Genomic DNA, 115343 nt, shown 5'->3' with positions numbered 1-115343 from the left:
GTCCACGAATTCGCCAACTATTCGGTCGGCGACCGCGTCCGCGCCGAACTGCTGCGGTTGTCCCGTCCGCTGCCGGGCAGCCGCGGCGAGGCGCTTGTCGAACCGGTCACCCATGCGGAGATCGCCGCCCGCATCGGCACCCACCGCGAGGCGGTGACCCGCGAGTTGCGTGCCGTCGAGAAGGCTGGTCTCCTGGTCAAGCGCTCGGGCCGGCTCGTCATCGCCGACGTCCCCGGCCTCGCCGAGAGCCTGCGCCGCGCCTGAGCATGGACTTGCGATCGCGGGCTTGATCTTCGGCGCGAAAGCCTGTTGAAGGGTCGGGAGCCGCGTTTCGGCGGTATTTCGTTCCGCGGAAGGCCGCCGCTTGGATTTTTCGTCCTTCGATCCGCTCTATGCCGTTTCGGGTCTCGCCGTCGGCGCCCTGGTCGGGCTCACCGGTGTCGGTGGCGGCTCGCTGATGACCCCGCTGCTGGTGCTGCTGTTCGGCGTCCATCCGGCCACCGCGGTCGGCACCGACCTGCTCTACGCCGCGGTGACCAAGTCGGCCGGCACGCTCGTCCACGGCGTCAACCGCACCATCGACTGGCGCATCGTCGGCCGTCTCGCCGCCGGCAGCGTCCCGGCGGCGATCCTGACGCTCTGGGCCCTGTCCGGCATCGACACCAAGGCACTCGGGATTGCCAAGACGATCTCGACCGTGCTCGGCTACGCGCTTCTCCTGACCGCCACGATCCTCTTGTTCCGCACCCGCCTCGCGGCCTGGCTGCAGAGCCGGCGGGCCGGCCGGACGCTGCCGCCGAGGGTGGTCTCGCTCGCCACCGTGTTGTTCGGTGCCGCGCTCGGACTCCTGGTCACGATCTCCTCGGTCGGTGCCGGCGCCATCGGCGTCACCGTGCTGCTGATGCTCTACCCGATGCTGCCGACGGCGCGCATCGTCGGCTCCGACATCGTCCACGCCGTGCCGCTGACGCTGGTCGCCGGCCTCGGCTACTGGTGGATCGGCTCGGTCGACGTCGCCATGCTGGTCTCGCTGCTCGCCGGCTCGATTCCCGGCGTCGTCGCCGGCAGCACGCTGTCGCCGCGCGTGCCCGACGGCATCCTCCGTCCGCTGCTCGCCTCGGTCCTGCTGCTGGTCGGCGTCAAGCTCGTCCTCGCCTGAACGGGGCGTTCGACCGTCGAGGCGCGTTGCACCGTCACGAAGGCGGATTACATAGTGGATCGCCGGCCCCGGCGGCCCACCGCCCGCGCGCCGGCCCGCGAGACGAGGGAGGTGGCCGTGGCCGACGTGACCGTGAAGACGCCGATGCAGTATCTCGACCGGGCGATGGGCTCGCTGCGCGACCTCGGCCTGCTGCCGGCGGCCCGCCCCGACGAGGCGCCGGTGATCGGCCTGCTCGAGCGCATCACCGAACTCGACCCCGATCGCGTCGCGGTGATCGCCCGCACCCTGACCCAGATGGGCGTCTTCAACGAGGTGGTCCGCGCCGAGATCTCCGAGATGTCGGTCGGCGAACGCTACGAGACCATCACCCGCGCCTTCGATTCGATCCGCGACGACGCCAAGCGGATGGTCGACCAGATCGCCGACGGCAAGCTCGACGCCTTCGAGCGCGCCACCAACGCCTGGATGAAGATTGCCCGCGGCGACGTCGCCACCCGCTTCGACACGATCCGCACGACCTATCTCGAGGTCGCCCGCGACACCAAGGCCAACATCGAGCGCGAGACGGTCATCCTCGAGGCCTATCGCGACTTCCGTGGCGCGCTGAAGCAGGCCGAGGTCGCGGCCCTCGAGGTGCTGAAGAGCGCCGAGGCCCGCCTCGACGCGGCCAAGGCCGGCCTGAAGACCGCCGCCGACGCCGTCGCCGGCTACGCCGGCACCGAGCCGGCCGAGCGCGCCAAGCTCGAACTCGTGCGCGACGAGCACGTCCGTGTCGTCCAGGCCGAGGAGGGGCGCTACCAGATCGCCAAGGACCTCGCCGACAACCTGACCGTGGGCTACAACACCTCCGAGGTGGTGATGGCCCGCCTGATGCAGACCACCAACGCCAAGGAGCGGGTCTACCAGCAGGCCGTCGCCTTCTTCTCCACCAACGATTCGGTGCTGACGGCGCTGAAGGCCTCGTTCACGGGCCTGTTCGGCCTGCACGAATCCACCGAGACGCTGAACCGGATGAAGGAGGGCGTCTCCAAGTCGATCGAGGTGCTCGCCGAGATCGGCGGCAAGGTCCAAGAGGAGGCGCTGAAGGCCGGCTACGGCCCGACCGTGCGCGCCGACGCGGTCAAGAAGCTGGTCGACAGCGTCGTCACCTTCCAGGAGCGCTCCGGCGAGATCGTCGCCGAGATGCGCAAGCTCGCCACCCAGAACTCCGAGGAGATCCGCGCCGCGGTCGAGGACGGCAAGCGCCGCATGGCCCGGCTCGCCGCCGAGGGCAACGCCCTGGTGATGAATGGCTGAGACCGCCCCGGCCGGCGCTCCGGCGCGCGTCGAGCTCGACGAGCTCATGCTGGCGATGGACGTGGTCGACACGCTCCGTCACCAGGAGGGGCTGGCGCTGAAGGAACTCGGCCAGGACGGGCGCGATGCCGCCCTGAAGGCGCGCCTGCGCGAGATCTACGCCGGGCAGGGCCTATCCGTCGACGACCGGGTGCTCGACGAGGGCATCCGGGCGCTGAAGGAGGCCCGCTTCGCCTACACGCCGCCGCCGCCGGGTCTTCCCCGGACGCTGGCGCGGCTCTGGGTCGCCCGCGCCCGGGTCGGCGTCGTCGCGGCGGTGCTGGTGGTGCTGGTCGCCGGCGGCGCCGGTTGGCTCGCCTACCAGGGCTCGGCCGCCGACCGCGCCGCCGAGGCCGCTCGCGTCGAGATCGCCGAGACGCTGCCGCGCGCCCTCGACGGCGCGCTCGCCACCGCCACCGCCGAAGCCCGTGACGCCGCGGCGAAGGCGGCCGCGGCGGCGCTCGCCGCCGACGGCCGGGCCGCGCTCGCCCGCGGCGACGCCGCCGCGGCGCGCGCCGCCGTCGCCGGCCTCGACGACCTCCGCGCCCGCCTCGTGCGGAGCTACGACCTCGTGATCGTGTCGCGCCCCGGCGAGCGCACCGGCGTCTTCCGCATTCCCGACGCCAACGAGGGCGCGCGCAACTACTATGTCGTCGTCGAGGCGGTCGACCCCGACGGCCGCCTCGTCGCCGTGCCGGTGACCAGCGAGGAGGACGGCAGACGCGCCACCGTCTCCAAGTTCGCCGTCCGCGTGCCGAAGGCGACCTACGACGCCGTCGCGCGCGACAAGGCCGACGACGGCATCGTCGAGGACCGCGTCCTCGGCGAGAAGCCGCGCGGCTCGCTGGCGACCGAATGGTCGAAACCGGTGCTCGACGGCGCCATCCTGTCGTGGTGAGGACCCGGCCATGATCTCCGCCTCCGAGGCCCTGTCGTCGCTTGAGCGCGCCGTCGCCGGCGTCCGCCGCGACGAGGACCGCCTGACCGCCATGCTGTCCTCCGCGACCGCCGAGGCCGAGCGCCTGCGCGCCGCCCAGGCCGAGGGTTACAAGGCGCTCGCCCGGCTCCGGCTCGACGAGATCGCCGGCGCTCCCGCGCTCGCCGCCCTCGACGCCGCCGAGCGGCGCGCCCTCGCCGCGTTGGAGCGCCGCCGCGGCGACCTCGACGCCGCCGCCCGCAAGCGCAAGGCCGCCGCCGACCTCCTCGACGAGCGCGCCTCGACGCGAGCCGACCGCGCGCGCGACCGCGACCGTGCGCTCGCCGCCGTCGAGGATCTCGTCGACGACGTCCGCGGCCGCATCGCCGGCGACGCGGGCTGGCGTGCCGCCGACGCCGCGGTGACGGCCGCCGAGGCGACCGCCGCCGAGGCCGAGGCCAAGGCCCGGCAGGCCGAGGCGGACCGCGAGGAGAAGCGTCGGCCCTACGAGGCCGATCCGCTGTTCGTCTATCTCTGGGACCGCGGCTACGGCACCGCCGCCTACCGCGGCGGCTGGCTGGCGCGCTGGGGCGACGGCAAGGTCGCCCGGCTGGTCGGCTACGCCGAGGCCCGGCCCAACTACTTCATGCTCAACGAGATCCCGCTCCGCCTCGCCGAGCACGCCGCCCGCTGCCGTGCCGCTGTCGCGGACGTGACGGCCGCCCGTGCGGCCCTGGAGCGCGCCGCGCTGGAGGCCGCCGGCGTCGTGCCGCTGGAGCGCGAGGCCGAGCGCACCGATGCGCTGCTCGCCGAGGCCGACGCCGCCGTCGAGGCCGCCCGCGCCGATGTCGCCGGCCTCGACGAAGCCGCCCGCGCCGCGGTCGACGGCGACGATCCGGCGATACGGACCGCGGTCGACGAGCTCGCCGCGGCGATCGCCCGCGACGACCTGCAGACCTTGTGGAAGAAGGCGATGGCGACGCCGGATCCCGCCGACGAACGGATCGTCGAGCAGCTGCGCGGCATCGAGCGCGACCTCGTGCGCGTCTCCGCCGAGATCGAGGAGACGCGCAAGGCCGCGCTCGACCTCGCCCGCCGGCGCGGGGAACTGGAACGCTCCCGCGAGAATTTCCGCAGTCGGGGCTACGACGATCCCTGGGGGCGCGTCGTCAACGAGGGGCTGATCGCCGGCATCGTCGAGGGCATCGTGCGCGGCGCGCTGTCCTCGCGCGACTTCGACGACTTCTTCGACGGCAACTGGAGCCGGCGCGAGCCCAAGGGTGGCGGCTTCGGGGGCGGCGGGCGGATGCCGCGCGGCCCCTGGGGCGGCGGTTCCGGCGGTTCCTCCGGCGGTGGCGGGTTCCGCAGCGGCGGCGGTTCGGGCGGCGGGGGTTTCCGCACCGGTGGCGGTTTCTGACGCGATCGTCCAAGGTCGCCGCGATCAGGGGTGGACGATTCGGGCTCCCGGCGGGCCCGTCCGAGGGAGAGCGATCGATGGTTTTCAAGGGTCTCGCGGCGGTGGTTCTCGCCGCTTCCGTCCTCGCCGGCTGCGTCGCCACCGACCGGCCGACGACGGACGTCAAGCTCGACACGGTCGAGGCGAGCAAGCGCGACATCGCCGCGCTGCGCGACCGCGGCGCGATCTCCTTCGAGGAGGCGGCACGGCGCCAGTTCGCGATCCAGCGCAATTTCTACGCCCTGACCGACGGCGAATACTCGTTCTGGCGCGCCTCGATCGAATATGCCCGCGACGTCGACGCCCGCCGCATCACGCCGAAGCGCTATCGCGAACTGACCGCGATCGCCTACCACGACTACGTCGTGCTGAAGAAGCCGGGCAAACCGATCGTCTACTCGACGTTCTGACCCCGCGCGCGGGGTCGTCCGAACGCACGAAGGGCGCGGATCCCGGCGGGGATCCGCGCCCTTCGCGTTGTCTCGGGACCGAACGGATCAGTTCGGCGCCTGACCCTGCTGGGCCTGCTGCTGCATCTGCTGGACGTACTGCTGATAGAGCGCCACGAAGTCGATCGGGTCGATCATCAGCGGCGGGAAGCCGCCGCGCACCGCCGCGTCGGCCACGATCTGGCGCGCGAACGGGAACAGCAGGCGCGGGCACTCGATCATGACGAAGGGGTGCAGGTGCTGCTGCGGCACGTTCTGCACGCGGAACAGCCCGCCGTAGTCGAGCTCGATGTGGAACACGGTCTCCTCGCCCTGGGTCGCGGAGACCTCGAGCTTGAGGTCGACCTCGAACTCGACCCCCGAGCGCTGGCGCGACTGGACGTTGACGCCGACGGTGATCTGCGGGCCGCCGTCCTTGGGGCGGAGGCTGTCGGGCGCGCGCGGGTTCTCGAACGAGAAGTCCTTGACGTATTGCGCGACCACGTTGAGCGAGGGCTGCGCCTGGCCCGGTGCGACGGTGCTCATCGATCCACTCTCCTTGGCGTCCCGTCGCGACCCGACCCGGGGGTCGCGTCGCGCCGACCGTCTCCTCCCGGTCGGGCGCCGGGCCACGGTTTCCGGGGCGAGCGCTATCACGCGGAGCGCGGATCTGGCAAGGCGCACGCGGCGGCCTCAGCCGCCGCCGAGCCGCGGCGGCTCGCGGGTTCCCGTGCCCTCGCGGGACCCGCCGGCGTCCTCGTGCGGGCGGAGGTCGGCGTCGTATTCCGAGGGATCGAGGTCGACCACGCCGTCGCGGCGGTAGCGCCGGCGTCCGAACGAGGCGGTGGACACCACGGTGGCGTTGGCGGCGACGAGGCGGATCACCGCCGAGCGCACCGGCGGCAGCAGGAGGAGCAGACCCGGCACGTCGGAGAGGAAGCCGGGCAGCAGCAAGAGCAGGCCGGCGACCGCGATCAGGGCGGCGTGCAACACCTTCTCGGCCGGCACCTTGCCCTCGGCCATGTCGCGCTGGATGCCGGCGAGCACGCGCAGGCCCTCGGCGCGCACCAGCGCGGTGCCGATCAGGCCGGCGGCGACCACCAGCAGGATGGTTTGCAACAGGCCAATCCGGCCGCCCACCCAGATGAAGGTGGCGATCTCGGCGATCGGCCAGGCCAGGAGGAGCAGCGGCAGGAGGCGGAGACCGGTCATCGGGTCCTCGTCGACGGTTGGCGGCGGCGGACGGGGTGGTTTCGATCCGCCGTTGCCACGGGCGCGCCGAGATGGCAAACGTCGATGAAGAACTCCACCCTTGGATCCGGACGCCCTTTGTCGAAGGGCGCGCGCTCCTTACATAGGAGGAGTACGATCGAGGCGCCAGCGCGACCCGCGCCGGTGCCGTCAGGGGCCGATCCACCAGGGGCCGATCCACGGAATGAGCGGATTCCTCGACTTCACCAGTCTGATCTTCCTGGTCGTCGCCGTCGCGATCTTCTGGAAGCTGCGCTCCGTGCTGGGCCGGCGCACCGGCAACGAGCGTCCGCCCCACGATCCCTACGCCCGCCGAGACGACACGCAGGCCCCGCGCGAGACCGCCGAGGCCAACGACAACGTCGTGACGCTGCCGCGCACCGGCCGTACGCCGCCCGTCGGCGACGCCGCCGCCGACCGCATCGACGAGGTCGCGCCCGCCGGCTCGGCCCTGAACGCGGCACTCAGGACGGTCGTCTCCGCCGATCGCAGCTTCGACGCCGGCCATTTCGTCGCCGGCGCCAGGCAAGCCTACGAGATGGTGGTCGGCGCTTTCGCGGCCGGCGACCGCGCCACCCTGGAAATGCTGCTCGCGCCCGAGGTGTTCGAGCGCTTCTCCGCCGCCATCGCCGACCGCGAGAGCCGCGGCGAGAGCGCCGAGACCACCTTCGTCGGCATCGACCGCGCCGACATCGTCGAGGCGGCGCTGAAGAACGGCACCGTCCAGATCACCGTCCGCTTCGTCTCCAAGCTGATCTCGGTCACCCGCGACCGCGCCGGCACGGTGATCGAGGGCGATCCCGCCCGCGTCGCCGACGTCACCGACGTCTGGACCTTCGCGCGCGACGTCCGCTCGCGCGATCCGAACTGGAAGCTGGTCGCCACCGAAGCCGAGGCGTGATCCGGCGATGGCCGCCCCCGCCCGTCCGGCCCGGCTGCGCGCCGTCGGCTTCGCGCGCCTGCCCGGCTGGGCCGCGGACGACCACGCCGCCGCCTTCGCCGCCTTCCGCCGCTCCGCCGAACGCATCGCCGCCGCGCCGCCGAAGACGCGCCCGCTCGGGCCGGACGGCGCGCTGCTCGCCGCCGTCGCCGCCCGCGCGCTCGCCCTCTCCGCGGCGCCCGACGCGGCGACCGCCCGCGCCTTCTTCGAGGACCATTTCCTGCCGCGCCGGATCGAGCCGCTCGGCGGAGGCGGCGGCTTCGTCACCGGCTATTTCGAGCCGGAAATCGACGGCTCCCGCGTCCGCTCCGATCGCTTTCCCGTGCCGATCTACGCCCGACCGGACGACCTCGTCGAACTCGGCCCCGACGACGACCGCACCGGCCTTCCCGACGACGTCACCTGGGCTCGCCGCCGGCCCGACGGGCGCCTCGAGGCCCATCCGGACCGCGGCGCGATCATGGCCGGCGCGCTCGACGGCCGGGTGCCGGTGCTCGCCTTCGTCGCCTCCTGGGTCGAGGCCTTCTTCGTCCATGTGCAAGGCTCGGCCCGCGTCCGTCTCGCCGAGGGCGGGGTGCTGCGCCTGACCTTCGCCGGCAAGAGCGGCCATCCCTATTTCCCGATCGCCCGCGTCCTGGTCGAGCGCGGCCTGATGGAGCCGCGCCAGGCGACTGCCGACGTGCTGCGCCGTTGGCTCGACGACCACCCCGACGACGCCCCGGCGGTGATGGCGCGCAACCGCAGCTTCATCTTCTTCCGCGAGGCCGACGTTCCCGACCCCGCGCTCGGCCCCGTCGCCGCCGCCGGGGTGGCGCTGACGCCGGGCCGTTCGCTCGCGGTCGACCGCCATCTTGTCACCTTCCACGCGCCCGTGTTCGTCGACGCCGCCTTCGGCGACGACGTGCCGGGCGCCGAGCCGGCCTTCCGCCGCCTGATGATCGCCCAGGACACCGGTTCGGCGATCCTCGGACCCGCGCGCGGCGACGTCTTCTTCGGCACCGGCGAGGCGGCGTGGCGCGCCGCCGCCCGGGTCCGCCACCCGGCCCGTTTCACGCTGCTGGTGCCGCGCGGGGATCTCGTCCGTGTCCCGTGACCGCCGCCGTCTCGGCCCCGAGGAGGAGGCGCTGTGGGGGGCGGTCAAGCGGTCGGTGACGCCGCTCCGTCCCGAGCCGCCGGTGCCGCCGCCGCCTCCGAAGCCGCCGGTCCCCGAGGCGGCCGCGACGCCGCCCGCCGACATCGCCACTTCGACGCAGGCCCCGGCCAAGCCGCCCGCGGGCCGGCCGGCGCTGCCGCCGATGCACACGCTCGGCCGGCGCGAGCGCGTCAAGGTCGTGCGCGGCACCACCGCGATCGAGGGGCGCCTCGACCTCCACGGCCTGCGCCAGGACGAGGCCCGCGCCCGGCTCGAGGGTTTCCTCTACCGGGCCCAGGCGAACGGCTTCAAGCTGGTGCTGGTGATCACCGGCAAGGGCCGGCCCGGCGGCGACTTCACCGCCCTGCACGAGCCGGAGCGCGGCGTGCTGCGCCGCGTCGTGCCGATGTGGCTGAGCCTGCCCGAGTTCCGTGCCCTGGTGGTCGGCTACGAGGAGGCCCATCTTGCGCACGGCGGCGGCGGTGCGCTCTATATCCGCATCCGCCGGAGGAAGTGACGGCCATGACCCCGTTCGGGTCGAAGATGCGCCAGCTGCGCGCCGCCCGGGGCGTCACCCAGAAGGAGATGGCCGAGGCGCTCGGCGTCTCCGCCGCCTATCTCTCGGCGCTGGAGCACGGCCGCCGCGGCCGCCCGACCTTCATGCTGGTCGAGCGCATCATCGGCTTCTTCAACGTGATCTGGGACGACGCCGAGGAACTCCGGGCGCTCGCCGAAGGCTCGCATCCGCGCGTCGTCGTCGACACCTCCGGCCTCGATCCGCGCGCGACCGAACTCGCCCACCGCCTCGCGGGCACCATCGCCGACCTCGATGGCGCGGCGCTCGACCGCCTGATCGCGGCCCTCGTCCGCGAGACCGGCGACGGCTAGGGCATTTTCCGGCCGCGTCGCAAGACGTGGTCGACGAGAGAATGCTCCGGGTTCACGCCGCCTGCTGCAGCCCCAGCGCGGCCCGTGCCTGGCGCGCGGCGCCGTCGGCGTTGGCGACCGCCAGCACGAGGTGGCTGAGCCTGGCGCCGTCGATCGCGCCGTCGGCGCCGCGGATCTCGGCGGCGAGCCGGGCGATCTCGACGAAGCCGACGTTGGCCGCCGAGCCCTTCAGGGTATGGAGCGCGCGCCTGACACCGTCGGCGTCGTCGGCGGCGAGCGCGGCCGAGAGCTCGCCGATCAGCGCCGAGGCGTCCTCGAGGAAGGTCGTCAGCAGGAAGTCGACGCCGTCGGGGCCGAGTTCTTCCATCATCTGCGCCAGCCGTTTCGCCGACAGCACCTCGCCGGCGGGCTCGGCCGCGTCCGGCGCGGGCGGGCGGATGTCGACCGGCGCGGGCGCACTTGCGCCGGCCGAGAGACGCTCGATCGCCGCGGCGACGGCGGCCCCCTCGACCGGTTTGGTCAGGAAGTCGTCCATGCCGGCGTCGAGACACGCCGCGCGGTCGGTGGCGAAGGCGTTGGCGGTCATGGCGACGATCGGCACGTGCCGGCCGCGGGTCTCCGACCGGCGGATCGCGCGGGTCGCCTCGAGGCCGTCCATCACCGGCATCTGCATGTCCATCAGGACGAAGTCGAACGGGCGCGAGTTCCAGAGAGCGAGCCCCTCGGCGCCGTTGCCGGCCACGGTGACCCGGTGACCGAGCCGGACCAGGATCCGTCGCGCCACCTCCTGGTTGACCCTGTTGTCCTCCACCAGAAGGATCTCGAGACCCTCGCCGGCCGACGGCGCGGCGGGTGCGGGCGCGGCCGTCGGGGCGAGCGTCGGGGCGACCCCGTCGAGATGCTCGGCGAGCAGCGCCGGTGTGATCGCCGCGGGGGCGTAGGGAACCGGCGGCGCGCCGGGTGCGGTCAGCGTCACGGTCGGCCGGATGTCCTCGACCGACGCGGCGGCGACGACGAGTTCGTGGTCGGCCCCGCTCGCCGCCGGCCGGCCGCCGGCGTGGCGCACGGCCGTGGCGATCGCCGCGGCTTCCATCGGCGAGCGCGCCGTGACGTGGACCCAGCGGCCCTCGAGCGGATGGGCGGCCGGCGCCACCGTGCCGAGCCGTAGCGGGATCTCGAACCAGAACCGGCTGCCGACGCCCTCGGTGCTGTCGAGGCCGATCTCGCCACCCATCATCTCGACGATGCGGCGGGAGATCGCGAGGCCGAGGCCGGTGCCGCCGAAACGCCGCGTGATCGAGGCGTCGACCTGGGTGAACTCGCTGAAGAGCCGTGCCCGTCCCTCGTCCGAGATGCCGATGCCGGTGTCCTCGACCTCGAAGCGCAGCCGCGCACGGTCGCCCTCGCGCTGGGTCTCGCAGATCCGCACGACGACGGTGCCGGCCTCGGTGAACTTGACGGCGTTGGACAGGAAATTGAGCAGCACCTGCCGGATCCGCGTCGCGTCGCCCTCGTAGCGGCGTCCCGCCGCGACGCCGGGGGCCAACACCACCGTCAGGCCGCGTTCGCGGGCGCGGGCTTCGACCACGCGGATCGCGGTATCCGCGGTCTCGACCGGATCGAAGTCGCGCTGTTCCAGCTCGACCTTGCCGGCCTCGAGCTTGGAGAAGTCGAGCACGTCGTTGATGAGGTCGATCAGCGCCAGTCCGCAGGTGCGAATGGTGGCGGCGCAGTCGCGCTGCTCGGGATCGAGGTCGGTGCCGAGCAGGAGGTCGGTCATGCCGATCACGCCGTTCATCGGCGTTCGGATCTCGTGGCTCATGGTGGCGAGGAAGGCCGACTTGGCGCGGTTGCCGGCCTCGGCCGCCTCGGCCGACGCGGCGAGGTCCCGCGTCAGCTGGACGAGCTTGCGCTGCGAGGCCACGGTCGCGATCACCTGGCGGACCAGCAGCGTGATCACGCCGGCCATGGTCGCCACCAGCGCGGCGACGAGGACCGCGAGTGCCTCGTAGAGGTTCTGGAGATAGGCCCGGTTGGCGGCGCGCGCCTCGCCGGCGCGGGCGTTGGCGAGCGTGATCATCTCCTCGGTCTCGCGCGCGGCGGCCTCGAAGCGGCTCTCCAGGTGGTCGAGCGCGGCGACGTCGGGAACGACCCCGGCGGCGATGGCGTCGAAGGCGGACTGCTCGTCGACGATCGTCTCCAGGATGCCGTCGCGCAGCGACCGGAACTCCGCGGCCGACACCAGCGTCTGCGGGAACGACCCGCGCTTCAGGAGATCGATGCGGCTGTAGAGGATGTCGTAGCGCAGGCTCATGCCCGCCAGCGTGTCCGCACCCGGACGATGGCGGTACTCGTCGATCGCCCGGAGCAGCTTCACCGTCTCGCGGTCGAGCTGGTAGGTCGCCCAGATCGCGTCCTCGTGGATGCCGTCGCGGATGGTCTCCTGGTGGCGCACCAGCACGACGAAGACCACCACCGCGGCGAGCACGAATCCGGTCGCCAGCGCCGCGAGCAGCGACAGCGTGCCGATGCGGCGATTGGCGCGCAGTGCCTCCAGCGGGCGGACCATGGCCGTCGCGGTGCTCCCTGTCCCCTCGGCGCGCTCAGCGGACCTCGATGCGGGCGATCTGCCAGACCGAGCGGTTGAAATAGGTCTCGTTGTAGAGGTCGGGCTCGGCGTCGAACGGGTAGATCAGGAACAGCGGTCCCTTCTCGCGCACCGACATCGGCTTGCCGTCCATGGTGGTGGCGAGGATCACCGGGTGCTCGCGGAGGTCCGCGGCCGGCACCTCGGCGGAATAGTCGTTGAGCGCCGTCACCTTCAGCGTGGCGCCGGTGGCGCCGACCGCGTCGAGGAGGGCGCTGCCGAGGGGACCGGCGAACGAGACCTCGCCGGTGGTCCACGGCGTCGCGGTCACCGTGGTCTTCTGGGCGAGGGCGGCGAGCATCGCCATGTCGAATTCGGCTGCGCCCGGCGCGTTGGTCTCGGTGATGGCGCCTGTGACGGTCAGCACGACCGGGCCCTTCGGGGCGTCGAGGGCGAGTGCGCCGCCCGCGGAGAGGGCGAAGGCGGCGAGGAAGGCGGCGACGGCGATGCGCATGGATGTCGTACCAGGTTGCGTCGGGGAGGTGTCAGGCGGCGTGGACCTTGGCGCTGTCCGGGGTGTCGGAGACGATCCGGGCGAAGCGGACGAGGCGGGCCTGGAAGGCGCGCACCACCGCGGGATCGAACTGGGTGCCGGCGTTCTCGACGACGTAGGCGGCCGCCTTCTCGATCGGCCAGGGGGCCTTGTAGGGACGGGCGCTGATCAGCGCGTCGAACACGTCGGCGACCGCGACGATCCGGCCCGAGACCGGGATCCCGGTGCCGGCGAGGCCGTGCGGATAGCCGCGGCCGTCCCAGCGCTCGTGATGGGTTTCGGCGATCTCAGCGGCGAGCCGGATCAGCCGGCTGTCGGATCCGGCGAGGATCGCGGCGCCCACCTTGGCGTGGGTCTCCATCACCGCCCGCTCCTCGGCCGACAGCGGGCCGGGCTTGCGCAGCACCGAGTCGGGCACGGCGATCTTGCCGACGTCGTGCATCGGTGCGGCGAGATAGATGTCGTTGCAGAAGGCCTGCGGCATGCCGAGCTCCTCCGCCAACTCGCGGGAGAAGCGGGCGACGCGCACCACGTGGGCGCCGGTGTCGCTGTCGCGGTACTCGGCCGCACGCGACAGCCGGATGATGATCTCCTCCTCCAGCGAGGCGAGTTCGTGGGTGGCGCGGCGGACCTCCTCGCCGAGCCAGGACGCGCGGTCGCGCATCTTGTTCTGCAGGTCGCGCAGCTTGATCAGGTTGCGCAGCCGCGCCTTCACCTCCGCCATGTCGATCGGCTTGGTGAGGAAGTCGGTCGCCCCCGCTTCGAGCGCGGCATAGCAGACCTCGCGCTGGTCGACCGTCGTCACCATGACGATCGGCACGTCCTCGTAGCCCGGGTCGGCCCGCAGCGTGCGGATGAAGTCGAGACCGTCCATCCCCGGCATCATGTAGTCGACGATGACGAGATCGAAGAGGATCCCGCGCGCGGTCTCGAGCGCCTCGGTCGGGTTCTTGTGCGCCGAGACGTCGCCGATGCCGGCGTTCTGGATCAGTTTTCCGAGCATGAACAGGTTGCTCGGGTTGTCGTCCACGAGGAGTGCCTTCATGAGCGCCGCCCATCTTTCTTGTCGTTGCCAATTGGACAGCAAAACACTGAAAAAGAAGCCAAGGCGGATGGCTAAGGAATATTTCCCGATTCCCTCGAATTGGAGGGGCCGTCGCAGGATTTCGTGAACCATCTCCGCGGGTCCCGGCCGCGCTGCGAAATCGACGTCAACGAAAGCCGAAGCGGGTCCGTGCTCCTGCCGAGGGGGCGGCCACGGCGGTTCGCCATCCCGGCCGAAGCCCGTCGGCGGCGGCGCCGCCGTGCTCGGCACCGCCGCCGGGACGGGTTAGGAGGGGGAGAACGCCATCGACGGTCGATGACGTCTCTCTCTCTCGACGCGGACCGACTGTCGCGCGGCCCGGCGGTTCCCCCCCGCCGCGCCAGATCGCGGCCCGGCGGGCCCGGGGGACCATCGCCCGCCCGGCGACGGTCGGTTCCCCGGGCCCCCGTTTTCCCGCGCCGCCGACGCCGCGCATCGCCGGCGACTTCCGGTCGCCGCGCCGTCCGGTTAAGGAAGGGGCGGAAGGCGCCCCCCATGACCGACGACGAGCTCATCGCCCGCATCCTCCACCGCGACAGCCACATGCTGATCGTCGACAAGCCCGCAGGCATCCCGGTCCACGCCGGTTTCGGCGGCGGCGAGACGCTCGACGCCCATTTCGAGGCGTTGCGCTTCGGTCTGCCCAACCCGCCGGCCCTCGCCCACCGGCTCGACCGAGACACCTCCGGCTGCCTCGTGCTCGGCCGCCACCGCCGCGCCACCGCCGAACTCGGCGCGCTCTTCGCCACGCAGAAGGTCGAGAAGACTTATCTCGCCGTCGTCTGCGGCGCCGTGGCCGACGACGCCGGCATGATCGACGCCCCGCTCGCCAAGGTCGCCCACGAGCGGCGGTCGTGGTGGATGAAGGTCGATCCGGCCGGCCAGCCGTCGCGCACGGAATGGCGCGTCGTCGCCCGCGGCGAACGGCTCACCGTGGTCGACCTGTCGCCGAAGACCGGGCGGACCCACCAGCTGCGCGTCCACATGGCCCACCTCGGCCATCCGATCGTCGGCGACGGCGTCTACGGCGGCGACCTCGCCCGCGGCGTCGACAAGCACCTCCATCTCCACGCCCGCCGGGTCGTGGTGCCCTTCCTGAAGAAGAAGCCGCCGGTGGTGGCGGAGGCGCCGGTGCCGGACCACATGCGCCGCCTGCTCGGCCGCCTCGGCGCCCTCGACGCCGCCGGCGCCCTGGTCCTGCCGGCGGGGCCGATGTCGTGACGCGCCGGCTGCCGCCGCTCTCGGCGCTGCGCGCCTTCGAGGCGGTCGCCCGCCTCGGCAGCGTCCGCAAGGCCGCCGAGGAGCTCGGCGTCGACCATTCCGCCGTCGCGCGCCACGTCCGCAACCTCGAGGCCGCCGTCGGCGTGCGCCTGATCGACACCGGCACCCGCGGCTCGACGCCGACGCCGGAGGGCCGGCGCTACGCCGAGCAGGCCGCGCTCGCCTTCGACGTTCTCGCCGCCGCGACGGCGGCGCTGCGCCCGGCCGGCAAGCGCGGCGAGCTGCAGGTCTGGTGCGCCCCCGGGCTGGCGGTGCGCTGGCTGATGCCGCGGCTCGCCGAGATCGAGCGGCTAATTCCCGACCGCGAGATCGTGCTCCGGCCGACCGACCAGGCCCCCGACCTTTCCCGCGGCGAGGCCGACGTCGAAATCCGCTTCGGCCCGCGCGAGGCTGCCGGCGTGCGCGGCGAGGCGCTGATCGCCCCGCGCTTCTTCCCCGCCGCGAGCCCGGCCTTCCTCGCCGGCCGGCCGCCCGTCGGCTCGCTCGCCGACCTCGCGGCGCTGCCGCTCGTCCACGAGGAGACCCGCGAGCAGTGGCGCAGCTGGCTCGCCGGCGCCGGGCTCGACCCGGTGCCGCCGCTCGACGGCCCGCGGCTGTGGTACGCCAACGTCGCCATCGAGGCGGTGCTGCTCGGCCAGGGCGTCGCGCTCGTCAACCGGCTGCAGGTCGCGCCCGAACTCGCCGACGGCCGGCTGGTCGAACTGCTCGACACCGACGTCCGCCTCGGCGCCTACGTCTTCCAGGCCGGCGCCGAGCGCTGGAACGAGCCCGCCGTCGTCCGGCTGCGGCGCTGGCTCATCGAGGCGCTGGCCGCGACCGCCGCGGAGCATCGCGCTGACACAGTGGTGACCTGAAGTCACCACCGCGGCGCCGATTTCCCGGCTTCCGGCGCGGCGGCGAAAGGCGTTCCATGCGCGCCGTCCCGCCATCCGGAGAGGTCCGATGACCACCAACGCCGAACTCGCCGCCCGCCGCCAGCTCGCCATCCCCAAGGGCCTCGGCACCGCCTACACGGTCTTCACCGAGCGCGCCGAGAACGCCGAGATGTGGGACGTCGAGGGTCGCCGCTACGTCGACTTCGCCGGCGGCATCGCGGTGCTCAACGTCGGCCACCGCCACCCCAAGGTGATCGCCGCGGTGAAGGCGCAGCTCGACGCCTACACCCACACCTGCTTCCAGGTGACGCCCTACGAGCCCTACGTGGCGCTCGCCGAGAAGCTGAACGCGATCGCCCCGTTCAAGGGCCCCGCCAAGACGATCTTCTTCACCACCGGCGCCGAGGCGACCGAGAACGCGGTGAAGATCGCCCGCGCCGCCACCGGCCGCTCGGCGATCGTCGCCTTCGCCGGCGGCTTCCACGGCCGCACCATGATGGCGATGGCCATGACCGGCAAGGTCGCGCCCTACAAGAAGAAGTTCGGCCCGATGCCGAACGAGGTCTACCACGTGCCCTTCCCGGTCGCCGACCACGGCACCACCACCGCCGACAGCCTGAAGGCGCTGGAGTTCCTGTTCCGCGCCGACGTCGAGCCCTCGCGCGTCGCCGCCATCATCGTCGAGCCCGTGCAGGGCGAGGGCGGCTTCTACGAGGCGCCGAAGGATCTCCTGGTCGCGCTGCGCACCATCTGCGACGAGCACGGCATCATCCTGGTCGCCGACGAGGTCCAGACCGGCTTCGCCCGCACCGGCAAGATCTTCGCCATGGAGAACACCGGCGTCGAGCCGGATCTGGTTACGGTCGCCAAGTCGCTCGCCGGCGGCTTCCCGCTGTCGGGCGTGGTCGGCAAGGCCGCGGTGATGGACGCCGCCGATGCCGGCGGTCTCGGCGGCACCTACGCCGGTTCGCCGATCGCCCTCGCGGCCGCGCTCGCCACCCTCGACGTCATCGAGAGCGAGGGCCTGTGCGCCCGCGCCGACGCCATCGGCGAGCGCGTCAAGGCGCGCCTGAAGCAGATCGCCATGCGCAACGACATCGTCCCGATCACCGGCATCCGCGGCCCGGGCGCCATGATCGGCTTCGACATCGTCAAGAACCGCGGCACCTACGAGCCGGACGCCGACGCCACCAAGCGGGTGACCCAGGCGGCGATCGAGGACGGCCTGATCCTCCTGTCCTGCGGCGTCTACTCCAACGTGATCCGCATCCTGGTGCCGCTCACGGTTTCCGACGAGGTGCTCGACGAGGGCCTCGCCAAGCTCGAGGCCGCCCTGGTCAAGGCCAAGGGCTGACACGACATAGTCCGACATCCCCGGCCGGCCGCACCCACTCGGGTGCGGCCGGCCGCTCCCGTGTTCCCCGCCGGAAAGGCTTCTCCGATGACGATCGCCCTCAAGGACCCGACCCTCCTCAAGACCCAGTGCTTCGTCGACGGTGCCTTCGTCGGCGAGGGCACGGTCGCGGTCACCGACCCGGCCGACGGCACACTGATCGCCAAGGTGCCGAACTTCGGCGCCGCCGAGACCGCCGCCGCCATCGACGCCGCCGAGAAGGCCATGGGCCCGTGGGCGGCGAAGACCGCCAAGGAGCGCTCCGCGGTGCTCCGGCGCTGGTTCGACCTGATCGTCGCCAACCGCGACGACCTCGCGCTGATCCTGACCACCGAGCAGGGCAAGCCGATCGCCGAGGCCCGCGGCGAGATCGACTACGCCGCCGCCTACATCGAGTTCTACGCCGAGGAGGCCAAGCGCGTTTACGGCGAGACGCTGCCCTCGCACCGCGCCGACGCCCGCATCCTGGTGATCCGCCAGCCGATCGGCGTCGTCTGCGCGATCACGCCGTGGAACTTCCCGGCGGCGATGATCACCCGCAAGATCGCCCCGGCGCTCGCGGTCGGCTGCACCGCGGTGGTCAAGCCGGCGCTCGAGACCCCGCTGACGGCGCTCGCCCTCGCCGAACTCGGCGCGCGTGCCGGCCTGCCGGCCGGCGTCCTCTCCTTCGTCACCGGCCACGCCCCGCCGATCGGCGAGGTGATGACCTCGCACCCGGCCGTCCGCCTCGTCTCCTTCACCGGCTCCACCGCCGTCGGCAAGCTGCTGGCCAAGCAGTGCACCGGCACGCTGAAGCGCACCGCGCTCGAACTCGGCGGCAACGCGCCCTTCATCGTCTTCGACGACGCCGACCTCGACGCCGCGGTCGAGGGCGCGATGGTCTCGAAGTTCCGCAACATGGGCCAGACCTGCGTCTGCGCCAACCGGCTCTACGTCCAGCGCGGCGTCTACGACGCCTTCGTCGCCAAGCTGACCGCCGCGGTCGCCAAGCTCGAGGTCGGCGTCGGCACCGAGCCCGGCGTCACCCAGGGCCCGCTGATCACCGAGAAGGCGGTCGCCAAGGTCGAGGAGCATCTCGCCGACGCCCTCGCCAAGGGCGCCGAGGTGGTGCTCGGCGGCAAGCGCCACGCCCGCGGCGGTACCTTCTTCGAGCCGACCGTGCTCTCCGGCGTCACCCAGGACATGAAGGTGTCCAAGGAGGAGACCTTCGGCCCGGTCGCCCCGGTGTTCCCGTTCGACACCGAGGAGCAGGTGGTCGCCTGGGCCAACGACACCGAGTTCGGCCTCGCCTCCTACTTCTTCTCGCGCGACGTCGGCCGGATCTTCCGCGTCGCCGAGAAGCTGCAGTACGGAATGGTCGGCATCAACTCGGGCCTGATCTCCACCGAACTCGCCCCCTTCGGCGGCATCAAGGAGAGCGGCAACGGCCGCGAGGGCTCGCACCACGGCATCGATGAGTTCGTGGAGAAGAAGTACATGCTGGTCGCCGGCCTCGACCGCTGACGACCCCGCCGGCGCCCCGCATCACCGGGGCGCCGGCCTTCATTGACCGCCCGATGACCGGAGCCCGCGCGGCCGTGACGGCCGGTGCGGACGTCGTCGTCAGGGCGGGCAGGGCCACGGGTCCCGCGTCGTCGCGCTGGCTTTCCGCGCCGACGCCTCTATTCTCCCGCCGACTTGCCCCGCCCCCGACCGGACATTCCCCGCCCCATGGCCACGACCGCCCCCGCCGCGATCACCGAGGAGGATCGCCGCCAGATCGTCATCGGCGCGCTGATCTCCATGCTGCTCGCCGCGCTCGACCAGACCATCGTGGCGCCGGCGCTGCCGACCATCGGTGCCGTGCTCGGCGACGCCGAGTGGCTGCCCTGGGTGATCTCGGCCTATTTCCTGACCGGCACCGCGGTGACGCCGCTCTACGGCAAGCTCGCCGACCTCAAGGGCCGGCGGCCGGTGCTGTTCGCCGCCGTCGGCATCTTCCTGGTCGGCTCCGTGGTCTGCGCCGCCGCCCCGACCATGCCGGTGCTGGTGATCGGCCGCGCGATCCAGGGCCTCGGCGGCGGCGGCCTGATCGCGCTCGCCCAGACCATCATCGGCGATGTCGTGCCGCCGCGCGAACGCTCGCGCTACATGGTCTACATCACCGGCGTCTGGGCCTTCGCCAGCCTCGCCGGCCCGGTCGTCGGCGGCTTCTTCGCCCAGCACCTGTCGTGGACGCTGATCTTCTGGATCAACCTGCCGATCGGCGCCGGTGCGCTCCTCTTGTCCGAGCGCACTCTGCGCAAGCTGCCGGTGGTGCGCCGCGACCACCGGCTCGACCTCCTTGGCGCCGCGCTGGTGGTGGCGGCGACGGTGGCGCTGCAGCTGGCGCTGACCTTCGGCGGCCGCGACCTGCCGTGGACGTCGCCGGAGATCCTCGGCCTGTTTGCCGCCGCGCTCGCGCTGTTCGTCGTGTTCGGCGTCCACCTGACGCGGGCGCCGGAACCGCTGGTGCCGCCGCGCGTCCTCGCCAATCCGGTGATCGCCACCGCGACCTTCAGCCTGTTCTTCTCCTCGATCGCCTTCGTCGGCCTGTCGGTCTATTTTCCGATCTACCTCGAGCTGGTGGTCGGCCTCGGCCCGGCGAGCTCCGGCGTCGCGCTGGTCGCCTTCCTCGGCGGCACCGTCAGCGGCGCCAACCTCGCCGGCCGGATCATGCGCAAGAGCGAGCGCTACAAGCGCATCGCGGTCGCCGGCAGCACCCTCGCGGTCGCCATGCTGGTGCTGCTCGCCGTGGTGGCGCCGACCGGCTCGTTCGTCGCGGTCGAGATCCTGATCGCGCTGATCGGGCTCGGCGTCGGCACCCAGTTCCCGGTCACCACCGTCTCGGTGCAGAACGCCGCCGAGCAGCGCGACCTCGGCGTCGCCACCGCGGCGCTCGCCTTCCTGCGCTCGCTCGGCTCGGTGATCGGCGTCGCCGTGCTCGGCGCGGTGCTGATCTCGACCGGTGTCGCCGCGGCGGTCGGCGAGGGCATGCATCAGGCGGGCGGTGCGGCCGCCGGCGAGGCCGCCGCGGTGTTCCGCTGGGTCTTCGCCGTGGCCGCCGCCGCTCAGGCCGCCTCGCTCGTCCTGCTGCTCGCCATGGAGGAGAAGCCGCTACGCGGCCACGCCGGTCCTCCGCCGGTCGAGTTGGAGTAGCCGGAAAGGCTTGGCACCTCTGCGTATTTCCCAGGTTGAACCGGCAATGTCGCCGTGCGACCCTCACATGCTTCGGCGAACTCTGGACCGACATTCCGGAACCGCTGGTCGCAGGGCGGACGCCGTCCCTGCCCATGGGTCGTGGTCGGCAACCTTTCGTTCATCGAGCTGCCCTTAGATGGAATGGGGCTTCGTTCGGCGTCCGGGAGCGGGCGCCTCGCACCGCCGGGGACGACGATGAGTGACGGCAAGGATCCTGCGGCGGCCAGCGACGGCGCATTGTTCGACCTCGCGCCGGTGTCGTTGTGGATCGAGGACTATTCCGCGATCCGCCGCCAGTTCGACGCCTGGCGCGCCGAGGGCGTCGAGGACCTCGCCGCCTTCCTGCGCGCGGACCTCGGCCGTGTCGCCCACTGCACCGGGCTGATCCGCGTTCTCGCCGTCAACCGCCGCACGCTCGAGCTGCTCGGCGCGCGCGACTTCGAAGAGCTCGCCGCCAATCTCGACCGCGTCTTCCGCGACGACATGCTCGACACCCACGTCGAGGAGCTGACCCAGCTCTGGAACGGGGCGTCGACCTTCAAGAGCACCACGATCAACTACGCCCTCGACGGCCGGGCGATCCACGTCCGCCTCGCCGGCACCGTGATGCCCGGCCACGAGGAGACCTGGGATCGTCTCCTGGTCTCGATCGAGGACGTCAGCGAGCTCGAGACCGACCGCCGCGCCCGCCGGGCCAGCGAAGCGCACGCCCGCGGCCTGTTCGAGCACTCGCCGGTCTCGCTCTGGGTGGAGGACTTCAGCCGCATCAAGACCCGGCTCGACGACCTCAGGGCCCGCGGCATCGTCGACTTCCGCGTCTTCACCGACGTGCACCCGGAATTCGTCGCCGAGTGCATGTCCGAGATCCGCGTCCTCGACGTCAACCGCCAGACGCTCCAGCTGTTCGCCGCGCCCGACAAGACGACGCTGCTGATGCGGCTGAACGAGGTGTTCCGCGACGGCATGCGGCAGCCCTTCCGCGAGCAGCTGGTCGACCTTTGGAACGGCAAGCTGTTCCAGACCCGCGAGGTGCTGAACTACGCCCTCGACGGCAACGAGGTCCACGTGCTCTTGCAGTTCTCCGTGCTGCCCGGCCACGAGGCCGACTGGTCGCGGGTGCAGGTGGCGCTGACCGACATCACGGCGCGCAAGAAGGCCGAGGCCTATCTCGAGTATCTCGGCCGCCACGACGTCCTGACCAAGCTCTACAATCGATCCTTCTACGTCGACGAGATGAGCCGGCTGGAGCGCAAGCGGATCAGCCCGGTGTCGGTGGTGGTGGCGGACCTCAACGGTCTCAAGAACGCCAACGACCGCTTCGGCCATGCCGTCGGCGACGCGCTGCTGCGCCGTGCCGGCGAGGTGCTCGGCAAGGCCGACGACACCAACGCCCGGGTCGCCCGCATCGGCGGGGACGAGTTCGCGATCCTGTTGCCCTACACGGACGAGCGCGGCGCCGAGCTGCTGATCGCGCAGCTGCAGGACCTCGTCCACTTCAACAACCAGTTCTATCCGGGGCTGGCGCTCAGCCTGTCCTTCGGCGCCGCGACCGGGCGCGACGGCGAGCGGCTGGAGAGCGTGGCGCGGCGGGCGGACCTCGCCATGTACGACGCCAAGACCGCCTATTACCTGAAGAACGGCTCCGACGAGCGGTCCTACGCCGCGGAATGACGGCGAAGCTCGCGGGGAGAGGAATCGCCCTCCCGAGCCCCGGCCGATCGCCGGGACCCTTCGACGCATTGGCGACGGCCCGTGCCCGCGCTCCCGCGCGGTGCCGGCCGTCGCGCGTCGTGGTCAGCGGCGCGGGCGCGCCGGGGTCATCTCCTCGGCCGGGGCCGGAGCCTGCGGCCGGGCGCTGCGGTCGAGCAGGTCGGCGACACAGGCGGACGACAGATAGGCGGCCTGGGAAAGCACGCGGCGCTCATAAGCGGAACGGTCGGCGTTGAACACGATCGGGGCATCCTGCGGAACGATTGGGCTGTGCGCCGTCATATGAGGCATTTCTGGTCGCCGAGCTATCGGGGTGCGGGCATGGGCGATCTGCCGCCCGAGCATGACGCCACCTTGCTCCCGTCATCGTCGGGCGTCATTGAGGTGGGTCAAACAGGGAGCTCCGACCCATGGCCTTCTCGACCGCCGACCTCGCCGACCTCGTCGACATCCTGCGCCGGGCGGCGAAGGACGAGATCATGCCGCGCTTCGCCCGGCTCGATCCCGCCGACGTCAAGGTGAAGTCGCACGCCTCCGACTTCGTAACCGTCGCCGACGAGGCCGCCGAGCGCGCGATCGAGGCGGCGGCGCGCGCCCGCTTCGGCGACTTCCTGTTCGTCGGCGAGGAGGCGATGGAGCGCGATCCCCGCCTCTGCGACGGCCTCGCGACCGCGCCGCGCGCCCTGGTCGTCGACCCGATCGACGGCACCTTCAACTTCGCCAACGGCATCCCGGCCTTCGCGGTGATCGCGGCGATCGTCGAGCACGGCGTCACCGTCGCCGGCGCCATCTACGATCCGGTCCGCGACGACACCGTGGCGGCGCTCGCCGGCGGCGGCGCCCATCTCCTGCGCGCCGACGGCGTCGGCACGCCGCTCCGGGTCGCCGCGGCCCGCCCGCTCGCCGAAATGCACGGTTCGATCTCCTGGGCCTACGCGCCGGAGCCGCTGCGCAGCCGGCTGCTCGCCGGCATGGCCGGGGTTTGGGGCGCCTACAACTACCGCTGCGGCGGCCAGGAGTTCCGCCTGCTCGCCGCCGGCGGCGCCCACTTCGGCTACCACCACAAACTCTCGCCCTGGGACCACGCCGCCGGCGAGCTGATCCACCGCGAGGCCGGCGGCCACGCCGCCCATGTCGACGGCAGCCCCTACGCCGCCGACGACCGCGACGGCGGCCTGCTCCTCGCCCCTGATGCGGCCAGCTGGGCCGAGCTCAGGGCCTGCCTGTTCGACTGAGACCACCCGGGCGAGGGCGACCGGGCGCAACATGGGTGCGATCCACCGCCGGCCGCTTCAGCAGGGCACCCGCGGGCCGCTGCGCAGCGCCACGCGCAGTATCGGCGGCGTCGGCAGGCCCGCGATCTCCATCGCGAGCTTGCGCCGGATGCCCTCCATCAGGTCGGCGCGGCCGGTCACCGTCACCATGAAGGAGTCGGGGCCGCCGATCACGCAGTCCTCGTAGTAGTCCGGCAGCCGCCGCATGTCGAAGCGGCGCGTCAGGGGATCGCCGGGATCGTCGGGATCGAACCGGATCGGCAACCCGTTGATGACGATGCCGCGGCCGAGCACCGCGGCGCGCGCCGCCGGTAGCGGTTCGCCCTGGTTGTTGGGACCGTCGCCCGAAACGTCGACGACACGGCGCACCCCTTCGACGTCGTTGTCGTCGATCAGCTGCGCCGCGAAGGTGAGAGCGGCGCTGATCGAGGTCCGGCTCTGGCCGTGGAGCGGGGCCGCCTCGACGGCGTCGGCGAAGCGCCTGGAGTCCTCCGCCGTCGCCAGCACCGCCCACGGCACCACCACCCTCGACAGTCCGACGTCGGCATACTCGACGTAGGTCACCGCGATGCGCCCGATCGGGCCTGTGGCCACCGCGTCCGCCACGGAGGGATCGCGGAAAGCGGCGGCGTAACCGCGCCGCTGCAGCGTCCGCTCGGCCCGGTCCATCGAATCGGAGACGTCGGCGAGGAGGACGAGTTCGAGGTCGACCGGCTCCGGCGCGCCCCGGCCGGTCGAGGCCGTGGCGCAGCAGACGAGGATGGCGAGCGCTACGGACGGGACCCTCACGGGCGACCTCCGGTTCGCGAGGGGACACGGGAGACAGTGTGGCGCGATCGCGGCCGCGATCAAGTGTCCCGTCCGGGCGGGCGAACCGCCGGCAGGTCCGGGCGTTGAGGGAGATCAAGGCGGGCCGGCGTCGGATGGCGTCCGCTCGGGGGCGAGAACAGGGGCGGCCCGATCCGCCCCGACCGGCAAGGGAGGACGACATGGCGCACATCCGCATCCCGCACGAGGCCTGGGTCCTGGTGGCGGACGGCGGCAAGGCCGTGATCTACCGCAACCAGGGCGACGAGGCGATGATCGACCTGCGCACGGTCGAGACGCGCGAGCACAAGGCGGCGCCCGCCCGCGATCTCGGCACCGACCGGCCCGGCCGCGGCTTCGGCACCGACGGACGGCGCGCCGCGATGGCGCAGACCGACTTCCACGACGAGGAGGAGACCCGCTTCGTCCTCGACGTCGCCGCCGATCTCGCCGCCGCCCTCGGACGCGGCGAATTCGCCCGGCTCGTCCTGATCGCCCCGCCGAAGGTGCTCGGCCGGTTGCGCACGGCGTTGACGCCGCAGCTCGCCGACGCGGTGATCGGCGAGATCGTCAAGGACCTCGCCCACCGCGAGGTCGAGGTCGTCGAACAGCACCTGCGCGCGGCGGCCTGATCCGGCGTCGACCGCTCGGACGAGCGGCTTCGCGTCGCGGCGGAGGCCCGGTGTTCCGGGCCTCCGGGTTCGGAGCCGAGCCTCAGGCGTAGACGACCAGCAGATCCTTGGCGTCGATCTGGGCGCCCGGCGTCACCGCCACCTCGGCGATGGTGCCGTCGCGCTCGGCGTGGATCGAGGTCTCCATCTTCATGGCCTCGATCGACAGCAGCACGTCGCCGGCCTTGACCGCCTGACCCGCCTTGACCGCGAGGGTCGAGACCACGCCGGGCATCGGCGCCGCCACGTGGTTCGGATTGCCCTCCTCTGCCTTGCGGCGGGCGGTCCGCGCGCTCTGGGCGCGGTTGCGGTCCGGCACCTTGATCATGCGCGGCTGGCCGTTGAGCTCGAAGAAGACGCGCACGAAGCCGTCCTCGTCGGGCTCGCCGATCGCCTGACAGACGATGACGAGGCTCTTGCCCTTCTCGAGTTCGACCGTGAGGTCGTCGCCGGGCGCCATGCCGTAGAAGTAGACCGGGGTCGGCAGCGCGCTGGTCGGGCCGTAGGTGTCGCGCGCCTTGGCGAAGTCGGAGAACACCTTCGGGTACATCAGGTAGGACGCGAGGTCCTCGTCGGAGGCGGGGGCCCCGAGCTTGGTCGAGAGCTCGGCGCGGACGGCATCGAGGTCGGCCGGCGGCAGCAGCGAGCCGGGACGGACCGTGATCGGCTCCTCGCCCTTTAGGATCTTCTTCTGCAGATCGGCCGGCCAGCCTCCCGGCGGCTGGCCGAGGTCGCCCTTGAACATCTGCACGACGCTCTCGGGGAAGGCGACGTCCTTGTCCGGATCGAGCACGTCCTCCGGCGTCAGTTCGGACGACACCATCACCAGCGCCATGTCGCCGACCACCTTCGACGACGGCGTCACCTTGACGATGTCGCCGAACATCTTGTTGACGTCGGCGTACATCTGCGCGACCTCGTGCCAGCGGCTCTCGAGGCCGAGCGAGCGCGCCTGTTCCTTAAGGTTGGTGAATTGGCCGCCGGGCATCTCGTGCAGATAAACCTCGGAGGCCGGGCCCTTGAGGTCGCTCTCGAAGGCGGCGTAACGGCCGCGCACGGCTTCCCAGTAGAAGCTGATGCGGCGGATCGCGGCCTGGTCGAGGCCGGTGTCGCGCTGGCTGCCGGCGAGCGCGGCGACGATCGAGCCGAGGCAGGGCTGCGAGGTGTTGCCGGAGAAGGCGTCCATCGCCGCGTCGACCGCGTCGACGCCCTCGTCCACCGCGGCGAGCACGCTCGCGGCGGCGATGCCGGAGGTGTCGTGGGTGTGGAAGTGCAGCGGCAGGTCGGTGGCCTGACGCAGGGCGCGGAACAGCACCCGGGCGGCGCCGGGCTTCAGCAGGCCCGCCATGTCCTTGATGCCGATGACGTGAGCGCCGGCGCGCTCGAGCTCGCGCGTCAGCGCGACGTAGTACTTGAGGTCGTACTTGGCGCGGTCGGGATCGAGGATGTCGCCGGTGTAGCAGATCGCCGCTTCGCAGACCTTGTCGGCGTCGAGCACCGCGTCCATGGCGACGCGCATGTTCTCGACCCAGTTCAGGCAGTCGAACACGCGGAAGACGTCGACACCGGAGGCCGCCGCCTGCGCCACGAAATAGCGCACCACGTTGTCGGGATAGTTGGTGTAGCCGACGCCGTTGGAGCCGCGCAGAAGCATCTGCAGGAGGAGGTTCGGCGCGCGGTCGCGCACCGCGGCGAGCCGCTCCCACGGATCCTCGGTCAGGAAGCGCATGGCGACGTCGAAGGTGGCGCCGCCCCAGCACTCCAGCGAGAACAGGCCGGGCAGCGCCCGGGCGTAGGCCTCGGCGATCTCGGCGACGTCGTAGGTGCGCATGCGCGTCGCCAGCAGCGACTGGTGGCCGTCGCGCATGGTGGTGTCGGTGACGAGCACGCGGCTCTGCTCGCGCATCCACTTTGCGAGCGCCTTCGGCCCGCGCGACTTCAGGAGGTCGCGCGTGCCGGGCTGGATCGAGCCGGTGAACGGCGGCACCAGCGGCTTGGCCATCGACGTCGGCTTCGCGCGCTTGCGCGTCTCCGGATGGCCGTTGACGGTGACGTCGGCGACGTAGGTCAGGAGTTTGGTGGCACGGTCGCGCCGCTTCACCGAGGCGAACAGCTCCGGCGTCTCGTCGATGAAGCGCGTGGTGTAGCGGTTCGACTGGAACTTCGGGTGGCCGATGATGTTCTCGAGGAACGTCAGGTTGGTGGCGACGCCGCGGATGCGGAATTCGCGCAGCGCCCGCTGCATCCGGTGGATCGCCTCCTCGGGCGAGGGCGCCCAGGCGGTCAGCTTCTCGAGCAGCGGGTCGTAGAAGCGGGTGATCACCGCGCCGGCGTAGGCGGTGCCGCCGTCGAGGCGGATGCCGAAGCCAGTGGCACCGCGATAGGCGGTGATGCGGCCGTAGTCGGGGATGAAGTTCTGCTCGGGGTCCTCGGTGGTGATGCGGCACTGCAGGGCGTGGCCGTTGAGGACGATCTTCTCCTGCGGCGGCACGCCCGACGCCGGCGTGCCGATCGCGGCGCCCTCGAGCACGTGGATCTGCGCCTTGACGATGTCGATGCCGGTCACCTCCTCGGTGACGGTGTGCTCGACCTGGATGCGCGGATTGACCTCGATGAAGTAGAACGCGCCGGTGTCGGAGTCCATCAGGAACTCGACCGTGCCGGCGCCGTAGTAGTTGGTGGCGTGGCCGATCTTCACGGCGTAGCCGGTGATCTCGGCGCGCTGGGCGTCGTCGAGATAGGGCGCGGGCGCGCGCTCCACGACCTTCTGGTGGCGGCGCTGCACCGAACAGTCGCGCTCGAACAGGTGGACGACGTTGCCGTGGCGGTCACCGAGGATCTGCACCTCGACGTGGCGGGCACGCTCGACCAGCTTCTCGAGGTAGACCTCGTCCTTGCCGAAGGCGGCCTTGGCCTCGCGCTTGGCGGTGGTGACCTCCTTGAGGAGGGTCGCCTCGTCGCGGATGACGCGCATGCCGCGCCCGCCGCCGCCCCAGGACGCCTTCAGCATCACCGGATAGCCGATGCGCTTGGCCTCCGCCTTGACGACCTCCATGTCGTCGGGCAGCGGGTCGGTCGCCGGCATCACCGGCACGCCGGCGGAGATCGCGAGATTGCGCGCCGCGACCTTGTTGCCGAGCTGGCGCATCGTGTCCGGCGAGGGGCCGATGAACAGGATGCCGGCGTCGGCGCAGGCCTCGGCGAACTCGGGGCTCTCCGACAACAGGCCGTAGCCCGGATGGATCGCGTCGACGCCGGCCTCGCGGGCGACGCGCACGATCTCGGGGATCGACAGATAGGCCTCGATCGGGCCGAGGCCCTTGCCGATCTGGTAGGCCTCGTCCGCCTTGAAGCGGTGGAGGGCCAGCTTGTCCTCCTCGGCGAAGACCGCGACGGTCTTCAGGCCGAGTTCGTTGGCCGCACGGAACACGCGGATCGCGATCTCCGAGCGGTTCGCGACGAGAATCTTCCTGATCGCCACGCAGCGTCCCCCGAGCGTTTAAACCGATATGATTTCCGTAGAGCCTTTAAACCAAAGCCGCATGCCCGAAAAGGCGGCATGCCGTTTCCAAGGTCGGGCATCCGCCGCGAAATGCGGCGGATTCGCCGGGCCATGCACGGTCTTCATGGGTGGTCTGCAAGAAAAGCGGGCGATCTCGGTGTCCCCGCCGGCCGGGCCGTCGTCAGACGGCCTCCGCGCGCGGTAGACGCGACAGCGCCTCGACGAGGCGGGGCGTCGCGATCAGGGTGGCGCGCTCCTTGGCGTCGAGGAAGGACACCGCCTCTTCGACGCTCTCGGCTTCGGCGATCTTGGCAGCAGCGAGCGCCGAGGTCGGGTCGACCTTGCCGCGCGGACGGTCGCCGAGGCGGTCGACCAGGGCGAGGTGCTGACGCTTCAAGGCGGGATCGGAGACGATGCGCACGAGGTCCGGCGCCCGTTCCACCGCCGCCTGATAGGCCGGCCGCGCCTCGGCCATGGCGAGGCGGATCGCCGGCGGGCTCGCCTCCTCCGGCGTGCGCAGGAGCCCGAGGCGGCGGACGAAACGGCCGACCGGGGCCGATCCCGTCAGCGCCGAGATCGGCACCGCGAGGACGAGGCCGGTGACGGCGGGCGCCAGCCAGGCGAGCAGCACCCAGCTGTCGGCGAGGGCGGCGAGGGCGAGCGCGACGCCCGAGACCACGTGCCAGCGGTGGCGGTGGATCAGGTCGCGCAGCGGCAGGCCGCCGTCGTCGCGGCGCTGCGGCTTCCAGCCGGCGTCGCGGCGCAGCAGGATCTCCATGATCGCGCCGGTCTGCACCAGCATCATGATCGGGGCGACCAGCGCCGACACGATCACCTCGAACACGAAGCTGAAGAACAGGCCGAGGAAGCCGCCCGAGGCGCGCCGGGCGGGGCCGTCGAGCGCGAAGGCGACGAGGCCCATCAGCTTCGGCCCGAACAGCACGCCCATGGTGAGGCCGAACAGCGCCAGCGCGCGCTCCGGGTCGATCCGCGGCCAGGACGGGAACAGCTGGAACTCGTCCTTGAAGTATTCCGGGCGGATGAAGTGGGCCTGCAGGGCGAGGGCGAGACCGGCGAGGATCAGGAGCAGCCACAGCGGCGAGGCCGCGTAGGACATGATGCCGGTCAAAAGGTGCATCCGGCTGATCCAGTGCAGCCCCTTGCCGCCGATCACCTTGGTGTGCTGCAGGTTGCCCTGGCACCAGCGGCGGTCGCGGATGGCGAGGTCGACCAGCGACGGCGGGCTCTCCTCGAACGAACCCGAGAGGTCGTCGGCGATCACGACGGTCCAGCCGGCGCGCCGGATCAGCGCCGCCTCGACGAAGTCGTGGCTGAGGATGTGGCCGCCGAAGGGCGGCTTGCCCGGCAGGTCCGGCAGGCCGGCCGCCGACATGAAGGCCTCGGTGCGGATGATCGCGTTGTGGCCCCAGAAATTGCCCTCTTTCTGGACCCACCACGCGAGGCCCGTGCCGACCACCGGGCCGTAGACGCGGCCGGCGAACTGCTGCAGCCGCGAGATCACCGTGGTGCCGTTGACGAGGGCCGGGATGGTCTGGATCAGCCCGGCGTCGGGGTCCGCCTCCATGCGCCGGGCGAGTTCGACCACCGTCTCGGCGTCCATCAGGCTGTCGGCGTCGAGCACCAGCAGGTGGTCGTAGGCGCGGCCCCAGCGGCGGCAGAAGTCGGCGACGTTGCCGGCCTTCTTGGCGGTGTTGTTGCGCCGGCGCCGGTAGTGGATCCGCGCCTTGCCGGCGAGCCGGTGGTTGGCGGCGACGAGCGCGGCCTCCTCCTCGAGCGCGACGTCCGGGTCGGTGGTGTCGGCCAGCACGAACCAGTCGAAGGCGTGGCCTTGGCCGAGGCCGTCGACGCCGAGTGCCATCGCCTCGATGGCGGCGAAGATCCGCGAGGGATCCTCGTTGTAGGTCGGCATCAGCATCGCCGTCCGCTTGGCGAGCGATTCGGTCGGGCGCGGCGCGGGCGGGGCGAGACGGCGTGCCACCAGCTCGGCGAAGCCGGCCAGCGAAGCGACAAAGGACAGGCCGATCCAGGCGAAGGTGACGGCGAACAGCACCAGCACCACCGCCTCCAGCGGGGTGAGGCCGCCGATCGACAGCACCTCGTACATCTCCGAGACCGCGTAGCCGACCAGCAACGCGGCGCCGCCGAGCACCACCGTGCGACGCAGGAGGCTCGAGCGCGCGCGCGGGTCCACCAGGTTGCGGCGGCTGCGGCGGTCGAAGCGGTCGAGCCGTTGCGGTGGCATCTCGCCCGGCGTCTCCGGCGGCATGCCGTGCACGACCGGCGGACCCGGATCGAGCTCGACGTCGCGCGGAACGGCGGTCAGGACGTCCATCGATAGACCCAGGTTTCGGCCGGCGTGCCGGACTCGAATGCGAGCACGAGCCGGAGCTCGATCAGGCCCTCGTTCTGCGGATCGAGCTCGAACGACACCCGGAGCCCCTGGGTCGCCGGGTTCTGCCGGATCACCACGTTGCGCACCACGCCCTTGGAGGCCGACACCGTCGCCTTGGGGGCGCCGAGCTTGGCCGGGTCGGTGCCCGGGGTGAACAGATAGTCGACCACGAACAGCCGCTCGGGCGTCGGGCCGCCGACGCCGGCGCGCCCGGAGCGGGTGGAGCCGACCGTGGCGGCGCCGACGGACATGCCGGGATCGCCGCCCCAGGCGAGGCGGTAGGCGAAGGAGAATTCCGAACCGGCGGGAATCTTGTCCTTGGGGGCCCAGTAGGCGACGATGTTGTCGTGGATCTCGGCGTCGGTCGGGATCTCGACCAGCGTCACCGCCCCGGCGCCCCAGTCGCCGACCGGCTCGACCCAGAGGCTCGGCCGGCGCTCGTAGGCGGCCTCGAGATCCTGGTAGTTGTCGAAGGCGCGGTCGCGCTGGATCAGGCCGAAGCCGCGCGGGCTGCGGTCGACGAAGGCGGAGATCTGCAGTTCCTTCGGGTTGGCCAGCGGCCGCCACAGCCGCTCGCCGCGGCCGGTGACCATCAGCAGGCCGTCGCTGTCGTGCACCTCGGGACGGAAGTCGTCGACGTCGCCGCGGCCGTTGGCCGAGAAGAAGTACATCGACGTCCCCGGCGCGAGGCCGACCTTGTCGAGATCGACGCGCGGGAACAGCTGCGCCTCGACGTCCATCAGCGTGGTCTCGCCGGGACGGATCGTGAAGCGGTAGGCGCCGGTGGTCGAGGGGCTGTCGAGCAGCGCGTGGACGACGCAGGTCTCGCTGCCGGCGACCGGGGTCTCGACCCAGAAGGCGCGGTAGACCGGGAACTCCTCGCCCTCGGGATCGGCGGTCTTGAGCGCGAGGCCGCGGCCGGACAGGCCGTAGATCTGGCCCTTGCCGAGCGAGCGGAAGTAGCTGGCGCCCTGGAACACCAGGATCTCGTCGTAATAGTCCGGCCGGTTGATGGTGCCGTGCAGGCGCAGGCCGGAGAAGCCGATGTCCTCGGTCGGCACCGGCTGCGGCACCAGCGGCCCGTAGGAGAACATCTGCGGGTCGTAGGCGAGATGGCGCGCCTGCCCGTTCTCGACGAGGGCGACCTCGACCGGGTCCTTGAAGTAGAAGCCGCGGTGGAACAGCTGCATCTGGAACGGCAGGCCGCTGTTGGCCCACACCGCCGCCTCTGGCTTGAAGCGGATGTCGCGGTACTGGTCGTAGCTCAGCTGGTCGAGGACGTCCGGCAGCGAGGTGTCCAGCGGCTGGAACGCACTCTTCGCCAGATTGCGGGCGAGTTCCGCGACGGTGGAGCGGGTGAACGTGCCGCTGGTGGCGAAGTTGGCCTGGACGGCCGCGAGCGCCGGGCTCGCCGTCACACCGGTTCCCGCCACGACGGCGGCCACGGCGCCGAGCGCGGCCCTGAGCACCAGGCGACGGTCGGGTTCGTCGGTTCCGAACAAGGCGTCCACGGTGTCTCCATCAGACGGTAGGATGCGTCCGGCCGCGCGGCACGGCCAGCCCCTCCGGGATCCGGAGGGCCCCGCGGCGGCGGGATCGATGTTGCGGCGCGGCAGGATAGCGCCCCCGTTCGCGCTTGTCCCGCCCCGCGAGCGTTCCTCGCGGACCCTCGAACGTGTTCCAACCGTTCAGGTACGGCATCGGTTCCGGTTCACGTTCGAGCGGCGGGACGGCAGCGGCATACCGAGGCGGCGCCCGGTTGTCGAGTGCCGCGACGATACCGTGTCATGCGGCCAAATCATGACGGTTTTCCGTTTGTGTCCGCGGGGATCGGGATGTCACGGACCCGCCGCGGCGAGCGTGAGCGCGCCGTCGAGCGCGTCGCCGAGCGCCGGCCGGACCAGGCCGTCGAGGCGGGCCGACAGCAGCGGCGCGTAGGACGCGGCGAGCCCGCCGGCGAGCGCCACCCGTGTGGCTCCGGCCGCCGCGAGCCGGTCGACGAGGCGGGTCACCGCGGCGACGGCCGCCTCTCGGATCGCCAGCGCCACCGGGTCGCCGCGGCCGGCGTGCTCGAACACGTCGGGGGCGAGGCGGGCGTAGTCGGCCGGGCGGGCGGCAAGCGCAAAGTCGAGCATCGCGAGCGGCGAGTCGCCGAAACGGGCCGCGATCGCCCGGGTCAGCGCCGAGGCGGGGCCGAGGCCCTCGAGGGCTGCGATCGCGCGCCGCGCCGCCTCCCGTCCGACCACGGCGCCGGAGCCGTCGTCGGAGAGAGCGAAGCCCCAGCCGCCGAAGCGGCGTACGCCCGCCGCCTCGACCAGCACGGCCTGACTGCCGGTACCGACCACGACCAGCCCGCCGAATTCGCCGGCGTGGGCGCCGACGCAGGCGATCTCGCCGTCCGAGCATATGTTCGCGCGCGCGAAGGGCAGGCCGCGCGCCGCCACCCGTGCGCCGTCGCCGAGCGCCACAGCGCCGGCGAGGCCGAGCACCGCGATGATCCGGGGCGCGGCGGCGTCGGGAGCGAGTCCGGCGGCGGCGACCGCGCCGCGCCACGCGGCGTCGACCGCGGCGAGGGCGGCGTCGTAGTCGGTGGTGAGGTTGGCCGGCCCGGCCCGACCCTCGCCGAGAACGCGGCCGTCCGCGTCGGCGAGCCGGGCCCGGCAGCCGCTGCCGCCACCGTCCACACCGAGCAGCAGGCGCGCGCTCACGGCGCGGTGCCGCCCTGCGGGTCGGTCTCGATCAGTTGGACGTCGCTGGCGGCACAGAGCGCGCGCACCCGCTCTGACGGGCAGTGGTCGGTGACGAAGACGTCGACCTGGTCGATCGCGCCGATCCGGACCGGAGCGGTGCGGTCGAACTTGGTCTGGTCGGAGACCAGGATCACCTTGCGCGCGTTGGCGAGGATGGCCTGCGCCACCTTGACCTCGCGGAAGTCGTAGTCGAGCAGCGAGCCGTCGTCGTCGATCGCCGAGGTGCCGACGATGGCGAAGTCGACCTTGAACTGGCGGATGAAGTCGACCGCGGCCTCGCCGACGATGCCGCCGTCGGCCCGGCGCACCACGCCGCCGGCGATCACCACCTCGATCTGCGGATAGGCCCGCATCAGGTTGGCGACGTTGATGTTGTTGGTGATCACCATCAGCCCGGTGTGCTGCAGCAGCGCCTGCGCCACCGCCTCGGTGGTGGTGCCGATGTTGATGAACAGCGAGGCGTCGTTCGGCACCAGCGCCGCGGCGGCGCGGCCGATCGCCATCTTCTCGCGGGCCGCGATCTGGCGGCGGGCGTCGTAGCCGACGTTCTCGACCGAGGAGGCGAGGATCGCCCCGCCGTGGACGCGCGCCAGGAGGCGCTGCTCGCAGAGTTCGTTGAGGTCCTTGCGGATCGTCTGAGGCGTCACGTCGAAGCGGCCGGCGAGCTCTTCGACGGTGACCCGGCCGATCTGCTTGGCGAGGTCGAGAATGGCGTGCTGGCGGGCGAGCAGCATCTTGGGTCCGGTGACGTGTCTGGCGGTGCGCCGGCGAGCTATAGCACGGACGGGCCCGACCCGCCGAACGGCACGATGGCGCGGCCGGCGGTCGAAGCGGTATTGGAATGGAGTTCCCCGGTCGGCGCAGAATATGCGTCCATCGGGGAACGAAATTCCGCATCACGCCGAATGTCGGACCGATGATTTCGTGGGCGCACCGATTCGGCGTGGCCGCCGACCTCGGCGCCGGGCGGTCCCACGGGTATGGTTCTCACCGTTCCAGCCCCCCGAGGGAGGTCCCCTTGCACCGTCTCGTCGTTCCCGGATACCGCGGCTCGCCGGCCGGCCACTGGCAGCACGACTGGCTGCGGCGCGATCCCCGCGCCGTGCTGGTCGATCAGGAGGATTTCGACCGGCCTGATCTCGCGCTCTGGCTCGAGCGCCTCGAGATGGCGGTGCGCGCCCGGCCGGGCTCGTTGATCGTGGCGCACAGCCTCGGCTGCGTGCTCGTCGCCCATCTCGCCGCGCGCAAGCCGGACCTGCCGGTCGCCGGCGCGTTGCTCGTCGCCCCCGCCGACGTCGACCGCCTCGTCCACCGCTGCAGCGACTTCTTGGGTTTCGCGCCGGTGCCGCGGCGGCCGCTGCCCTTCCCGGCCATCGTGGTGGCGAGCCGCAACGATCCCTACGCCGCCTTCGATCGCGCCGCCGGCCTCGCCGACGCCTGGGGCGCCGGTCTCGTCGACCTCGGCGACGCCGGCCACGTCAACATCGCGAGCGGCCACGGCCACTGGCCCGAGGGCTTCGTGCTCGCGGACGGGCTGACCACGGCGCGCGCGGCCGCTTGATCAGCCGTCGGTGTTGATCCGGTAGACGGTGGTCTGCCGGCAGGTCTCGCCCGGCCGGAGCAGGGCGCCCGCGAAGTTCGGGTGATTGACCGCGTCGGGGAAGCGCTGCGGTTCGAGGCAGATCCCGCCGAAGCGCACGCCCGGGCGTCCGCCGGCGAGCGGTTCCGGCACCGGCAGGAAGCCGCCGTCGTAGACCTGGAGGCCGGGCTCGGTGGTGGAGAGTTCGAGCGCGACGCCGCTCGCCGGGCTCGACAGCCGCGCGGCGAAACGCGGCGTCGCCGAAGGGGCGTCGGCGAGCACCAGATTGGTGTCGTAGGGCACGTGCGCCCCGTCCGGGCCGTTGCGGACGGCGCGCTCGGCGCGGAAGTCGAAGCGGGTGCCGGCGACGGGCAGGATCTCGCCCGTGGGCAGCAGGTCGTCGCCGGCCGGGGTGTAGCGGTCGGCCGCGACGACGAGCCGGTGGTCGAGCACCGTCGGCCCGTCGTCGAGCGCGAAGTAGCCGTGGGCGGCGAGGTTGACCAGCGTCGGGGCGTCGGTAGTGGCCGCGAGCGCGATCGTCAGCGTGCCGTCGCCGCCGAGGGTGTAGCGGCAACGCGCCTCGACGCGGCCGGGATAGCCCTCTTCGCCGTCGGGTGAGACCAGCGACAGTTCGACGGCGTCGGCGGTCGCGTCGGCGATCCGCCAGACCCGCTTGCCGAAGCCGATCGTGCCGCCGTGGAGGTGGTTCGGCCCGTCGTTGATCGACAGCGCCACCGCCCGGCCGTCGATGGTGCAGCGGCCGGCGCGGATGCGGTTGGCGCAGCGCCCGGCGATCGCGCCGAGATAGGCGGCCTGCGTGACGAACCGCTCGACCCGGTCGAAGCCGAGCAGCAGCCGGCGCGGCCCCTGGGCCGTCTCGACGACGAGGTCGGCGAGGGTGGCGCCGAGGGTCAGCACGGTGGCCGAGAGCCCGCCGCCGGCGAGCGCGACCGTCTCGATCTCGCGGCCGTCGTGGACGACGCCGGTTCCGGCCACCGCCATGCTCGCGTCCCCCGTCAGGCCAGCGTGTAGGCGGTCTTCACGATCGTGAAGAACTCGCGGGCGTAGGAGCCCTGCTCGCGCGGGCCGTAGGACGAGCCCTTGCGGCCGCCGAACGGCACGTGGAAGTCGACGCCGGCGGTCGGCAGGTTGACCATCACCATGCCGGCCTCGGAGTTGCGCTTGAAGTGCGAGGCGTATTTGAGGCTGGTGGTGCAGATGCCCGCCGACAGGCCGAACGGCGTGTCGTTGGCGACCGCGAGCGCCTCGTCGTAGTCCTTGACGCGGATCACCGAGGCGACCGGCCCGAAGATCTCCTCGCGCGAGATCCGCATGTCGTTGGTGCACTCGGTGAAGAGGGCCGGCTGCAGGTAGAAGCCCTCGGTCTCCCGGTTCAGGCGCTCGCCGCCGAAGGCGAGCTTCGCGCCCTCGGCGCGGCCGATCTCGACGTAGCGCATGTCCTGGTCGAGCTGGCCCTGGTCGACCACCGGGCCGATATGGGTGCCGGCCTTGAGCGCGTCGTCCACCACCAGCCCCGACAGGCGCGCCGTCACCGCCTCGACGAAGCGGTCGTGGATGCCCTCGGTGACGATCACGCGCGAGGACGCGGTGCAGCGCTGGCCGGTGGAGAAGAAGGCGCCGTTGACGGCGGTCTCGACGGCGACCGCGAGGTCGGCGTCGTCGAGCACGACGAGCGGGTTCTTGCCGCCCATCTCGAGCTGGACCTTCTTCATCGGGTCGCAGTCGATCGCCGCCTTGGCGACGCGGCGGCCGGTGCCGACCGAACCGGTGAAGGTGATCGCGGTGACGTCGGGATGCTCGAGGAGGCGCTGGCCGACCACCGAGCCCTTGCCCATCACGAGGTTGAGCACGCCCGCCGGCAGGCCGGCGCGGTGCAGGATGTCGACCAGCGCCCAGGCCGAACCCGGCACCAGCTCGGCCGGCTTGATCACCACGCAGTTGCCGTAGGCGAGCGCCGGGGCGATCTTCCAGGCCGGGATGGCGATCGGGAAGTTCCACGGCGTGATCATGCCGATCACGCCGAGCGGCTCGCGCGTCACCTCGACGCCGACGCCCGGGCGCACCGACGGCAGCGTCTCGCCGGCGAGCCGGATCGTCTCGGCGGCGAAGAACTCGAGGATCTGGCCGGCACGGGTCACCTCGCCGATGCCCTCCGGCAGGGTCTTGCCCTCCTCGCGGGCGAGCAGGCGGCCGAGTTCCTCCTTGCGGGCGAACACCTCGGCGGCGGCCTTCTTCAGGATTTCGTGGCGGGCGTAGGGAACGCTGCGCGACCACGCCGGGAAGGCGGCCTTGGCGGCGGCGACGGCGGCGTCGACGTCGGCGGCCGAGCCGCGGGCGTAGTCGCCGACCACGTCGGAGAGGTTCGACGGGTTCACGTTCGGCGAGGTGTCCGACGCGGCGGTCCACTCGCCGGCGATCAGGTTGCGGAACGGGGCGGTCATCGGCACGTCTCCAGGCTGTCTTCGCACGGGGCGGCGCCGGCCGAGGCCGGCGCGAGGGCGCCATCACGAACACGTCGCGCCGGCCGGCGCAAGCCTCGGCGGCCCGCGCCGTGCGAGGGATGCCGTCTTCGGTATCAGTGATGCTGAAGCAGTAATCGGATCGCCGGCAGCACCATCGGCCGCATCAGCGCCATCACCGCGAGCCCGAGCCCGCCGAGCAGCAGCACCAGCAGCAGGAGATAGCCGATGAGCCCGACCGCCAGCGGCGGACCGTCGCCGGTCGGCGTGTCGTCGGGTTCCGCGGGCTCCGGATCGGCCGCGAGGCGGATCCGTTCCGGCTGCAGGATGCGGTGTTCGGGGCTGGCTGTGAAATCGTCCGTCATGGGCGGCCGGCTGATGGGACGTCGCCCCATCCTCCCCGACCGCGCGCCTGGAGTCGAGCGGTACCGTTCACGCCGCGGTGAATCCGTTGTCGACGAAGAGCTGCGCCCCGTTGACGAAGCTCGCGTCGTCGGAGGCGAGGAACAGCGCGGCGCGCGCCACCTCGATCGGCTCGCACATCCGGCCCTGCTGCGCCGCCAGCGCCGCCTCGGAGACGTCGACGCCGTAGCGGGTCAGGAGCTCGACCTCGCGGTTGCCGTGCGGCGTCGCCACGAAGCCGGGACAGACCGCGTTGCAGCGGATGTTGCGGTCGCGGAACTCCACCGCGATGGCGCGGGCGAACATGTGGCAGGCGCCCTTGGTGGTGTCGTAGAGCACCTCCATCGGCGTCGCCGCGACCGCCGAGATCGACGACGTGCACACGATCGAGCCACCGCCGGCGGCGATCATCTGCGGCAGCACCGCCTTGGTCATCAGGAACATGCTCTTGACGTTGACGGCGTGCAGCCCGTCCCACTCCTCCTCGGTGGTCTCGAGGAAGGGCTTCACCACGATCGAGCCGGCGTGGTTGAACAGGACGGTGATCGGTCCGAGCGCGGCCTGCACCGCGTCGACCGCGCGGCGGACGTCGTCGGCCTTCGACACGTCGGCCGCGACGAAGCAGACGTCGAGCCCCTCGGCCGACAGCTCGGCCTCGAGCGCGCGCCCCGCCTCGGCATTGCGGTCGACGATGCCGACCCGCGCGCCGTGTTCGGCGAAGAGGCGCGAGGCCGCGCCGCCCATGCCCGTGGCACCGCCCGAGATCAGTGCCACCTTGCCCTTGAGCCGTCCGGTCATCTCGCCCCTCCCGTTCGGTCCCGACAGCCGCGTCCGTTCCGCGCCTTCAATAGGCGGCGTAGGACTTCTCCTCCACGATCTCGGAGGCGAGCGCCTCGTTGATCCGGCGCTTCACCGCCGCGCGGCGGTCGTTCTCGTGGTAGACGGCGCGGGCGAGTTCGACGAAGCGCGGTCCGAAGTCGCGCGCGCGCTCGCAGTCGCGGATGTCGTCCTCGATCGTCCACAGCGTCTCGTTGACGGCGGTGAGGTCGTCGATCGCGGCGAGGACGCCGGAGTCGAGGGTGCCGGCGGTCGCGGCGGTCTCCTCGAGCACGGCGAGTTCGTGGGCGGCGTTGCGCACCTGCTCGGGCTTGGCCAGCCGGCGCACCTTGATGCGCAGGATCGTGATCTTGTCGAAGAGTTCGCCCCAGGACACCTTCGCCACCGGCGTCGCCGGTCTGGTCGCCGCGTCGGTCATGCCGTCTCCCCCGCCGAATCGCCGGCGTGGAGCTTAGCACGGCCGGTCAGTCGTCCGAGTACTCGGCGAAGCTCTCCTGGCCCGGGGGAATCAGCTGGTCGATGAAGGCGGAGAGATCGTCGGCGCCGGCGTCGGCGGGCCGCGGCGCTGGGGCGCGCCGGGGCGACGGGGCCAAGGCGGCCGTGGCGACCGGCGGCGCCGCGACCGGGCGCGGCGCCGCGGCGACGGCCACCGGCACCGTGACCGACACCGGCACGACGGCGGCGGGCACCGCGGCCGGCGGGGGCGCCTCGGCGGTCAACGCTTCGGTGCGCGGCCGGCGGCCGTCGCCGCAGCCGGGCAGGCGGCCGTGGTCGCGCGGGTCGCAGGCGGAGGCCACGAAGGTCGCCCACTCGCGGTCGGAACCGTAGAAGACGTTGCGGTCGACGTGGCCGCGGATGCCGGGCACGCGCCCGGTCTGGGTCCACTGCCACATCGTCCAGCGCCGGTTGCGATAGCGCACCTGCGGCTCGGCGGCGGTCGAGCGCAGCCAGAACGGGTTGGCGAGGCCGACGCCCTCGAGCACGTCGCGGTGGAAGTTGATGTCGGTGTAGATGATCGGCGTCTTGCCGTAGCGCGCGGTCATCATCGCCGAGATGATGCGGATCTTGGCGATGGCGTCCTCGCGCGAGACGCGGCGGGTGCAGTTCGCGCCGTTCTGCCATTCGACGTCGATCACCGGCGGCAGCGCGTCGGGGTCGACCGGCACGTTCTGGATGAACCACGACGCCTGCTCGCGGGCAGGCCGGCACCACCAGACGAAGTGGTAGGCGGCGCGCGGCACGCCCGAGGCCTTGGCCTCGGTCCAGTTGATCATGAAGCGCGGGTCGAGGTGGTCGCCGCCCTCGGTCGCCTTGATGAAGGCGAACTTCGTGCCGGCCCCGGCCACCTGATTCCAGTCGATCCGGCCCTGGTAGCGCGACACGTCGATGCCGTGCACCGGGTGGCGATGGGCGCGCGCCACGCCCGGATGGGGCTTGTCGTCGCCCTTGGTCGGATAGCGGTTGTGGGTCGTGACGACGGCCGGAGCGTCCGGCTCGCCGAAGAATCCGCAGCCGCCGAGCGCGAGCAGCGCGACCAGCGCCAGCATCGTACGGAGACCGGTGACCAGATGAGAAGATCGGCGGGACGCCATCGACTTGACCCGTCGGAAGTAACACTTCGTTCAGGGATAGGTCGCAGCCGATGAATAAACCTTTAAGCATCGCGCCGTCGCGGCGGATTTGGCCGAGGTGAGGAGAACGTGACATGAACACTGGCCGGCACTGGGTGGATTCCGGCACGGTTTGGCGGCGCTGGCCGTCGTGAAAGTCGGTGGGCGCGGCCGGCGGATGCCGGAGCGGGCGGCGGCCACGGGTTCCTCCCGGGGCGGGAGCGGGCTTCGCACGGGGGCGTCAGGGCGTCACGCGTCGCGGACAAGGTGGCGCCGGTCGCGCGGGGACCTCGTACCGAGCCTGCCCAGTGCCGACCGCCGGTCGGAGCTTTTCGGGCGAGGAGCGCCCGATCGGGCGCCGACCGGCTGGCCGAAACCTCGCAGAGTCCGGACGAGTCGGGAATTCGCGAGACTGGTATCAGGCCGCCGGGCGGTCGAACGGCCGGGTCGTCGGCCCGCGCCGCAGCAGGCGGATGCGTTCCACGGCGAGGCGGGGATCATAGGGCTTCTCGTGATCGGGGCCGCGCTCGCAGAGGTCGCCGGCGGCCTTGACGGCGCCGGAGGGCGATCGTGCCAGGATCACCTCGACGCCGGCGTGGACACGGCGGATCCGCTCGGCGAGCAGGAAGCCCGGCCGTTCGTTGCCGGGGGTCAGCGCCGTCAGCACCACGTCGACCGACCAGTCGGGATGGCCGAGCACGGTCATCGCCTCGTCGCCGTCGGTCGCCTCGAACACGCGGTAGCCGCAGAGCCGCAGATAGTCCGCCAGCACCAGGCGGACGATGACGTCGTCCTCGACCACGAGGACGGTTTCGGGGATGTCGGTGGTCTCGCTCATGCGGCTACGAACGTGGCTGGCCGCGGTCCCGTTCCCGTTTCGGGCGGGATGCTGACGGATTCCGGCGCGGCGGTCCGCTTCCGTTCCGCCCGGCCGACGGTCCTGTCGGCTGCGCGCGGCCCCTGCCGGGCGCGATCACGGCCGTCCCCGCCGGCATCGAACGCCCTGCCGGGCCGGTGCTCGCCTCGGTTCCGCGCGTGCGTGGCCGCGATCCCGGCGAATTTTCCGATCCCCCCTTGAACCCCGCCCGCCCCCCATGTATCTATCCGCCGCCTTCGACCGGGACACGTCCCCAGGCACCGCGGAGAGGTGGCAGAGTGGTCGAATGCACCGCACTCGAAATGCGGCATACTCGCAAGGGTATCGGGGGTTCGAATCCCTCCCTCTCCGCCATTTCCCCGGGACTCTCTCCCAGTTAAGCGTAACCACCTGTTCGGCATCAGGAATTTCTCTCCTGCCGCTCCCTGACCGGGAGTGCCGAGGTGGTGTACGACGGTGACCTGAACGGCGTTGTATCGCCCGAAGTATCGTTGGATGTATCGCGCACCCGGCCCGTTTCGGCGTCCGAGGCGATGCCCTCCACGGCGTCCCGCAGGCGGTCGGGCGCTGACCGGTCCGCCGCTGCGCCCGGTCGCTATCTCGTGCGCCAAGGCTCCGTTTATCTTTTTCAGATCAGACTGCCCGTCGACATCGGCGGCACGCCCGGCCGGGTCGTCAGGATCGGCCTCGGGGCCTTGACCGCGCGGGACGCGCGGCTCAGGGCCGAGACGCTGGCGGCGCTGGCCCGCGAGCGCATTCGCCAGATCAGAGTGGGACGGATGACGACATCAGGTGATGGCGAAGAGGCTATGCCACTGCCCGTCGACGATGAGGCGGCCGCCCTGGCGGCTGCCGAGCTGAAGGGCTTTCTGAAAGCCCACCACGGCCTCCTGTCCAACCCCGCGGAGCCGCCGCCCGCCCAGGTCTCCGCCCTCGCCGGTCTTCGGCAGCACGTCCTGCTCGGTCGCGAGCTTGCGAAGGGCGAGGCCGGAAACCCCCTGATCGTCGAGAACGCAGCCCTCCTGCGGGATCAGGCGAACGCTCGTCTGGCGAAGGACTTGAGGATCGGGGCGGAACGGGCTGACACGGTAGCCGAGAGGCCTGTGGCTCCACCGCCGAACCGGGCGGACGCCATCGCCAACTCGGCGCGTTTCGTCGCGTTCGCATCGCCCGCTACCGGCATCGACAAAGAGAGCCCCACGGACCCACCGAACGCCTCGGTAACGGTCCCGGTTTCTCCGCACGAGAGCACGACCCCGGCTGTCGCGCCGCAGCAGGCCAGGACGCCACGCGTCCATCGCGACGAAACCGGAAAGATCGTCCCGGCCTTCAAGCTCGACCGCCGGACGGTGGCGCGAAGGGCCTCGGACCTGCCGAAGCTCAGCGAGGTCGCGGAGGAGTATTATAGCCAGCGCGAGATCAAACTCGGCAAGGGCCACAAAACCCTCGAGACAGCGCGGTCGCGCATGGCCATCTTCTTCGCCTTGATCGGAGACCACCCGGTCGACACCTATGAGGCGGCCGACCTTCAGGCCTACATCGCCAAGATGGCCCACTGGCCCGCACTCGTCCGTCATCGCCCCGACGGCCAATCCCCGCTGGATATACTCGCGGATAACGCAGACCTCAAACATAAGCCCATCACCCGCTCAGCCCTCGAAGACGGTTATGTGACGATCGCCCGCACCATCATCCGCTCGAAGACGGCCGAGTACGGCTATCCTGATCCCTTCCTGGGGGCGAGGCTCGAATACCCTGCCACGGCCGCTCCGCGCCAATCGACGGAACCTCTCAGCTTCGACCAGCGCAACCGACTCTTCCGCACCGGCGTCGCTGGCGGCCTTCTCGACGAAGCCATGCTTCCGCTGCTCGGCGACTTGACTGGCCGGCGCCTCGGCCTCCTGACCTTCCTTCAGGGCAACGACATCCGTGAGAAGTACCAGGGCGTCTTCGTGGCGCAGACCAGCGGGATCGTTCTGAACGAAAAGGGCCGGTGGGAGCGGGTCCCGATCAAGAACGAGCACAGCACGACCTTCTTCGTGCTCCACGATTTTCTCCGGGAAATCGGTTTCATCGATTGGGCGATACGCCAAGGCGAGCAGTTCCTGTTCCCGACGCTCACCAGCCTCGCCGATCCGAGCAAGAGCGCCAGCTCCTATATGCAGCGGTTGTTCCGGAAAGCCGGAATCAAGGGCAATCGGAAGGAGGTGTTCCACTCCTTCCGCGGCGGCCAGATCGAACTCATGCGCGACCAGAAGGTCGACGCCCGCGACCGCAAGATCCAGGTCGGCCACAAGCTCGACGCGGAGCACGACATCTACGGCTTCAAGGCCATCTCGGAGCTTAGGGCGCGCGAGATCGCCCGCGCGCCGCTCGAACCGGAAGTCGACTACTCCGTGTTCCGGGGGCTGAACTTCGACAAGATGGCGGGCCGGAAGCGGACGAGAGGGCGCAGGCCGGTGGAACGGTAGGGAAGGCAGATCAAAACAAGCTGGCCCCCTGCGCCGCGATCGTTTCGACGAGCAGACTCCGGTCCAGGAAGACGTTCCGCTGTTCGCAGCTGGTTTCGGCGACCAGCAGGCAGCCATGGCAGGCCGCGCCGTGAAGGGCGCGATCTTCGGCGGCCTTCGTCGGATCGTGGTCGGCGCAGATCGGGTCGCCCGAACAGAGGCCGAGGCGTGCCAGCGCCGACGCCATGACCGCTGGAAACCGCCGGGTCACTTCGACCAAGCCGCCCAGCGTGCCCTGGTTCCCTGCGCTCGCGGTGTAGATCAGGATGCCGCATTCTTTCGGATCGCCGGGAAGAGCGGGGAGCAAATAGAGGCGCTCCTTGAGGGAGCTCGCCGGGTAGCCGCAATCGATGGCGACCTCGTTCATCAGCGCGTGTGAGAGGCTGTGCGCCATCGTGAATTCGATATGCTCGCCTTCCCAGGCGATCTTGTCGGATGCGCCGCGGGCGCGTCGGGCCCGGCTCCATGCCTTCAGGCCGCCCTCGATCGTCGCACGGCGTTCCTGCACCTTCGGGCGTGCTGCCCATTTGGCGAGCTCGTCCGGATCGAGGCGGATGAAAAAGCCCTCGCCGAACTGTTCGACGGCCGGCAGCCAGTCCGGGTTCTCGCCAAGCGGCGCACCGTTTACGGCAAGGCCGACGTCCTCGACGCCGTCGTCAGCCAGCGGGGCCGGCTCGAAGCGGGTGAACCCGTAGAGACAGGAAACCTCGCGCAGGCGGTGGACGGCGACGAGGTCCTTGATCGCCGTGAGCATCGGATCGCGCTTGGGATCCCAGACACTGCGGTCGAGGGTCTCGGCGTGCAGGCGGGCATCGGGCCGGTTCTCACCGATGAGCTTCCGGCCGCTGGCGAGGAGCTGGAACTCAGCGATCCTCGGGTTCTGTTGGAGATCCCGAGAACCGGACCCGGACCCCGCTTTCCGGGTTTCGATGCGTGCGAAGATCTCATCGTCGGCGAAGGGACCGAGGTTGGCCGCGACCGTCGGATTGAATTTCTTGGCCATCGCTACTTCCGCGACGGACCCGCACTTGCTGACCTCCGACCAGACGGCATCGAGCGCCTTCTCCAGGGCGTCGTTCGATTCGGGCAGCGAAATTACGCGGACCACTTGGGGGAAGTAAGTGTTCGTCGCGCTTCGCGTCAGCAGCCGAAGCGACTTGTCGCATCCGGCGGGATCATCCGAACTGAGCCAGGGGCGCTTGCCGCCGCAGGGGCCGAGCCGGCCGGGCTGGAAGAGATCTTCGAGGGAGAGCTTCGCGCCGCAGTCGCAGACGATCCGTGTGTCGCGCGGGTCGGCGCTCGTTCCGGCGTCTTCGAGCCACATCGGTTTGCGACATGCACCTGCCTCACCCGACTGCCGCGCATGGACGACACGGCGCCATTCGATGTCCTGGAGGTGCCCGGTCTCGCAGCCGCAGACGAACCGCAGAGGCGACACGCGGCGCTTTTTGCCGTCGTCGCCCTTCCAGTCCAGCCGCTTCGGCGCTTCGAGATCGCTGAAGCGGACGATGCGGCGGCGGTTGGGCGGATCGCCGGGGATGGCGTCGCAGGCGAACCATTCGGGGAAGACGCGTGCCTTGATCGCTGGCGACGACTGGCGCGGATCGCCGGGGTCGATGGGCGGCGTGCGGAAGCTGACCGGCTTGTCGCCGGCGATGCGCTTGTCGTCGCCGCCCGCGAGCCGGCGTTCCAGGAGCTGCGCCAGTCGAGGCTCCTCGATCGATTCGAAGGGCTTCGGGCCGAAGGCCTCCCAGTGGTCGAGGCCCATGACGAGCACCGAACGGTCCGGCAGGTCCATCATGGCACCCGGCCCGAACAGGCCGACGACCTGCCCCATGCGAACGTGGTCTTTTGCCATGCGCTCCTCAGGCCGTGAGTTCTTTGCCGAAGTTGTCGACGATCTTGAGCGCCGAGGCGTGCTCGACATCCCGCATCGAGCGGCCCGCCTTGAAGGTTTCGAGGGCGGGGTCGAGGCTGCGGAGCAATGGGTCGAGCGGCTGGTGCAGCAGCGCGTGGGATCCCGGATGGCCGTAGAAGAGCGTCTCTCCGTGAATGGCTCTGTCCTCGGCCAATCGCTTCCACGTCGCGAGCAAGTCTTCGACAATCGTTCGCAACGCCGGATGGCCGCCGACGACGGCGTCCGCCGGTGCGCGGGCGAGGATAACTTCGACGATCTCCTCGGCCTTGACGTGGTCCGGCATCTCCACGGCGCTCTTCTCTGGCGTGAGGTCCGGATGGAGGTGTCGGACGCAGGCGACGACGACGGCTGCGAGGGCGCGGTCGATGGCGCGGGCCGCCCAAGGCGTGACGCTCGTCGGCTCCACCACGCGGTAGAAGGCGGCGTGGAACTGGCGGAATTTTTCGTAGTGCAGGCGGTCGCGCGGCTTCTGCGCGTTGAGGAGCGTGAGCACCAGACCCGGCCTGCCGCCGTCGCGGCCGACGCGGCTCGACGCCTGGATGTATTCCGAGGCGGACTTCGGCTGGCCCTGCATCAGCATCAGGCCGAGACGCGTGATGTCGAGGCCGACGGAGATCATGTTGGTGGCGAGCGCGACGTCGACGCCGTTCTTGGCCGCCGCCTGTATGGCGAGCGCGTCTTTGGCGGCGGCGACCTTGTCGGTGCTCTCGCGCGAGGTGAGTTCGAGCACGTCGCGGAGGCGACGGTCGGCGAAGGGCTGGTCGGCCGGGTGGAGGCGGCGGCGCTCCATGCCGTAGGTGGCGAGACGCGTGCGCACCTCGTCCTCGACGATGCGGCGTGCGCCGCCGAGTTCGCGCAGCGCGTTGAAGTAGCCGAGTGCGGTCATGTAGGCGTCGGCCTCGTTGCCGTCGTCGGCCTCCTTCTGCGCGGCGGCGAGCATCGAGGTGAGCGTGCGCAGGAAGACGAGCTTCGGGCCCTTGCCGGCGGCGGCGAGGCCGAGATAGAGGCGCGCGGGCTTCTCGGACGGCGGCACGGTCCGGGCGAAGAAGCTGTCGCGGCGGTCGGGGCCGGGCGGCGGGAAGATCTCGGTCGTCGCGCGGTCGAAAAGCGCGCGGATCTGCGCCGAGGCGCGGCGGACGGTGGCCGTGGAGGCGACGATCTTCGGCCGGATGCGCCTGCCCATCATGAAGCGGGTCGCGAGACGGTCGAGCGCAACCTCGTAAAGCGCAGCGACGGTGCCGAGCGGACCGCTGATGAGATGGAGCTCGTCCTGAATGATGAGGTCCGGCGGGTCCAGCGTGTGGCCGTTGCCGAGTGGCTTGCCGTCGCCGGGCGCGTCGTTGGCGCCGTAGAAGCCCCATTCGTCGGTGCGGTTCACGTGGCCGAAGAAGGCACCGGCCTCGCCGAGCCAGGGCAGGCCGGCGAATTTGTCGACGGTGGCGATCACGAAGGCGGGGAGACGGCGGTAGATCGCTTCGTCGACGGTCAGGATCGGTAGCGGACGGGCGCCGGTGAAGTCGCAGTCCGGGTTGGTGCAGCGGATCTCCATGTTCTTGGGCGCCATCGCCGTCGGCGTGCAGGCGAAGCTGTCGGCCGTGAAGGGTTCGGCGCACCAGGGACAAGCCTTGATCGGCGCGGGCGCCTCCCGGCCCGAGGCCTTAAAGCGGTGGACGCGCGAGACGGCCGTGTCCGGCTTGCCGTCGCCCTTCTTGCCGAGCCGGTTGGGCGAGGCGGCGGAGCCGACCCAGAGGCCGATCTCGATCGGCCAGTCGCCGAGGAGCGGCGTCTTGCCGTCCGTCCAGGCGGGCTCGCCGCGCATCAGTTCGAGCGCGCAGACGACGCCGGCGGCGCGGGCGAGCTGGTCGAGGGTGAGGAGGCGGAGCGTGTAGCGCATCAGCACCGCGACGCCGGCGCCGAGCCGGCCAGAGGCGGTGAGCCGGCGGTGGGCGATGGTCCAGGCGGCAAGGCCCAGATAAGCCTCGGTCTTGCCGCCGCCGGTCGGGAAGAACAGGAGGTCCACGAGTTCGCGATCGTCGTGGAGCTTATCTTTCAGGCCCGGCAGGTTGAGAAGGACGAAGGCGAGCTGGAACGGGCGCCAGGTCGGCGGATCCATGTCCTCCGGTTTCTTCGTACGGCCGGCGTTGCGGCGGCGAGCGGCGCGGGCGACGGCCTCGTTCATGGCGCGAAAGGCGAGACGCGCCCACTTGTCTCGGGCAAGCAGGTCGATGCCGGCCTGGATGCGGCCGTGGGCGCGGCGGGCGGCGGTGAGCAGGGCATCGGCCGTCTTGCGGCGCGGGGCGCCGTCGATGGCGGGCACCTTTCCGGTCTCGGCCTCGATCCAGGCGCGATAGGCGTGCGGCAGGCCGGCGAGCGCGGCGGAAAGGGCGGCGGGGTCGCCGGCGGCGAGGCTTGCCAGCGCCTCCATGCCGAAAGTGGCGGCGATGGTCTCGTTCGGCTCGACGCGCTCCACCTCGGCGGCAGGTAGGAAGTCGGTGTGGGCGGCGCGCACGACGCCGTCGTCGTCCGGGGTCCAGCCGGCTGAGGTGGCGTTGCCGACGGCGTATTCGGCGACGTCGCGATAGTGCAGGTCGGCAGTGGCGGCGTCCGGGTCGGCGGAGCCGAAGCCGGTCATGTCGGTGCGCGGGAAGAGCGGCAGGGCGCTGCGCACCTCAAGCCGTACCTGGAAGGCGAAGGTGACGTCGGCGAAGCGGCGGCGGGCGGGGTCGCGGCGGTTGACGACCATGACCGTGAGCGCCACCACGTCGGCCTTGCTGCCGTTGGCGCAGTCGAGCCGATAGGGCCGCGCGAAGGCCTCGACGACGAGACCGCCGCCGCGCGGGCCCTGGCGGCCGCCGGAGCCCTCCAGCGTGCGGCCCACGCGCTCGCCGGGCTTCGGGATCGGCAGGGTGACGATAGCGCGCCCGGGCTTGCGGTGCCACTCGACGGTCTGGTGCTTCGGATCGTAGGCGGCCTTCTCGTCCTCGAAGACCTCCGGCGGCAGCGGTGGCTCGGTGACGTAGTCGCCCCAGGTGACGGTGACATCCACCGTCGTCGCTCTGGCGTCGACCAGCACCGTGAGGCCGCAGGAGGAAGGCGCGAGCGGACGGCGCGGGGCGGGATCGTCGGGCGCGGCGTCGTCGGCGGCGCGGGCGGCGCCGGTCTCGGGATCGGCGCCCTCGTCCTCGGTGGTCGCCATGTCGCCGGGCTCTTCCAGCGCGATCTCGTCCTCGGTGCCGTCGAGCGGGGCGGGCACGAGGAAGCCGGTGAGATACCAGCGCGAGGGGTTGTCCTTGAGCCGCTCGTCCGAAAGATCCGCGTCCCGCGGTCCCGGACCGATCAGGTCGCGCCGCAGGGTGTCGACGAGGCGCGCGCGGACGGCGGTGGGGGAGGTCGGGTCAATCACGCGAATTTTCCTTCACGCAGCGCGAGTGCGGCGAGCGTGCGGCTCAGCCAGTCTTTCGTGTACGCGGTCTTCAGCTGCGTCTTCGGGCGGTGGCCAGCGTCGTTGAGGAGGCGCTCCAAGGACACAAGCCGATCGGAGAGGCCGGCTCGAACGCCGATGCGCAGGCTCGCCTTGTCTGGGCCGCATAGGACCCAGGCGTCCGTCCGCGCCAGCGCATGGGCCCAAAGTGCCTTCTCGCCCAGGTCGAGAAAAGCGATCTCAGGGTCACGAACATGCGCAGAGGCGCGCTCCACATCAGATACGACATGGATCGCCTTGAGCCCTGCGCGGAGCTCAGCGTCGTCGATACGCTGTTCCGGCTTACGCTGCTGAAAGCCGGTCTGGGTTTCGATCACGCATTCCCCCACCGTCTCAAGAGCGTATCCGCCGCGTAGCGCGCGCCATCCGTCGATCCGCCACGCCTCGATGAGGACGTTGGTGTCGACCAGGATGGTTTCTCGCAACCGCGCCACGGCAGCCTCAAATCTCGTACGGCGCCGGCACGCCGTGCTGAGCGAAGAGCGGGTCAAGATCGTCGACCGCCACGCCGAGGAGACTTGCGACCTTTCGCGTCGAGACGCGGCCCTCGTCGATCGCGCGGGCGACGATCTCGACGAACCGGCGCGAGAACAGCGGTGGAAACTCGCGTTGGGCGTCCTCGGCGAACAGCCCGCCGATGCGACCGTTGTTGCGCAAGGCGTCGCCCGGAACGAGTTCAGCGGTCGCTTTGCTGAGTAGCCCGAGCGAGACCAGTCGCCATTTCAGCGCCACAGAAGTCACGCCGAGACGTTCGGCCGTCCCGTTGAGCGTGGCCGGCAGCGCATCGGCACCGATCGCCTTCCAATCCGCTGCCGCCTCGACGATGCGTCGCGGCATCAGCAATCCGCCGGCGAAGCAGTCCGCCAGTTGCTCGACTCGCGAGCGCTTCGCGGTTTCGGATGTGTCCTCCGTCCGATCAGGCGGCATCGCCTCCCAGGTGAGGACGTGGAACAGTTCGTGCGCGAGGTCGAAATGGCGCCGGCCCGGCACTTCGTTGCGATTGATCAGGACCACGTCGAGATCCGTTAGACGACAGGCGGCGCCGGAAATCCCATCGTCGTTCGGGTCCACCATCAGCACGAGAACGGAGAGCCTGCTTTCCATCGCCTCCGCCAGCCGCAGCGCCGGGGCTTCACCGAGGTCGTACTCGGCCGCAAAACGTTCGCCCGCCGCCTCGGCATCCTCAAAACGGGGGTTCTTCGACAAGGTGAGAGTGGCGCGCATGAGCGCCGGCTTCTCGCCGACGTCGTCGCGCAGGACTCGATAAGCGGCGATCAGTCGCCCGGCGATCGTCTCATAGGCGTCCAGCCGAGGGGACAGGACCCCCGATTGGCGCCAGTTGAACCGTCCCTCGCCACTGACAAGACGGAAGGGGTCGGTGAAATAATCGAGTTCGACGTTCAGCGCACGCACCGCCGTCAGCAGTTCCACGGCCGAGAGCTTGCGGTCCCCCTTCTCGATCGACGAGACCGTCTGGCGGTCGTTGAAGCCAAACATCTGCGCGAGGTCGTCCTGCGTGAGGTGGCGTTCTTCCCGGAGCGCCTTCAGGCGCTGACCGATGAGCACTTGGGCCATAGCTCCATCCTCCATCGCGGAAGACATATCTTGCGAAACGGGAATTGCAAGATTATGTTGCACTCCCTTACTAAATTGTAGACTGGATTGATGGACATGCCGCGATCGAAGCAGCCGGGCCTGAACGGCCGGCAACGGAACGATGACGGGCAAACGCGCGCCAAGCGTGGTGACACGCTGGTCCGCACTCTGCGCGGGACATATGGCAGTGATTTCGCCGAGGGTCGTCGCGCCGATATGCGGCTCGATACCTTGCTCGAGCACGAGGGTGTGGCGTCGCTGAACGACCTGCTGGAAGGCAAAGGGAAGTCGGGACAATAGGCTCACGCTTCCTCCCCGTCGTCGCTGTCGTCATCCTCCGGTGAGCCGGCCGCCACCAGCCCCGCCGCCTTCTCCGCCGCCGCGCGTTCGGCGTTGAGGGCGAGGAGGCGGGCGAGGACTTCGTCGCGGAAGTCGGAGGGCCAGAACAGGCGGCCTTGGTAGGTGTGGTCGTCCTCCGGCTCGCCGGGCTTGTAGCCCTTGCCGTTCTCGTCGGCCGGCTTTTCGAGGAAGACGGGCTCGGCGCGGGCGGCGAGATCGTCCCAGCCGTAGGCGGCGAGCACCGCACGGTCCATGTCGGCGTGGAGGTCGCGCAGGCGCAGGATGCCGGGCGAGCGCTCCAGCGAATCGTGGAAGCGGTTGTAGGTCTTGGTCATGCCCTGGTCGTTCTCGACCATGAGCGCGGCCCGGAAGTCGTGATAGGCCTGCCCCGCGGCTTCTAGGGTGGGAGAGGTCTCGATGCCGGGCGGAAAGGGGAAGGTCTCGAAGCAGTCATCTTTCGTGTAAGTGTAGTCATCCTTCATGGTTGTTCCGACGAACCGGCCCCATACTTCATGGATCCGAGATTGCATGACGGAAAATTTAGATGACCGATCGAGTGCGAATACGTTGAGATTCTGCGAATAGACAAAACCTTTTTTGAGGAAGATAAATGCATGATGCGGAGTGGCCTTGCTGGAGTTAACTAGTAGCCGCTCTAGCGGCGCTATCGCTTTGTACAGGCCAGCACTCTTTTCTGCGTACTGCCACCATCTTTCCCTACGGGCATCCCGCGTTTGTCTATCACGTTCAGGTTTCACACGAAGCCGTAGGATTTCAATTAGGTCGGGCCAGTCTTCCGCAACTTCACATGAATAATCGAGAGGAACAAAGCCGCGCGCCAAACAATGTTCACGCATTTGGGGCGGCGTCATCGCCCAGTTGTTTAGATCTTTGCGACGACCGAGCGGGCGGTCAAAGAAGTCTATCACGTAACGGTGATGCGATTGGGTAGGAGAAGTCGTGATCTCCTCGCCACCGATATACGGAAAGATCCGCTCCGCATTCCGTGGATCCTTCGCGATCAGCGCCCGCATGGTGTCGAGGCTCTCCGCCTCGCCCTTCGCCGCCGCGACGTCGTCGAAGGTGAAGCCCATCCCGAGGACGATGGAGCCCTGGAACGCCTTGCGGGCGTTGGCCGCCAGCCGGGCCGGCGAGCGGTCGAGGTCGCCGGCGACCAGATAGGCGGAGATGCGCGGCACCTGCCGGCCGTCGAGGATCGGCGAGCGGATCGTCCCGCGCACCACGTGGACGACGCTGACCACCACCGCCGCCTCGCCCGGCCATTTCAGCCGGCGCGTGGCGCGGGCGATCGCGCCGCCGGACTCCAGGAGGGTCGCAAGGCCGGTGTCGCGGGTATCGCCCTGGCCGATGGTGTTGGTGGCGATCAGGCCGAAGGCGCCGTCGGGACGCAGGAGCGCGAAGGCACGGCGGAAGAAGTGGGCGACGAGGTCGGCGTTGCCGTGGGCGCCCTCGTGCAGGGTCTGCAGCCAAGGCAGGTAGTGCGCGCGGTTGCCGGCGATGACGGTGTTCTTGCCGGCGAAGGGCGGGTTGCCGACGATTGCGTCGAAGCCGGCGGGCTCGCGGCGGAACACCTCGGGGAACTCGATCGGCCAGTGGAAGGGCGTGATCGGGTGGTCGCCCTTGCGCAGGTTGGCCGCGGCGGCGGCGAGCTGCTCCCGGGCCGCGTCGCCGCCCTGGATCACCGTGTTCTCGATCTCCAGCCGCCGCTTCTCGCGCGCCTTGGGCTTCTCCTCCGCGAAGTAGGCGGAGAGCACCGCGTCGCCGTAGACGCGGGCGCGGGCTGCGCGCTCCTCGGCCTCCCGGTTGAGGAATTCCAGGCGGATGCGGCGGGCGTCGTCGGGCGCGGTCTGGATGGCGACGCGCTTGTCGGCGACGGCCGAGACGGTCTCGGCCAGGAATTTTTCGAACAACGGCAGGCCGGCCTTGCTCGGTTCCCAATGCAGGGTCGCGATCTGCTTGTCGTCGAGCCCGACGAGACTGTCGCCGCATTTCAGCGCGTGGTCGAGGAAGGTGAACTCGTGGTCGCGGGCGAGGGTCGCGAGCCAGAGGGAGAGCTTGGCGAGGTCGACCGCGCGCGGGTTCTTGTCGACGCCGTAGAGGCAGCGCTGGGCGACGAGGCGGCGGGCGTGCAGGGGCTCGTCCTCGTCGGGTGGGATGGTCGGCCGCGTCTCCGGCCAGCGCGCCCAGGCGAGGACGAGGCGGTCGGCGAGCGCCCTGCAGGCCTCCACCAGAAAGGCACCCGAGCCCATGGCGGGGTCGCAGACCTTCAGGGACAGCACGTCCTCCGCAGAGGCATCCGGGCCGATGCGCGCGAAGGCGGGCTCCAGCGCGTGCTGCACGATCGGGCCGGTGAGCGCGCGCGGGGTGTAGTGGCTGCCCGTCCGCCGCCGCTCGTCGGTCGGCTGCAGGAGCGGCGTGCCGGGGGCCGAGACGGCGGCGCCCGGCGAGGCGCGCTCGTCGACGATGGGGCGGAGCGCGTCGACGAGGGCGTCGATGGTGCCGGCCGCCTTCACGGCCTTGTCCACCTTGTCGGGCAGCTTGCCGCGGTCCGCCTCCTCCTTCAGGTGTTTCGCCCGGTCCGCCGGCTTAGCGGCGAGGAGCTTGGTGAGGTTCACGAAGACGGGCGTCTTGTCGTTCTTGCCGGCGCGGATGGCGAGGGCGGGACCGTCCATGGTCTCCACCGTGAAGCCCATCACGGTCTCGTAGACGCTGCCGATCTGCTCCACGTCGAGCGTGCGGTAGGAGAGCTTCTCGCCTGACAGCACCAGGAGGCGGTCGAGCACCCGGGCGATGCACTCGTCCGAGACGTCGGCGGGCTTCGGCGGATCGGCAGGATCGTCCTGGCCCTGCAGGAAGGGGAAGGCGGCGGGGTCGAACAGCTTGCCGCCGCGCCCGCGGATCCAGTCGCCGGAGCTGTCGCCGGCGTGGACGAGGCGGAATAAGGCGAGCAGCCGCGCCCAGGCGCCGCGGCGCAGGTGCATGGTGAGTTCGTGCCGCGCCCGGTCCTCGGCGAGGCGCGCGTGCAGGCTGCGGACGCCGTAGCCCTGGTCGTAGAGCGCCCGCGCGGCGGTGTCGGTGCGGGACGGGATGAGGTCGCGGTCCTCCGCGTAGAGCAGGAAGACGAGGCGGAGCAGGACGGAGAGGAGGCCGTCGTAGACGTGCTCGGGGTTGGTCCGTGCCAGCCGCTCCAGGCGGGCGCGGTCGGCGTCGTGGAGGCCGCGCATCAGCTCATGCAGGGCGCCGAGCACCTGCGCCGCGAGCTTGGTGGAGACCTCCGCCTGCTCGTCGCGGCTCTTCTGCAGAAGAGCCGGCAGCCGCCGCTCGGGCGCGTCGTTGTGGAGGCGGAAGGAGGAGAGCAGCAGCTTGAGGCCGCCCAGCATGGGACGGCCGCCGACCTCGCCGAGCGAGCGCAGCGGGAAGCGCAGCCAGCCGCTGGTCTCGCCGCGCGGGGCGTAGACGAGGCGCAGCTCCGCGTCGGTGACGAGGAGGCCGATGCGGACTTGGCGTTCCTTGCAGAGCCGCTCCAGCCGCTGGTGCGGCGTCGCCTCCCAGCCATCCAGCGCCTTGCGTTGATCCGGCTCGACGCCGGGCGCTTCGATGCGGACAAGGATCTGGAAGCCGCCGGCGGGATTGGTCACCGCCCAGTGCGGGGCGATTTCGACGTCGCTCTCGTCGATGCGGAGGATCAGCTCGTCCGGGATCGGCGCGCCGCCGGGGCTGCCGGCCACCTGGCGCGGCCGCCAGCCGAGGACGTCGGCGAAGAAGGCGAAGGCGTCGGCGAGCGCGGGGCCGGCATCACCGGGGGTGAGGTGCGCCCTGACCGCTTCGGTGTCGGTGCGCGTCTGGGGTTCGGGCACGAGGTCGTAGGTCTTCAGCACCACCGGCGCGACCACCAGGCCCACCGGCTGGACGTGGCCGAGCCATTCCTCGTTCGGATCGTTCCCCGCCATCCTCAGTTCCCCTCCGGCCAGAGATAGACGAGACCGATGGTCTCCAGCCGATCCGCCACCACGCCATAGGACTCGCGCACCCGGCGCGGTCCGGTTTCGATGTCGCTCGTGAGCTTGTCCAGTTTGGTCTTCCAGTGCCGGCGGTCGCGGCGGCGCTGCTCGATCTCCTCGGCCTTGTCGGGGAGGAAGGTGAGCTGCCGGTCGTCCGGTTCGGCATCGGCCTTCAGGATGCGCGCGCGCTGGTCCTCCAGCAGCTTCTGGAGGGAGGTCGCCTCGGCCTCGGCGATCTTGGCGAGGTCCTTCACCGCCTCGGCCTTGGCCGCAGCGGCGCGGGCCTTGAGTTCAGCGTCGAGATCCGCCGCGTCCTCAGCCGCGAAGGCGCGGATGCGGTCGACGATGTGCGGGGCGGGTTTGCGCGCCTCGCGGAAGGCTGCCTCCAGCTGGACGAGCGTCGCCTCCTCGCCGCGCGTTCCGTAGGGCTTCAGGGGCTTGGTGCCGCGCCCGGCCTCGGTCCAGGCGGCGGTGACGAGGATCATCTCCTCGTGCAGGCGCGCCGCGCCGGGGCCGTAGAGGGCGAGGCGGCCGATGAGCACGACGCGCGGCTGGGCGCCGGGGCCGATTACCACGCTCGCCCGCGACAGGTCCGAGGCGAAGCCCTGGGCCATGAAGCGCGCAAGCAGCCGGCGGACGAGCCGGTGCTCCAGGTGCACCTGGACGACGTTCTCGGCGTCGACGCCGGCGGCCGTCATCGCCGGGCGGAAGGAGAAGGCGCGGACGGGCGCGTCGCGCCGCCAGTCCTTGAGGCTCTCGCCCCGCTTGCGGCGGCGGATGCGGAGATCGTCGAGCGCCTCCGCCCAGCCCTGGGTCTGGAAGGCGGGTTCGGCGGGATCGAGCCGGAAGGTGGGCGTGCCCTCGATCTCGGCGTCGCGGTGGGCCTCCAGCGTGGTACCGGTGCGGTCCATGGCGACCGAGAGTACGGCGCGCAGATCGTTGGGCTCGACGCCGACGCGGTTGCGGCTGTCCTCCAGCACGGCTCGGAGGTCGTCGAGTTCCTTGGCCTGACGGGCGCGGCGGGCCAGCACCGCATCGTCCATCTCCTCGACGGCGGTTCGGGTCTGGTCGTCCCCTTCCGCGCCCTCGGCCTCGATCTCCTTGGCGAGCCGGCCGGCGGCGCGGATGCCGTCGCGCATCAGGCGCTGGTTGATCCGCTCGGCGATGACCTGGCCGGCGGAGCCGAGCTCGTCCTGGATCTTCTCGGTCTTGCGGACCAGCGCCTGCAGGACGACGTCCTCCTCGCGCTGCTCGTAGACGAAGTAGCGGCAGTGGACCACCGGCGAGGGCTGGAGCTTGCGGTCGATGCGCCCGTTGCGCTGTTCGAGGCGCGCGGGGTTCCAGGGCAGGTCGACGTGGATGAGGTCGTGGCAGCGCATCTGCAGATTGATGCCCTCGCGGGCGGCATCGGTGCAGATCAGGATGCGGAGCGGGTCGGCGGAAGGGTCGGCGTTGAAGCGGCGCTTCAGCTCCTCGCGGCGGTCGGTCGGCGTCGCGCCGGTGTAGCAGGCGATGCGGTCGTCGGGGCCGAGGTCGTCGAGCGCTTCCAGGAGGCGCTTCTCCAGCCAGCGGCGGGTGTCCTCGTATTCGGTGAAGAGGATGAGCCGGCGCGCGGTCCAGGCGCCGCCGGCGGTCATCTGATCGCGGATCCAGCGGGCGAGGTGCTCGACGCGGGCGTCCGGCTCCTGCGCGTGGCGACGGGCGAGTTTCAGCATCTCGTCGACCATGGCGAGATCGGAGACGGCGGCGGCGGCGACGCCGGCCGCCTCGGCCGCGTCCGCCTCGTCGCGGGCGATCAGGGCCTCCGCCGCGACCTCGTCGTCCGGCTCCTCCTCGATCTCGCCGGCCGCACCGAGCGAGGTGGCCGCCCATGTGCCGGCCTCCGTCTCCCTGGCTTTCAGCAGCCCCTTGCGATGTATGTCGAGGGTGCGGGCGAAGGCGGCGATCGAGGACAGGAGGCGCTGCTGCAGGCCGACGAGGGTCAGGCGCACGTAGCCGGCTTCACGCGGCGGCAGGCCCTCCGCCTTGGCCCGGACGGCATAGGCATAGGCCCGAAGCATGGACGCGAGGACGAGTTCCGGCGCGGCGGCGGGAAGGCCGGCGATCCTGATCGGCTCTACCTTTCTCAGCGGGAAGCGCTCGCCGAAGTGCCGGAGGTCCGACTTCAGGCGGCGGACCATCACCGGCTCCAGGTCCTTTGGCCGCACCGGCACGCCTCGGGTGAAGCGCTGCGGGTCGAGGATCTCCAGGAGGGCGGAGAAGGAGTTGGAGTGCCCGTTGTGCGGCGTCGCGGAGAGGAAGAGGCGGTGCTCGAACCGCTCGGCGAGCGCGCGGACGGAGCGGGTGAACTGGCTCTCGATGGCGTACTTCATGCCACTTGCTGGTGCCGCGTGGTGCGCCTCGTCGAGGATCAGCAGGGAGCGCGCGCGGAACTCGCCGAGGAGGTCGCGCAGACCCGCGACATAGGTCTCGTCGGAGATCAGCGAGTGGGAGAGGATGAACCGCGAGCCTGAGGCCCACGGGTCGGCGCCGTAGCCGCGTTCGCGCCGGAGCGCCGTCAGGTAGTCGCGATCGACGATGGTGAAGGTGAGGCCAAACTTCGTCTCCAGCTCGTCCTGCCACTGCCGGACCGTGCCGGCGGGCGCCATGACGACCACGAAGTCGATGCGGTGTCGCAGCAGCAGCTCGCGGAGGACGAGGCCCGCCTCGATCGTCTTGCCGGCGCCGACGTCGTCGGCGATCAGGAGGTTCACACGGGGGAGCTTCAGCGCCTTGCGCAGCGGCAGCAGCTGGAAGGCGTCGAGGTGGATGCCGGCGCGGAAGGGCGCCTGGAATAGCTCGCGGTCGGCCGACGTGGCGGTGTTCCAGCGCAGCGTCTTCAGGTAGGCGGAGAAGACGGCGGGGTCGTCCGTGCCGCGCTTGGCGATCTGGCCCCAGCCCTCCTCGCCGAGAATCTCGCCGTCGAGCTCGGCATCCCAGAGAACTTCGACCGTCTCGCCCGTGGCGTCGTCGTCGATGCAGGCGAGGCGGACGACCGGGAAGCGCCTATCGGGCGCAGTGTTCTCCACCAACCATCGGCGAGAGCGGACGCGTACGAATTGCCCCACCGATGGCGTCATGATTCCCCCCGACCGTCCAATGGGGTAGTGGTAGCACGCCAACCATTCCGTGTATCAACCCTCCGTCGTCTCAGAGTCGGAGCCAGGGCGATACTCTGACAGTTCACTGGGTCTCTGGTGAGCCGACACTCCGTCGAGCGGATGATCAGACGGTTTCGGAACTTGAGTTCCGATAAGGCCTAAAAGTTCGAAACAACCGATTCAGTCGGTAACGGCGTTTTACGAAGTAACGGGGGGACTAGGTCGGATCCTCCGTATCACCGTTACGCTTGTCGATGTCGAAGTACCCGAAGGTGCACATCCTGCTTGCCTCCCGGACCATCTCGTCGAAGCGGTGCTCGATGCCGCGCTCGGTCAGCTCCGGATGACGGTCGACGAGGTATGCCGTGACCAGATCTTCGAGTTCATTCCGTTTGGCCTTCGCCTTCGGGCTTTTGCCCGACAGCAGGATCCGAAAGGTCGCGATCGCGACCATGTTGGCGGTGGGGATGCCATCCGCCCTTTGCTTCTCGCGGTATCGCCTCTGCTTGCTGGCTGCGACCGACGGCTCCAATCGCTTGCGCATCCTCGTCCCTCCTCAGGTCTGGCGAACAGGGCCAGCCTGCCGGCTGGCCCCGCAAGGATCACCGATCGGGATCAGGCTGCTTGGGCGTCGTCGCCGGGACCTACTCTTGGCTCTTCCGTCTTGCTCGGGTTCGTATTCGGGGTGCCTTCACGCCGTGCCTGCGCTAGGCGCCTCCGCTTTGCCGAGAAATCCTTCGGCAGCGTATTGCAGATCATGAAATCCTCGGACCCTTGGTCCAGAATCGCATCCAGCGGCGGTTCGCTGTCGGATTCGGCGCCGATCGCCCAACGCACCATCGGCAACACGGTACCGGTGATCCATTCGGCGCCGGCATGCTTCGGCCACCGCTCGAGGCTGCTGAGCTGCGCGAGGACGATCCGGAGAGCCTGCAGTTCGGGAATGAGGACGGTCACGCGATCGTAGTACTGGAGACCATTGAAGCTGTCTTGCGGGACCATGCGGGTCAGGAAGCCTTCGAAGATCCGGCAGGCCGTCCTGGCCGGGAGCGCGACGGACTTGGCGAGGTCCGGCTTTCGAATGCGGACGGCACCGTTGCGACCGGTCTGGAGGCCTGCGACGAGTACCTTCGCAAGTTCCTCGAGAGGCGGCAGGAAGGCGGCGAGATTGTCGTCCGCGGCCTTTCGCGCGGCCGCCTTCAGGAACGCAAGGCGTTCCGCCCTCAGGTCACCTTCCGGCTGGGCTGATCCGAAGTCAGCCATGACTTTCTTGGAGAAGGCCGCGGTCGACGGAACGCCCTCCGCCGAGAATGCCGCGTAGCATTCCTCGACGTACTCGTCGGGCTTCGTCACAAGGTGCCTCAGATGCGTGGACGTCACGCCGAGGGTGGCCCAGCGATCCACCTGATCACCGAACCGCGCCGTCAAGTTGATCAGGTTGAGGGCTTGCTTGCCGGAAAGGCGTGCCCACTTCCGAACCACCTTCGCAAATTCCGCTCCGTCCGCGCAGGATGCCTGAAGCGTGTTGAGGACATGCCCCCGCTCCATGTCCGTGTGGAGGTCCCGACCGTTGAGCTTCATCAGCTTGGCGATGCAGTCCTCGACGACCGTCGGATCGGAGGCACGCTGCGGGAGATCAGGCAACACACGCGTCTTCGGAGGGCGTCCGCGCTTCCGGGCGGAGGACTTGGTCGGAGTGGCCGGAGACTCTTTGGCGGCTTCGTCGGACGGATCTGGTGCGCCGGGCAGGCGCTCATCGGCCGGGCCGGGCGTGAGGTCCTCGGTAGCGGCCGACGAAGCAGCGGCGGCATCGGACGACGGCGGGAGATCCTGATCGTCCGGGGTGTCGTCTTCGATTTCGAAGGGAGCGGTCTGGGCGGCTTCGTCTGGCAGGACGATGGCGCCGTCTTCGACGGCTTCTGCCAGATCCGGCAAGCCTCCTGCCGGGAGGGTGGACTCATCGCTGAGAGCTTCCGGAGCCGCAGGGGCATCCTTGAAGGGGGCGTCGATCTCAGTGGCGACGTCGAGGGAAGCGGTCGAAGGAGTCGGGGTCAGGTTTTCCATGTTCGGGTTGCACTCAAGTTGGGCACCGTCCTTGCGGCTGGGTGCCTTGAGTTGCGCAATACCAGGACAAATTGCGCGACGCCACGGACTTCAGCGGATGTAGTTGAGGGGTAGCTACGATTGATGTCGCGTGTTTTCTTCAAATAATGTTCAATTTAGCGAGGGATGTGTTTCGAACTGGGCCTCGATACGCCTGTTATTCCCAGGGACTGAGGGCGAATCGAAACTCCAAAAGAATACCGCACCTGTTCAGACTAATGATTCGGCGGCGTGGACTAAGGAATCGCAACACCTGACGATGGAATCGCTAGTCGCGCTATCTGAATCCGATGTCCCGAGTTCTGAATCGCCTTTACGCAACTCATGTCACATTGAGTCAGGTTGCGCTCGCTCGAAGGCATAACGGCGTTTGTGCCTGAATCGCCTGCCCGGATCTTCGAATCGCTTGTTCATATCTTTGAATCGGTCGCGCGGACCTTCGAATCGGATGTACGCAACTCAACTCACGTCGGCTCGGCGTGCCAGGAATGTGTCCTGACCTGCGCGCACGTTTGAAAAGCGTCTCGGCAACCCTTGTCAGGTTGCCTGCACGTTGGTTTAGCTGACCCGCACGTTAGTCCCAGCTGGCCGCACCTTGGCTTGCGGTGCCCGGAACTCGTTTCCCCGTTTGCACAAGCAGCTTTGCCGTCCGCCGATGGTGTCTTGGCTCAGTTCCCGTCCGTCCCCTCGATGAGGCGCCGGCCAAGCTGTTCCGACGGTCCGGAGATGCCGGTGCCGGACATTCCGTCGAACTGGAAGATGATGCCCGCCGCTTCGAGTGCCTCCTTCAGATCCCGCAACGTCCGGTCATAGGGCACCCTGTTGCCGAGCTCGAACTCGGCAATGGTCCTCTTTGCGACCTTGGACCTGTCCGCCAGATCCTGCTGGCTCCAGCCGAGCCAAGCCCTGGCGGCGCGTATTTGCCTTGCGGTAACCATAAGTATGATCTCAGCTGGTCAGGGCGGGCATTTTGATGCAATGTTGCCTCGTCACGAACGATGATAGGAGGCATCATCAATGCAGGCTAACTTCACCCACTCCAAGCGCGACCGCAAGTCTGCTTCGAGCTCGCCCGCCATTCCGGCGGTGGTCGAAATGTCGCCCAGTCAGGGCGACGGCACCCGCGCCGTGCTCCCGCCGGCGCTCGCCGAGGCGACGGACGCGGCGGTCGCCGAGGCCTTCGCCCGCAGCTACACGCCGGACCCGCTGATCCCGGAGGCCGTCGCCTCGATCCGCAGCCCGCTCGACAGCGTGCTGCGGCGTCACGGCCTCCTGATCGAGAGTGCCATCGCGACGGCGCTGGAATTGAGCGGGGGCGTCGACGTGCTGGTCCAGGTGGCCGTGCCGATCTCGCAGGCCGCACTCGACCTCTGCGTCGCGAATGCGCCGGACAAGACGGCGGCGCTCACCCTCCCGGTCGGAAGCGCCGTCGTGAAGACCGCCATCCTCGACATCGTCGCTTACTACCCCGAGACGGGGCGGCTCGTGGCGGCGTCGGTCAAGAGAGGCGGTGGGGCCCAGGGCGGCTCGGCCGCCCGCCAGGATCGGCTCGATCTCCGGGCGGCGGGGATGATCCTCCGCGGGATGCTGACCAGCGCCGGCCGTACCGTCAGCTCCGTGGAGGTGATCACGATCGATTACTACGGGCGGTCCGGTATCATCAGCGGGCATGTGGTCGAGGGCACGGCGCTCGATGCCTTCTTTGGCGCGCTGATCACGCCCATCGTGGAGGCGATGACGGAGCGGATGGCGAGCGCGGTCTCGAAGCGGGTGCAGGAGCGGCTCGCCGCGCTGATGCCGCCCACGCCGAAGCCGATGGCGACGCAGGCCCGCGAAACGGTCGCCGGGGCCACGCCGGTCCCCGGGGAGTCGATCGTGGTGCCGATGAGGCCCGCCGCGCCGCTCCCCACGCTGGCCGAGTGCCTCTCGTCCCTGCCGCTGCGCCCTCAAGGGCGGCGCATGAGCGCCGTCGGCGCCTGATCGGGCACCCGGGCTCCGATCCGCGCGCCCGCTGAGCTGCGAGCCGCCGCTCGGAGCCGTCGCTCGCACGCGCAGGACGGGATCCCGCGGGCGCTGATCGCCACCCGCTGGTTACCGCCTGCCGTCCACCTCTGATCGCCATCAAACCCGGACCGTTCGTTGCCCTGCCGCGCCCTGCGTCGGTGGGAACGACGGAGCCTTGCCGACTGCGGCCCGGGATGGCGTGCGGCGATCCACCTCGGACATTGGCCGACGTCCGGGACCTCACCTCCCGATCGGGTCATTTCCGCCAAGTCCGGCCCCAGCCGGATCAGCATCCCCATTCCTACTGCCCTCTCCGTCCCTTCTGCCCTCCACTTCTGACCTGGAGCCCCCCATGTTCCTCATCGACCCCGGCAAGCCGCTGCCGGCCGCAGACCTTGCCGCCGCGGCCACCACGCTCCGTGCCCTCGCCGCCGACATGGATCGGCTCGCGGGCGGCACGTACCCCACCAAGACCGACCTCGACGCGGCGCCGATCCTCGACCGCTACCAGCCGAACGCCATCTTGGCACCGGTTCTCTGTGGGGCGGTCACCGGCCACCCGATCCTCACCGGTACCGGGCGCCTCATCACGACCTCGCCCGTCTACCTGCTCGACCCCGTGACGGGCTGGGCTCGGACCTACTCCCGCCTTTACCGCCTCGGCCGCCCCGCGAGCGACGCGGGGCAGCACGGCTGAACGCCGGGAAGGGGATCTGATCATGGCCATCGACTTCAAGCGCTACGACAGGCACTCCGCACGGCCGGGCGACCGGACCAGCCGGATCTACAAGCGCGCGGTCAAGGCGCGGCGGCGGGCCGAGAAGGCCTTCGCGCCGTCCCTGGGCGGACCGGTGGCCGACGCGCTGGTCCATGCCGTGATCCGCCGCGCGCTCCGTCCGGTCGCCGACGTCTGGCGGGATCTGCCCGTTGTCGTCGCCCTCGATCTGCCCGAGGGCATCGCCGTCGAGCAAGTAACGACCGCTTTCGATCGGATCGACGCCGGCATGCCGTCGCCGGACGGCACAGGCCTCCGCAGCACGACCGCGGTGATCTCGGCCGAGGCCTTCCGGACCAAGACCCGCAAGAGCGGACCGAGTTCCCTGCGTCGCGAGATCCTACGGGACATCCGTGGCCATCGCCGCGTCGTGCTCGCAATCGAGGCAGGGCTCGCCATTCCGCAGGATGTCGTGCCGCTGCTCGACCATCGCATCGCGATCACCGGACCGACGCCGGCGCAGGTCGAGCGTCTCGTCCGCTATCGCCTCGGGATCACGCTGCCGCCCGACACCATCACCGCGCTCGCCAGTCTTCCGCTCGGTGACCTCGGCCTGATCCTGCGCGCGGGGGCGAATCTCAGGCAGATCGAGCTGCGGCTCGCCCGGCACCTCTCGGGGCGTGAAGTGCGGCAGGTGTCGGCGCAGGTCACCACACCGACGCTTCAGGAACTCCCCGGCATGGGCGCCGCGACCGACTGGGGCTTCGACCTCGCGCAGGACCTTCGCGATTGGGCGGCCGATCGTTTGCCTTGGCGTGACGTCGATCGTGGGATCCTCCTCCATGGCCTGCCCGGCACGGGCAAGACGACCTTCGCCCGGGCGCTCGCCACCACATGTGGCGTTCCGCTGATCGCCGGCTCGCTTGCCCGCTGGCAGGCGGCCGGCCATCTGGGCGACCTTCTCGCGGCCATGCGGGAGGCCTTCGGCCAGGCGATGGAAAAGGCTCCCGCGATCCTCTTCATCGACGAACTCGACAGCGTCGGGGATCGTGCGGCGTTCTCCGGACACAACGCGGGCTACCAGACCGAGGTGGTCAACGGTCTGCTCGAATGCCTGGACGGCGTGGAGGGCCGCGAGGGCGTGGTCGTGGTCGGGGCCTGCAACTACCCGCACCTGATCGACCCGGGCGTCCTGCGCTCCGGTCGCCTCGATCGCAGCATCGAGATCCCGCTCCCGGACGGCCCCGCGAGAACGGCGATCCTGCGGTTCCACCTCGGCGGTGCTTTGGCGGCTGATGACCTCGGCAATGTGGCGCACCGAAGTGAGGGCTGGACGGGTGCCGACCTCGAGCGCCTCGTCCGCGACGCACGCCGGCTCGCGCGGAAAGCTCGTAGGCCGCTCCGGCTGGCCGACCTCGATGCCTGCTTGCCCGCTCTGCACAGGCCGACGGAGGAGGAGGTCCGTCGCATGGCGATCCACGAGACTGGCCATGCCGTGGTTGCGACCATCCTCGGCTGGCGACCCGTCGAGAAGGCCTGGATCGTGCGGGAGCTCGTCGCCAGAGAGAACGGCGCTCAGTCACCGGCCGGTGGCGTGACGCGCTTGCGGCCCGGGACACAGGTCCTCCAGACCGACGCCGATCGGGAGGCGGAGCTCACGATCCTGCTGGCCGGGATGGCCGCCGAAGAGGTGATCCTGGGAAGCCGGTCGGAAGGGTCGGCAGGCGGACCCGGCTCGGACCTCTACCGCGCGACCGTCATGGCGGCCCGCGTCGAGCTACAGTTGGGCTTCGGAGCCTCGCCGATCCACCTGCCAGGCCGGACCGACGAGGATCTCCTCAAGCGCATCGCGGACACGCCCGATCTGCGTGGACGGGTGGAGCGGCGGCTCGGCGAGCGGTACGCCGTTGCCAAGGCGATCATCGAAGAGCGCACCGCCGCGGTATTGGAGATCGCCGCGGAGCTGGCGGAGCGGTCGAGCGTCACGGGTGAATGGATCACCGATGTGATCGAGCGGCACGATCGAAGCAGGACGGTCGACCGCGGCCGGACTTGCCTGGCTTCGTAGGTTCGATGCGCCTGTCGGCACGCCCCACCGGCAGCCGAGAGGTGGAACGACTCCCAGGAACGGAGAACGGCAGCCCGCACAGTGGGCTGCCGTTCAGACCTAGCCCAGACGGTTCGGCGAATGAGCCTCAACGAGCACGGAGGCTTCTCGTCAGATCCGCCGCAGATCGGAGATCAGCGATCCCGCGAGCGCAGCGACCTCGCAGGGGCACGGCAGCCGACTCCAGCATGCAGACGAGCAGGCCGAGCTTGATGCTGAAATCGTCGATGGTGCTCGCCGGGCAGATCGCCACGCGCCCGAGCGCCCGCATCTCCTCCCGCAGCACGACGGCGAGTTCGTCGTCGGTCATCGCCTCCGCGTACTCGAACCCGACCGAGCGAGTCGCAAGAAAGCGCGCGTAAGCCGAACGGAGCGACTCCGGTTCCTGGCCGCGCGGCACCTTGGCGCCGCCTTCGGAAACGCGGTAGTCCTCGTGAGCCGGTTCGAAGCCGGCGGAATCATGGATCGTCATGTCGAACTCCTGCCCAATCAGGCGTTTGGCTGGCGTAGGCCGTCGTCGGTGTCGCAAGCACCGGCGGCGGCCGCCTCGTCCGGGGGATCCGGACCGAGGTCACCCTGGCAGGATCCGATGAGCGAGCCCAGCTGAGAGCCGGTTGTCGGTTAAGGTTGTCCTGGCATGCCTTGGAGGCGGGCGGACGCGGGGCACCTTGAGCAGAACTCAAGTTCCGAAATGCACCAGGAGCGGCCCAGACTGGATTTCGGTTTACCGGGATCCTGACGGCGGCTCGCGAACCGGCGATCGACGCGGGCTGCCTGGGGGAAGTCTACCGCGGCGCGGCTGTCTCCGAGAAGAACCGCATCATCTCCGCGGACGCATCCGGCCCGTCCCGGTCGGTGTAGCTTCCCTCCGGCCGTCCGCCGGACCAGGCGTGACCGTGGCCTTCGAGGATCCAGTGTTCGGCGTGGGCTTGTCCTCCGGCGGTCCGATACACGATGCGCCTATAGGTACGGCCCGCGGCGGTCCGTCTCTCGTGGCGGTCGACCGACTGCGCACGATGCCGCGCGGTCCCGACGATGGCCTCGCCGTTCGCAGGACGGACGACCGTGTCCGCCGTGCCGTGGAAGACGATCAGCCGAGTCGGCGCCGTCGGTGCAGGCGGCGCAGGTCGGTTGGCGTGGCCTGCCATCGCGGCGAAGGCGGAGGACATGTCCGAGGCGGCGCCGGCAGGCAGGCCAGAGTGGATTCCAGCGGCCTTGAATACGTCTGGATAGGCTTCGGCGAGGATGGCCGCCATCGCGCCGCCGGCGGAGAGACCGGCCACGAAAACGGAGCCCGGCGGGACGTCGAACTCCGTCGCGACGGCACCCGCGAGCGCCGCCAGGAGAGCGGCCTCCCCGCCGCCACGCCGCTGGTCTGCTGCATTGAACCAGTTCCAGCAGTGCGAGGGATTGGCTGCCGCCGACTGAGCGGGATAGACGACGAGCATGCCCGTCGCGTCCGCCTGGGCGTTCATGCCCGTGCCGGTCGCGAAATCGTCGGGATCCTGCTTGCAGCCGTGCAGCATCATCACGAGACCGGACGGGCGCCGGCCTGCAGCTGCGGCGGGAATGTAGAGGCTATAGCTCCGGCTCCCGTGCTCGCAGTCGAACGACCGGGAGACATAGCGCGCGCCCTCCGGTACGGGCGGCGGACCGTTACGCTTGGAGAGAGGCGAGCCTGTCACCCGGCGGGCGGCCGCAAGGTCGCGGATCGTTTCAGCGAGCGGCCGGGTAAACCTCCTCTCTCGACGCCGAAACCCCGGATCCGACCCGCTCTCGCCCGTCGGCCGCGCCGCGGCGCCGGCGGGCGGACCGCGATCGACCCGCGTCGCCGTCAGGTCGAGGATCGTGGGGCCGGCGATCGGAGGGCCGTTCGGCCGCCCGGTCGGCTCGTCTTGCGCCGGCGGCATGGTCGAGCCGTTGAGTGCGGCCTGGATAGCCCTGGTCGCATCGACGGGTCTCCCGGCGCGCGTGAGAGTTGCGGCGCGCCGAAGCGCGTCGGTGATGGTCCGGTTCATGACGACGGTCCTTGTGGAACGGCTCAGCGGATTCGGTCTGCGATGGCCGAGCGGATTGCGGGAGGCGCCTGCAGGGCGCCGAGAACGGTGATCGAACCGATCGCCTGCGAAGCGAGATCGGGCGTGACGTCGGCGGCGAAACGAGCGAGGCCCACGACGCGGACGTGCAGCGGAGTTCCGCGGGCGAGCGCTGACTCCAGTTCGGCCCGCGAGATCTCGCGCAAGCCGAGGTCGAGCGTTCGTCGCGCCAGGGAGCGGTCGAGAGCATCACGGTGCGTCTCGAGCTGCTTGCGGATCGCGGTCCGGATGAAGTCCGACCGGTTGGAGTAGAAGCCTTCGCTTACGAGGAGGTCGACGCGGCCGAGATCGACGTAGCCGACGTTTACGGTGATCTTTTCCGTGTCGTCCGGCTTTTTCGCTGTCTCGGCCATCACGCCAACCTTCTGTTCACCATCCAGCTGGATGGTATGTGGCGTATGATCCATGTGTTGCAAGGGGCCGCGGCCCGGAATTCCAGACATCGTCTGCTCGCCCGGCAGAGCCGTAGGCGAACGGCGCTCAGCTTCGCCGCCCGCCTTTGGAGGTCGCCCAAATGATGACCGAAAGGCCGAGGGTTGCCGACAGGACCGAGGCACCGAGGATGCCAGCCTTGACCGCCTTCGCCAAATCCGGTCCGACGGCGAGATCGGCGATGAAGAGCGCCATGGTGAAGCCGATCCCCGTCAGCATCGCGCCCGCGGCAACCAGCGGCCATGAAAGGTCCGGCGGTCGCAGGCCGACTCCGAGCCTCACGACGAGGAAGCTGAAGACAAGGACGCCGACGGGCTTGCCCACGACGAACCCGACAACGATGGCGGACAGAAGTGCAGGATCATGGTCGGCGGCCTCGAGCGGTATCCCGGCATTGGCGAGAGCGAACAGAGGCAGCACGCCGAAGGCGACCCAGGGATGAAGCGCCGTCTCCAGCTGCTCGATCGGTGATAGGGCTTCACGGGTGGCTACCCCCGCCCGGTGGAGATCGGCACGCGCATCCTTGTCACCCGCCCAGTTCCTACCGGGCGGCTGCGCCACCACGCGATCGAGGATGGCGTGGAGGCGGACGTCGCTAACCCAGCTCCGTGCAGGGGTCATCAGCCCCAGGATCACGCCCGCCATCGTCGCATGGAGCCCTGACGCGTCGAGGGCCAACCAGATGCCGCCGCCGAGGGTGAAGTAGACCGGGAAGGGCCGGACGCCGAGCCGCGCGGCGACCGCAACGACGAGCAACCCTGTCCCTGCGAGAGCGAGCGCAATTGCGTTCAAGCTCTCGCCGTAGGCGATCGCGACCACGAGGATTGCGCCGATGTCGTCGACGATGGCAAGAGCGAGCAGGAAAAGACGGAGGCTCGTCGGGACGCGGTCTCGGAGGACAGCGAGGCAGCCGATCACGAAGGCGGTGTCGGTGGACATGACGACGCCCCAAGCGCCACCACCCGGTTCGCCGCCCGCAATCACGAGGAACATCGCGGCCGGCACGGCCATCCCGCCGACGGCGGCGGCGACCGGAAAAGCGGCGGCATGGGGATCACGGAGGTCGCCGAGGACCAACTCGCGTTTCAACTCCAGTGCAATGACGAAGAAGAAGAGCGTCATCAGCCCCTCGTTGACCCACTCCTTGAGCGACCTGCCATATTCGAGGCCGCCGGCGACGATCCCGACGTGCGTGTTCCAGAGTGCCTCATGGAGGTTCGCCAAAGGAGAGTTTGCCATGGCGATCGCAAGGAGCGTGGCAAGGAACAGCACGGCGCCGGCCATGGCTTCGATGCGCAGAAATCGCAAGAACGGTGCGGTCAGTCGATCGGCGGGCTCCTTCGGCAGTCGGGAGGCGGATGGCGGCATGGCGGCAGTCCTTCGCGGTTCGACTTCTCGAACCGCGGTCGGGACGAGAACGAATGCCCGTGCGGATCGGCACCTCAATCCGACAGGAAAACCTCGACGGTAAGGCCGAGATAGGAGCCGATCGGACCGATGTAGCTGCCCGTCACCGGCATGATGCGCCCCATGTCCCTGCCAACCGCCACCGGGACGAGATCGAAGCCGCCCATGGCCGAGTTGGTGGGATCGAAGGGGATCCAGCCTCCGCCCGGCAGGAAGACCTCCACCCAGGCGTGAGTCGAACGGAGCGGGCCTGGGCCGGCGTTACTGTCGCGGTAGTAGCCGGACACCAGCCGGGCCGCGAAGCCAAGCGACCGTACCGCCTCGGCGAAGAGGACAGCGAAGTCCCTGCAGGATCCTCGGCCGAGCGCCAGCGTCTCCCTCGCGGTCTGTGTCCCTTCCGGCTCCCGGGGTTCGTAGACAAATCCTTGCGCGATGCCAAAGTTGATGTCGCGCAGCAGCGACAGGGTGTCGGTCTCCGTGCCCGCGACGAAGTCGCGGGCCCACGCGTCCACTTCGCTGGAGGAGCCCGACGGATGGGAGCCAGTCAAGGCACCGAGGTCGCGTAGATCATCCGCGTCATATGCGAAGGGGTAGCGGATCGCCGAGTTTGCTATGTTGAAGACCGGCCAGGGCGGCGCGAGGAGATCCAGTTCGATCTCGCTCTCGATGACGAGCGTGTCCGCGGGCGTGGAGAAATTCGCCGTCGCGACGGCGTTCCCGAGGGCGTCCTCCGCCCAGACGACCGATGCCCTTGGCGAGATCGTGACGTCGCAGCGACGAACGTGCACCGCAAAGCCGTCCCGAGGCCTCAGGAGCAGGCGATGTGCGTTCAGCGCCACGGGCGTCGAATAGCGATAGGTGGTCCGATGCCGAATCTTCATGCGGCCGTCTCCAATGGGGTACTGAGCACCGCCGCATCGACCGGCAGTCGGGGCATCGCACCCTCCACCGGGCGCTCCGGCACTTGCCGCTCTGCCAATTCGCGGAACGAGATCAGGCGTCCCGCCGCCTCGTCCCAGAGAACCAGGCGCAGGCACCCAATGCCGTGGCCGAGGGTGAGCCGGTTGACCTCACTCAGTTCGGGATGGTCGCGCAGCACGTCGGGCAGCCGGTAGTAGGGGATCCCGCTCGACAGGTGGTGGACGTGGTGCAGCCCGATGTTGGCGCTGAACCAGCGGAGCGGCTGCGGCAGGTCGAGGTGGGAGCTTCCGCGGAGCGCCGCGTCGGGCGCGCTCCAGTCCGCCGCGGCGGCCCAGTAGGTCTCCTCGAACTGGTGCTGGACGTAGAACAGCCAGACGCCGGCCGTCGCCGCCAGGATGGCGATGGGAAGCTGGACGGCGAGGAGAGTCGTCGGCCCGACGAGCGCCATCCCGGCGGCAGCGAGGGTGACGATGCCGAGATTGGTCGCCATGACGCTCACCCATGGCGTCGCCCCGTAGCGGGCGAGCCCGCGGGGATAGCGGTGCTGGATCAGGAACAGGTAGGCGGGCCCGATCCCGAACATCACCAGGGGATGCCGGTAGAACCGGTACTTCAGCCGGCCCCAGCGGCCGCGGGCGAGATACTCGCGGACGGAAAGCGTATCGATGTCGCCGATCCCACGGGCATCGAGGTTTCCGACGCTCGCGTGATGGACCGCGTGGCTCCGGCGCCAGTAGTCGTAGGGCGTCTGGGTGAGCACGCCGAGCAGGCGGCCGGTCCAGTCATTGGCCTTCCGCCCGGGCAGGAAGGAGCCGTGGCCGCAGTCGTGTTGGATCATGAAGACGCGGACCAGAAGGCCCGCAGCGAGCGGAAGCAGCAAGCCGTAGAGCACGGGCCAGCCCATCTCCAGGGCCATGGCCATCAAAGCCCAGGTGACCGCGAAGGGGCCGAGCGTGACGAGGAGTTCGACGACGGCCCGCCGGCGGTCGGCCTTGCGGTAGGGCTTGAGCCGGCGCATCCAGGCGGCGACCGAGGGGCCGCCGGAGGCCACGGCCACCGCGAGGCGCGGTTCAGGTGGCGACATTCGGCAACCGACCCTTCCTGCCTGCCTTCGACGGGCCGGCTGTGCCGGTCTTCCGGCGCGTCTTCGGCGGGGCGGGGGGCAGGGCTTCGCGCCGGTTGGCCTCCTCCTCGTCGACCAGGATCAGGACGTCACGCGCCTGGTCCTTCTGCTTCGGTGTCCCCGACGCGCTGAGGCGCGTCGCGTTGGTGCGCAGCGTCTTCAGGGCGTCGGCGTCGAGGCCGGGAATCTTGTCGCGGATGTTCATCGGGGTTCCGGGAGACGGGAGGGGTTGGCGGGCGAATCCGAGGCGGAGTCCACCGGAAGCAGGCGATCGTGGACCTCGCGTCGTCGACGGTAATCGCGGTCGCTCTCGATGACGTAGCTACGCTCGGGGCCGTCGGACGCATCGTAGCGGACGATCGTATAGACGTCCGGAGAGCTTTCGAGACGGTGGGGACCGTGCAGAATTCGGACGGACTGCCCGACGGTGAAAGGCGCGCTGGTCGTGGACATGGCGATGGATCCTCTAAGGGGAAGGGTAGGGCTCCGCTGGCGGAGGGTCCGGTGGTGCCGTCCGCTCAGAGCGGGCGTACGCTACGCGGACCGCGTCGGGGCGCCGGCCCCGGCGGTGCGCACTCGAGCGTCAGACCGCCTGCAGATTGCGCGCCGCCATCTTGCCAGACTTGGCGTCCCGCTGAAGTTCGTAGCCGATCTTCTGCCCTTCGACGATGGTCTGCAGCCCCGCCTGCTCCACGGCCGAAATGTGCACGAAGGCGTCGGGCCCGCCCTCGTCCGGTTGGATGAAACCGAAGCCCTTGGTCGAGTCGAACCACTTCACCGTGCCTACGGTCATTTTGATCACTCCTCGGTTAACGAAACCCGGCTTCGACGTCATCCCCATGGATGGGCCGTGATTCTCGTAGAGGAGTGTTCGCGTGCGACTGTGGCCGAAAGTACGTTACGAACGTCCAATGCAAAAATACTCACTCCTATATGAGCCTCTTTTCATAAAATACAATGCTGTTGCCGCCTCCGATGGAGCGACGTCCCTTGGACCGCAGCGGATCACCCGGTTTTGCGGCGTTTTTCATCGATCAATCGTCGCCTTCCCGGCGCGAAACGGTGGCTCGATCCATCGGCGGCCGGTCGCTTCAAGAGATGGTCAGGCGACAGCAGGTACGTTAAACCGTGTTCAGAAGGGAAGATTCTGGGATATTTTTGAATGTCCTATTGTAATATCCAGGATCAGACCTACATTTCTCAGATCGATCGGATAGTACTGTCGTGTTCTGCGGTCACATTTCTGTCGCATGAACTTGGCAGCGCCGTGCCTTCGACGGGTTCATCAGCGAAGGACATAGGCCATGTCGAAATCCCAGAAGCGATCGAACAAAGAGATCCGCAAGCCGAAGGCGGTGAAGAGCGCGGCGACGCCGCCGGTCCTGCCGCTCGGTTCCAGTACGGCCCAGCTCCCCAAGAAGCGCAAGTGAGGCAGCCATGAACACGCGCAGCCGGGAGAGCCTGGTGACGTTCCGCAAGACGTTCTCGCTCCGCGGCTGGGACAAGGCGCTACCGCCCGGCACCTACCGAATCGTCATCGACGAAGCGGCGGTCCCGGACGTCACCTTTCTCGCCTACCGGCGGGTCGCGACGCGGATGCATCTTCCGGCGGTTGAGGCCGTCGCCGCCACCCATTGCGTGTTCGACGTGGACGCCGCGGATCTTGACCGAGCGTTGGCCGCCGACGCCGCCTGATCGCCGGGAAGACGGCGCCCATTGCCGTACCGAACCGCTCCGGGGCCGGCCCTGAATGCCCGGCGCCACCCTGAACGACCAATGGCCCATCGTCTCGTCCGGCCGCACGAGCCTCTGTGTGCCGGAAAGACCCGCGATGATCCTGCCCTTCCGTGACCTCCTCCAGCGCCCGTCTGACCCCTCGCCCTTCTCGGACACCGCCCCGATCCGAGCCGAACTGTTCGGGCTGGAGCGGCTGGAGCAGCATGCGGAGACGCTCGCCGCCGCCCAGACAGTTACTACCCGGCCGCGCCGGGTGCCGCCGCTGCGGGTGCGACTCGTCGACGATGCGGCCGTCCTCCTCGCCGCCTATCGCGCCAACGCCGTCGAGACGGAGAACCGCCGTGCCATCGTGCCGGCGGCGGAATGGCTGCTCGATAACTACCACCTCGTCGAAGCGCAGATCCGGGAGATCCGGGAGGACCTGTCGCCGGGCTTTTACCGCCAGCTTCCCAAGCTCGGCAGCGGCCCCTTCGCCGGTTATCCGAGGGTTTTCGGCCTCGCCTGGGCCTTCGTCGCCCACACCGACAGCTACGTCGACCGCGAGACGCTTCGCCGCTTCGTCCTCGCCTACCAGCGCGTCCAGCCGTTGGAGATCGGCGAACTCTGGGCACTGGCGATCACCCTGCGCATCGTCCTTGTCGAGAACCTCCGGCGATTGTCCGACCAGATGACCGGCGGGCGCCGCGAGCGCCGTGAGGCGGACGCCGCCGCCGACCGAATCCTGAAGGCGAGGGAGACGGCAGGGGGGGCCGCGTCGCATCTTCCGGCGACCCCGCCCGAGGGGCTTCCCGAACGCTACGCGGCGCAGCTCGTGAAGCGGCTGCGCGACGAAGATCCGAGCAGCACGCCGGCCGTCGGCTGGTTGGAACGCGCGCTGACCCGTCAGGGCAGCTCCATGGAGGACGTCGTCCACCGGGTCCAGCAGCGGCAGGGCGCGTCGAACGTCACTGTCCGCAACATCATCACGAGCATGCGGCTGATCGCGGACCTCGACTGGACCGAGCTAGTCGAGAGCGTCAGCCTCGTCGACGCCCGCCTCGCGGCGGCGAGCGGCTTCGCCGCGATGGACTTCCCGACGCGCAATCGCTACCGCAGCGCCGTCGAGCAGCTTGCGCGCGGATCTCACCTCTCCGAGACCGCGATCGCCGAGACGGCACTGGCCCTCGGCGAAGCCGCGGCGGCCGCCGCGCCTGACGACGACCGCGAGCGGATCCGCGACCCGGGCTACCACCTTTTGTCCGACGGCCGGCCCGCGCTGGAGCGGGCGATCGGCTTCCGTCCGACCCGCGGGCTCCTCGCAGGCCGCTTCGCGCGGCGGTCCGGCATCGGCGGCTATCTGGTCTCCAACCTCCTCGTCTCCGTCGCCATCGTCCTTGCGGGCCTCTCCGCGGTCGCGGGCGGCGACGGCTCGACCATGCCGCTCCTGCTGTTCGCCGCCGCCCTGCTGCTGCCCGCGAGCGACGCCGCCGCGACCATCGTCGACCGGCTCGTCAGCTGGAGCATCGGGCCGAATGTGCTGCCCGCCCTGGCGCTGACCGAGGGCGTGCCGGAGCGGCTCAGGACCCTCGTCGCCGTGCCGACCCTGATGACTGGCGAGGCGGAGCTGAAAGAGCAGATCGAGCGACTCGAGGTCCACCACCTCTCCGGGGCGGGCGGCGACGTCGTGTTCGCCCTCCTGGCCGACGGCGTCGACCACGGCGCCGCCGAGCGTCCAGAAGACGCGGCACTGCTCGCCATGGCGCGGGAGCGGATCGACCGCCTCAACCGGCGGCATGGCCCGGCGCCCTCTGGCGACCGCTTCCTCTTCCTGCATCGCCGCCGCGCCCTGAACGCGGGCGAGGGCACCTGGATGGGCTGGGAGCGGAAGCGCGGCAAGTTGCACGAGCTCAATCGCCTCCTCCGCGGGGCGACCGACACCAGCTTCGTTTCGGCGGCCGGGTCGCCGCCGCAGGTTCCCCGCTGCGTCCGCTACGTCGTCACCCTCGACGCCGACACGCGGCTGCCGCGCGACGTCGTCGGCCGGCTGGTCGGCAAGATGGCACACCCGCTCAACCGCCCCATCTTCGACGACGCGGGGCGGCGGGTCATAGGCGGCTACGGCATCCTGCAGCCGCGGGTCACCCCGGCCATGCCGCTCGGCACGGAAGGCTCGCTGTTCCAGCAGATCTATTCGGCGCCGGGCGGCATCGACCCCTATGCCTCGGCCGCCTCCGACGTCTACCAGGACCTCTTCGGCGAGGGCTCCTTCACCGGCAAGGGCATCTACGACGTCGACGTGTTCGAGGCGGCGCTGGCCGGGCGCGTCCCCGACAACGCGATGCTGAGCCACGACCTCTTCGAGGGGACCTTCGCCCGCGCCGGGCTCGCGTCCGACGTCGAGGTGGTCGAGGATTTCCCCGCCCGCTACGACGTGGCCGCCCGCCGCCAGCACCGCTGGATGCGCGGCGACTGGCAGCTCCTGCCCTGGATCCTTGGCCGCACCTGGGGCGCCGGGCCGCTGCCGGCCGTCGGCCGGGTCAAGATGCTGGACAACCTCCGCCGGTCGATCTCCGCGCCGCTCGCGCTGGCGGCACTCGGGTTCGGCTGGACCTTGCCAGTCCCCGTGGCCGCCACGCTGGTCGTGCTCGCCACGCTGGCGGTGCCGATCCTGCTGCCGGTAGTCGTCTCCGTGCTTCCCTTGCGGCCCGGCGTGCGGCCAAGCAGCCATCTCGCCCGCCTCGGCCGCGACCTCCGCTTGGCCTCGGCGCGCTGCGGCCTCGACCTGGTCTTCCTGCCCGACCGCGCCGCACTCGGCCTCGACGCGGCGGTCCGGACCCTCGTCCGCGTCGTCGCCACCCGCCGCCACCTCCTCGAGTGGACGACGGCGGCCGCCTCGTCCGCAGCTCCGCGCTCGACGATCGGCGGCTTCGCCCGCCGGATGGCCCCCGGCATGCTGCTCGGCCTCGGCGTCTCCGCCGCCGCCGTCGCGGCGGCGCCGACCAACTGGCCGCTCGCGCTCGCTTTCGCCCTCGTCTGGCTGGCCTCGCCGGCGGTGGCCCTGGCGATCAGCCGTCCGCGGGCGGGTCGTCCGGTCGCCGCGCCGGCGACGGCCGCCGAGGCGCGGGCGCTGAGGCTGATCGCCCGGCGGACCTGGCGCTATTTCGAGACCTTCGTGACGCCGGCCGAGTCGATGCTGCCGCCAGACAATTTCCAGGAGACGCCGGCGCCGGTCGTCGCCCACCGGACCTCGCCGACGAACATCGGCCTCTATCTCCTGTCCGCCGTGGCGGCACGCGACTTCGGCTGGTCCGGCCTCGCCGAGACCGCCGCGCGCCTTGAGGCGACTTTCGCGTCGATGCGGCGGATGCGCCGCTTCAAGGGTCACTTTTTCAACTGGTACGAGACGCGCGACCTCCGCGTCCTCGAACCGGCCTACGTCTCCAGCGTCGACAGCGGCAATCTCGCCGGCCACCTGATCGCCGTCGCCAACGCCTGCGCGGGCTGGAGCCGGGCAGAGGACGCGCCCGACACCCGGGCCGGCATGGCGGACGCCCTCGCCCTCGCCCGCGAGGCGCTGGCCGAGGCGGGCGGCACGCCCGCCGCCCGGTCGCAGCTCGACGGCCTCCTCGACGAGATCGACGAGCGGCTCGGCGATCCGATGCCCTTCGACGCGCTCGCGCCGGGGCTCGGCCGGCTGATTGATCGGGCGGCCCGCGCCGCCGCCGACCTCCATTCGCCCGACCCCGCCGGCGACCGGTCGGACATCGGCTTCTGGCTCGGCGCCCTCGACCGACTCGTCCGCGAGGACCTCGCGGACCGACGCGCCTCGGCCGACGAGCGGGCCGCCCTTTCCATGCATCTCGCGGCGCTGGCCGAGGAGGCCCGTCGCTTCGCGACGGCGATGGACTTCGCCTTCCTGCTTGATCGCGACCGTACGCTTCTCTCGATCGGCCATTCGCTGGCCGACAACGACCTCGACCGCAACTGCTACGACCTGATCGCCTCGGAGGCGAGGCTGGCAAGCTTCTTCGCCATCGCCAAGGGCGACCTGCCGACCCGCCACTGGTTCCGTCTCGGCCGGTCGCGGACGCCGCTCGGGCGGGACTCCGCGCTCGTCTCCTGGTCGGGCTCGATGTTCGAGTACCTGATGCCGGCCCTGGTGATGCGGGCGCCGGCCGACTCCCTCCTCGAACACACCAGCCGGCTGGTGGTGGCCCGCCAGCGGGACTACGCCGGGCGCCTCGGCATCCCCTGGGGCGTGTCCGAATCCGCCTTCAGTGCCCGCGACATCGAGCTGACCTACCAGTATTCGAACTTCGGCGTGCCCGGCCTCGGACTGAAGCGGGGCCTAGCGGACGACGTCGTCATCGCCCCGTATGCGACGGGGCTCGCCGCGATGGTCGATCCCGCCGGTGCGCTCGCCAACTATCGCCGGCTGGAGACGCTCGGCGCGAAGGCCCGCTACGGCTTCATCGAGGCGCTCGACTTCACGCCGGCCCGGCTGCCGGTCGGCAAGGACGTGGTGCTGGTTCGCAACTTCATGGCCCACCACCAGGGCATGACGATCGTCGCGATCGCCAACGCGCTGCAGGACGGGCGAATGCGCGAGCGGTTCCACCGCGAGCCGATGATCCAGGCGAGCGAGCTGCTGCTGCACGAGCGGATGCCCGCCGACGCGACGGCGCAGCCGCCGCGGGCCGAGGACGTCAAGGCGTCCATGGAGATGCCCGGCACCGAGGCGTCCGTGCTCCGCCGCCACACCTTGCCGCTGGCAGGACCGCCCGTCACCCACGTCCTGTCGAACGGCAGCTACTCGGTGATGCTGACGGCCGCCGGCGCCGGCTACAGCCGCTGGCGCGAACTCGCCGTCACCCGCTTCCGGGAGGACGCCACCCGCGAGGACGGCGGTGCACGCATCATGCTCCGCGACACCGCGAGCGGCGAGGTCTGGTCGGCCGTCGACCGCGCTGGCCCCGGCGCGGCCGACGCCGCCGCGGTGGAGTTCCGCGAGGACCAGGTCGCCTTCACCGGCCGACGGGGATCGCTGACCACCACGCTCGAGGTCATCGTCTCCGGCGAGACCGACGCGGAGGTCCGCCGGGTGTCGGTCGCCAACGCCGGTCGTCGGCCGCGCGAGATCGAGCTGACCACCTATGTGGAGCTGGCGCTGATCGCGCCCGCCGCCGACGCCGCCCACCCCGCCTTCGCCAAGATGTTCGTCGAGACCGAGCACCTCGCCGCCTTCGGCGCGCTGGTCGCCACCCGCCGGCGCCGCGCGCCCGACGAGACGCCGATCTGGGCTGCGCATTTCGCCGTCGTGGAGGGTGAGATCACCGCGGAGCCCAGCTTCGAGACGGACAGGGCGCGCTTCCACGCCGGCGCCCGCTCGTTCGAGGCGGCTTCGACGATCCGCTTGGGCGCGCCGCTCTCCGGCACCACCGGCACCGTGCTCGACCCGATTTTCGCGATTCGCCGGCGCGTCCTGGTGCCGCCCGGTCGCGCCGTCCGGATCGCCGTCTGGACGCTGGTCGCTCCTACCCGGGAGGCTCTACTTGACCTCGTCGACACGCACCACGAGCGCAACGCCTGCGACCGGGCGAAGACCCTCGCCTGGACTCAGGCCCAGGTGGAGCTCCGGCACCTCGGCGTCACCCCGGCCGAGGCGGCCGACTTCCAGCGCCTCGCGGCGCCGCTGATCTACGCCGACCGCCGCTTCCGCGTCGCCCCCGAGGCGCTGCTCCGCGGGCTCGGCCCCCAGAGCGGCCTCTGGCCGCTCGCCCTGTCGGGCGACCGCCCGCTCGTCGTGCTCCGGATCGACGACGTCCAGGACATCGCACAGGTGCGGCAGCTGCTGCGCGCTGCCGAATACTGGCGTTCGAAGCAGCTCAACGTCGACGTCGTCATCCTGAACGAGCGGACGAGCTCTTACGTCCAGGACCTCCAGAGCGCGATCGACATGGAGCTCCGCAAGAGCCAAGCCCGCCCCGGCCTCGGCGAGGGATCAGCGCGCCAGTCGGTCACCGTGCTCCGCGCCGACCAGACGTCGGCGGACGCGCGCGCCCTGCTCTTGTCGGCGGCGCGCCTCGTCCTCTCGGCCCGGCTCGGGTCGATCGCCGATCATCTCGCCCGGCTGGCCCCGCCCGTTCCGGCCCGACCCGCCGACCTCGTCCGCACGCCGCCCCCCGCCCGGGCCGTTCCGGCGGACGCCGCGGCGGCTGTGACGGGTGACCTCGCCTTCTTCAACGGTCTCGGCGGCTTCGCGGCAGACGGCCGCGAATACGTGACGGTCCTCGGCCACGGCCGCCGCACCCCGGCGCCCTGGATCAACGTCGTCGCCAATCCCGACTTCGGCTTCCAGGTCTCGGCGGAGGGCGCCGGCTACACCTGGGCGGACAGCAGCCGTGAGAACCAGCTCACCCAATGGTCCAACGACCCGGTGCTCGATCCGTCGGGCGAAGGCATCGTCGTCCGTGACGAGGCGACCGGCGCCCTCGTTGCGCCGACCGCCCACGTGGTGCGTGACGACGGCGTCTACGTTGCCCGGCACGGCTTCGGCTACAGCCGCTTCGAGCACGCGGCCGACGGCCTCGCCCTGGAGCTGACCCAGTTCGTGCCCCTCGACCGCCCGGCAAAGCTCTCCTGGCTCAGGATCCGCAACACCACCGCGGCGCCGCGCCGCCTGACTGTCACCGGTTACGTGGAATGGGTGCTCGGAACGTCCCGCGGCGCGTCCGCCCCCTTCGTCACCACCTGGCTGGACGCGGCCACCGGCGCCATGATGGCCCGCAATCCCTGGAGCATGGCCTTCGGCGAGCGGGTCGCCTTCGCCGACCTCGGCGGCCGGCAGACCGCCTGGACGGGCGACCGCACAGAGCTCCTCGGCCGCGGCAGTCCCCTGCGACCGGCGGCAATCGAGGGGTCCAATTCGCTGTCCGGTGCGACGGGCGCGGGGCTCGACCCTTGTTCGGCGCTGCAGACCGTGGTCGACGTCGCGCCCGGCGAGACGGTCGACCTCACCTTCGTCATCGGCCAGGCCGTCTCGGCCGACGCCGCCCGCACCCTCGTGCGCGACCTCCGGTCGACCGATCCGGCGGCACTGCTCGCCGAGGTCCGCGCCCACTGGAAGGGGATCCTCGGCGCCGTCCAGGTCCGCACCCCGGACCCGGCCATGAACGTGATGCTGAACGGCTGGCTGCTCTATCAGACGCTCGCCTGCCGGATCACCGCCCGCTCGGCCTTCTATCAGGCGAGCGGGGCCTACGGCTTCCGCGACCAGCTCCAGGACACCATGGCGTTGACCCTCGTCCGGCCCGAAGAGACGCGCCGCCACCTCCTCCGGGTGGCCGCGCGCCAGTTCCCTGCTGGCGACGTCCAGCACTGGTGGCTGCCGCAGACCGGCCAGGGGGTGCGCACGCGGATCTCCGACGACCGGGTCTGGCTCGGCCACGCCACCGCCGCCTACGTCCTCGCCACCGGCGATAAGGGCGTCCTTGACGAGGCGGTGCCCTTCCTCGACGGCCCGGAACTCAGGCCGGGCGAGCACGACGCCTTCTTTCTCCCCACCGTCACCACCGAGACGGCGACGCTGCTCGAACACTGCGTCCGCGGCATCGACGAATGCATCGCCCTCAGCGGCAGGCACGGTCTGCCGCTGATCGGCACCGGCGATTGGAACGACGGCATGAACCGGGTCGGCGCCGATGGCAGCGGCGAGAGCGTCTGGCTGGGCTGGATGCTGGTCGGGACCATCGGGATGCTCGCCCCCCTCCTGGAGGAACGCGACCCAGCTCGCGCGGCCCGCTGGCGCGCCCACGCCGATGCGGTGACGGCGGCGATCGAGGCCCATGCGTGGGATGGGGCGTGGTATCGCCGCGCCACCTTCGACGACGGCAGCTGGCTGGGTGCCGCCGGCGCCGAGGCCTGCCGCATCGATTCCATCGCCCAGTCCTGGGCGGTCCTGTCGGACGCCGGCGATCCTGTCCGCGCCCGGACGGCCATGGACTCGGTGGAGCGCGAGCTGATCCGTCCCGGCGCCGGCCTCGCTCTCCTGTTCACGCCGCCCTTCGACGGCGACGGCGGCCGGGATCCCGGCTACATCGCCGGCTATCCGCCGGGCCTCCGGGAGAACGGCGGCCAGTACAGCCACGCCGCGATGTGGGTGGTGCTCGCCTTCGCCCGCCTGGGCGACGGAGACCGCGCGGCGGCGCTCTTCGCGCTGCTCAACCCGATCAACCACGCCTCGACCCCGGACGCGGCGGACCGCTACAAGGTCGAGCCCTACGTTGTGGCGGCGGACGTCTACTCGGTCGCCCCGCACGTCGGGCGCGGCGGGTGGACCTGGTACACGGGTGCGGCCGGCTGGATGTACCGCGCGGGGCTCGAGGGCATCCTCGGCATCCGCCGGGAGGGCGACGACCTCGTCGTCGACCCCGCCATCCCTGCCGTCTGGGACCGTTTTGAGGTCGACCTCCGTCTCGGCGCCACCCGCTACGCGCTGGCCTTCGAGCGCGTCCCGACCGCGGAGGCGGGCGCACCGATCGTCGCCATCCCCGCCGGTGGTCTCCGGCTGCCGCTCGACGGTGGCCACCATGAGGTCCGCCTCGCGATCGGCGATAAGGTCGGCGGCGCCGCGCGGACCGATCCGGGTCTCCATCGCCCGAACGCGATCGCCGGCAGCGGCGTCGACGCGAAGTCGGGCCGTCTTGACGTGTGAGAGGAGCACGACTGCTCTTGAGCGCGCATCTACGCATGCGGGCGGCTGGACGGTGCCGTTTTCCAGTTCACCTACGCCCCGACCTGCCTGGTGCCGTCCGTCCTCCTCGCCCCGCCCGGACCGAAGGCGACGCGGATCGGCGGGACCTGGGCCAACCTGCCACCCGCCTTGGTCTACCGGATCGAACGGGACCGACGGTCTCGCCGGCCCGCCGCGCCGGAACCGCCGCAGCAGTGACGTCGTGAGCAAGTGGACGACCCGGGACATGACCTCCCTCGCCGAGCGGAACGCCCTCGTCACTGGGACGGGCGGACTGGGGCTCGAGATCGCCTTCGCCCTCGCTGCCGCGGGGGCCCACCGTGATCGTCGCTGGCCGCAGCTCGAAAAAAGTGCCGCCGCGGTCGCCGCGGTCCGAGCGAAAGTGCCCGGAGCCCGCGTTCGCTTTGGGCGCGTGGATCATCGAAGCAGTCTCCGCTGTGGGACGTTGGCGTCCTCGGTCGGAGGTGCCCTTTGGCGCCTGCCGGTCTGCAATCCATGCCGCCGCGTCCGACTTCCTTCCGCGATCGTCCACCGCCTCAGCCCGGCCGGCCGCTGGTCGACGTGGATGTTTCCCGGCTTCGCCGCCGTCGGACGACGGCGCAAGCCCGACCCGAAAGAGGCGCACCCGCGAGACCAAGAACTGGGTGACCGCAGAAATCGTCTCTGGCCTGGCAGCGCTACAAACCGCTGCTCCACTGAGGCAGATCAAGCAGCGATGATCGCGGTCCCTTGAGGCTCCCGCAGCGAGACCGGACATATGCACGAAGCTTACCGACGCAAGCAAGGAGTAGAAAATAAGGGGGCTCCACGCTGCGATGTATCGTGCTATGTACAGTTCGAAGTATCACTGACACACCGAGCGGCAGGAAATATGCCGAACGGGTCGGATATGCTTAACTGGGAGAGAGTCCCTCCCTCTCCGCCACTTCCCATATTTCGCGCCGGTTCGCTCAGCTCACGGCTCCGATCGGGCGGTCTTGCGGCCGGTCGCACTGACCGGCCGGGGCGCACGGCGGGAGCGCGCGCGTCCGCTGCCTCATCTCCCCGGAACGCGGCGCTCCATGGCGACGTCGGTGCCCATGGCGGCGAGGCTCATGGCGCGGTAGTGCGGCATCCAGCGGTCGGCGGCGCGGCGGGCGGCGTCGAGGGCGGGGCGGCGGGCGTCGAAGATGGCGCGGGCCTCGGCGCGCAGCGCCGCCTCGTCGATGCCGGCGACCACGCCGTCGCGCATCACGATCCGGCCGGCCACCATGGTCAGGCGCACCGACGAGCCGTTCTCGCAATAGACCAGCTGGCGCGCGAGGTCGTTGAGCGGGGTGAAGGCGAGGGTGTCGAGGTCGACCAGCGCGAGATCCGCCTCGCGGCCGGGCTCGATCGCGCCGAGTCGGTCGGCCGCGCCCATCGCGCGGGCCCCGCCGGCGAACAGGCAGTCGAGCACCTCGTGGGCCGCCGGCCAGCGCTCCCAGTCCTCCTCGGCGAGGTTGTGGATCAGCCCGGCCGTCTTGGCGACCGCCCACATGTTGACCGCGTCGTCGGCGATCGCCTCGTCGCTGCCGAGGCAGATCGGCACGCCGCGTGCGCGCAGGTCGCGGAAGCGCATCACGCCGCTGCCGAGGCGCAGGTTGGAGATCGGGTTGTGCGCCACCACCGTGCCGGCCTCGGCGATCAGGTCGATGTCGGCGTCGTCGATCCAGATGCCGTGGATCAGGTTCATCCGCGCGGAGAGCAGGCCGAGGTCGGCGGTGTAGCGCACCAGCGAGCGCCCGCCGAAGCGGGTCTGGCCGAGCACCCGCTGCAGTTTGGTCTCCAGCATGTGGGCGTAGAACGGCAGGCCGTGGGCCCTGGAGATCTCGTCGAGCGCGGCGAAATAGTCCGGCGACACCCGCTGCGGCGCCGACACGCTGACGGCGGCGCGGATCCGGCCGCCCGCGCTGCCGTGCCAGCGCGCGACGAAGCGGCCGTAGGCGGCGAGGAGATCGGCCTCGGCCATGGCGGCGGGGGCGGCGAGTTCGGCGCGCATGTTCGCCGGGACGAGATCGGCCAGGAACGGCAGCTTGTCGATCTCGGGCACCGTCGGCTGGTCGAGCGCCACGGTCGCGCGGATGCCGACGTCGGTGTAGGCCTGCATCACCGCGTCGACGACCTCGTCCGTCGGGTACGGCATGAAGAAGGCGTCGTCCTGGACCGCGGTGGTGCCGGTCTTCAGCATCTCCACCGCCGCCAGCAGCGTGCGGACGTAGGCCTCGCGCGGGCTCGGCGTCAGCTCGGCCAGCGACGGCGACTCGTAGAGCATGAAGATCTCGAGCGGCAGGCTCGGCAGCGCGCCCTTCATGTGGTTGACCGGCGAGTGGAAATGGGCGTTGACGAGGCCGGGCACGACGAGATGCCCGGCCGCCTCGACGATCTCCACGCCTTCCGTCGGCACGATCGCCGGCGCCACGGCGGCGATGCGGCCTTCGCGGACGAGGACGTCGCGGCGGCTGGCGCTCGCACCGTCCGGCGCGAGCGTCAGCACGTCGCCGCCGCGGATCAGGATGTCGGTCATGATGTCCCCCCTTGTCCGCTCACCGTCGCGACGACTGGCCGTAGAACGGCACCGCCGGGTCCGTGAGATAGCCGTCGTAGAAGGCCTTCACGTGCGGGAAGACCGCGCGGCCGAGCGCGCGCCGGGCCTCCTCGGCCGGCGTCCGCGGCTTGGCGAGCAGCCCCTCGATCTCGTCCAGCACCGCGTCGCGGTCGATCCGGGTGAACCGGCCGCCGGCGTAGACGAGGTCGCCGCCGACGTAGACGGCGTCGACCGAGTCGGTCTTGGCGCGCTGCACCAGCGCGTCCAGCATCGGGATGTCCGCATCCTGGTAGGGCCGGGTGGCGCGGCGCCAGTCGATCAGCACGGCGTCGAAGTGGCGGCCGGGCTCCAGCCGGCCGATCCGGTCGCCGAAGGCGGTGGTCTTCGCGCCGCCCTCGGTCGCCATCCGGACCACCTGGGCGCAGGTCGGCACGTCGTCGTCGTCCATGCCGGGCACCCGGTGGGCCCTGAGCACGAGGCGCAGCTCCTGCAGCATGTCGCGGTCGTCGTTGATGCCGGCCTCGTCGAGGCCCATGCCGACGGTGACGCCCTTGGCCTCGAAGGCGTTGAGCGGGGCGAGACCGGAGCGCAGGCGGAAATTGGACGAGCAGTTGTGGCAGATGCAGGTGCCGGTGTGGGCGGCGATCTCGATGTCCTCCTCGTTCAGCCAGACGCCGTGGCCGAGCGTCATGCGCGGCGACAACAGGCCGAGGTCGTGGAGGTGGCGCACGGCGGTCTTGCCGGTGCGGCGCTTGGTGTATTCCTTCTGGTAGGCGGTCTCGAGCAGGTGCATGTGCATCGGCGAGCCGGTCTCGCGCGATTTCGCCTCCAGCGCGAGGAGGCCGTCGTCGGAGACCCAGTGCAGGTTGGCCGGCGCCAGCTGGATCCGCGTCAGCGTCTGGCCGGCGTTCTCGGCGGTCAGCTGGTCGTAGAGCCGCAGGAAGTCCTCGAACGGCATCTTCTGGGTGCAGAGATAGGCGTAGAGCTCCTCGCCGAGCGGCTTCGGCAGGCTGGCGCAGAAGGTCTCGTCATCCTGGTAGACCAGCCGGTTCTGCTCGCGCACGGCGTAGCAGTAGGACGCCCGCATGCCGATGGCGCGATAGGCGTCGAGCACCTTGGTGGCCGCGCCGTGGATCGCCTCGTAGCCGCCGGGCATCCAGCCGTGGATGTGCTGCACGGTGGTGACGCCCGAGGCGATCATCTCGAAGGCGGAATAGAGCGTGTCGAGGTAGAGGTCGATCTTGCGGCCGGGGATCCGGCTCGCGAACCACAGCTCGAGCGCGTAGTCGGGCGAGCCGAGTTGCAGTGGCGTCAGGCCGACGTGGTGGTGGGCGTTGACGAAGCCCGGCAGCATGACGTGGCCCGGATGGCGCTCGATGCGGGCGTCCGGCGCCAGCGCCGTCATTTCGGCGAGGCTGCCGACCGCCTCGATCACGCCGTCGCGCGACAGCACGGCGCCGTCGTCGACGATCACGGGGGTGTGGCGGTCGGCGATGCCGGTGACGACCCGGCTGGCCTCTACGATGAGCGCGGTCATGTCGGTCTCCGTGACGGGGGTTGGGCGGGAAGGCGCAGGCGCGCGGCGGTGGCATTGGCGTCGCGGGCGGCGCGACAGACGGTCGGATCGACCGTGACGAGGATCTCGGCGGCGACGTCCGGCGGCAGCGCCGCGAGGGTGCGGCCGTCGGGGTCGAAGGCGACGGTCTCGCCGTCGTGGCGGACCGGCCGCCCGGTCGCGGTCTCCGTGCCGAAGCGGGCGGCGGCGACGGCGTAGAGGCCGTTGGCGCGGGCGTGGGTGGTCAGTTCGGCGCGGAACAGCGCCGGCGGATCGGCGGCCGCGGGGCCGGCGACCGGCACCACGACGCAGTCCGCCCCCGCGACGGCGGCGTGGCGCCAGCATTCGGGAAAGCGCCGGTCGTAGCAGACCAGCGCGGCGAGGCGGACGCCGCCGACCTCGAAGGTGCCGACCTCCGCCGGTCCGGGGGCGAAGTGGTCGGCCTCGCCGAAGTCCTCGCCGGCGCCGGCCGGCGGCAGGTGGATCTTGGCGGCGACGACGTCGACCCCGCCGTCCGGCCGCGCCAGCACCGCGGCGTTGAGCGGCAGGCCGGCGCCGATCTCGACCGCGGCGCCGTAGACGATCGCGACGCCGGTGCGGGCGGAGAGCGCCGCGGCCCAGCGCGCCCGCGGGCCGTCGAGCGGCTCGGCGGGGATCGGCCGCGCCGCCGGATCGAGCGCGGCGGCGTAGGGCGCGTCGAAGAGCTCCGGCAGCACGGCGAGGCCGGCACCGGCCGCGGCGAGCCGTTCGAGCGCGCGTTCGGCCGCGGCCCGGCAGGGCGCCGGGCCGTTGTCGGCCGGTCCGATCGAGACCGCGCCGACGACGAGCGGGGAGGACATGGCGCGGCCTAGGCCTCCTGTTCGGCGAAGGCGCGGTCGACCTCGGCCGCCAGGAGGTCGGTGAAGAGGTCGCGGTACTGGTGGTAGCGCGGGTCGCGGCTCGGACGCGGCCGCGGCAGGTCGATCGGCACGATCGTCTTGATCCGGCCGGGCCGCGCGGTGAACACCACGACGCGGTCGGCGAGGGCGATCGCCTCGTCGATCGAATGGGTGACGAGGATGATCGAGGCGCCGCTGTCGCGCCAGATCTGCAGGAGGAAGTCCTGCATCTTGGCGCGGGTCTGGACGTCGAGCGCGGCGAAGGGCTCGTCCATCATCAGGATGTCCGGCCGCATCGCCAGCGCCCGGGCGCAGGCGGCGCGCTGGCGCATGCCGCCGGAGAGTTCGTCCGGCTTCTTGTCCATCATGTCGCCGAGGCCGACCTGCCGCAGCAGCTGGGCGACCGCCTCGCGCCGGCGCACCGGCGCCTCGCCTTGGATCGACAGGCCGAAGCCGACGTTGTCGGCGATGGTCAGCCAGGGGAAGAGGCCGGCCTCCTGGAAGATCAGGCCGCGCTCGGCCGAGGGCTCGGTGACGGCGAGGCCGTCCTGCTCGATCGTGCCGGAGCTGACGCTCTCGAGCCCGGCGATCATGTAGAGCAGGGTCGACTTGCCGCAGCCGGACGGGCCGAGGAAGATCACGAACTCGCCGGGGGCGACGTCGAGCGAGAAGTCGCGCACCGCCTCGACCGGGGCGCGCCCCTCGGGCGTCCAGGTCTTGCCGACCGACTTCAGGGAGAGGGTGCCGCGGCTCATCGGGAGGCTCCCCGGCCGGAGGGCGCCCACCACAGCAGCTTGGCCTGGATCACGCGGAGCGCCCAGTCGAAGGTGAAGCCGAGGAGGCCGATCACGCCCATGGTGAAGAACACCAGCTTGGAGTTGAAGGTGGCGCGCGCCATCGAAGTGACCTGACCGAGCCCGGTGCCGACGCCGACGGCCTCGGCCACCAGCACGATCATCCAGGCGGCGAACAGGTTGATGCGCAGCGTCATGAACAGGGCGGGCAGGATCGCCGGCAGGATCACCCGCCAGAAGGTCTGCACCCGGCTCGCCCCCATGATGCGGGCGACGTGGACGTAGTGCTTCGGCACGCTCTCGATCTGGGCGCCGGTCGACAGCACGATCGCGAAGAACAGCGTGATGAAGACCAGGAAGATCGCCGGCACGTCGCCGATGCCGAACAGGAACAGCGCCACCGGCAGCCAGGCGATCGGCGAGATCGGCGCCAGCATCAGCACGATCGGCATCAGGAGGTTGCGCGCGATCGGCAGGTAGTGGATCGCGACGCCGACGGCGACGCCGATCGTGAAGCCGAAGAACAGGCCGAGCACCACGCGCATGGTGGTCCAGCCCATGGTGACCAGCAGCGGCGTGATCCCGGCGGCCTGGCTGCGGCTGCCGATGGTGTTGTCGTAGGCGAAGTATTTCAGCGTGCCGGGGATGTCCGACAGGAAGAGGTGCGGCGGCGGCAGCAACAGCGGGTCGGCCCAGCCGATCGCCCAAGCGAACTCCCACAGGCCGGCGAACAGGCCGATCGAGACGGCCGCCCACGCGAGGGTGGCGACCCTCCGGCGGACCGCCGGCGAGGGGCGGAAGGACAGCGGCGGCGGACCGGCTCGGCCGGTCTTGCGCCCTGCGCTGACGGTGGACATGACGGCGCGCTCCGAGGGGGAAATCGTCGGGAACGGGTCCGCCCGCTCGCGGGCGGACCCGGAGGACGGCGTCAGGCGGCGGACTTGTACTTGAGCTTGCCGTAGACGTCGGCGTTCTCGGCGATCACCGCCTCGAGCAGCGACCAGTCGAAGGCACCGGCGTCGGGCAGCTTCTTGACATAGCCGAGCTCCAGCATCGACTGGCCGCGGTCGATGATGAACTGCGTCTGGTTGCGCTGGTCGACGCAGAGCGGCTGCTTCGACGAGGCGAGCTGGGCCGCCTCCATGGTGGTCTTGTAGTAGAGCCCCACCATCTCATCGAGGGCCTTCTGCTTGTCGGTTTCGGCCTGGTACTGCGCCGTCAGGAGGCCCTTGATGACCGCCTTCACGGCCGCCGGGTTCTCCTCGATCAGCGGGATGCGGGCGGCGAGCACGCAGTCGGAATAGCCGGGGCCGTAGATGTCGGTGCCGTCGGACAGCACGGTCGCGCCCGGCACGCTCTGCAGGCACTGCGAGGCGTAGGGCTCGATGTGGCAGATCGCGTCGACCGCGCCGGCGATGAAGGCCTGGGCCAGCTCCGGCGAGGTGTTGAGATACTTCACGTCGACGTCGGCGAAGCTCATGCCCGCCTTCTTCAGGTAGTCGTAGGGCAGCACCTCGAGCGTGTCGGCCTGGAAGGTGCCGACCTTCTTGCCCTTGAGGTCGGCCGCCGACTTGATGCCCGGCTGGGCGACGATGATGCAGCCCTGCACGCCGCCGCCGGCGATGATGCGCACCGGCGCGCCGGCGTCGTAGAGCGTCATGAAGTTGGAGTAGGGGATCATCGACATGTCGACGAGGCCGGCGCCGAACATGGTGGTGATCTCGGTGTTCGACGGCGTCACCACGAAGTCGAGTTCGACGCCCTCGGCGGCGGCGAGATGGCGCTCCTTGGCGAGGAAGATGCCCATGTTGCAGAAGCCGGAGCCGTGGGTCGCCTTGATCGTGGTGGCGGCGAAGGCGGGCTTCGGCGTCAACAGCGCGGCGAGATGGGCGGGCAGGGCGATGGTCGCGGCGCCGGCCGCGGAGGACTTCAGGAAATTGCGGCGGTTGAAGCGCTGGTAGAACAGGCCGTCACGATCGCACATGGTCCCTCCAGTCGAACGACTGAACGGATCCCGGGGGGCGGACCATTTCGGGGTCGTGACCGGTCGAGGATGCCATCGCTCCTCCGGACCGGCGCCGTGCGCGGGATCCAGAACGATGGGCACGCCAACCCGGAAGAGCACGAGGCTCTGCGCTGACCCCTTCCTTGCGAGGACCGTGCCAACCTGGACTCCGCGCTTCTGCGGAGCCGGGGGCCCCGCATCTGCCCAAGACGGCGGCGACGCGATCAACGCGGCGGCAGCGATCGGCCCGTTCAGGGGGCGTTTTCGCCGATCCGCCGCGCCAGCGCGTCGGCGAGCCCGGTCGAGCGCTTCGGCGGCGGCCGGCGGAAGGTGCCCGCCACCGGCTTGCGCACGCCGAGCGCCACCAGCGCCTCGGCCTGCTTGACCGCGGCGACGACCGGATCGACCGCGGGCACCGGGATGCGGTCGTGGACGCGGGCGGCGAGGCCGGCCAGCGGCGCGCCGCCGAGGATCACCGTGTCGGCGCCGGCCGCGACCGCGCGCCCGGCGAGCGCGACCAGGTGGTCGGCCATCTCCTCGCGCACGCCCTCGAGGTCGGTGAACGGCCGGTCGGCGCAGAACACGCCGGCCGAGCGCGTCGCCAGCGCGTAGGCCTCGATCGTCTCGGCGTACCAGGCCTCCAGCGCCACCGCGAAGGTGACGACCGCGAAGCGGCGACCGAGCATCAGCGCGCTCGCCATCGCCGCCTCGGCGAGGCCGACGACCGGCACGTCGAGGAGTTCGCGGGCGCCGCCGAGACCGGGATCGCCGAAGGCGGCGACGACCGCGGCGTCGAACGTGCCGATCCGCTCGCACAGCATCTCGAGCAGCACCGCGCCGCCGATCTGAGCTTCGGCGCGGCTGGCGATGTAGGGCACCCCGCGCGGCGCGGTGGCGCCGACGAGTTCGGTGCCGGCGGCGACCGCCGGCGCGGCGGTCTCGACCAGCCGCCGGGTCACGGCCTCGGTGGTGTTGGGGTTGGCGATCAGGATGCGCATCGGGCCGTCTCCGCGGGAGGTCGCCCCGGCCTGGCGCGCGGCACCGGCCGGGGGAGGGGGAACCGGCGGTCAGCCCATGCGCTCGGAGGCGTAGGAGCCCGGCGAGGCGGGGAAGACCACCGTCTTGCCGCCGTTGAGGAACACGCGGCCGTGGATGTGCGCGTGCACGGCGCGGGCCAGCACTTGGGCCTCGGTGTCGCGACCGAGGCTGACGTAGTCGTCGGCCGACTGGGCGTGGGTCACCGGCACCACCGCCTGCTCGATGATCGGGCCCTCGTCGAGGTCGGCGGTGACGTAGTGCGACGTCGCCCCGATCAGCTTGACGCCGCGGTCGTAGGCCTGGCGGTAGGGGTTGGCGCCCTTGAAGGACGGCAGGAAGGAGTGGTGGATGTTGATGATCCGCCCGCTCATGGTCCGGCACATCTCGTCGGACAGCACCTGCATGTAGCGGGCGAGCACCACCAGTTCGGCGCCGGTGTCGGCGACGATGCGCATCTGCGCCGCCTCGGCCTCCGGCTTGTTCTCCTTCGTCACCTTGATCCAGTGGAACGGGATGTCGTGGTTCACCACCAGCTTCTGGTAGTCGAGGTGATTGGAGATCACCGCCACGATGTCGATCGGCAGGCCGCCGATCCGCCAGCGGTACAGGAGGTCGTTGAGGCAGTGGCCGAAGCGCGAGACCATGATCACGACCTTGCGCTTCTCGCGCTCGTCGAAGAACTCGGCCTCCATGCCGAAGCGCGGCGCCACCGCCGAAAAGCCGGCGCGCAGGTCGGGCAGTGTGCGGCCGCCCTCGGAGCGGAAGCTGACGCGCATGAAGAAGTTGCCGGTGTCGACGTCGTCGAACTGGGCGCTGTCGGTGATGTTGCAGTCCTCGCCGGCGAGGAAGGTGGAGATCGCCGCGACGATCCCGCGGGTGGATCGGCAGCGGACACGAAGGGCGAACTGGGTCATCGGGAACGGCTCTCGGGGGGACGATTCGCGGGGAGGGCGAACGGGACGCGACCCTACGCCGGCACGCGCCCCCGACGGAAGCCTCGGGCGCCGGCGCGGCCGTGGGGCGCGCATCCGCGCGGCGAACGCGGCCGGACTAGACCGTGAAGGCGTCGCGGAAGGCCGCGAGGGCCGCCTCGGGTTCGCCGCTGGCGAAGGCTTCGAGGCCGACCGGACCGGCGTAGCCCATCGTCTTCAGCGCGCGGGCGACGCCGGGCCAGTCGACCTCGCCGGTGCCCGGCTCGCAGCGGCCCGGCACGTCGGCGACCTGGATCTCGCCGATCCACGGCAGGCAGCGGCGGCAGAGGTCGATCAGGTTCCCCTCGCCGATCTGGGCGTGGTAGAGGTCGAGGTTGAGACGCAGCCTCGGGTGGTCGACGGCGGCGACCAGCGCCAGCGTGTCCTCGGCCCGCGCGAAGGGAACGCCGGGGTGGTCGACCGCGCGGTTGAGATTCTCGAGCGTGAACACCACGCCCTCCGCCTCGGCCATCTCGGCGACGCGGCACAGCGTGTCGCGCGCCTTCAGCCACATGGCGCCGGTCACCACCTCGACGGGCCGGACCGGCAGGCCGCCGGGGCCGAGGCCGGTGCCGTGCAGGTTGAGCCGCTGCACGCCGAGGCGCCGGCCGACCGCCGCGGTCTCGCGCGCCGTCGCGAGCAGTTCGGCGATGCCGTCGTCGTCGACGAGGTCGCCGCGAAGGTAGCCGTTCATGATCGTGAAGGTGGCGCCCGTGCGCTCCAGCCGGGCGAGGTCGTGGTCCGGCCAGTTCCACAGGCCGACGCCGAAGCCCATCTCTTTCAGCCGGGCGGCGCGCCAGTCGATCGGCCGGTCGCGCCAGATCATCTCCGCACAGGCGGCGAGGGGAAAGCTGCTCATGGACCCGACACCCGTGCTCCCGGCGCGACGCGCCGGGAGCGAGTAAGCCGGATGATCCACCCCGTGGCAAGACGGAACGGAAGTTCCGTCCCACCGGGTCGGCGGGCGCGGCCGGTCACACCGCCGGCGCGGTCTCCGCCGGCGTCCGGGTCGAGGCGCGCCGGCGCCGCCAGTCGCCGAGGAACAGCAGGATCGGCGCGGCGATGAACACCGACGACGACGCCGCCACCACGATGCCGAAGATCATCGGCACCGCGAAGCTCTCGACCGCGCTGCCGCCCCAGATCGCCATCGGCAGCAGCGACAGGAACGCCGTCACCGAGGTGTAGAGGCTGCGGGCCAGCGTCTCGTTGATCGAGAGGTCGATGACGTCGCGCAGCGGCATCGCCTTGTAGAGCCGCATGTTCTCGCGCATGCGGTCGTAGACGACCACCTTGTCGTTGACCGAGTAGCCGACGAGGGTCAGGAGCGCCGCGATCGCCGTCAGGTTGAAGTCGAGGCCGGTGATCGCGAAGAAGCCGACCGTCTTGGTGACGTCGAGCACCAGGGTCGCGATCGCGCCGACCGCGAAAGGCCACTCGAAGCGCACCCAGATGTAGACCAGCATGGCGAGGCTGGCGAACACCACCGACAGGATGCCCGCCGTGGCGAGTTCGTCCGACACCTTCGGACCGACCACCTCGGTGCGCTCCACCGTCGCGCTGGCGTCGATGGCGCGCACCTCGGCCGTGAGGCGCTCGACCGCCGCCGTCTGCGCCTCCTCGCCGCCCGGCTGGCGCTCGACGCGGACCAGTAGGTGGCGGCTGTCGCCGAATTCCTGCAGCGCCACCTCGCCGAGCCCGAGGCCGTCGAGCCCGGAGCGGAAGGCTGAAAGGTCCGCCGGGCCCTCCGTCACCACCTCCATCTGGATGCCGCCGCGGAAGTCGACGCCGTAGTTCAGGCCCGGCGAGAAGAACAGCACCACCGAGGCGAGCGACAGGAAGGCGGAGACGCCGAGGCCGAGGAAGCGGGCGCGCATGAAGCGGAAGCGCGTGCCCTCGGGCACCAGCGTGACCGGCAGCAGCGGCTCGATGGCGAGGCGCTTCATGCCGGTACGCCGGACGATGGCGAGCATCGCCACCCGGACGATCGACACCGCGGTGAACATCGAAATCAGGATGCCGATGCCCATGGTCACCGCGAAGCCGCGCACCGGCCCCGAGCCGAACCAGAACAGCAGCGCCGAGGCGATCAGCGCCGTGACGTTGCCGTCGACGATGGTCGAGTAGGCGCGCCGGAAGCCGGCGTCGAGCGCGGCGACGGCGCCGCGGCCGCGCCGCGTCTCCTCGCGGATGCGCTCGTTGATCAGGACGTTGGCGTCGACCGCGAGGCCGATGCCGAGCACGATGCCGGCGATGCCGGGCAGCGTCAGCGTGGCGCCGAGCAGCGACAGGCCGGCGAAGGTCAGCACCACGTTGAGGCCGAGCGCGAGGTTGGCGAGCAACCCCCAGGGGCCGTAGAGCAGCACCATGAAGCCGACCACCAGGACGAAGCCGGCGAGGCCGGTGGCGACGCCCATGCGGATCGCGTCCGCGCCGAGGTCGGCGCCGACGGTGCGCTCCTCGATCACCGTCAGCTTGGCCGGCAGCGCCCCGGCGCGCAGCAGCGCGGCGAGGTCGTTGGCGCTCTCGACGGTGAAGTTGCCCGAGATCTGCCCGGAGCCGCCGGTGATCGGCTCGCGGATCACCGGGGCCGACAGCACCTTGTCGTCGAGCACGATCGCGAAGGGTCGGCCGACGTTGGCGCGGGTGATCTCGGCGAAGCGCGCGGCGCCGACGGTGTCGAAGCGGAAGCTGACCAGCGGCTCGTTGGTGGTCGGGTCGAAACCGACGCGAGCGTCGGTCAGGCGGTCGCCGGCGAGTTCGACGCGGTCCTCGACCGGATAGGAACGGCCTTCGTCGTCGCGCAGCAGGGTGACGCCGGGCGGCGGCGCACCCTCCACGGCGGCGCCGGAGAGCATGTGGAAGCTCATCTTCGCCGTCGAGCCGATGAGGTCGCGGATGCGCGCCGGGTCCTGCACGCCGGGCAACTGCACCAGGATGCGGTCGGCGCCGACGCGTTGGATCGTCGGCTCGGCGACGCCGACCTGGTCGACGCGCTGGCGGATGATGCCGAGGCTCTGCTCGACCGCCGCGCTTGTGCGGTCGGAAAGGCCGGCCTCGGTGAGGGCGATCGTCACCGTCGCGCCCTCGCCGCCGAAGGCGAGGTCGGAGGCGCCGGTCGGGCCGACGGCGAGCGCGAGCTTGCCGAGCGCGGTCGTCGCGGCCGGGCGCTGGTCGGCCGCGGCGAGGCTCACCACCAGGGTCGAACCGGCGCGGCGGATCGCGGCACCGGGAACGCCGGCCTCGCGCAGCGCCCGGCGGGCGTCCTGCGTCAGCGTCTGCAGCCGCTCGCGGGCGAGGTCGGCGCCGTCGACCTCGAGCACGAGGTGGGAGCCGCCGCTGAGGTCGAGGCCGAGCGCGACCCGGTCCTTCGGGAACCAGGAGGGCAGGGCGTCGAGCGTGGAATTCGAGAGGATGTTCGGCAGAGCCGCGAGGATGCCGAGGACCACGACGACCGCGTAGGTCGCCAGCAGCCAGGGAGAGGTCTTCATCGGAAAGGGTCGTCCGTCCATGCGCCGTCGCCGCCGCGCCCCGAAATGGCGACACGGCGGCGCGGACCGCGCCTCGATCGGGGTTCGGATCAGGCGGCGGCGGCCGGGGGTGCGCGCGGACGATGGGCTGTGCGGACGGCGGCGGCTGCGGCGGGCGGGCCGCGCGGCGGCGCGGCGACGATCCGGGCGGCCCGGAGGGCGAGGACGGCGACGGCGGTCGGCGCGAGCGTGGGCCCCGGCGGCGGGGCGGGCGTGCGCGGGTCGGGCCGCTCGGCGACGACCGTCGCGCGGGTGCCCTCGCGCGGGGCGAGATGGCGGATCCCCGCCTCGACCTGGACCTTGGTGGCGCCGACGGGGGCGCGCAGGTCCGGCTGCGCCGGGCCGAGGGCGAGGCCGAGATAGGCGAGTGCGAGCCAAGCGAAGGCGATCGCCACGGTCCACCGCGCCGCGCGGCCATCCGCGCGCCGCGCCGGGACGGGCGCGGCGGGGAGCGTCGACGTCGGGCGGTCGGTCGCGGTCCTCGCCATCGCCGAGACCTACCAGACCTCCGCCCGTCCTGTCGAGGAAGCCCGTCCCGTCGAAGCCGGGACGGGCTTCGTCGTCAGCGCAGCTCGACCCAGACCGACTTGGTCTGGGTATACTGGGTCAGCGCCTCGACGCACTTGTCGCGGCCGTTGCCGGTCTGCTTGAAGCCGCCCCAGATGCTGGTCATGTCGCCGTGGTCGAAGCAGTTGACCCAGACGACGCCGGCCTCGACGTCGCGCGCGAAGCGGTGGGCGCGCGAGACGTCGCGGGTCCAGATCGAGGCGGCGAGGCCGTAGACGCTGTCGTTGGCGACCGCGATCGCCTCCGCCTCGTCGGCGACCTTCAGGATGGTGCCGACCGGTCCGAAGATCTCCTCGCGGGCGATCCGCATGCCGTTGGCGACGCCGGTGAACAGCGTCGGCTCGACATAGGCGCCGGCCTCGAGGCCGGCCGGCACGCCGCCGCCGAAGGCGAGCGAGGCGCCTTCGGCGCGGCCGACGTCGATGTAGCCGAGCACGCGCTTCTGGTGCTCGGCGGTGACCAGCGGGCCCATGGTGGTCGCCGGGTCCAGCGGGTCGCCGGGGCGGAAGGCCTCGGCGGCGCGGGCGCGGAAGCGGTCGACGAACTCGTCGTGGATCGCTGCCTCGACGAGGATGCGCGAGCCGGCGTTGCAGACCTCGCCCTGGTTGCCGTAGATGCCGTTGACCGCGTAGGTGACGGCGAGGTCGATGTCCTCGACGTCGGCCATCACCACCTGCGGGGTCTTGCCGCCGCATTCGGTGGTGACGCGCTTCATGTTGGACTGGCCGGCGTAGGTCATCAGCAGCTTGCCGACCTCGGTCGAGCCGGTGAAGCCGATCTTGTCGACATCCATGTGGAGACCGAGCGCCCGCCCGACCTCCTCGCCGAGACCGTGCACCACGTTGAGCACGCCGGCCGGCCCGCCCGCCTCGACGAACAGCCGGGCGAGGAGGCCGGCCGACAGCGGCGACTGCTCTGCCGGCTTCAGCACCACGGAGTTGCCGGTGACGAGCGCCGGACCGAGCTTCCACGCCGCCATCATCAGCGGGTAGTTCCACGGCACGATGATCGCGACCACGCCGAGCGGCTGGCGCAGGATGTAGTGCAGCGCGCTCGACGCCGTCGCGGTGACGGCACCGTCGAACTTGTCGGCGGTCTCGGCGAAGAACTTGATCGTCGTCGCCGAGAAGGGCACGTCGATGTTCAGCATGTCCGACACGGGCTTGCCCATGTCGAGGCTGTCGAGCACGGCGAACTCCTCGGCGTGCGCTTCGATTAGCTGGGCGAAGCGCTCCATCACGGCGAGGCGGTCGCGCGGGGCGGCCTTGGACCAGACGCCGGAGCGGAAGGTCCGCCGGGCCACGGCGACCGCGCGGTCGACGTCGGCCTGGGTGCCGCGGGCGACGGTGGCGAGGGTCTCGCCGGTGGCCGGGTTGATCGTCGGGAAGCGGCGACCGTCGCTCGCCGGCACGAAGTCGCCGTCGATGAAGTGGTCGGTGTGGAAGGTGGTGGCCGCCGCCTTGGCGGCGAAGTGGGCGCGGTCGCGGGCCTGGGTGTCCATGTGTCTCCTCCTGGGTCTTCGGGTCGGACGGGGGTGGTCGAAGGGGGTCAGCGGCGCTCGCGGATCAGGACGACCGAGGCGAGGATCAGCGCGATCGAGGCGACGACGATCACGGTGCCGATGGCGTTGATCTCCGGGGTGATGCCGCGCCGGAGCGTCGAGTAGATGTAGATCGGCAGCGTGATGTCGCGGCCGGTCAGGAAATAGGTGACCGGGATCTCGTCGAAGGACAGCGTGAAGACGAGCAGCGCCGCGCCGATCACCGCGGAGCGGATGCCCGGCAGCGTCACCCGCGCGAAGGTCTCGAGCGGCGTGGCGCCGAGGTCGGCCGAGGCCTCCTCGAGCCGGCGGTCGATCCGCGACAGCCGGGCCATCACCTGCGACACCACCACGCCGACCAGCGCGGTGGCGTGGCCGATCACCACCGTGCCGAGGCCGAGCGGCAGGGCGATCTGCTTGTAGAAGTTCAGCATCGCGACGCCGGTGACGATGCCCGGCAGCGACAGCGGCAACAGCAGCGTGGTCTGGAACAGCCGCTTGCCCGGGAAGTCGTGGCGGTCGAGCGCCAGCGCCGCCGGCACCCCGAGCAGCACGGCGAGCACGGTCGCCGAGCCGGCGACGACCAGGCTGTTACCGAGCGCGGTCAGCATCTCGGCGTTGGCGAAGGCGCGGGCGTACCAGTCGAGCGTGAAGCCCGAGAGCGGGAAGGTGGTCACCTTGCTGGCGTTGAACGAGAACAGCACCAGCACGGCGATCGGCAGGTAGAGGAAGGCGAGGGCGGCGACGGCGACGCCGACGAGGCCGCGCTGCCACCAGGCGAGGGACGAGGTCATACGAGGGCCTTTCCGTCAGGTGAGCGCGACGCGCGGTCCGGCCTCCAGCCGCTTGGCGGTCTGGAGCACCACGATCACGATGGCGAGGATCACGACCGCCAGCGCCGAGCCGAGCGGCCAGTTCAGCGCGGCGCCGAACTGCGACTGCAGCACGGTCGCGACCATGGTCCCGGTCGGACCGCCGACCAGCACCGGCGCGACGAAGTCGCCGAAAGACAGGCAGAAGGTCATGGTCGCGCCGGCGACGACGCCGGGCACCGACAGGGGCAGGATCACCCGCCAGAAGGTTTCGAACGGGCCGACGCCGAGGTCCTCGGAGGCCTCGATCAGCGAGCGCGGGATCCGCTCCAGCGCCGCGAACAGCGGCATCACCATGAAGGGGATGAAGATGTAGGTCAGCGTCACCACCATCGAGACCTGGTTGTAGAGGAAGGCCTCGATCGGCGCGTCGATCACGCCGGTCCACAGCAGCAGCGAGTTCAGCGCGCCGTCGGTGCCGAGGATGATCTTCCAGGTGTAGGCGCGCAGCAGGTAGGACACCCAGAGCGGCACCACGACGAGGAAGTAGATCGCGCGGCGCAGGCCGTCGTGGCGGATCGTGAACACGATGAAGTAGGCCAGCGGATAGGCCACCAGCACCGAGGCGACCGTCGTCGCCGCCGCGATCTTCAGCGTCCGGAGGAGGACGGTGACGTATTGCGGGTCGGTGAAGAGCTGGACGTAGTTGCCGAACTGGAAGTCCGGCACGAACACCGGGAACCGGCGGGTCCAGAAGCTGATCGCCAGCATCACCGCGTAGGGCGCCACCAGGAACGCGAGGGTCCAGGCCAGCGGAACGGAGAAGACCGCGAGGAAGGCGCGGCGGCCGGGGGACGCGCTCACGCCGCCGCCTCCGCGTAGACGAGCACGTCGTCGGCGCTCGTCGGCGCCAGCACCACGGCCGCGCCGGGCGCCGGCAGGTCGCGCATGGCGGCGGCGCCGCTGCGCTGGATCGCCACGAACACCGGCCGGGAAGCGTGCGGCGTGCCGGCCTCGATCATCAGGTTGCCGCCGTGGAAGAGGTGGGCGGCGACGGTGGCCGGAATGCCGGCGCCGTCGAGGGCCGGGCGCAGCCGCTCGGGCCGGATCGCCACCGTGGCGGCGTCGCCGGTGCGGAGCGCGCCGACGCCGACGCCGTCGAGCACGCCGCCGCCGGGAAAGCCGACGCGGACCCGTCCGCCCTCGGCAGCGACGACCTTGCCGGTGAAGAGATTGGCCGAGCCGATGAAGTCGGCGACGTAGGGGCTCGCCGGCCGGTCGTAGAGGTCCTGCGGCGTGCCCTGCTGCACGATCCGGCCGGACTTCATCACCACCACCCGGTCGGACAGCACCAGCGCCTCCTCCTGGTCGTGGGTCACCATCACGAAGGTGATGCCGACCTTCTGGTGCAGGTGCTTGAGTTCGACCTGCATCGACTGGCGCAGCTTGACGTCGAGCGCCGACAGCGGCTCGTCGAGCAGCAGCACCTGCGGCCGGCGCACCAGGGCGCGGGCCATGGCGACGCGCTGGCGCTGACCGCCGGAGAGCTCCCACGGCCGCCGTCCCCCGAGATCGGCGAGGCCGACCATGGCGAGCGCCTCGCGGATCCGCGGCTCCCGTTCGGCGGCCGGCACGCGGTTGGAGCGCACCGAGAGGCCGTAGCCGACGTTCTCGGCCACGGTCATGTGCGGGAACAGGGCGTAGTCCTGGAACACGGTGTTGACCGCCCGACGGAACGGCGGCACCGCGGTGACGTCCTCGCCGGCGATGGTCACCCGGCCGGCGTCGGGGCGCTCGAAGCCGGCGACGAGGCGCAGCGTCGTGGTCTTGCCGCAGCCGGACGGGCCGAGCAGGGTGACGAATTCGCCGCGGCGGATCGAGAGGTCGAGGTTCTCGATCGCGGTGAAGGCACCATAGGTCTTGCGCACCCCGGAGAGGGTGACGATCGCGTCTGGGGTCATGGTCTGGCCTCGGCTGGCGGGCGCGCGCCCTCGGCGGGGACCGGCGGTCGGCCGGTCCCCGGGTGGTCGTCGCGCCGGGGCGGGCGGGGTCCGGTCAGGGAGCGGCCTTCACCGCGTTCCAGACCTCGAGATACTTGTCGAGGCGGGCGGGCATCTGCCACATCCGCAGCGTGTCGACGAAGGCGACGTCGTTCACCTTGCGCTCGACCTTCTCGGCGTCCGACAGGCAGCCGGCGACGGCGCCCGGCACGGTCGGGAAGTAGCCGGTGGTGCGGATGATGCCGCACTGGCCCTCGGCCGACAGCATGTAGGACATGAACTTGTAGGCGCAGTCCTCGTTCGGGCTGTCCTTGACGAGCTGCATGGAGTCCATCCAGCCCTCGGACTTTTCCTTCGGGCTGAACTCGGTCACCGTGAAGCCCTTGCCGAGGCCGTTGATCTCCTTGCTCTGCAGGCCGGTCCAGGTATTGGAGACCCAGACCTCCTGGTTGGCGTAGAGCTCGGTCAGCTCGCCGGCGGTGGCCCAGTACTTGCGGACCAGCGGCTTCTGCTCGATCAGCTTGGCCTCTACGGCCGCGAGCTGCTCGTCGGTGAGGTCGTAGATGTTCTCGTAGCCGAGGTAGCGCGCGGTCCAGTAGATCGCCGACTTGTCGTCCCAGAGCGAGATCCGGCCCTTGTAGGCGGGATCGAACAGGATGCCGATCGAATCCGGCGTGCCCGACACCTTGTCGGTGCGGTACATCAGCGAGATCGAGCCCCACACCAGCGGCGCCGCCCAGACCGCGCCGTCGGTCCGGACGTCGGCGCCGTCGGCGAACTGCGGATAGACGCCGTCGAAACCGGTGAGCCTCGCGGTGTCGAGCGGGGCCACGAAGCCGGCCTGGCGCATCAGGCCGATGGTGTCGATCGACGGCGTGATGACGTCGTAGACGCCGCCGCCGGCGGCGAGCTTGGGCGCGAAGTCGTCGTTGGAGCCGACGTAGGTCGCGTTGACCTTGCAGCCCGACGCCGCCTCGAAGGGCGCCACGTAGCTCTTGTCGGCGTAGCCTTCCCAGGTCAGCAGGTTGAGTTCAGCCGCGCCCGCCGCGATCGGCTGGAGGGTCGCCATCGAGAGGACGAGGGCGGTCGTCGCCTTCGCCGTGATCCGTCGCTTCATCGTCGTTCCCCATCTGGTTGTGGGCGGTTTTCCCGCGTCTCGTCGTCTTGCGGACGAGTGTTCCGATGTCGACGCCGAGCGCCCTGGCGGCGCGCCGCTTCGACCCGTGTCGTTCGATCGCCCGGGCGATCAGGAAGTCCTCGTAGTCCCGCAGCGCCTCGCGCAGCGGGCTGCCGCCGTCCTCGGCGCCGCCCGCGTCCCGCGTCTCGCCGGCGAGGGCGAAGGGCGGCTCGGCCGGCGCCGGCGCCGAGAAGTCCGGCGGCAGGTGGGCGGGCGTCGCCTCCTCGTCGGCGACGGCCGCGACATGCTCGAGCACGTTGGCGAGTTCGCGGACGTTGCCGGGCCAGGCGTGGTCGGCGAGCGCCGACCAAAGTGCCGGCGCCAGCGTCAGCCGCGGCGTCCGCTCGAGGTTGATCCGCTTCAGCTGGCTCTCGGCGATGGCGCGGATCAGCTCGCGGCGCCCGCGCAGCGGCGGGCAGGTCAGGCTGACCACGGCGAGCCGGTAGTAGAGGTCGCGACGGAAGGTGCCGGCCGCGATCATCTCCGGCAGGTTGCGGTTGGTGGCCGAGACGATCCGCACCCGCGCGCGCCGGCGCACCGGCGAGCCGACCCGCATGAAGGTGCCGTCCTCGAGGAAGGTCAGCAGCTTGGCCTGGACGTGCAGCGGGATCTCGCCGACCTCGTCGAGGAACAGTACGCCGTTCTCGGCCGCCTCGACGTAGCCGGTCTTGCCGCGGGCGGCGGCGCCGGTGAAGGCGCCGGCCTCGTAGCCGAACATCTCCGACTCGAACAGGCTCTCCGGGATGCTGCCGCAGTTGACGTGGACGAAGGGCGCCGCCCCCGTGCGCCCGCAGACGCGGTCGCGCAGCCGCCGCGCCAGCTCGGTCTTGCCGGTGCCCGACTCGCCCGTCAGCATCACCCGCGCGTTGCGCTCCAGCGCCGCGGTGCCCTGGCGCAGCAGCGCGTCGGTCTCGGGCGTGTCGACATGGGCCGGCGCGGCCTCGTGGCCGTCGCCGCTGAAGCGGAACGGGTCGCCGCGCCGCTCGCCGGTCCGACGCTGCGCCGCGGGGTCGGCGAGGATCGCGACGGCGCCGAAGGCGGCGCCGTCGCCGTCACGCAGGATCCGCAGGCTCGCCGACACGACCCGCCCGGATTCGAGCGCGCCGGCGGTGTCGAGCGGCCGCATCCGGGCGAGGGCGGCGCCGAGGGCCGCGAGCACGTCGTCGGCGCCGCCGGACGGGCGCAGCGGCCGGTCGGCAAGTTCGGCGAGGGTGCGGGCGACCAGCCGCTCGAAGGCGCGGTTGGCGGTGCGCACCGTGCCGTCGAGCGAGAGCACGGCGATGCCGTCGGGCAGGGCGTCGATGACGTCCGCGACGGCGGTGCCGTGGTAGTCGGCCGGCAGCCGCGGCGCACCGTCGAGGGCGGGGAGGTCGGAGCGGAAGAACTTCATTCCGCCGCCTCCCGGACCGGGCGGCGGGCGCGGACGGGACGGGCCGTGGCGACGAAGCGCCGGCGCGTGCCCTCGATCGGGGCGGCGTGGATCCGCCACGTGCCGGCGCCGGCGACGACGACGTCGGTCCGGCCGCCGGTCTCGGCGGCCTCGCGGATCGCGCGGGCGTCCAGCCGGTTGCCGACCGGCGCGCCGAGCAGGCGCTCGACCGGCCAGCCCCACAGCCGCTCCACCGCCGGGTTCGCCGCGATCAGCAGGCCGTCGGCGTCGACCACCAGGATCGGGTCGGGAACCGCGCTGAGGACGTCGAGCATCACGTCGGCACGGGCCTCGAGTTCCTCCTCGCGCCGTCGCATCGGGCCGATGTCGCGCACCGTGCCCCAGAGCCGCACCAGCCGGTCGCCGCGGATCGCGGCGCGGAAGTCGTTCTCGACCAGCATTTCCTCGCCGTCGTGGCGGTGGTCGACGGCGACGGCGCGGTCGAGCCGGTAGCCGGCGCGGATCAGGGCCCGGACCATGCCCTCGTTGACCGGCGAGCGCGGGAAGTAGCGCGACACCGGCTGGTCGTTGAAGTCGAGGTCGGGCGGCAGGCCGTAGAGCCGCGCCATCGCCTCGTTGCAGGCGCGCCAGCGCTGCGGGTGGCCGAACACGGCGTCGACGACGTCGTCCTCGGCCATGGTGGTGTCGACCGGCACCAGGAATTCGATGCACCAGCAGGCGTCGGTGGCTTCGCCGATCATCTCGGTCAGGATCTCGACGCGCTCGCCGATCTCCTGCTCGACGCCCGCGGCCGCCGCGGCCGGCTGCTTCAGCACCACCAGCCCGCCGTCGCCGTCCGGGACGAGGCTCGCCAGCACCGGCACCTCGCGGCCCTGCGCCGTGCGCAGCCACAGCACGGAGGCGTCCGCGGGGGCGGCGCCGCCGGCGAGCACGGCGCGCAGGCTCTCGGCCGAGCCGTCGGCGTAGACGTCCTCCACCGCGACGCCCGCAGCGTCGCGCTGCAGCAGCGCCGCCTCGGCGGCGTTCATCCACACGAGACGGCCGTCCCGGTCGACCACGTCGACCAGTATCGCCGCGTCGGCGAGTTCCCGGATCGGCCAAGCATCGGATCGCATCGTCGTCCCTTCGCCCTGTCGGGGCGTCGCACGGGGATGGTTGGCAAGCGCCGTGCCACCGCCGCGCACGCCGAAGTCCACGGAAGATCAAGGATCTAGCGAAGTGCGCGCCGCACTCGCAAGATCGAATGATGCGGTAGCGCAGCGTTTCGTATGCGAAAACGCATCATGGGATCCGCGTTCGGGTACGATCTGCGGGGGCGACCGGCTGCGACGGTGCGGCCCGATTGCCGGCCCGGCGGGCCGGGGTATGATCCCGCCATGGTCCCGACCCGCATCCTCCTCGTCGACGATCACCCGATCGTGCGCGAGGGCTACCGCCGTCTCGTCGAGCGCCAGCCCGGCCACGTCGTGGTCGCCGAGGCCGGCGACGGCGAGGCCGCGCTCGCGGCCTTCGCCGCCCACGCGCCAGACGTGGTGCTGATGGACATCTCCATGCCCGGCGCCGGCGGTCTCGCCGCCGTCGAGGCCATGGTGGCGACCGAACCGCGCGTCAGGATCGTCGTGGTCTCGATGCACCAGGGCGCCGTCTTCGCCCGCAAGGCGATGGCGGCCGGCGCGCGCGGCTTCGTCTCCAAGAGCAGCCCGCCGGAGGAACTCGTCCGCGCCATCGCCGCGGTGATGGCCGGCCGGCGCGCCCTCTCCTCCGACATGGCGCAGGAACTGGCGCAGACCTCGCTCGCCGGCGACGAGGTCGCGAGCCTGACCCCGCGCGAGCGCGACATCCTCGGCCTGTTCGCCCGTGGCATGAACGGCCGCTCGATCGCCCGCAACCTCGGGCTCTCCTCCAAGACCGTCCAGAACAACCTGTCGCAGATCCGCGCCAAGCTCGGCGCCTCCGGCGACGCCGACCTCGTGCTGAAGGCGCAGCGCGCCGGCTTTTCCGAGCCGCCCTGATGCGCGGCCTCCTGCCCCAGCTGGTCCTGCGCGTGCTCGCGGCCGGGCTGATCACGGTTCTGGTTGCCGCCGGCTGGGTGCTGTGGGACACCGCCCGGGCGGCGCGCGCCGACGCCACCGTCACCGCCACCCGGGTCGCCGGTGCCATCGACGCCCGCCCCGACTTCGTCGGCCTCGCCTTCGGCGGCGTCGCGCCGACGCCGGTGTTCCGCGACTGGCAGCAGTTCCCGGCCTGGACTTTGATCGCGCCCGGCATCTGCGTCGAGTTCGGCGCCACCGACCTGCCGACCCACCGCCGCTGCGGCCCCTATCTCGCCGCCGACGCCCCAACGCCGGCCTGGTTCGTCCGGCTGGCGGACGCCATCGGCCTCGTGCCCGATCCGATCGCGGTGCCGGTGCGCTCGCGCCGCGCCGCCGACGGCCGCGTCACCGCGATTCCCGACGCCACGGTGGTCGTCTCCCGCGCCTGGGCCCGCACCGGCGACCTGATGCGCGTCGCCGTCGGCATGGCGATCGGCGGCGCCGTCGTCACCGGGCTGATGGTGGCGCGCCTGCTCGCGCCGTTCCGCCTCGTGCTGCGCGGCATCGAGCGCCTGCGCGCCGGCGACTTCTCGACCCGCCAGCCCCGCCTCGCCGTCGCCGAGTTCGACGCCCTCGCCGAGGCGCTGAACGAGACCGCCGCCGCGCTGCGCGAGGCCCGCGACACCCGCACCGAGCTGACCCGGCGGCTGTTCACGGTGCAGGAGAGCGAGCGCCGCGCCCTCGCCCGCGAACTGCACGACGAGTTCGGCCAGTGCCTCACCGCCACCCGGGCACTCGCGACCGCGATCGCCCAGTCCGGCGAGACCACGGCGCACGACGGCGCCCGCATCGCCGAGATCTCCGGGCAGATGATGGACAACCTGCGCGCCGAGCTGTCGCGGCTGCGCCCGCCCGACCTCGACGAACTCGGCCTCGAGCCGGCGCTCGACCGCCTCGTCGCCGGCTGGCGCGCCCGCATGCCGGCGGTGCGCTTCTCGCTGCGCTGCCGCGGCGACCTCGACGCCGTCCCCGACGCCCTCGCCCTCAGCCTCTACCGGATCGCGCAGGAGTGCCTGACCAACGCGATCCGCCACGGGGCGCCGAAGAGCGTCGCGCTCGCCGTCGACGTCGCCGAGAGCGTGACGCTCGTCACCACCGACGACGGCACCGCCAAGCCCGAGGCGGCGGCCGGCGACGGCTACGGCCTCCTCGGCATCCGCGAGCGGGTCGACGCCCTCGGCGGCCGCTTCACCCTCGAGCCCGGCCCGAAGGGCATGGTGGCGACGGCGGTGGTTCCCCGCTGACCCGGGTGATCTTCCCGGCCCGCCCGGGACGTCGTCTCTTTCGCGGGATCGCCTCCCGGCCGATGCTGGCGGTCAGGAGGAGACGTCCCATGAACGACATGACCCATCCGGCCCATCCGGTCGCCCGGATCGGCGAGACGGTGGCGCGCGGCCTCGTCGGCCACGCCGAGATGGTCGAGCGGTTGCTGGTCGCCCTGGTCGCCGGCGGGCACGTGCTGATCGAGGGCCCGCCGGGCATCGCCAAGACGCGCGCGGTCAAGCGCCTCGCGGCGGCGCTGCCCGGCAGCCACGCCCGCATCCAGTGCACGCCCGACCTGCTGCCGGCCGACCTCACCGGCACCCAGGTGTTCCGCCCCGAGACCGGCGGCTTCGACTTCGTGCCCGGTCCGCTGTTCCATTCGCTGGTGCTGGTCGACGAGATCAACCGGGCCCCGCCCAAGGTGCAGTCGGCGCTGCTCGAGGCGATGGCCGAGGGGCAGGTCACCACCGCCGGCGTCACCCGGCGCCTGCCCGAGCCCTTCATGGTGGTGGCGACCCAGAACCCGATCGAGCACGAGGGCACCTTCCCGCTGCCCGAGGCGCAGATGGACCGCTTCCTGCTCCACCTCTCGCTCGGCCTGCCGCAGGCGGAGGAGGAGCGCGCCATCCTCGACCTCGTCTCCGCCGAGCGCATGGCGCCGCCGCCGCTTCCCGCCGACCCGCTCGCCGCCGACGTGCTGATCGCCGCCAAGGCCTCGGCCGCGCAGGTCCACCTCGCCCCGGCGCTCAAGGATTTCATCGTCCGCCTCGTCATGGCCTCGCGGCCGGGCGGCGCGGTCGCCGAATGGGTCGAGCACCCGATCTCGCCGCGCGGCACGCTGGCGCTCGCCGCCGCGGTGCAGGCGCGCGCCTGGCTGAAGGGCCGCGACTACGCGCTGCCGGAGGACGCCGTCGCGCTCGCCCCCGACGCGCTCGCCCACCGGCTGATCCCGACCTGGGCGGCGGTCGGCGAGGGCCGCACCGGCCGCAGCCTCGTCGCCGACATCCTGGCGCGGGTCGAGCCGTGGTGAGCGCGGTCCTCGACGTTCCCGGCATCCGCCTCTCGGCCGCCGAGCTGCTGGCGCTGCGCGAGGCGTCGACCGGGCCGGACCGCGCGCGCCCGGCGACGCGCAAACCCGGCGCCGTCGCCGGCCGGCCGCCCGGGGCGGGCATGGACCTTCGCGAAATCCGCGCCTTTGCCGACGGCGACGACGCCCGCCGCATCGACGTCGCCGCCACCGCGCGCACCGGCACGCTGCACGTGCGCAGCTTCCACGAGGACCGCGACGACAGTCTCGTCCTCCTCGCCGACTTTCGCGCGCCGATGCTGTGGGGCACCGGCGCGGTGCTGCGCTCGGTCGCCGGCGCCCGCGGCCTCGCCTGCGCCGGCTGGCGCGCCGTCGCCCGCGGCGCATCGGTGGCCGGGCTCGCGGTCGGCGCCCATGGCGTCGCCGCCACCGGCCTGCGCACCGGCGTGTCGCAAATGGCCGCGATCGCCCGCCTGTTCGCCGCCGAGCACGACGCCGCCCTCGCCGCACCGGCCGCCGACCGTTCGCTCGGCGAGGCGCTCGCCCGCGCGGCGCGGCTCGCCCCGCCCGGCGCCGAGGTCGTGCTGGCGACCGGCCCGGACGGCGTCGCCGCCGACGACGAGGCGGCGCTCGCCCGTCTCGCCCGCCGGCGCCGCGTCACCCTGCTGCTGCCGCTCGATCCGCTCGACACCGCGCCGCCCGCCGCCGCGCTGCCGATCCGCGCCGGCGGCCTCGTCCGCCTCGCCCGCCTCGCGCCGTTCGACCGCGCGGCCCTCGCCGCGCGCCTCGGCCGGGCCAACGTCGCCCTGGAGACGATCGCGCCATGACGCCGTCCGAGCTGATCGCCGCCCTGCCGCCCGGCCGCCTGCCGCCGGCGCTGCTCGACCTCGGCCCCGCCGACCTCCTCGCCCTGTTCGGCGCCGGCCTCGTGCTCGCCGGTCTGGTCGCGGCGGCGGCCTCGCCGCTGCTGGCGCGCCGGCCGTCCTTCCGCGCCCGCCTCGCAGCCACCCGCGGCCTGCCACCGGCCGAGCGGGCGCTCGCGCTCGCCCGCCTCCTCGGCCACCTGCCGCCCGCGCTCCACGGCGTCGCCTACCGCGGCGAGCCGATCGCCGACGCCGCCTTCGAGCGGATCGCCCGCGCCGCCAAGCGGAGGCGCCGATGAGCCTCGCCTTTCCTCTCGCGCTGCTGCTGCTGCCGCTGCCGCTGCTGATCCGCCGGCTCATGCGACGCGACGGTGTCGCCGCGGCCGCGCTCGCGGTGCCCGGTGCCGCCTTTGCCGGCGCGCGGCCGGCCTCGGCGCGCGACGACGCCCTCGGCCTCGCCCTCGCCACCGCGGCGTGGGTCGCGCTGGTCGCCGCGCTGGCGGGGCCCGAGGTGCCGGCCGAGCGCGCCGTCGTCACCGCCTCCGGCCGAGAGATCGTGCTCGCGCTCGACCTTTCGGGCAGCATGGTCGCCGAGGACTTCGCCCTCGACGGCAAGCCGGTGTCGCGCCTCGACGCGGTCAAGCGGGTCGCCGCGCGCTTCGTCGCAGCGCGCCGCGGCGACAGCGTCGGCCTCGTCATCTTCGGCGACCGCCCCTATGTCGCGCAGCCGCCGACCTTCGACGTCGACGCCGTCGCCCGGGCGATCGAGGGTGCCCAGATCGGCATCTCCGGCCGCTCCACCGCCATTTCCGACGGCCTCGGCCTCGCGGCCAAGCGCCTCGTCGCCGGCGACGCCCGCACCAAGGTGATCGTGCTCCTGTCCGACGGCGTCGACACCGCCGGCAAGGTCGAGGCCACCGACGCCGCGGCGCTCGCCGCGCGCCACGGCATCCGCATCCACACCATCGCCCTCGGCCCGGAGGACCTCGAGACCGCGCCGCGCTCGCGCGACGCCGTCGACGCCGCCACCCTGCGCGCCGTCGCCGAGGCCGGCGGCGGCACCAGCTTCCGCGTCCGCACCATGGCCGACCTCGAGGCGATGGCGGCGAGCCTCGACGACCTCGAACCCAATCCGATGGACCGCCCGCCGGTGCGCGCCTTCCGCCCGCTCTGGACCTTTCCGGCGGCGGCCGCGGCCGTGCTGCTCGTGCTCGCCGCGTTCAGGAGGTCGGCATGACCGAGGCCTTCGTACTGCTCCGGCCGTGGTGGCTGCTCGTGCCGCCGGCCCTCGCGCTCCTCGCGCTCTGGAGCCGCCGCCGCGGCGCGCCGGCGGGCGGCTGGGAGCGGGTGATGCCGCCGACGACCCTCGCCGCCATGCGCCGGCTCGGCCATCTCGGCGCCGGCGATCCCCGCGCCGGCGTCGCCGCCCTCCTGGCCGCGGGGTTGGTCGGGATCGCCCTCGCCGGGCCGGCGGTGCCGCGCTCCGACGCGCCGCTGCTGGTCGAGAGCGGCGCCATCCTGATCGCCCTCGACCTCTCGCCCTCCGTCGCCGAGGGCCCGGCGCTCGCCGACGCCAAGGCGGCCGCCGCGAGCGTGCTCGCCGCCGGCGGCGGTCGTCCGGTCGGCCTGCTGCTCTACGCCGGCGAGGCCTACGAGGTCGCCGCGCCGACCGCCGATCCGGCCGTCCTCCAGAGCGACGTCGCCGTGCTCGGCCCGGGCACCATGCCCGGCGAGGGCAGCCGCCCCGCCGCAGGCCTCGCCCTCGCCCGCGAGATGCTGGCCGGCGAGCGCGACGCGGACGTCGTCCTGGTCACCGACGGCGGTGGCGTCGACGGCGCCGCGCTCGCCGAGGCCGGACGGCTGACCGCCGCCGGCGTCCGCCTCTTCGTCCTGACGCTCGACGGCGCGGCCGGGGAGGGCGCCGCCGGCGACGTCTCCGCGCTGACCCCGCTCGCCACCGCCGTAGCGCCGGCCCGCGCCGCCGATCCGGTGCTCGCCCGGCTCGGCGCCGGCGGCGGCCTCGACCGCGATCCCGCGCTGACGGCGCTGCGCTTCCGCGACCTCGGCCCCTTCGTCGCCGGCCTCGCGGCCTTTCCGCTGCTGTTGCTGTTCGCGAGGCGGCGATGAGACGCGCGCCCCTCGTCGTCCTCGCCGGCCTCGCCTGCGTCCTCGCGTCCGGTCCCGACGCCTGGGGCCGGCTCGCCCTCTGGTCCGGCCTGCCCGGCGCCGCGCCGCTCATGTCCGACCCCGCCGCCCGCGGCCTCGCGCTCTACCGCGCCGGCGACTACGCGGCCGCCGACGCCGCGCTCGCCGGCGCCGGCCGCGGCCAGACCTTCAACCGCGCGCTCACCCTTGCGGCGACCGGGAACTACGCCCTCTCGGTCGCCTATCTCGACGCCGTCCTGTTCGCCGATCCCGGCGACGCCGAGGCGGCCCGGCTGCGCGGCCTGATCGACGCCCTGGTGCCGAAGGTCGTCGGCGACAGCGTCGCGCCGGGCCGCCTCGCCGCCGTCGGCGGTGGCGCGGCTGCCGCGGGTGCCGGGGGGGCGCTGCCCTCGACCCCGGACCCCGAGTGGAAGAAGCCGATCGAGGCGCGCGGCTTCGTCGCCACCGACGCCTGGCTCGACACCATCACCGACGATCCCGGCGAGTTCCTCCGGCTTCGTCTCGAGAAGGAACACGAGCGGCGGGCCGGCCTCGGACTGATCCGGCCGCCGGAGGGCGACAGATGGTGATCCGCCGGACCTTCCTCGCCTCGGTCTTGCTCGCCCTCGCCTTGCTCGCCGCCCTGATCGGCGCGGCGCGGGCCGACGGCCTGCGCCTCGTGGTGCCGGACGTGACGCCCGTCGCCGGCGAGATGGTGCCGGTCACCGTCCGCGGCGAATACGACAGCACCATCACCCTGGAGAAGCTGGTCTTCCCGGATTCGCCCGCCTACGACTGGATCCAGGTCGCGCGCGACCGCTGGTGGGACGAGCGCATCGGCGGGCGGATGCTGAAGGTGTTCGAGCGCAAGATCGCGGTCTATCCGCGCCGCGCCGGCACGCTGGTGATCGGCCCGGTCGTCCACCACCTCACCGTGATCGGCCGCGACCGCCCGCGCGAGCCGCTCGACGTCACCGCCGAGCGGGTCCGGGTCCAGGTGGCGCCCTTCCCGGCGGAGGGCGAGCCGCTGGCGGCGCGCGCCCTCGAGGTCACGGACGAGCTCTCGGCCGCCCCGGGCTCGCTGCGCGACGGCGAGACCCTGGTCCGCCGAGTCGTCATCCGCGCCGAGGGCGCGCTGCCGCACCAGCTGCCGCCGCGCCCCGCCATGCGCGCGGCCTGGCTGATCACCTTCGCCGCCCCGGAGGAGCGCAAGGTCGACCTCACGTCGGACGGCCCCGTCACCACCGTCACCTGGCTCTGGAATCTCCGGCCGAAGACCGGCGAGCCCGGCGTGCTGCCGGCCTTCACCTTCCCCTGGTTCGACACCGGCGCCCGTATCCTGCGCAAGGCCGAGATCGCGGCGATCCCGTTCGGCTACGCCAGCTTCCGCGCCGGCCACGGCGGCGCCGACCGCCTGCCGCCCGGCAAGGTCGCCGTCGCCGCGGCGGCGACCGGGGCCGGATTCGCGGTCGGGCTCGCGGTCGCCGTCGCCGGCCTGTCGCTGCGCCGCCGCGCCGGTCTCGCCGCGGCCCTCCGCCGGCTGGTGCCCGTCGATCCCACCCGCGCCGCCCTGCGCCGCGCCGGCCGCGGCGGCGATCTCCTCGCCGTCCGCCGCGCCGCCGAGCGCCACCTCCGCCGCCGCGCCGCCCTCGGCCGTCCCGTCGACCGTGACGTGCTCGCGCCCCTCGACGCGGCGCTCTACGGCCCGGCCGTATCGGCGCTCACCCCCGCCGCCGCGGTCGAGCTGGTGCTGCGCGGCACTCGGCGACGTCCGCGGGCATGAACCCAAGGACGAGAGCCGGCGGGGCTCGACCGTGGGCTCGGCCGGGACTTGCGGCGCCTATCCGGCGGGCGGCATAAGGGGGCCGGCCGAGGCGAGCGCGCTCGGCGCGACCGGATCCGCGACGCCGTGACATCTCCCGCACCGCCGCCGCACGGCGCTTCCCGGCACCCGGGTGCCCTCGCCACCGGGGCCGTCGTGGCGCTGGTGCTGTTCGTCGCGCTGGTCGCGGTCAACTGGACGCTGATCCGCGGCGACCAGCTGCCGCGCGGCGACCTCGCCGACGACATGCTGTTGATGCAGCGGGCCGACCACGGTTGGTTGCTGACGGGCCACTATTCCAAATACGGTCCTAACCATCCCGGACCCTGGTTCCTGTCGGTTCGCCACCTCGCCGGCGTGCTCGCCGCTGGCGTCGCCGGCGGGCCGTTCGGCGCGCAGCTGTTCGGTACCTACGCCCTCTCCGCGGCCTTCCTCGGCCTGTTCGCCGGTCTCGTCCACCGGCTCGGCTCCCGGGTCGGGCTCGGCACGGCCGCCGCGGCCGCGACCGCGGCCATCGCCGCGGTCCTGGCGGTGCACCAACTCGGCGGCATCGACGGGTTCACGGGCAACACGTCCAGGCTGCGCGTCGCCTTCGCCAATCCGTGGATGCCCGACGCGCTGATCCTTCCCTTCGCGGCCTTCTGCGCGGCGCTGTTCCTGCTGGTCGAGGGATCGGCCGTGGGTCTCGTCGCCGCCACCTTCTGCGGCGCGGTCCTGGTCCACGGCTACGCGACGCTGCCGGTCGTGGTCGGGCCGCTGTGGCTGGGAGCGGTCGTCGCCGGAGCGCGGGCGCGCCGCGCCGCGGGACGCGGCTTTTTTCCCGCCTCCACCGTCGCAGCCGGCGCCGCGATCGTGGCGGCCTTCGCGGCGCCTCTGCTGGCCGACGCCGCGCTGAACCCCCCGGGCAACCTGTGGCGCATCGTCGAGACCGCCTCCCGTGGCGGGACCGGCGGCGGCCCGTCACCGCGGGAGGTCGTCGGTGCGCTCGCTCACCAGTGGCTCTCGTTGCGACCGCTGCCCTGGATCTGGCTCCTCGCCGGCCTCGTCGCGGCCGTCCTCGTCCCGGCCGCCCGGCCGCCGTCCGCGCGGGCGGCCGCGGTGGCGACGGCGGTCGCCGTCCTCGCCTTCGCCGCCTACCTGCGCTCGCCGGGCGGCATCGACGAATACCAGACCCGCGCCGTCTTCGGCATCGTGCCGGCGCTGGTCGCGGTGGCCGTGGTCGACGTGGTCGCCACCGCGGCAAGACGTTTCCACCCCGCGCCGTTGGTGCTGCTGGCGCTCACCGTCGCCGCCGCGCTGCCCGCCACCCGGTTCGCCACGCCCTGGGCATACCGTCCGTACGTCCGCCAACTCGCCGAGGCCGCCGCCCCCGAGGTGCCGCGCGGCGGAACGGTTTCGATCGACGGCCGGGGGCCCGGGATGCTCGCGGCGCTGTTCCTCGAGTTCGACCGGCTCGGCATCCGCGGCTGCAGCCGCACGACGCGTTTCGCCCACGTCCTGACCCGCGAGCGCATCTGCGACCCCGCCGCCCTGCCGCCGGTGGCCTACCGCCTCGTTCCGAACCTGCCCTGCCATCCCGACCAACCGCATCCGTCCGGCCGCTCGATCATGGTCTTCGGCGAGGAGGGCCCCGTCTGCCTGATCCTCGAGCGGATCGTCCCCGGCGAACCGCTGCCCGGGCTCGGCATCGGCGCTCCGCGGCGGGCGACACCGGCGGCCGGGCCGGCCGCGCCGCTCCCGGACCCCGCCGACGGGTTGCCGCCATGACGACCGGTCCTCGGCGCGTCGGTCCGCCGCCGCGAGCTCCGCTCGCACGCCGGCGCCTGTGAACGACGCGCCGGCGCGGGATCTTCCGCCCTTGCGGATCCGCCCGGCCGGTGCTTCCTGGACCCGATGGGCGGCAGCCGCCGCGCCCGGACCGGCCCCATGCGCACCGAAAGCTACAGCGACCACCCCCTCGAACCGCTCGCCGACGGCTGGTACCCGGTGACGCTGTCGCGCGACCTGCCGGCGGGCATGCCGATGCCGGTGGTGCTCGCCGGCCGCGAGATCGTGGTCTGGCGCGGCGAGGGCGGTGCCGTCCGCGCCTGGGTCGACCGCTGCCCGCATCGTGGCATGCGGCTGTCGCTCGGCTTCGTGCGCGGCGATACCCTGTCCTGCCTCTACCACGGCTGGCGCTACCGCGGCGCCGACGCCGGTTGCGAACTGATCCCCGCCCACCCGGACCTCGACCCGCCGAAGACCATCGCCGCCGAGCCCTACGCCGCGGCCGAGGCCGGCGGCGTGGTGTTCGTCCGTGCCGGCGAAACCGGCGACGAACCCGTGCCCGACGCCCCGCCGGACGGTCCCGCCGGATTTGTCGGGTCGGTGAGCGTCACCGTCGACGTCTCCGCCGCGATCCTCGCCGCCGCCGCGGCCGGTCTCGGCGAAGGCATCCGCGCCCTGGTCCAGCCGGTGCTTTCCGGCCGCGCCCGGCTCCACGTCACCGCCCGGCCGGACCGGCTGCGCGCCGCCGTGGTGCTCGCCGAGGGGCTGCGGCATCGTCTCGAGACGGCCCCGGCCGTCGCCGCGGAATGATGCCATGACCCTGACCCGCGACCGCGCCGCCCTCGACGACTGGTACGTCGTCGCCATCGCCGCCGACCTCTCGCCCGCCACCCCGCGCCGCACCCGCCTGCTCGGGGAGGACGTCGTGGTCACCCGCGGCGGCGACGGCCGGCCGGCCGTCACCTGCTCCGACGGCACCGCCGCCCGCGTCGCCGAGCACTACGGCTTCGTCTGGGCCAGCCTCGGCACGCCCGCGCGCGACCTGTTCCCGATCGCGGAGACCGCCGAGCCGGACCGCCGGCTGATCACCTGCGGCATGGTCGAGGTCGGCGCCTCCGGACTGCGCCTCGTCGAGAACTTCCTCGACATGGCGCATTTCCCCTTCGTCCACACCGATATCCTCGGCGCGCTCGACCGGCCGGAGGTCGAGAACTACCGCGCCGAGATCCGCACCGACGTCGACGAGGTCTGGGCGACCGACTGCCGCTTCTGGCAGCCGCACGCAGCCGCCGCCTCCACCGGCGGGCAGATGAGCCACTACGTCTACCGCGTCGTCACGCCCTTCAACGTGATGCTCTACAAGACCTGCCCGGTCGCGCCCGACCGCTTCGACGTCATCGCTCTGTTCATCCAGCCGGTCGCGCCGGACCGCTCGATCGCCTTCCCGCTGATGGTGCTGGTCGACCACACCACGTCCGACGAGGACATCGTGATGTTCCAGCAAAAGATCTTCCTGCAGGACCGCATCATCCTCGAGAACCAGCGCCCGCGCACGCTGCCGCTCGAGCCGCGTGCCGAGATCCCGACCCGCGCCGACCTCTCCTCGGTCGCCTACCGCCGCTGGCTCAAGGCCAAGGGCCTGCGCTACGGCTCGTTCGAGTACCGGGAGGCCGGGGCGTGACGATCGTCCTCCACAACCACGACCTCCTCGCCGACGCCTACGCGATCCGGCTTTTCCTCGCCCTC

General features: G+C 71.4%; 94 protein-coding genes, 1 tRNA gene and 1 pseudogene (2 of these 96 only partly in view). 41 read left to right on the top strand and 55 right to left on the bottom strand.

Going from position 1 to position 115343, the window contains the following annotated elements; all coding sequences use genetic code 11:
* From EDD54_RS14385 to EDD54_RS14360, 6 genes are all read left to right on the top strand, one after another.
* On the top strand, nucleotides 1–264 hold the final stretch of the coding sequence (locus tag EDD54_RS14385; protein ID WP_126540302.1) for a Crp/Fnr family transcriptional regulator. It extends 414 nt beyond the left edge of the window; the window shows 264 of its 678 coding nt (coding positions 415–678); its start codon lies off the left edge, out of view; its stop codon occupies nucleotides 262–264.
* 100 nt (nucleotides 265–364) lie between these two features.
* Entirely contained in the window at nucleotides 365–1159 is a 795-nt protein-coding gene (locus tag EDD54_RS14380; RefSeq protein ID WP_126540301.1) for a sulfite exporter TauE/SafE family protein, read from the top strand.
* A gap of 144 nt (nucleotides 1160–1303) precedes the next feature.
* Nucleotides 1304–2458, top strand: a complete 1155-nt coding sequence (locus EDD54_RS14375) for a cell surface protein (protein WP_126541866.1) — start codon at nucleotides 1304–1306, stop codon at nucleotides 2456–2458.
* Nucleotides 2451–3395, top strand: coding sequence for a DUF6384 family protein (locus EDD54_RS14370; protein ID WP_126540300.1), 945 nt, complete (start codon nucleotides 2451–2453; stop codon nucleotides 3393–3395). Before EDD54_RS14375 ends, EDD54_RS14370 begins: the two co-directional genes overlap by 8 nt.
* Nucleotides 3396–3405: 10 nt before the next feature.
* Nucleotides 3406–4830, top strand: a complete 1425-nt coding sequence (locus EDD54_RS14365) for a hypothetical protein (RefSeq protein ID WP_126540299.1) — start codon at nucleotides 3406–3408, stop codon at nucleotides 4828–4830.
* Nucleotides 4831–4907: 77 nt separating this feature from the next.
* On the top strand, nucleotides 4908–5279 hold the full coding sequence (locus EDD54_RS14360; protein ID WP_126540298.1) for a hypothetical protein: 372 nt from the start codon (nucleotides 4908–4910) through the stop codon (nucleotides 5277–5279).
* Between the two features lie 87 nt (nucleotides 5280–5366).
* On the opposite strand, the gene secB is transcribed toward EDD54_RS14360, so the two are convergent.
* Together secB and EDD54_RS14350 are read right to left on the bottom strand one after the other, a co-directional pair.
* Nucleotides 5367–5843, bottom strand: a complete 477-nt coding sequence (secB, locus tag EDD54_RS14355; RefSeq protein ID WP_126540297.1) for a protein-export chaperone SecB — start codon at nucleotides 5841–5843, stop codon at nucleotides 5367–5369.
* A gap of 147 nt (nucleotides 5844–5990) precedes the next feature.
* The gene (locus tag EDD54_RS14350) at nucleotides 5991–6509 is read right to left on the bottom strand and encodes an FxsA family protein (protein ID WP_126540296.1); all 519 of its coding nucleotides are present in this window, start codon (nucleotides 6507–6509) and stop codon (nucleotides 5991–5993) included.
* A gap of 223 nt (nucleotides 6510–6732) precedes the next feature.
* On the opposite strand from EDD54_RS14350, the gene EDD54_RS14345 reads away from it, so the two are divergent.
* From EDD54_RS14345 to EDD54_RS14330, 4 genes are read left to right on the top strand one after another with little or no spacing between them, the layout of a single operon-like run.
* The gene (locus EDD54_RS14345) at nucleotides 6733–7449 is read left to right on the top strand and encodes a Tim44/TimA family putative adaptor protein (RefSeq protein WP_126540295.1); all 717 of its coding nucleotides are present in this window, start codon (nucleotides 6733–6735) and stop codon (nucleotides 7447–7449) included.
* Between the two features lie 7 nt (nucleotides 7450–7456).
* Nucleotides 7457–8581, top strand: a complete 1125-nt coding sequence (mltA, locus tag EDD54_RS14340; protein WP_126540293.1) for a murein transglycosylase A — start codon at nucleotides 7457–7459, stop codon at nucleotides 8579–8581.
* Entirely contained in the window at nucleotides 8571–9137 is a 567-nt protein-coding gene (locus EDD54_RS14335; protein ID WP_425375000.1) for a Smr/MutS family protein, read from the top strand. The genes mltA and EDD54_RS14335 overlap by 11 nt, the downstream gene beginning before the upstream one ends.
* A 5-nt stretch (nucleotides 9138–9142) precedes the next feature.
* Complete coding sequence (locus tag EDD54_RS14330; protein ID WP_126540289.1) at nucleotides 9143–9508, top strand: helix-turn-helix domain-containing protein; 366 nt, start codon at nucleotides 9143–9145, stop codon at nucleotides 9506–9508.
* A 52-nt stretch (nucleotides 9509–9560) separates the two neighbouring features.
* Here the strand turns inward: EDD54_RS14330 and EDD54_RS14325 are convergent, their stop codons facing one another.
* From EDD54_RS14325 to EDD54_RS14315, 3 genes are read right to left on the bottom strand one after another with little or no spacing between them, the layout of a single operon-like run.
* Entirely contained in the window at nucleotides 9561–12077 is a 2517-nt protein-coding gene (locus EDD54_RS14325) for a hybrid sensor histidine kinase/response regulator (RefSeq protein ID WP_126540287.1), read from the bottom strand.
* Nucleotides 12078–12111: 34 nt separating this feature from the next.
* Entirely contained in the window at nucleotides 12112–12609 is a 498-nt protein-coding gene (locus tag EDD54_RS14320; protein WP_126540285.1) for a putative pterin-binding protein, read from the bottom strand.
* A 31-nt stretch (nucleotides 12610–12640) separates the two neighbouring features.
* Nucleotides 12641–13693, bottom strand: coding sequence for an HD domain-containing phosphohydrolase (locus EDD54_RS14315; RefSeq protein WP_165644365.1), 1053 nt, complete (start codon nucleotides 13691–13693; stop codon nucleotides 12641–12643).
* 534 nt (nucleotides 13694–14227) lie between these two features.
* Here EDD54_RS14315 and EDD54_RS14310 point away from each other — a divergent pair.
* The 6 genes from EDD54_RS14310 (at nucleotide 14228) to EDD54_RS14285 (ending at nucleotide 22171) form a co-directional block, all read left to right on the top strand.
* The gene (locus tag EDD54_RS14310) at nucleotides 14228–14953 is read left to right on the top strand and encodes an RluA family pseudouridine synthase (protein ID WP_126540281.1); all 726 of its coding nucleotides are present in this window, start codon (nucleotides 14228–14230) and stop codon (nucleotides 14951–14953) included.
* Complete coding sequence (locus EDD54_RS14305; RefSeq protein WP_126540279.1) at nucleotides 14950–15867, top strand: LysR substrate-binding domain-containing protein; 918 nt, start codon at nucleotides 14950–14952, stop codon at nucleotides 15865–15867. The genes EDD54_RS14310 and EDD54_RS14305 overlap by 4 nt, the downstream gene beginning before the upstream one ends.
* An 88-nt stretch (nucleotides 15868–15955) precedes the next feature.
* Nucleotides 15956–17242 (top strand): 4-aminobutyrate--2-oxoglutarate transaminase, encoded by a 1287-nt coding sequence (gene gabT / locus EDD54_RS14300; protein ID WP_126540277.1) that lies wholly within the window; start codon nucleotides 15956–15958, stop codon nucleotides 17240–17242.
* Between the two features lie 87 nt (nucleotides 17243–17329).
* Nucleotides 17330–18784, top strand: a complete 1455-nt coding sequence (locus EDD54_RS14295) for an NAD-dependent succinate-semialdehyde dehydrogenase (protein ID WP_126540275.1) — start codon at nucleotides 17330–17332, stop codon at nucleotides 18782–18784.
* Between the two features lie 207 nt (nucleotides 18785–18991).
* Nucleotides 18992–20458 carry an MDR family MFS transporter gene (locus EDD54_RS14290; RefSeq protein WP_126540273.1) on the top strand — a complete coding sequence of 489 codons (1467 nt, stop codon included), beginning with the start codon at nucleotides 18992–18994 and terminating at the stop codon, nucleotides 20456–20458.
* Between the two features lie 237 nt (nucleotides 20459–20695).
* Complete coding sequence (locus EDD54_RS14285) at nucleotides 20696–22171, top strand: sensor domain-containing diguanylate cyclase (RefSeq protein ID WP_126540271.1); 1476 nt, start codon at nucleotides 20696–20698, stop codon at nucleotides 22169–22171.
* A gap of 123 nt (nucleotides 22172–22294) precedes the next feature.
* Here the strand turns inward: EDD54_RS14285 and EDD54_RS14280 are convergent, their stop codons facing one another.
* Nucleotides 22295–22450, bottom strand: coding sequence for a hypothetical protein (locus EDD54_RS14280; RefSeq protein WP_208112200.1), 156 nt, complete (start codon nucleotides 22448–22450; stop codon nucleotides 22295–22297).
* A 170-nt stretch (nucleotides 22451–22620) separates the two neighbouring features.
* On the opposite strand from EDD54_RS14280, the gene EDD54_RS14275 reads away from it, so the two are divergent.
* The gene (locus EDD54_RS14275) at nucleotides 22621–23445 is read left to right on the top strand and encodes an inositol monophosphatase family protein (protein WP_126540267.1); all 825 of its coding nucleotides are present in this window, start codon (nucleotides 22621–22623) and stop codon (nucleotides 23443–23445) included.
* A 57-nt stretch (nucleotides 23446–23502) separates the two neighbouring features.
* Here the strand turns inward: EDD54_RS14275 and EDD54_RS14270 are convergent, their stop codons facing one another.
* The gene (locus tag EDD54_RS14270) at nucleotides 23503–24273 is read right to left on the bottom strand and encodes a DUF1194 domain-containing protein (protein WP_126540265.1); all 771 of its coding nucleotides are present in this window, start codon (nucleotides 24271–24273) and stop codon (nucleotides 23503–23505) included.
* 200 nt (nucleotides 24274–24473) lie between these two features.
* Here EDD54_RS14270 and EDD54_RS14265 point away from each other — a divergent pair, with 200 nt between their 5' ends.
* Nucleotides 24474–24923 (top strand): baeRF12 domain-containing protein, encoded by a 450-nt coding sequence (locus EDD54_RS14265; protein ID WP_165644364.1) that lies wholly within the window; start codon nucleotides 24474–24476, stop codon nucleotides 24921–24923.
* Nucleotides 24924–25005: 82 nt separating this feature from the next.
* Here the strand turns inward: EDD54_RS14265 and pyc are convergent, their stop codons facing one another.
* From pyc to EDD54_RS14240, 5 genes are all read right to left on the bottom strand, one after another.
* Entirely contained in the window at nucleotides 25006–28443 is a 3438-nt protein-coding gene (pyc, locus tag EDD54_RS14260; RefSeq protein WP_126540261.1) for a pyruvate carboxylase, read from the bottom strand.
* 202 nt (nucleotides 28444–28645) lie between these two features.
* Nucleotides 28646–30817 carry a glucans biosynthesis glucosyltransferase MdoH gene (gene mdoH / locus EDD54_RS14255; protein WP_207620270.1) on the bottom strand — a complete coding sequence of 724 codons (2172 nt, stop codon included), beginning with the start codon at nucleotides 30815–30817 and terminating at the stop codon, nucleotides 28646–28648.
* On the bottom strand, nucleotides 30805–32379 hold the full coding sequence (locus tag EDD54_RS14250; RefSeq protein WP_207620271.1) for an OpgD/OpgG family glucan biosynthesis protein: 1575 nt from the start codon (nucleotides 32377–32379) through the stop codon (nucleotides 30805–30807). The genes mdoH and EDD54_RS14250 overlap by 13 nt, the downstream gene beginning before the upstream one ends.
* A gap of 336 nt (nucleotides 32380–32715) precedes the next feature.
* Nucleotides 32716–33585, bottom strand: a complete 870-nt coding sequence (locus tag EDD54_RS14245) for a glucosamine kinase nucleotide-binding domain-containing protein (protein WP_166653455.1) — start codon at nucleotides 33583–33585, stop codon at nucleotides 32716–32718.
* A complete protein-coding gene (locus EDD54_RS14240; RefSeq protein ID WP_126540257.1) occupies nucleotides 33582–34361 on the bottom strand; it encodes a DeoR/GlpR family DNA-binding transcription regulator in 780 nt (259 codons plus the stop codon). Before EDD54_RS14240 ends, EDD54_RS14245 begins: the two co-directional genes overlap by 4 nt.
* A gap of 284 nt (nucleotides 34362–34645) precedes the next feature.
* Here EDD54_RS14240 and EDD54_RS14235 point away from each other — a divergent pair, with 284 nt between their 5' ends.
* The gene (locus EDD54_RS14235; protein WP_245515775.1) at nucleotides 34646–35188 is read left to right on the top strand and encodes an RBBP9/YdeN family alpha/beta hydrolase; all 543 of its coding nucleotides are present in this window, start codon (nucleotides 34646–34648) and stop codon (nucleotides 35186–35188) included.
* On the opposite strand, the gene EDD54_RS14230 is transcribed toward EDD54_RS14235, so the two are convergent.
* The 7 genes and pseudogenes from EDD54_RS14230 to EDD54_RS14200 form a co-directional block, all read right to left on the bottom strand.
* Nucleotides 35189–36208: an aldose epimerase family protein gene (locus EDD54_RS14230; RefSeq protein WP_126540253.1), complete on the bottom strand. Its 1020-nt coding sequence runs from the start codon at nucleotides 36206–36208 to the stop codon at nucleotides 35189–35191.
* A 14-nt stretch (nucleotides 36209–36222) separates the two neighbouring features.
* Nucleotides 36223–37668 (bottom strand): aldehyde dehydrogenase family protein, encoded by a 1446-nt coding sequence (locus EDD54_RS14225; RefSeq protein ID WP_126540251.1) that lies wholly within the window; start codon nucleotides 37666–37668, stop codon nucleotides 36223–36225.
* Nucleotides 37669–37802: 134 nt separating this feature from the next.
* Nucleotides 37803–38051 (bottom strand): hypothetical protein, encoded by a 249-nt coding sequence (locus EDD54_RS14220; protein WP_126540249.1) that lies wholly within the window; start codon nucleotides 38049–38051, stop codon nucleotides 37803–37805.
* 67 nt (nucleotides 38052–38118) lie between these two features.
* A complete protein-coding gene (locus EDD54_RS14215) occupies nucleotides 38119–38886 on the bottom strand; it encodes an SDR family NAD(P)-dependent oxidoreductase (RefSeq protein WP_126540246.1) in 768 nt (255 codons plus the stop codon).
* Between the two features lie 46 nt (nucleotides 38887–38932).
* Entirely contained in the window at nucleotides 38933–39343 is a 411-nt protein-coding gene (locus EDD54_RS14210; protein WP_126540244.1) for a hypothetical protein, read from the bottom strand.
* 328 nt (nucleotides 39344–39671) lie between these two features.
* Nucleotides 39672–40517, bottom strand: a pseudogene (locus tag EDD54_RS14205) (glycoside hydrolase family 25 protein); the annotation flags it as partial.
* A 436-nt stretch (nucleotides 40518–40953) separates the two neighbouring features.
* On the bottom strand, nucleotides 40954–41373 hold the full coding sequence (locus EDD54_RS14200; protein ID WP_126540242.1) for a response regulator: 420 nt from the start codon (nucleotides 41371–41373) through the stop codon (nucleotides 40954–40956).
* 303 nt (nucleotides 41374–41676) lie between these two features.
* Between EDD54_RS14200 and EDD54_RS14195 the strand changes: the two genes are divergently transcribed.
* Nucleotides 41677–41766: transfer RNA gene (locus EDD54_RS14195), tRNA-Ser, on the top strand.
* A 92-nt stretch (nucleotides 41767–41858) separates the two neighbouring features.
* Nucleotides 41859–43883 (top strand): site-specific integrase, encoded by a 2025-nt coding sequence (locus EDD54_RS14190; RefSeq protein ID WP_126540240.1) that lies wholly within the window; start codon nucleotides 41859–41861, stop codon nucleotides 43881–43883.
* A 10-nt stretch (nucleotides 43884–43893) separates the two neighbouring features.
* Here the strand turns inward: EDD54_RS14190 and drmB are convergent, their stop codons facing one another.
* The 4 genes from drmB to EDD54_RS14170 are packed head-to-tail and all read right to left on the bottom strand — an operon-like array spanning nucleotide 43894 to nucleotide 50896.
* Nucleotides 43894–45780, bottom strand: a complete 1887-nt coding sequence (gene drmB / locus EDD54_RS14185; RefSeq protein WP_126540238.1) for a DUF1998 domain-containing protein — start codon at nucleotides 45778–45780, stop codon at nucleotides 43894–43896.
* Nucleotides 45781–45787: 7 nt separating this feature from the next.
* A complete protein-coding gene (drmA, locus tag EDD54_RS14180) occupies nucleotides 45788–49243 on the bottom strand; it encodes a DISARM system helicase DrmA (protein WP_245515774.1) in 3456 nt (1151 codons plus the stop codon).
* On the bottom strand, nucleotides 49240–49755 hold the full coding sequence (locus EDD54_RS14175) for a hypothetical protein (RefSeq protein WP_126540236.1): 516 nt from the start codon (nucleotides 49753–49755) through the stop codon (nucleotides 49240–49242). Before EDD54_RS14175 ends, drmA begins: the two co-directional genes overlap by 4 nt.
* Before the next feature lie 7 nt (nucleotides 49756–49762).
* Nucleotides 49763–50896 (bottom strand): XRE family transcriptional regulator, encoded by a 1134-nt coding sequence (locus EDD54_RS14170; RefSeq protein WP_165644300.1) that lies wholly within the window; start codon nucleotides 50894–50896, stop codon nucleotides 49763–49765.
* A gap of 96 nt (nucleotides 50897–50992) precedes the next feature.
* On the opposite strand from EDD54_RS14170, the gene EDD54_RS14165 reads away from it, so the two are divergent.
* Nucleotides 50993–51217: a hypothetical protein gene (locus tag EDD54_RS14165; protein WP_126540232.1), complete on the top strand. Its 225-nt coding sequence runs from the start codon at nucleotides 50993–50995 to the stop codon at nucleotides 51215–51217.
* Between the two features lie 2 nt (nucleotides 51218–51219).
* Here the strand turns inward: EDD54_RS14165 and EDD54_RS23675 are convergent, their stop codons facing one another.
* The 5 genes from EDD54_RS23675 to EDD54_RS14140 all read right to left on the bottom strand — a co-directional run bounded on the left by EDD54_RS23675 (nucleotide 51220) and on the right by EDD54_RS14140 (nucleotide 61459).
* Nucleotides 51220–55227, bottom strand: a complete 4008-nt coding sequence (locus EDD54_RS23675) for an Eco57I restriction-modification methylase domain-containing protein (protein ID WP_207620213.1) — start codon at nucleotides 55225–55227, stop codon at nucleotides 51220–51222.
* A 2-nt stretch (nucleotides 55228–55229) separates the two neighbouring features.
* Entirely contained in the window at nucleotides 55230–58397 is a 3168-nt protein-coding gene (gene drmD / locus EDD54_RS14155; RefSeq protein ID WP_126540230.1) for a DISARM system SNF2-like helicase DrmD, read from the bottom strand.
* Nucleotides 58398–58635: 238 nt separating this feature from the next.
* Nucleotides 58636–58962, bottom strand: a complete 327-nt coding sequence (locus EDD54_RS14150; RefSeq protein ID WP_126540228.1) for a hypothetical protein — start codon at nucleotides 58960–58962, stop codon at nucleotides 58636–58638.
* Between the two features lie 71 nt (nucleotides 58963–59033).
* Complete coding sequence (locus EDD54_RS14145) at nucleotides 59034–60482, bottom strand: hypothetical protein (protein WP_126540226.1); 1449 nt, start codon at nucleotides 60480–60482, stop codon at nucleotides 59034–59036.
* 707 nt (nucleotides 60483–61189) lie between these two features.
* Entirely contained in the window at nucleotides 61190–61459 is a 270-nt protein-coding gene (locus EDD54_RS14140) for a helix-turn-helix domain-containing protein (RefSeq protein ID WP_126540224.1), read from the bottom strand.
* Between the two features lie 79 nt (nucleotides 61460–61538).
* Between EDD54_RS14140 and EDD54_RS14135 the strand changes: the two genes are divergently transcribed.
* From EDD54_RS14135 to EDD54_RS14125, 3 genes are all read left to right on the top strand, one after another.
* Complete coding sequence (locus tag EDD54_RS14135; RefSeq protein WP_126540222.1) at nucleotides 61539–62501, top strand: hypothetical protein; 963 nt, start codon at nucleotides 61539–61541, stop codon at nucleotides 62499–62501.
* 376 nt (nucleotides 62502–62877) lie between these two features.
* Nucleotides 62878–63222: a DUF6634 family protein gene (locus EDD54_RS14130; RefSeq protein WP_126540220.1), complete on the top strand. Its 345-nt coding sequence runs from the start codon at nucleotides 62878–62880 to the stop codon at nucleotides 63220–63222.
* 22 nt (nucleotides 63223–63244) lie between these two features.
* Nucleotides 63245–65308: an AAA family ATPase gene (locus tag EDD54_RS14125; protein ID WP_126540218.1), complete on the top strand. Its 2064-nt coding sequence runs from the start codon at nucleotides 63245–63247 to the stop codon at nucleotides 65306–65308.
* A 127-nt stretch (nucleotides 65309–65435) separates the two neighbouring features.
* Here EDD54_RS14125 and EDD54_RS14120 read toward each other — a convergent pair whose 3' ends face one another.
* From EDD54_RS14120 to EDD54_RS14085, 9 genes are all read right to left on the bottom strand, one after another.
* Complete coding sequence (locus EDD54_RS14120; protein WP_126540216.1) at nucleotides 65436–65819, bottom strand: hypothetical protein; 384 nt, start codon at nucleotides 65817–65819, stop codon at nucleotides 65436–65438.
* A 313-nt stretch (nucleotides 65820–66132) separates the two neighbouring features.
* Nucleotides 66133–67365, bottom strand: coding sequence for an extracellular catalytic domain type 1 short-chain-length polyhydroxyalkanoate depolymerase (locus tag EDD54_RS14115; protein WP_126540214.1), 1233 nt, complete (start codon nucleotides 67363–67365; stop codon nucleotides 66133–66135).
* A 23-nt stretch (nucleotides 67366–67388) separates the two neighbouring features.
* Nucleotides 67389–67796: a CopG family transcriptional regulator gene (locus EDD54_RS14110; RefSeq protein WP_126541861.1), complete on the bottom strand. Its 408-nt coding sequence runs from the start codon at nucleotides 67794–67796 to the stop codon at nucleotides 67389–67391.
* Between the two features lie 127 nt (nucleotides 67797–67923).
* Nucleotides 67924–69243, bottom strand: a complete 1320-nt coding sequence (gene nhaA / locus EDD54_RS14105; RefSeq protein WP_126540212.1) for a Na+/H+ antiporter NhaA — start codon at nucleotides 69241–69243, stop codon at nucleotides 67924–67926.
* 74 nt (nucleotides 69244–69317) lie between these two features.
* Nucleotides 69318–70163: a transglutaminase family protein gene (locus tag EDD54_RS14100; protein WP_126540210.1), complete on the bottom strand. Its 846-nt coding sequence runs from the start codon at nucleotides 70161–70163 to the stop codon at nucleotides 69318–69320.
* Nucleotides 70160–71287, bottom strand: coding sequence for a fatty acid desaturase (locus EDD54_RS14095; RefSeq protein ID WP_126540208.1), 1128 nt, complete (start codon nucleotides 71285–71287; stop codon nucleotides 70160–70162). Before EDD54_RS14095 ends, EDD54_RS14100 begins: the two co-directional genes overlap by 4 nt.
* The gene (locus EDD54_RS14090; RefSeq protein WP_126540206.1) at nucleotides 71274–71531 is read right to left on the bottom strand and encodes a hypothetical protein; all 258 of its coding nucleotides are present in this window, start codon (nucleotides 71529–71531) and stop codon (nucleotides 71274–71276) included. The genes EDD54_RS14095 and EDD54_RS14090 overlap by 14 nt, the downstream gene beginning before the upstream one ends.
* Complete coding sequence (locus EDD54_RS23030) at nucleotides 71528–71779, bottom strand: hypothetical protein (protein WP_166653454.1); 252 nt, start codon at nucleotides 71777–71779, stop codon at nucleotides 71528–71530. The genes EDD54_RS14090 and EDD54_RS23030 overlap by 4 nt, the downstream gene beginning before the upstream one ends.
* A gap of 130 nt (nucleotides 71780–71909) precedes the next feature.
* Complete coding sequence (locus EDD54_RS14085; RefSeq protein ID WP_126540204.1) at nucleotides 71910–72119, bottom strand: cold-shock protein; 210 nt, start codon at nucleotides 72117–72119, stop codon at nucleotides 71910–71912.
* 511 nt (nucleotides 72120–72630) lie between these two features.
* On the opposite strand from EDD54_RS14085, the gene EDD54_RS23670 reads away from it, so the two are divergent.
* The 3 genes from EDD54_RS23670 to EDD54_RS14075 all read left to right on the top strand — a co-directional run bounded on the left by EDD54_RS23670 (nucleotide 72631) and on the right by EDD54_RS14075 (nucleotide 81755).
* Complete coding sequence (locus EDD54_RS23670) at nucleotides 72631–72756, top strand: hypothetical protein (RefSeq protein WP_281010177.1); 126 nt, start codon at nucleotides 72631–72633, stop codon at nucleotides 72754–72756.
* A gap of 7 nt (nucleotides 72757–72763) precedes the next feature.
* Entirely contained in the window at nucleotides 72764–73021 is a 258-nt protein-coding gene (locus tag EDD54_RS14080; protein ID WP_126540203.1) for a hypothetical protein, read from the top strand.
* A gap of 136 nt (nucleotides 73022–73157) precedes the next feature.
* Nucleotides 73158–81755, top strand: a complete 8598-nt coding sequence (locus tag EDD54_RS14075; RefSeq protein ID WP_126540202.1) for a glycoside hydrolase family 94 protein — start codon at nucleotides 73158–73160, stop codon at nucleotides 81753–81755.
* A gap of 1075 nt (nucleotides 81756–82830) precedes the next feature.
* Here the strand turns inward: EDD54_RS14075 and EDD54_RS14070 are convergent.
* From EDD54_RS14070 to EDD54_RS13985, 18 genes are all read right to left on the bottom strand, one after another.
* Nucleotides 82831–84339, bottom strand: a complete 1509-nt coding sequence (locus EDD54_RS14070; RefSeq protein ID WP_126540201.1) for an amidohydrolase family protein — start codon at nucleotides 84337–84339, stop codon at nucleotides 82831–82833.
* 19 nt (nucleotides 84340–84358) lie between these two features.
* Nucleotides 84359–85897, bottom strand: coding sequence for an amidohydrolase family protein (locus EDD54_RS14065; protein WP_126540200.1), 1539 nt, complete (start codon nucleotides 85895–85897; stop codon nucleotides 84359–84361).
* Entirely contained in the window at nucleotides 85894–86754 is an 861-nt protein-coding gene (locus tag EDD54_RS14060; RefSeq protein WP_126540199.1) for a carbon-nitrogen hydrolase family protein, read from the bottom strand. The genes EDD54_RS14065 and EDD54_RS14060 overlap by 4 nt, the downstream gene beginning before the upstream one ends.
* An 8-nt stretch (nucleotides 86755–86762) precedes the next feature.
* A complete protein-coding gene (locus tag EDD54_RS14055; RefSeq protein WP_126540198.1) occupies nucleotides 86763–87548 on the bottom strand; it encodes an ABC transporter ATP-binding protein in 786 nt (261 codons plus the stop codon).
* Entirely contained in the window at nucleotides 87545–88444 is a 900-nt protein-coding gene (locus EDD54_RS14050; protein ID WP_126540197.1) for an ABC transporter permease, read from the bottom strand. The genes EDD54_RS14055 and EDD54_RS14050 overlap by 4 nt, the downstream gene beginning before the upstream one ends.
* A 71-nt stretch (nucleotides 88445–88515) precedes the next feature.
* Nucleotides 88516–89571, bottom strand: coding sequence for an ABC transporter substrate-binding protein (locus tag EDD54_RS14045; protein ID WP_126540195.1), 1056 nt, complete (start codon nucleotides 89569–89571; stop codon nucleotides 88516–88518).
* A 272-nt stretch (nucleotides 89572–89843) separates the two neighbouring features.
* Nucleotides 89844–90590, bottom strand: coding sequence for an aspartate/glutamate racemase family protein (locus tag EDD54_RS14040; RefSeq protein WP_126540194.1), 747 nt, complete (start codon nucleotides 90588–90590; stop codon nucleotides 89844–89846).
* Nucleotides 90591–90659: 69 nt separating this feature from the next.
* On the bottom strand, nucleotides 90660–91544 hold the full coding sequence (gene purU, locus EDD54_RS14035; protein ID WP_126540192.1) for a formyltetrahydrofolate deformylase: 885 nt from the start codon (nucleotides 91542–91544) through the stop codon (nucleotides 90660–90662).
* Nucleotides 91545–91680: 136 nt separating this feature from the next.
* Complete coding sequence (locus EDD54_RS14030; RefSeq protein WP_126540190.1) at nucleotides 91681–92460, bottom strand: TIM barrel protein; 780 nt, start codon at nucleotides 92458–92460, stop codon at nucleotides 91681–91683.
* Nucleotides 92461–92575: 115 nt separating this feature from the next.
* On the bottom strand, nucleotides 92576–95092 hold the full coding sequence (gene secD / locus EDD54_RS14025) for a protein translocase subunit SecD (RefSeq protein ID WP_126540188.1): 2517 nt from the start codon (nucleotides 95090–95092) through the stop codon (nucleotides 92576–92578).
* An 89-nt stretch (nucleotides 95093–95181) separates the two neighbouring features.
* Nucleotides 95182–95526: a hypothetical protein gene (locus tag EDD54_RS14020; RefSeq protein ID WP_126540186.1), complete on the bottom strand. Its 345-nt coding sequence runs from the start codon at nucleotides 95524–95526 to the stop codon at nucleotides 95182–95184.
* A gap of 167 nt (nucleotides 95527–95693) precedes the next feature.
* Nucleotides 95694–97199 (bottom strand): aldehyde dehydrogenase, encoded by a 1506-nt coding sequence (locus EDD54_RS14015; RefSeq protein WP_126540184.1) that lies wholly within the window; start codon nucleotides 97197–97199, stop codon nucleotides 95694–95696.
* A gap of 47 nt (nucleotides 97200–97246) precedes the next feature.
* Nucleotides 97247–98032, bottom strand: coding sequence for an ABC transporter permease (locus EDD54_RS14010; RefSeq protein WP_126540182.1), 786 nt, complete (start codon nucleotides 98030–98032; stop codon nucleotides 97247–97249).
* Between the two features lie 15 nt (nucleotides 98033–98047).
* Nucleotides 98048–98914 (bottom strand): ABC transporter permease, encoded by an 867-nt coding sequence (locus EDD54_RS14005; RefSeq protein ID WP_245515772.1) that lies wholly within the window; start codon nucleotides 98912–98914, stop codon nucleotides 98048–98050.
* Nucleotides 98911–100011: an ABC transporter ATP-binding protein gene (locus tag EDD54_RS14000; protein ID WP_126540180.1), complete on the bottom strand. Its 1101-nt coding sequence runs from the start codon at nucleotides 100009–100011 to the stop codon at nucleotides 98911–98913. The genes EDD54_RS14005 and EDD54_RS14000 overlap by 4 nt, the downstream gene beginning before the upstream one ends.
* Before the next feature lie 94 nt (nucleotides 100012–100105).
* Complete coding sequence (locus EDD54_RS13995; protein ID WP_126540178.1) at nucleotides 100106–101167, bottom strand: ABC transporter substrate-binding protein; 1062 nt, start codon at nucleotides 101165–101167, stop codon at nucleotides 100106–100108.
* On the bottom strand, nucleotides 101082–102617 hold the full coding sequence (locus EDD54_RS13990) for a sigma 54-interacting transcriptional regulator (protein ID WP_126540176.1): 1536 nt from the start codon (nucleotides 102615–102617) through the stop codon (nucleotides 101082–101084). Before EDD54_RS13990 ends, EDD54_RS13995 begins: the two co-directional genes overlap by 86 nt.
* A complete protein-coding gene (locus tag EDD54_RS13985) occupies nucleotides 102614–103732 on the bottom strand; it encodes a PAS domain-containing protein (RefSeq protein ID WP_126540174.1) in 1119 nt (372 codons plus the stop codon). The genes EDD54_RS13990 and EDD54_RS13985 overlap by 4 nt, the downstream gene beginning before the upstream one ends.
* A gap of 261 nt (nucleotides 103733–103993) precedes the next feature.
* Here EDD54_RS13985 and EDD54_RS13980 point away from each other — a divergent pair, with 261 nt between their 5' ends.
* The 13 genes from EDD54_RS13980 to EDD54_RS13920 all read left to right on the top strand — a co-directional run.
* Complete coding sequence (locus tag EDD54_RS13980; RefSeq protein WP_126540172.1) at nucleotides 103994–104629, top strand: response regulator; 636 nt, start codon at nucleotides 103994–103996, stop codon at nucleotides 104627–104629.
* A complete protein-coding gene (locus EDD54_RS13975; RefSeq protein ID WP_126540170.1) occupies nucleotides 104629–105954 on the top strand; it encodes a histidine kinase in 1326 nt (441 codons plus the stop codon). Before EDD54_RS13980 ends, EDD54_RS13975 begins: the two co-directional genes overlap by 1 nt.
* An 89-nt stretch (nucleotides 105955–106043) precedes the next feature.
* Nucleotides 106044–107003 carry an AAA family ATPase gene (locus EDD54_RS13970; RefSeq protein ID WP_126540168.1) on the top strand — a complete coding sequence of 320 codons (960 nt, stop codon included), beginning with the start codon at nucleotides 106044–106046 and terminating at the stop codon, nucleotides 107001–107003.
* Nucleotides 107000–107827: a DUF58 domain-containing protein gene (locus EDD54_RS13965; protein WP_245515771.1), complete on the top strand. Its 828-nt coding sequence runs from the start codon at nucleotides 107000–107002 to the stop codon at nucleotides 107825–107827. Before EDD54_RS13970 ends, EDD54_RS13965 begins: the two co-directional genes overlap by 4 nt.
* On the top strand, nucleotides 107824–108162 hold the full coding sequence (locus tag EDD54_RS13960; RefSeq protein ID WP_126540166.1) for a hypothetical protein: 339 nt from the start codon (nucleotides 107824–107826) through the stop codon (nucleotides 108160–108162). The genes EDD54_RS13965 and EDD54_RS13960 overlap by 4 nt, the downstream gene beginning before the upstream one ends.
* A complete protein-coding gene (locus EDD54_RS13955; RefSeq protein ID WP_126540164.1) occupies nucleotides 108159–109100 on the top strand; it encodes a VWA domain-containing protein in 942 nt (313 codons plus the stop codon). The genes EDD54_RS13960 and EDD54_RS13955 overlap by 4 nt, the downstream gene beginning before the upstream one ends.
* The gene (locus tag EDD54_RS13950; RefSeq protein WP_126540162.1) at nucleotides 109097–109990 is read left to right on the top strand and encodes a VWA domain-containing protein; all 894 of its coding nucleotides are present in this window, start codon (nucleotides 109097–109099) and stop codon (nucleotides 109988–109990) included. The genes EDD54_RS13955 and EDD54_RS13950 overlap by 4 nt, the downstream gene beginning before the upstream one ends.
* Nucleotides 109987–110598: a hypothetical protein gene (locus EDD54_RS13945; protein ID WP_126540160.1), complete on the top strand. Its 612-nt coding sequence runs from the start codon at nucleotides 109987–109989 to the stop codon at nucleotides 110596–110598. The genes EDD54_RS13950 and EDD54_RS13945 overlap by 4 nt, the downstream gene beginning before the upstream one ends.
* On the top strand, nucleotides 110592–111791 hold the full coding sequence (locus tag EDD54_RS13940) for a BatD family protein (RefSeq protein WP_126540158.1): 1200 nt from the start codon (nucleotides 110592–110594) through the stop codon (nucleotides 111789–111791). The genes EDD54_RS13945 and EDD54_RS13940 overlap by 7 nt, the downstream gene beginning before the upstream one ends.
* Nucleotides 111792–111917: 126 nt before the next feature.
* Nucleotides 111918–113597, top strand: coding sequence for a hypothetical protein (locus tag EDD54_RS13935; protein ID WP_126540156.1), 1680 nt, complete (start codon nucleotides 111918–111920; stop codon nucleotides 113595–113597).
* Nucleotides 113598–113756: 159 nt separating this feature from the next.
* Complete coding sequence (locus tag EDD54_RS23235; protein WP_207620585.1) at nucleotides 113757–114407, top strand: Rieske 2Fe-2S domain-containing protein; 651 nt, start codon at nucleotides 113757–113759, stop codon at nucleotides 114405–114407.
* A gap of 4 nt (nucleotides 114408–114411) precedes the next feature.
* Nucleotides 114412–115278 carry an aromatic ring-hydroxylating oxygenase subunit alpha gene (locus tag EDD54_RS13925; RefSeq protein WP_126540154.1) on the top strand — a complete coding sequence of 289 codons (867 nt, stop codon included), beginning with the start codon at nucleotides 114412–114414 and terminating at the stop codon, nucleotides 115276–115278.
* Nucleotides 115275–115343, top strand: partial view of a glutathione S-transferase family protein gene (locus tag EDD54_RS13920; protein ID WP_126540152.1) — the beginning only. The gene runs 558 nt beyond the window's last position; the window shows 69 of its 627 coding nt (coding positions 1–69); it begins with the start codon at nucleotides 115275–115277; the stop codon falls past the right edge of the window. The genes EDD54_RS13925 and EDD54_RS13920 overlap by 4 nt, the downstream gene beginning before the upstream one ends.

Origin of the sequence: Oharaeibacter diazotrophicus (assembly GCF_004362745.1) — a bacterium.
In the GTDB taxonomy this organism is placed as follows: Bacteria; Pseudomonadota; Alphaproteobacteria; order Rhizobiales; family Pleomorphomonadaceae; genus Oharaeibacter; species Oharaeibacter diazotrophicus.
The sequence above is the reverse complement of the archived record's forward strand: the minus strand, read 5'-3'. Positions and strand labels throughout refer to the sequence as shown.

Bases quoted from the DNA above. Each gene is read 5' to 3' on its own strand.
- EDD54_RS14375 (WP_126541866.1), top strand. From the start codon at position 1,304: ATGCAGTATCTCGACCGGGCGATGGGCTCGCTGCGCGACCTCGGCCTG.
- EDD54_RS14370 (WP_126540300.1), top strand. From the start codon at position 2,451: ATGGCTGAGACCGCCCCGGCCGGCGCTCCGGCGCGCGTCGAGCTCGAC.
- EDD54_RS14365 (WP_126540299.1), top strand. From the start codon at position 3,406: ATGATCTCCGCCTCCGAGGCCCTGTCGTCGCTTGAGCGCGCCGTCGCC.
- EDD54_RS14360 (WP_126540298.1), top strand. From the start codon at position 4,908: ATGGTTTTCAAGGGTCTCGCGGCGGTGGTTCTCGCCGCTTCCGTCCTC.
- secB (WP_126540297.1), bottom strand. From the start codon at position 5,843: ATGAGCACCGTCGCACCGGGCCAGGCGCAGCCCTCGCTCAACGTGGTC.
- EDD54_RS14350 (WP_126540296.1), bottom strand. From the start codon at position 6,509: ATGACCGGTCTCCGCCTCCTGCCGCTGCTCCTCCTGGCCTGGCCGATC.
- EDD54_RS14345 (WP_126540295.1), top strand. From the start codon at position 6,733: ATGAGCGGATTCCTCGACTTCACCAGTCTGATCTTCCTGGTCGTCGCC.
- mltA (WP_126540293.1), top strand. From the start codon at position 7,457: ATGGCCGCCCCCGCCCGTCCGGCCCGGCTGCGCGCCGTCGGCTTCGCG.
- EDD54_RS14330 (WP_126540289.1), top strand. From the start codon at position 9,143: ATGACCCCGTTCGGGTCGAAGATGCGCCAGCTGCGCGCCGCCCGGGGC.
- EDD54_RS14325 (WP_126540287.1), bottom strand. From the start codon at position 12,077: ATGGTCCGCCCGCTGGAGGCACTGCGCGCCAATCGCCGCATCGGCACG.
- EDD54_RS14320 (WP_126540285.1), bottom strand. From the start codon at position 12,609: ATGCGCATCGCCGTCGCCGCCTTCCTCGCCGCCTTCGCCCTCTCCGCG.
- EDD54_RS14315 (WP_165644365.1), bottom strand. From the start codon at position 13,693: ATGAAGGCACTCCTCGTGGACGACAACCCGAGCAACCTGTTCATGCTC.
- EDD54_RS14310 (WP_126540281.1), top strand. From the start codon at position 14,228: ATGACCGACGACGAGCTCATCGCCCGCATCCTCCACCGCGACAGCCAC.
- gabT (WP_126540277.1), top strand. From the start codon at position 15,956: ATGACCACCAACGCCGAACTCGCCGCCCGCCGCCAGCTCGCCATCCCC.
- EDD54_RS14295 (WP_126540275.1), top strand. From the start codon at position 17,330: ATGACGATCGCCCTCAAGGACCCGACCCTCCTCAAGACCCAGTGCTTC.
- EDD54_RS14290 (WP_126540273.1), top strand. From the start codon at position 18,992: ATGGCCACGACCGCCCCCGCCGCGATCACCGAGGAGGATCGCCGCCAG.
- EDD54_RS14285 (WP_126540271.1), top strand. From the start codon at position 20,696: ATGAGTGACGGCAAGGATCCTGCGGCGGCCAGCGACGGCGCATTGTTC.
- EDD54_RS14275 (WP_126540267.1), top strand. From the start codon at position 22,621: ATGGCCTTCTCGACCGCCGACCTCGCCGACCTCGTCGACATCCTGCGC.
- EDD54_RS14265 (WP_165644364.1), top strand. From the start codon at position 24,474: ATGGCGCACATCCGCATCCCGCACGAGGCCTGGGTCCTGGTGGCGGAC.
- mdoH (WP_207620270.1), bottom strand. From the start codon at position 30,817: ATGGACGTCCTGACCGCCGTTCCGCGCGACGTCGAGCTCGATCCGGGT.
- EDD54_RS14240 (WP_126540257.1), bottom strand. From the start codon at position 34,361: ATGCTGCTCGCCCGCCAGCACGCCATTCTCGACCTCGCCAAGCAGATC.
- EDD54_RS14230 (WP_126540253.1), bottom strand. From the start codon at position 36,208: ATGGCGGTGGCCGGAACCGGCGTCGTCCACGACGGCCGCGAGATCGAG.
- EDD54_RS14225 (WP_126540251.1), bottom strand. From the start codon at position 37,668: ATGACCGCCCCGTTCCGCAACCTGATCGCCGGCGAGTGGACCGCCGCG.
- EDD54_RS14220 (WP_126540249.1), bottom strand. From the start codon at position 38,051: ATGACGGACGATTTCACAGCCAGCCCCGAACACCGCATCCTGCAGCCG.
- EDD54_RS14215 (WP_126540246.1), bottom strand. From the start codon at position 38,886: ATGACCGGACGGCTCAAGGGCAAGGTGGCACTGATCTCGGGCGGTGCC.
- EDD54_RS14210 (WP_126540244.1), bottom strand. From the start codon at position 39,343: ATGACCGACGCGGCGACCAGACCGGCGACGCCGGTGGCGAAGGTGTCC.
- EDD54_RS14200 (WP_126540242.1), bottom strand. From the start codon at position 41,373: ATGAGCGAGACCACCGACATCCCCGAAACCGTCCTCGTGGTCGAGGAC.
- drmB (WP_126540238.1), bottom strand. From the start codon at position 45,780: ATGGCAAAAGACCACGTTCGCATGGGGCAGGTCGTCGGCCTGTTCGGG.
- EDD54_RS14170 (WP_165644300.1), bottom strand. From the start codon at position 50,896: ATGGCCCAAGTGCTCATCGGTCAGCGCCTGAAGGCGCTCCGGGAAGAA.
- EDD54_RS14165 (WP_126540232.1), top strand. From the start codon at position 50,993: ATGCCGCGATCGAAGCAGCCGGGCCTGAACGGCCGGCAACGGAACGAT.
- EDD54_RS23675 (WP_207620213.1), bottom strand. From the start codon at position 55,227: ATGGCGGGGAACGATCCGAACGAGGAATGGCTCGGCCACGTCCAGCCG.
- drmD (WP_126540230.1), bottom strand. From the start codon at position 58,397: ATGACGCCATCGGTGGGGCAATTCGTACGCGTCCGCTCTCGCCGATGG.
- EDD54_RS14150 (WP_126540228.1), bottom strand. From the start codon at position 58,962: ATGCGCAAGCGATTGGAGCCGTCGGTCGCAGCCAGCAAGCAGAGGCGA.
- EDD54_RS14145 (WP_126540226.1), bottom strand. From the start codon at position 60,482: ATGGAAAACCTGACCCCGACTCCTTCGACCGCTTCCCTCGACGTCGCC.
- EDD54_RS14140 (WP_126540224.1), bottom strand. From the start codon at position 61,459: ATGGTTACCGCAAGGCAAATACGCGCCGCCAGGGCTTGGCTCGGCTGG.
- EDD54_RS14135 (WP_126540222.1), top strand. From the start codon at position 61,539: ATGCAGGCTAACTTCACCCACTCCAAGCGCGACCGCAAGTCTGCTTCG.
- EDD54_RS14130 (WP_126540220.1), top strand. From the start codon at position 62,878: ATGTTCCTCATCGACCCCGGCAAGCCGCTGCCGGCCGCAGACCTTGCC.
- EDD54_RS14125 (WP_126540218.1), top strand. From the start codon at position 63,245: ATGGCCATCGACTTCAAGCGCTACGACAGGCACTCCGCACGGCCGGGC.
- EDD54_RS14120 (WP_126540216.1), bottom strand. From the start codon at position 65,819: ATGACGATCCATGATTCCGCCGGCTTCGAACCGGCTCACGAGGACTAC.
- EDD54_RS14115 (WP_126540214.1), bottom strand. From the start codon at position 67,365: ATGAACCGGACCATCACCGACGCGCTTCGGCGCGCCGCAACTCTCACG.
- EDD54_RS14110 (WP_126541861.1), bottom strand. From the start codon at position 67,796: ATGGCCGAGACAGCGAAAAAGCCGGACGACACGGAAAAGATCACCGTA.
- nhaA (WP_126540212.1), bottom strand. From the start codon at position 69,243: ATGCCGCCATCCGCCTCCCGACTGCCGAAGGAGCCCGCCGATCGACTG.
- EDD54_RS14100 (WP_126540210.1), bottom strand. From the start codon at position 70,163: ATGAAGATTCGGCATCGGACCACCTATCGCTATTCGACGCCCGTGGCG.
- EDD54_RS14095 (WP_126540208.1), bottom strand. From the start codon at position 71,287: ATGTCGCCACCTGAACCGCGCCTCGCGGTGGCCGTGGCCTCCGGCGGC.
- EDD54_RS14090 (WP_126540206.1), bottom strand. From the start codon at position 71,531: ATGAACATCCGCGACAAGATTCCCGGCCTCGACGCCGACGCCCTGAAG.
- EDD54_RS23030 (WP_166653454.1), bottom strand. From the start codon at position 71,779: ATGTCCACGACCAGCGCGCCTTTCACCGTCGGGCAGTCCGTCCGAATT.
- EDD54_RS14085 (WP_126540204.1), bottom strand. From the start codon at position 72,119: ATGACCGTAGGCACGGTGAAGTGGTTCGACTCGACCAAGGGCTTCGGT.
- EDD54_RS23670 (WP_281010177.1), top strand. From the start codon at position 72,631: ATGTCGAAATCCCAGAAGCGATCGAACAAAGAGATCCGCAAGCCGAAG.
- EDD54_RS14080 (WP_126540203.1), top strand. From the start codon at position 72,764: ATGAACACGCGCAGCCGGGAGAGCCTGGTGACGTTCCGCAAGACGTTC.
- EDD54_RS14075 (WP_126540202.1), top strand. From the start codon at position 73,158: ATGATCCTGCCCTTCCGTGACCTCCTCCAGCGCCCGTCTGACCCCTCG.
- EDD54_RS14070 (WP_126540201.1), bottom strand. From the start codon at position 84,339: ATGACCGACATCCTGATCCGCGGCGGCGACGTGCTGACGCTCGCGCCG.
- EDD54_RS14065 (WP_126540200.1), bottom strand. From the start codon at position 85,897: ATGACCGCGCTCATCGTAGAGGCCAGCCGGGTCGTCACCGGCATCGCC.
- EDD54_RS14060 (WP_126540199.1), bottom strand. From the start codon at position 86,754: ATGTCCTCCCCGCTCGTCGTCGGCGCGGTCTCGATCGGACCGGCCGAC.
- EDD54_RS14055 (WP_126540198.1), bottom strand. From the start codon at position 87,548: ATGAGCCGCGGCACCCTCTCCCTGAAGTCGGTCGGCAAGACCTGGACG.
- EDD54_RS14050 (WP_126540197.1), bottom strand. From the start codon at position 88,444: ATGTCCACCGTCAGCGCAGGGCGCAAGACCGGCCGAGCCGGTCCGCCG.
- EDD54_RS14045 (WP_126540195.1), bottom strand. From the start codon at position 89,571: ATGTGCGATCGTGACGGCCTGTTCTACCAGCGCTTCAACCGCCGCAAT.
- EDD54_RS14040 (WP_126540194.1), bottom strand. From the start codon at position 90,590: ATGCGCATCCTGATCGCCAACCCCAACACCACCGAGGCCGTGACCCGG.
- purU (WP_126540192.1), bottom strand. From the start codon at position 91,544: ATGACCCAGTTCGCCCTTCGTGTCCGCTGCCGATCCACCCGCGGGATC.
- EDD54_RS14030 (WP_126540190.1), bottom strand. From the start codon at position 92,460: ATGAGCAGCTTTCCCCTCGCCGCCTGTGCGGAGATGATCTGGCGCGAC.
- secD (WP_126540188.1), bottom strand. From the start codon at position 95,092: ATGAAGACCTCTCCCTGGCTGCTGGCGACCTACGCGGTCGTCGTGGTC.
- EDD54_RS14015 (WP_126540184.1), bottom strand. From the start codon at position 97,199: ATGGACACCCAGGCCCGCGACCGCGCCCACTTCGCCGCCAAGGCGGCG.
- EDD54_RS14010 (WP_126540182.1), bottom strand. From the start codon at position 98,032: ATGACCTCGTCCCTCGCCTGGTGGCAGCGCGGCCTCGTCGGCGTCGCC.
- EDD54_RS14000 (WP_126540180.1), bottom strand. From the start codon at position 100,011: ATGACCCCAGACGCGATCGTCACCCTCTCCGGGGTGCGCAAGACCTAT.
- EDD54_RS13995 (WP_126540178.1), bottom strand. From the start codon at position 101,167: ATGAAGCGACGGATCACGGCGAAGGCGACGACCGCCCTCGTCCTCTCG.
- EDD54_RS13990 (WP_126540176.1), bottom strand. From the start codon at position 102,617: ATGAAGTTCTTCCGCTCCGACCTCCCCGCCCTCGACGGTGCGCCGCGG.
- EDD54_RS13985 (WP_126540174.1), bottom strand. From the start codon at position 103,732: ATGCGATCCGATGCTTGGCCGATCCGGGAACTCGCCGACGCGGCGATA.
- EDD54_RS13980 (WP_126540172.1), top strand. From the start codon at position 103,994: ATGGTCCCGACCCGCATCCTCCTCGTCGACGATCACCCGATCGTGCGC.
- EDD54_RS13975 (WP_126540170.1), top strand. From the start codon at position 104,629: ATGCGCGGCCTCCTGCCCCAGCTGGTCCTGCGCGTGCTCGCGGCCGGG.
- EDD54_RS13970 (WP_126540168.1), top strand. From the start codon at position 106,044: ATGAACGACATGACCCATCCGGCCCATCCGGTCGCCCGGATCGGCGAG.
- EDD54_RS13960 (WP_126540166.1), top strand. From the start codon at position 107,824: ATGACGCCGTCCGAGCTGATCGCCGCCCTGCCGCCCGGCCGCCTGCCG.
- EDD54_RS13955 (WP_126540164.1), top strand. From the start codon at position 108,159: ATGAGCCTCGCCTTTCCTCTCGCGCTGCTGCTGCTGCCGCTGCCGCTG.
- EDD54_RS13950 (WP_126540162.1), top strand. From the start codon at position 109,097: ATGACCGAGGCCTTCGTACTGCTCCGGCCGTGGTGGCTGCTCGTGCCG.
- EDD54_RS13945 (WP_126540160.1), top strand. From the start codon at position 109,987: ATGAGACGCGCGCCCCTCGTCGTCCTCGCCGGCCTCGCCTGCGTCCTC.
- EDD54_RS13940 (WP_126540158.1), top strand. From the start codon at position 110,592: ATGGTGATCCGCCGGACCTTCCTCGCCTCGGTCTTGCTCGCCCTCGCC.
- EDD54_RS23235 (WP_207620585.1), top strand. From the start codon at position 113,757: ATGCGCACCGAAAGCTACAGCGACCACCCCCTCGAACCGCTCGCCGAC.
- EDD54_RS13925 (WP_126540154.1), top strand. From the start codon at position 114,412: ATGACCCTGACCCGCGACCGCGCCGCCCTCGACGACTGGTACGTCGTC.